The 115343-nt window shown below is 53.8% G+C and carries 105 protein-coding genes, 2 pseudogenes and 1 riboswitch (1 of these 108 running past the window's edge); of the genes and pseudogenes, 58 read left to right on the top strand and 49 right to left on the bottom strand.

Translation table 11 applies throughout. The features are described from left to right. The 6 genes in view from ACI2I2_RS13005 to yihU are tightly spaced (at most 42 nt apart) and all read right to left on the bottom strand, a layout consistent with a single transcriptional unit that may run on beyond the window. Positions 1–574, bottom strand: the 5' portion of a protein-coding gene (locus ACI2I2_RS13005) for a sulfite exporter TauE/SafE family protein (protein ID WP_404658281.1). Its footprint begins 299 nt before the window's first position; 574 of the gene's 873 nt are visible here — the first part of the coding sequence; its start codon is at positions 572–574; its stop codon lies beyond the left edge, outside the window. A 14-nt stretch (positions 575–588) separates the two neighbouring features. Continuing rightward, the gene (locus tag ACI2I2_RS13000; protein WP_404658280.1) at positions 589–2625 is read right to left on the bottom strand and encodes an alpha-glucosidase; all 2037 of its coding nucleotides are present in this window, start codon (positions 2623–2625) and stop codon (positions 589–591) included. Between the two features lie 42 nt (positions 2626–2667). Further along, on the bottom strand, positions 2668–3537 hold the full coding sequence (locus ACI2I2_RS12995) for an aldose-1-epimerase (protein WP_404658279.1): 870 nt from the start codon (positions 3535–3537) through the stop codon (positions 2668–2670). Positions 3538–3552: 15 nt separating this feature from the next. Next, complete coding sequence (gene yihS / locus ACI2I2_RS12990) at positions 3553–4794, bottom strand: sulfoquinovose isomerase (protein WP_404658278.1); 1242 nt, start codon at positions 4792–4794, stop codon at positions 3553–3555. 15 nt (positions 4795–4809) lie between these two features. Further along, positions 4810–5685 (bottom strand): sulfofructosephosphate aldolase, encoded by an 876-nt coding sequence (gene yihT / locus ACI2I2_RS12985; RefSeq protein ID WP_404658277.1) that lies wholly within the window; start codon positions 5683–5685, stop codon positions 4810–4812. Positions 5686–5689: 4 nt separating this feature from the next. After that, positions 5690–6598, bottom strand: a complete 909-nt coding sequence (gene yihU, locus ACI2I2_RS12980) for a sulfolactaldehyde 3-reductase (protein ID WP_404658276.1) — start codon at positions 6596–6598, stop codon at positions 5690–5692. Positions 6599–6761: 163 nt separating this feature from the next. Here yihU and ACI2I2_RS12975 point away from each other — a divergent pair, with 163 nt between their 5' ends. From ACI2I2_RS12975 to ACI2I2_RS12940, 8 genes are all read left to right on the top strand, one after another. Beyond that, the gene (locus ACI2I2_RS12975) at positions 6762–7658 is read left to right on the top strand and encodes a sugar kinase (protein WP_404658275.1); all 897 of its coding nucleotides are present in this window, start codon (positions 6762–6764) and stop codon (positions 7656–7658) included. Between the two features lie 34 nt (positions 7659–7692). Beyond that, positions 7693–8496 carry a DeoR/GlpR family DNA-binding transcription regulator gene (locus tag ACI2I2_RS12970; protein WP_404658274.1) on the top strand — a complete coding sequence of 268 codons (804 nt, stop codon included), beginning with the start codon at positions 7693–7695 and terminating at the stop codon, positions 8494–8496. A gap of 270 nt (positions 8497–8766) precedes the next feature. Next, the gene (locus tag ACI2I2_RS12965) at positions 8767–9222 is read left to right on the top strand and encodes a PTS sugar transporter subunit IIA (protein WP_404658273.1); all 456 of its coding nucleotides are present in this window, start codon (positions 8767–8769) and stop codon (positions 9220–9222) included. 2 nt (positions 9223–9224) lie between these two features. Next, a complete protein-coding gene (locus tag ACI2I2_RS12960; RefSeq protein ID WP_404658272.1) occupies positions 9225–9503 on the top strand; it encodes a PTS sugar transporter subunit IIB in 279 nt (92 codons plus the stop codon). Positions 9504–9527: 24 nt separating this feature from the next. Next, positions 9528–10829, top strand: a complete 1302-nt coding sequence (locus ACI2I2_RS12955) for a PTS ascorbate transporter subunit IIC (protein ID WP_404658271.1) — start codon at positions 9528–9530, stop codon at positions 10827–10829. 17 nt (positions 10830–10846) lie between these two features. Next, positions 10847–11485 carry an orotidine 5'-phosphate decarboxylase / HUMPS family protein gene (locus tag ACI2I2_RS12950; RefSeq protein ID WP_404658270.1) on the top strand — a complete coding sequence of 213 codons (639 nt, stop codon included), beginning with the start codon at positions 10847–10849 and terminating at the stop codon, positions 11483–11485. Positions 11486–11495: 10 nt separating this feature from the next. Further along, positions 11496–12563 carry an L-ascorbate 6-phosphate lactonase gene (gene ulaG, locus ACI2I2_RS12945; RefSeq protein ID WP_404658269.1) on the top strand — a complete coding sequence of 356 codons (1068 nt, stop codon included), beginning with the start codon at positions 11496–11498 and terminating at the stop codon, positions 12561–12563. Between the two features lie 58 nt (positions 12564–12621). Next, positions 12622–14739: a PRD domain-containing protein gene (locus ACI2I2_RS12940; RefSeq protein WP_404658268.1), complete on the top strand. Its 2118-nt coding sequence runs from the start codon at positions 12622–12624 to the stop codon at positions 14737–14739. Positions 14740–14780: 41 nt separating this feature from the next. Here ACI2I2_RS12940 and ACI2I2_RS12935 read toward each other — a convergent pair whose 3' ends face one another. Next, complete coding sequence (locus ACI2I2_RS12935; RefSeq protein ID WP_404658267.1) at positions 14781–17690, bottom strand: autotransporter outer membrane beta-barrel domain-containing protein; 2910 nt, start codon at positions 17688–17690, stop codon at positions 14781–14783. Between the two features lie 70 nt (positions 17691–17760). Then, the gene (locus ACI2I2_RS12930; RefSeq protein ID WP_404658266.1) at positions 17761–18378 is read right to left on the bottom strand and encodes a helix-turn-helix transcriptional regulator; all 618 of its coding nucleotides are present in this window, start codon (positions 18376–18378) and stop codon (positions 17761–17763) included. A 543-nt stretch (positions 18379–18921) separates the two neighbouring features. Between ACI2I2_RS12930 and ACI2I2_RS12925 the strand changes: the two genes are divergently transcribed. The 8 genes from ACI2I2_RS12925 to nadS all read left to right on the top strand — a co-directional run bounded on the left by ACI2I2_RS12925 (position 18922) and on the right by nadS (position 24012). Continuing rightward, entirely contained in the window at positions 18922–19662 is a 741-nt protein-coding gene (locus tag ACI2I2_RS12925) for a transcriptional regulator (RefSeq protein ID WP_404658265.1), read from the top strand. Next, positions 19659–20132 carry a hypothetical protein gene (locus tag ACI2I2_RS12920; protein ID WP_404658264.1) on the top strand — a complete coding sequence of 158 codons (474 nt, stop codon included), beginning with the start codon at positions 19659–19661 and terminating at the stop codon, positions 20130–20132. Before ACI2I2_RS12925 ends, ACI2I2_RS12920 begins: the two co-directional genes overlap by 4 nt. Positions 20133–20214: 82 nt before the next feature. Then, positions 20215–20814 carry a glucose-1-phosphatase gene (gene yihX, locus ACI2I2_RS12915; protein ID WP_404658263.1) on the top strand — a complete coding sequence of 200 codons (600 nt, stop codon included), beginning with the start codon at positions 20215–20217 and terminating at the stop codon, positions 20812–20814. Next, positions 20808–21680 (top strand): virulence factor BrkB family protein, encoded by an 873-nt coding sequence (locus ACI2I2_RS12910; protein ID WP_404658262.1) that lies wholly within the window; start codon positions 20808–20810, stop codon positions 21678–21680. Before yihX ends, ACI2I2_RS12910 begins: the two co-directional genes overlap by 7 nt. Continuing rightward, a complete protein-coding gene (gene dtd / locus ACI2I2_RS12905) occupies positions 21677–22114 on the top strand; it encodes a D-aminoacyl-tRNA deacylase (protein WP_404658261.1) in 438 nt (145 codons plus the stop codon). Before ACI2I2_RS12910 ends, dtd begins: the two co-directional genes overlap by 4 nt. Positions 22115–22158: 44 nt before the next feature. Then, on the top strand, positions 22159–23100 hold the full coding sequence (gene fabY, locus ACI2I2_RS12900; protein ID WP_330984191.1) for a fatty acid biosynthesis protein FabY: 942 nt from the start codon (positions 22159–22161) through the stop codon (positions 23098–23100). 309 nt (positions 23101–23409) lie between these two features. After that, a complete protein-coding gene (locus tag ACI2I2_RS12895; protein WP_404658260.1) occupies positions 23410–23721 on the top strand; it encodes a type II toxin-antitoxin system RelE/ParE family toxin in 312 nt (103 codons plus the stop codon). Continuing rightward, positions 23722–24012, top strand: a complete 291-nt coding sequence (gene nadS, locus ACI2I2_RS12890; protein ID WP_404658259.1) for a NadS family protein — start codon at positions 23722–23724, stop codon at positions 24010–24012. Positions 24013–24044: 32 nt separating this feature from the next. On the opposite strand, the gene fdhE is transcribed toward nadS, so the two are convergent. From fdhE to fdnG, 4 genes are read right to left on the bottom strand one after another with little or no spacing between them, the layout of a single operon-like run. Continuing rightward, on the bottom strand, positions 24045–24974 hold the full coding sequence (fdhE, locus tag ACI2I2_RS12885) for a formate dehydrogenase accessory protein FdhE (protein ID WP_404658258.1): 930 nt from the start codon (positions 24972–24974) through the stop codon (positions 24045–24047). Continuing rightward, entirely contained in the window at positions 24971–25606 is a 636-nt protein-coding gene (gene fdoI, locus ACI2I2_RS12880) for a formate dehydrogenase cytochrome b556 subunit (protein ID WP_097164483.1), read from the bottom strand. The genes fdhE and fdoI overlap by 4 nt, the downstream gene beginning before the upstream one ends. Further along, the gene (gene fdxH / locus ACI2I2_RS12875) at positions 25603–26505 is read right to left on the bottom strand and encodes a formate dehydrogenase subunit beta (RefSeq protein WP_330984197.1); all 903 of its coding nucleotides are present in this window, start codon (positions 26503–26505) and stop codon (positions 25603–25605) included. Before fdxH ends, fdoI begins: the two co-directional genes overlap by 4 nt. Before the next feature lie 12 nt (positions 26506–26517). Continuing rightward, entirely contained in the window at positions 26518–29568 is a 3051-nt protein-coding gene (fdnG, locus tag ACI2I2_RS12870) for a formate dehydrogenase-N subunit alpha (RefSeq protein ID WP_404658257.1), read from the bottom strand. A 241-nt stretch (positions 29569–29809) separates the two neighbouring features. Between fdnG and fdhD the strand changes: the two genes are divergently transcribed. The 3 genes from fdhD to ACI2I2_RS12855 all read left to right on the top strand — a co-directional run bounded on the left by fdhD (position 29810) and on the right by ACI2I2_RS12855 (position 32225). Next, entirely contained in the window at positions 29810–30595 is a 786-nt protein-coding gene (fdhD, locus tag ACI2I2_RS12865) for a formate dehydrogenase accessory sulfurtransferase FdhD (protein ID WP_404658295.1), read from the top strand. A 202-nt stretch (positions 30596–30797) separates the two neighbouring features. Further along, positions 30798–31841 (top strand): YiiG family protein, encoded by a 1044-nt coding sequence (locus ACI2I2_RS12860; RefSeq protein WP_404658256.1) that lies wholly within the window; start codon positions 30798–30800, stop codon positions 31839–31841. Positions 31842–32012: 171 nt separating this feature from the next. Further along, positions 32013–32225 carry a DUF1471 domain-containing protein gene (locus ACI2I2_RS12855; RefSeq protein WP_404658255.1) on the top strand — a complete coding sequence of 71 codons (213 nt, stop codon included), beginning with the start codon at positions 32013–32015 and terminating at the stop codon, positions 32223–32225. Between the two features lie 42 nt (positions 32226–32267). Here the strand turns inward: ACI2I2_RS12855 and ACI2I2_RS12850 are convergent, their stop codons facing one another. Genes ACI2I2_RS12850 through ACI2I2_RS12835 form a run of 4 tightly spaced genes read right to left on the bottom strand, consistent with a single transcriptional unit; the run spans position 32268 to position 36975 of the window. Continuing rightward, positions 32268–34013: a putative frv operon regulatory protein gene (locus tag ACI2I2_RS12850; RefSeq protein WP_404658254.1), complete on the bottom strand. Its 1746-nt coding sequence runs from the start codon at positions 34011–34013 to the stop codon at positions 32268–32270. A gap of 6 nt (positions 34014–34019) precedes the next feature. Then, on the bottom strand, positions 34020–35081 hold the full coding sequence (locus ACI2I2_RS12845) for an aminopeptidase (RefSeq protein WP_404658253.1): 1062 nt from the start codon (positions 35079–35081) through the stop codon (positions 34020–34022). Further along, positions 35062–36516 (bottom strand): PTS fructose-like transporter subunit IIBC, encoded by a 1455-nt coding sequence (locus ACI2I2_RS12840; RefSeq protein WP_404658252.1) that lies wholly within the window; start codon positions 36514–36516, stop codon positions 35062–35064. Before ACI2I2_RS12840 ends, ACI2I2_RS12845 begins: the two co-directional genes overlap by 20 nt. Positions 36517–36528: 12 nt before the next feature. Next, the gene (locus ACI2I2_RS12835) at positions 36529–36975 is read right to left on the bottom strand and encodes a PTS fructose transporter subunit IIA (protein ID WP_404658251.1); all 447 of its coding nucleotides are present in this window, start codon (positions 36973–36975) and stop codon (positions 36529–36531) included. Between the two features lie 468 nt (positions 36976–37443). Here ACI2I2_RS12835 and ACI2I2_RS12830 point away from each other — a divergent pair, with 468 nt between their 5' ends. The 7 genes from ACI2I2_RS12830 to ACI2I2_RS12800 all read left to right on the top strand — a co-directional run bounded on the left by ACI2I2_RS12830 (position 37444) and on the right by ACI2I2_RS12800 (position 42298). Further along, the gene (locus ACI2I2_RS12830; RefSeq protein ID WP_404658250.1) at positions 37444–38424 is read left to right on the top strand and encodes a 6-phosphofructokinase; all 981 of its coding nucleotides are present in this window, start codon (positions 37444–37446) and stop codon (positions 38422–38424) included. Between the two features lie 11 nt (positions 38425–38435). After that, positions 38436–38750, top strand: coding sequence for a PTS sugar transporter subunit IIB (locus tag ACI2I2_RS12825; RefSeq protein ID WP_330984206.1), 315 nt, complete (start codon positions 38436–38438; stop codon positions 38748–38750). After that, entirely contained in the window at positions 38743–40110 is a 1368-nt protein-coding gene (locus tag ACI2I2_RS12820; protein WP_404658249.1) for a PTS sugar transporter subunit IIC, read from the top strand. The genes ACI2I2_RS12825 and ACI2I2_RS12820 overlap by 8 nt, the downstream gene beginning before the upstream one ends. After that, positions 40097–40939 carry a ketose-bisphosphate aldolase gene (locus ACI2I2_RS12815; protein ID WP_404658294.1) on the top strand — a complete coding sequence of 281 codons (843 nt, stop codon included), beginning with the start codon at positions 40097–40099 and terminating at the stop codon, positions 40937–40939. Before ACI2I2_RS12820 ends, ACI2I2_RS12815 begins: the two co-directional genes overlap by 14 nt. 61 nt (positions 40940–41000) lie before the next feature. Beyond that, the gene (locus ACI2I2_RS12810) at positions 41001–41270 is read left to right on the top strand and encodes a hypothetical protein (RefSeq protein ID WP_404658248.1); all 270 of its coding nucleotides are present in this window, start codon (positions 41001–41003) and stop codon (positions 41268–41270) included. Between the two features lie 9 nt (positions 41271–41279). Further along, positions 41280–41717, top strand: coding sequence for a PTS sugar transporter subunit IIA (locus tag ACI2I2_RS12805; RefSeq protein ID WP_404658247.1), 438 nt, complete (start codon positions 41280–41282; stop codon positions 41715–41717). Then, positions 41714–42298: an AAA family ATPase gene (locus ACI2I2_RS12800; protein ID WP_404658246.1), complete on the top strand. Its 585-nt coding sequence runs from the start codon at positions 41714–41716 to the stop codon at positions 42296–42298. Before ACI2I2_RS12805 ends, ACI2I2_RS12800 begins: the two co-directional genes overlap by 4 nt. On the opposite strand, the gene ACI2I2_RS12795 is transcribed toward ACI2I2_RS12800, so the two are convergent. Both ACI2I2_RS12795 and ACI2I2_RS12790 read right to left on the bottom strand, forming a co-directional pair. Then, positions 42264–42587, bottom strand: a complete 324-nt coding sequence (locus ACI2I2_RS12795) for an AzlD domain-containing protein (protein ID WP_404658245.1) — start codon at positions 42585–42587, stop codon at positions 42264–42266. The genes ACI2I2_RS12800 and ACI2I2_RS12795 overlap by 35 nt on opposite strands. Next, positions 42587–43249 carry an AzlC family ABC transporter permease gene (locus tag ACI2I2_RS12790; RefSeq protein ID WP_404658244.1) on the bottom strand — a complete coding sequence of 221 codons (663 nt, stop codon included), beginning with the start codon at positions 43247–43249 and terminating at the stop codon, positions 42587–42589. The genes ACI2I2_RS12795 and ACI2I2_RS12790 overlap by 1 nt, the downstream gene beginning before the upstream one ends. A gap of 114 nt (positions 43250–43363) precedes the next feature. Here ACI2I2_RS12790 and ACI2I2_RS12785 point away from each other — a divergent pair, with 114 nt between their 5' ends. Both ACI2I2_RS12785 and ACI2I2_RS12780 read left to right on the top strand, forming a co-directional pair. Then, positions 43364–43912: a helix-turn-helix domain-containing protein gene (locus ACI2I2_RS12785; RefSeq protein WP_404658243.1), complete on the top strand. Its 549-nt coding sequence runs from the start codon at positions 43364–43366 to the stop codon at positions 43910–43912. A gap of 283 nt (positions 43913–44195) precedes the next feature. Further along, the gene (locus tag ACI2I2_RS12780; protein ID WP_404658242.1) at positions 44196–45584 is read left to right on the top strand and encodes a carbohydrate porin; all 1389 of its coding nucleotides are present in this window, start codon (positions 44196–44198) and stop codon (positions 45582–45584) included. A 53-nt stretch (positions 45585–45637) separates the two neighbouring features. Here ACI2I2_RS12780 and rhaM read toward each other — a convergent pair whose 3' ends face one another. The 9 genes from rhaM to rhaB form a co-directional block, all read right to left on the bottom strand. Then, a complete protein-coding gene (gene rhaM, locus ACI2I2_RS12775) occupies positions 45638–45952 on the bottom strand; it encodes an L-rhamnose mutarotase (protein ID WP_404658241.1) in 315 nt (104 codons plus the stop codon). Next, positions 45949–47097 (bottom strand): lactaldehyde reductase, encoded by a 1149-nt coding sequence (gene fucO / locus ACI2I2_RS12770; RefSeq protein ID WP_404658240.1) that lies wholly within the window; start codon positions 47095–47097, stop codon positions 45949–45951. Before fucO ends, rhaM begins: the two co-directional genes overlap by 4 nt. Before the next feature lie 99 nt (positions 47098–47196). Then, a complete protein-coding gene (locus ACI2I2_RS12765) occupies positions 47197–48201 on the bottom strand; it encodes an ABC transporter permease (protein ID WP_404658239.1) in 1005 nt (334 codons plus the stop codon). After that, positions 48198–49202, bottom strand: coding sequence for an ABC transporter permease (locus tag ACI2I2_RS12760; protein ID WP_404658238.1), 1005 nt, complete (start codon positions 49200–49202; stop codon positions 48198–48200). Before ACI2I2_RS12760 ends, ACI2I2_RS12765 begins: the two co-directional genes overlap by 4 nt. Further along, positions 49199–50710, bottom strand: coding sequence for a sugar ABC transporter ATP-binding protein (locus ACI2I2_RS12755; RefSeq protein ID WP_404658237.1), 1512 nt, complete (start codon positions 50708–50710; stop codon positions 49199–49201). Before ACI2I2_RS12755 ends, ACI2I2_RS12760 begins: the two co-directional genes overlap by 4 nt. 131 nt (positions 50711–50841) lie before the next feature. After that, positions 50842–51828 carry a rhamnose ABC transporter substrate-binding protein gene (gene rhaS, locus ACI2I2_RS12750; protein WP_404658236.1) on the bottom strand — a complete coding sequence of 329 codons (987 nt, stop codon included), beginning with the start codon at positions 51826–51828 and terminating at the stop codon, positions 50842–50844. An 80-nt stretch (positions 51829–51908) separates the two neighbouring features. Then, on the bottom strand, positions 51909–52739 hold the full coding sequence (rhaD, locus tag ACI2I2_RS12745) for a rhamnulose-1-phosphate aldolase (RefSeq protein ID WP_404658235.1): 831 nt from the start codon (positions 52737–52739) through the stop codon (positions 51909–51911). A gap of 148 nt (positions 52740–52887) precedes the next feature. Continuing rightward, the gene (rhaA, locus tag ACI2I2_RS12740) at positions 52888–54147 is read right to left on the bottom strand and encodes an L-rhamnose isomerase (protein WP_330984222.1); all 1260 of its coding nucleotides are present in this window, start codon (positions 54145–54147) and stop codon (positions 52888–52890) included. Beyond that, complete coding sequence (rhaB, locus tag ACI2I2_RS12735; protein WP_404658234.1) at positions 54144–55610, bottom strand: rhamnulokinase; 1467 nt, start codon at positions 55608–55610, stop codon at positions 54144–54146. Before rhaB ends, rhaA begins: the two co-directional genes overlap by 4 nt. Positions 55611–55912: 302 nt before the next feature. On the opposite strand from rhaB, the gene rhaS (ACI2I2_RS12730) reads away from it, so the two are divergent. Together rhaS (ACI2I2_RS12730) and rhaR are read left to right on the top strand one after the other, a co-directional pair. Then, positions 55913–56749, top strand: a complete 837-nt coding sequence (gene rhaS / locus ACI2I2_RS12730) for an HTH-type transcriptional activator RhaS (protein WP_404658233.1) — start codon at positions 55913–55915, stop codon at positions 56747–56749. A 75-nt stretch (positions 56750–56824) separates the two neighbouring features. Beyond that, positions 56825–57673 (top strand): HTH-type transcriptional activator RhaR, encoded by an 849-nt coding sequence (gene rhaR, locus ACI2I2_RS12725; RefSeq protein WP_404658232.1) that lies wholly within the window; start codon positions 56825–56827, stop codon positions 57671–57673. Here the strand turns inward: rhaR and rhaT are convergent, their stop codons facing one another. Then, positions 57674–58708, bottom strand: a complete 1035-nt coding sequence (rhaT, locus tag ACI2I2_RS12720; protein WP_404658231.1) for an L-rhamnose/proton symporter RhaT — start codon at positions 58706–58708, stop codon at positions 57674–57676. It lies immediately after the preceding gene. Positions 58709–58996: 288 nt separating this feature from the next. Here rhaT and sodA point away from each other — a divergent pair, with 288 nt between their 5' ends. Both sodA and kdgT read left to right on the top strand, forming a co-directional pair. Next, complete coding sequence (sodA, locus tag ACI2I2_RS12715; RefSeq protein WP_154161755.1) at positions 58997–59617, top strand: superoxide dismutase [Mn]; 621 nt, start codon at positions 58997–58999, stop codon at positions 59615–59617. A gap of 255 nt (positions 59618–59872) precedes the next feature. Further along, positions 59873–60856, top strand: a complete 984-nt coding sequence (gene kdgT, locus ACI2I2_RS12710; RefSeq protein ID WP_404658230.1) for a 2-keto-3-deoxygluconate transporter — start codon at positions 59873–59875, stop codon at positions 60854–60856. 206 nt (positions 60857–61062) lie between these two features. Here kdgT and ACI2I2_RS12705 read toward each other — a convergent pair whose 3' ends face one another. Beyond that, entirely contained in the window at positions 61063–61956 is an 894-nt protein-coding gene (locus ACI2I2_RS12705) for a dihydrodipicolinate synthase family protein (protein ID WP_404658229.1), read from the bottom strand. A 144-nt stretch (positions 61957–62100) separates the two neighbouring features. On the opposite strand from ACI2I2_RS12705, the gene yiiM reads away from it, so the two are divergent. After that, the gene (yiiM, locus tag ACI2I2_RS12700) at positions 62101–62775 is read left to right on the top strand and encodes a 6-hydroxyaminopurine reductase (protein ID WP_404658228.1); all 675 of its coding nucleotides are present in this window, start codon (positions 62101–62103) and stop codon (positions 62773–62775) included. Between the two features lie 115 nt (positions 62776–62890). Here yiiM and cpxA read toward each other — a convergent pair whose 3' ends face one another. Then, positions 62891–64264 carry an envelope stress sensor histidine kinase CpxA gene (gene cpxA, locus ACI2I2_RS12695; RefSeq protein WP_404658227.1) on the bottom strand — a complete coding sequence of 458 codons (1374 nt, stop codon included), beginning with the start codon at positions 64262–64264 and terminating at the stop codon, positions 62891–62893. Next, positions 64261–64959, bottom strand: a complete 699-nt coding sequence (gene cpxR, locus ACI2I2_RS12690; RefSeq protein WP_404658226.1) for an envelope stress response regulator transcription factor CpxR — start codon at positions 64957–64959, stop codon at positions 64261–64263. The genes cpxA and cpxR overlap by 4 nt, the downstream gene beginning before the upstream one ends. Before the next feature lie 150 nt (positions 64960–65109). Here cpxR and cpxP point away from each other — a divergent pair, with 150 nt between their 5' ends. Next, positions 65110–65613 carry a cell-envelope stress modulator CpxP gene (gene cpxP / locus ACI2I2_RS12685; protein ID WP_404658225.1) on the top strand — a complete coding sequence of 168 codons (504 nt, stop codon included), beginning with the start codon at positions 65110–65112 and terminating at the stop codon, positions 65611–65613. 189 nt (positions 65614–65802) lie between these two features. Here the strand turns inward: cpxP and ACI2I2_RS12680 are convergent. Continuing rightward, positions 65803–66346 (bottom strand): annotated as a pseudogene (locus ACI2I2_RS12680) (tyrosine-type recombinase/integrase); the annotation flags it as partial. A gap of 216 nt (positions 66347–66562) precedes the next feature. On the opposite strand from ACI2I2_RS12680, the gene ACI2I2_RS12675 reads away from it, so the two are divergent. Continuing rightward, the gene (locus ACI2I2_RS12675) at positions 66563–67708 is read left to right on the top strand and encodes a helix-turn-helix domain-containing protein (protein WP_404658224.1); all 1146 of its coding nucleotides are present in this window, start codon (positions 66563–66565) and stop codon (positions 67706–67708) included. Then, entirely contained in the window at positions 67698–68216 is a 519-nt protein-coding gene (locus ACI2I2_RS12670; RefSeq protein WP_102891996.1) for a PIN domain-containing protein, read from the top strand. The genes ACI2I2_RS12675 and ACI2I2_RS12670 overlap by 11 nt, the downstream gene beginning before the upstream one ends. Before the next feature lie 58 nt (positions 68217–68274). Here the strand turns inward: ACI2I2_RS12670 and ACI2I2_RS12665 are convergent. Further along, positions 68275–68562: pseudogene (locus ACI2I2_RS12665) on the bottom strand (hypothetical protein); the annotation flags it as partial. 264 nt (positions 68563–68826) lie between these two features. Between ACI2I2_RS12665 and fieF the strand changes: the two are divergent. The 3 genes from fieF to ACI2I2_RS12650 all read left to right on the top strand — a co-directional run bounded on the left by fieF (position 68827) and on the right by ACI2I2_RS12650 (position 71564). After that, positions 68827–69741 carry a CDF family cation-efflux transporter FieF gene (fieF, locus tag ACI2I2_RS12660; protein ID WP_404658223.1) on the top strand — a complete coding sequence of 305 codons (915 nt, stop codon included), beginning with the start codon at positions 68827–68829 and terminating at the stop codon, positions 69739–69741. Between the two features lie 176 nt (positions 69742–69917). Further along, positions 69918–70880 carry a 6-phosphofructokinase gene (pfkA, locus tag ACI2I2_RS12655; protein WP_404658222.1) on the top strand — a complete coding sequence of 321 codons (963 nt, stop codon included), beginning with the start codon at positions 69918–69920 and terminating at the stop codon, positions 70878–70880. Between the two features lie 180 nt (positions 70881–71060). Beyond that, positions 71061–71564, top strand: a complete 504-nt coding sequence (locus tag ACI2I2_RS12650) for a DUF1993 family protein (RefSeq protein WP_404658221.1) — start codon at positions 71061–71063, stop codon at positions 71562–71564. A 61-nt stretch (positions 71565–71625) separates the two neighbouring features. On the opposite strand, the gene rraA is transcribed toward ACI2I2_RS12650, so the two are convergent. The 7 genes from rraA to priA form a co-directional block, all read right to left on the bottom strand. Continuing rightward, entirely contained in the window at positions 71626–72111 is a 486-nt protein-coding gene (gene rraA / locus ACI2I2_RS12645; RefSeq protein ID WP_330984236.1) for a ribonuclease E activity regulator RraA, read from the bottom strand. Between the two features lie 92 nt (positions 72112–72203). After that, positions 72204–73130, bottom strand: a complete 927-nt coding sequence (menA, locus tag ACI2I2_RS12640) for a 1,4-dihydroxy-2-naphthoate polyprenyltransferase (protein ID WP_404658220.1) — start codon at positions 73128–73130, stop codon at positions 72204–72206. 67 nt (positions 73131–73197) lie between these two features. Continuing rightward, entirely contained in the window at positions 73198–74532 is a 1335-nt protein-coding gene (hslU, locus tag ACI2I2_RS12635) for an HslU--HslV peptidase ATPase subunit (RefSeq protein ID WP_404658219.1), read from the bottom strand. Positions 74533–74541: 9 nt separating this feature from the next. Further along, positions 74542–75072: an ATP-dependent protease subunit HslV gene (gene hslV / locus ACI2I2_RS12630; RefSeq protein ID WP_330984239.1), complete on the bottom strand. Its 531-nt coding sequence runs from the start codon at positions 75070–75072 to the stop codon at positions 74542–74544. Positions 75073–75162: 90 nt separating this feature from the next. Further along, a complete protein-coding gene (gene ftsN, locus ACI2I2_RS12625) occupies positions 75163–76179 on the bottom strand; it encodes a cell division protein FtsN (RefSeq protein ID WP_404658218.1) in 1017 nt (338 codons plus the stop codon). 93 nt (positions 76180–76272) lie between these two features. Next, positions 76273–77301 (bottom strand): DNA-binding transcriptional regulator CytR, encoded by a 1029-nt coding sequence (gene cytR, locus ACI2I2_RS12620; protein ID WP_404658217.1) that lies wholly within the window; start codon positions 77299–77301, stop codon positions 76273–76275. Positions 77302–77450: 149 nt separating this feature from the next. Continuing rightward, the gene (gene priA, locus ACI2I2_RS12615; protein WP_404658216.1) at positions 77451–79649 is read right to left on the bottom strand and encodes a primosomal protein N'; all 2199 of its coding nucleotides are present in this window, start codon (positions 79647–79649) and stop codon (positions 77451–77453) included. Between the two features lie 205 nt (positions 79650–79854). Here priA and rpmE point away from each other — a divergent pair, with 205 nt between their 5' ends. Both rpmE and ACI2I2_RS12605 read left to right on the top strand, forming a co-directional pair. Then, positions 79855–80067: a 50S ribosomal protein L31 gene (rpmE, locus tag ACI2I2_RS12610; RefSeq protein WP_404658215.1), complete on the top strand. Its 213-nt coding sequence runs from the start codon at positions 79855–79857 to the stop codon at positions 80065–80067. Positions 80068–80421: 354 nt separating this feature from the next. Next, positions 80422–81102 carry an oligogalacturonate-specific porin KdgM family protein gene (locus tag ACI2I2_RS12605; RefSeq protein WP_404658214.1) on the top strand — a complete coding sequence of 227 codons (681 nt, stop codon included), beginning with the start codon at positions 80422–80424 and terminating at the stop codon, positions 81100–81102. A 53-nt stretch (positions 81103–81155) separates the two neighbouring features. Here the strand turns inward: ACI2I2_RS12605 and metJ are convergent, their stop codons facing one another. Next, a complete protein-coding gene (gene metJ, locus ACI2I2_RS12600) occupies positions 81156–81473 on the bottom strand; it encodes a met regulon transcriptional regulator MetJ (protein ID WP_007369220.1) in 318 nt (105 codons plus the stop codon). Positions 81474–81734: 261 nt separating this feature from the next. Here metJ and metB point away from each other — a divergent pair, with 261 nt between their 5' ends. The 3 genes from metB (at position 81735) to metF (ending at position 86504) form a co-directional block, all read left to right on the top strand. Then, positions 81735–82895 (top strand): cystathionine gamma-synthase, encoded by a 1161-nt coding sequence (metB, locus tag ACI2I2_RS12595; RefSeq protein ID WP_404658213.1) that lies wholly within the window; start codon positions 81735–81737, stop codon positions 82893–82895. Positions 82896–82897: 2 nt separating this feature from the next. Beyond that, complete coding sequence (locus tag ACI2I2_RS12590; RefSeq protein WP_404658212.1) at positions 82898–85330, top strand: bifunctional aspartate kinase/homoserine dehydrogenase II; 2433 nt, start codon at positions 82898–82900, stop codon at positions 85328–85330. Positions 85331–85616: 286 nt separating this feature from the next. Further along, positions 85617–86504 carry a methylenetetrahydrofolate reductase gene (metF, locus tag ACI2I2_RS12585; RefSeq protein ID WP_404658211.1) on the top strand — a complete coding sequence of 296 codons (888 nt, stop codon included), beginning with the start codon at positions 85617–85619 and terminating at the stop codon, positions 86502–86504. 89 nt (positions 86505–86593) lie between these two features. Here the strand turns inward: metF and ACI2I2_RS12580 are convergent, their stop codons facing one another. Genes ACI2I2_RS12580 through ptsP form a run of 3 tightly spaced genes read right to left on the bottom strand, consistent with a single transcriptional unit; the run spans position 86594 to position 90886 of the window. Then, positions 86594–87697: a glycerol dehydrogenase gene (locus ACI2I2_RS12580; protein WP_404658210.1), complete on the bottom strand. Its 1104-nt coding sequence runs from the start codon at positions 87695–87697 to the stop codon at positions 86594–86596. Positions 87698–87707: 10 nt separating this feature from the next. Further along, the gene (gene fsa, locus ACI2I2_RS12575; RefSeq protein ID WP_404658209.1) at positions 87708–88370 is read right to left on the bottom strand and encodes a fructose-6-phosphate aldolase; all 663 of its coding nucleotides are present in this window, start codon (positions 88368–88370) and stop codon (positions 87708–87710) included. 14 nt (positions 88371–88384) lie between these two features. Beyond that, positions 88385–90886 (bottom strand): phosphoenolpyruvate--protein phosphotransferase, encoded by a 2502-nt coding sequence (ptsP, locus tag ACI2I2_RS12570; RefSeq protein WP_404658208.1) that lies wholly within the window; start codon positions 90884–90886, stop codon positions 88385–88387. Between the two features lie 310 nt (positions 90887–91196). Here ptsP and ACI2I2_RS12565 point away from each other — a divergent pair, with 310 nt between their 5' ends. Genes ACI2I2_RS12565 through ACI2I2_RS12545 form a run of 5 tightly spaced genes read left to right on the top strand, consistent with a single transcriptional unit; the run spans position 91197 to position 96158 of the window. After that, complete coding sequence (locus tag ACI2I2_RS12565; protein ID WP_404658207.1) at positions 91197–92276, top strand: PTS fructose transporter subunit EIIC; 1080 nt, start codon at positions 91197–91199, stop codon at positions 92274–92276. Positions 92277–92288: 12 nt separating this feature from the next. Next, on the top strand, positions 92289–92609 hold the full coding sequence (locus tag ACI2I2_RS12560) for a PTS fructose-like transporter subunit IIB (protein WP_404658206.1): 321 nt from the start codon (positions 92289–92291) through the stop codon (positions 92607–92609). A 55-nt stretch (positions 92610–92664) separates the two neighbouring features. Then, entirely contained in the window at positions 92665–94962 is a 2298-nt protein-coding gene (locus ACI2I2_RS12555) for a formate C-acetyltransferase (protein ID WP_404658205.1), read from the top strand. After that, entirely contained in the window at positions 94928–95803 is an 876-nt protein-coding gene (locus tag ACI2I2_RS12550; protein WP_404658204.1) for a [formate-C-acetyltransferase]-activating enzyme, read from the top strand. The genes ACI2I2_RS12555 and ACI2I2_RS12550 overlap by 35 nt, the downstream gene beginning before the upstream one ends. 1 nt (position 95804) lies before the next feature. Then, on the top strand, positions 95805–96158 hold the full coding sequence (locus tag ACI2I2_RS12545) for a PTS fructose-like transporter subunit IIB (protein ID WP_404658203.1): 354 nt from the start codon (positions 95805–95807) through the stop codon (positions 96156–96158). Here ACI2I2_RS12545 and ACI2I2_RS12540 read toward each other — a convergent pair. After that, positions 96148–96990 carry a helix-turn-helix transcriptional regulator gene (locus ACI2I2_RS12540; protein WP_404658202.1) on the bottom strand — a complete coding sequence of 281 codons (843 nt, stop codon included), beginning with the start codon at positions 96988–96990 and terminating at the stop codon, positions 96148–96150. The two genes, ACI2I2_RS12545 and ACI2I2_RS12540, sit on opposite strands and share 11 nt — an antisense overlap. Positions 96991–97228: 238 nt before the next feature. Here ACI2I2_RS12540 and katG point away from each other — a divergent pair, with 238 nt between their 5' ends. After that, positions 97229–99409 (top strand): catalase/peroxidase HPI, encoded by a 2181-nt coding sequence (katG, locus tag ACI2I2_RS12535; protein WP_404658201.1) that lies wholly within the window; start codon positions 97229–97231, stop codon positions 99407–99409. Between the two features lie 143 nt (positions 99410–99552). Here katG and ppc read toward each other — a convergent pair whose 3' ends face one another. Together ppc and argE are read right to left on the bottom strand one after the other, a co-directional pair. Further along, the gene (ppc, locus tag ACI2I2_RS12530) at positions 99553–102204 is read right to left on the bottom strand and encodes a phosphoenolpyruvate carboxylase (RefSeq protein WP_404658200.1); all 2652 of its coding nucleotides are present in this window, start codon (positions 102202–102204) and stop codon (positions 99553–99555) included. Between the two features lie 350 nt (positions 102205–102554). After that, entirely contained in the window at positions 102555–103706 is a 1152-nt protein-coding gene (argE, locus tag ACI2I2_RS12525; protein WP_404658199.1) for an acetylornithine deacetylase, read from the bottom strand. Between the two features lie 88 nt (positions 103707–103794). Here argE and argC point away from each other — a divergent pair, with 88 nt between their 5' ends. From argC to oxyR, 4 genes are all read left to right on the top strand, one after another. Then, positions 103795–104799: an N-acetyl-gamma-glutamyl-phosphate reductase gene (argC, locus tag ACI2I2_RS12520; RefSeq protein ID WP_330984259.1), complete on the top strand. Its 1005-nt coding sequence runs from the start codon at positions 103795–103797 to the stop codon at positions 104797–104799. A 15-nt stretch (positions 104800–104814) separates the two neighbouring features. Further along, the gene (argB, locus tag ACI2I2_RS12515; protein WP_330984260.1) at positions 104815–105591 is read left to right on the top strand and encodes an acetylglutamate kinase; all 777 of its coding nucleotides are present in this window, start codon (positions 104815–104817) and stop codon (positions 105589–105591) included. Positions 105592–105717: 126 nt separating this feature from the next. After that, on the top strand, positions 105718–107091 hold the full coding sequence (gene argH, locus ACI2I2_RS12510) for an argininosuccinate lyase (protein ID WP_404658198.1): 1374 nt from the start codon (positions 105718–105720) through the stop codon (positions 107089–107091). A gap of 426 nt (positions 107092–107517) precedes the next feature. Further along, a complete protein-coding gene (gene oxyR, locus ACI2I2_RS12505; protein ID WP_404658197.1) occupies positions 107518–108435 on the top strand; it encodes a DNA-binding transcriptional regulator OxyR in 918 nt (305 codons plus the stop codon). Here the strand turns inward: oxyR and sthA are convergent. Further along, positions 108418–109818 (bottom strand): Si-specific NAD(P)(+) transhydrogenase, encoded by a 1401-nt coding sequence (sthA, locus tag ACI2I2_RS12500; RefSeq protein WP_404658196.1) that lies wholly within the window; start codon positions 109816–109818, stop codon positions 108418–108420. The two genes, oxyR and sthA, sit on opposite strands and share 18 nt — an antisense overlap. A 197-nt stretch (positions 109819–110015) precedes the next feature. Between sthA and fabR the strand changes: the two genes are divergently transcribed. Then, positions 110016–110648, top strand: a complete 633-nt coding sequence (gene fabR / locus ACI2I2_RS12495) for an HTH-type transcriptional repressor FabR (protein ID WP_330984264.1) — start codon at positions 110016–110018, stop codon at positions 110646–110648. A gap of 15 nt (positions 110649–110663) precedes the next feature. Beyond that, positions 110664–111023, top strand: a complete 360-nt coding sequence (locus ACI2I2_RS12490; protein ID WP_404658195.1) for a YijD family membrane protein — start codon at positions 110664–110666, stop codon at positions 111021–111023. Between the two features lie 51 nt (positions 111024–111074). Here the strand turns inward: ACI2I2_RS12490 and trmA are convergent, their stop codons facing one another. After that, positions 111075–112175: a tRNA (uridine(54)-C5)-methyltransferase TrmA gene (gene trmA / locus ACI2I2_RS12485; protein WP_404658194.1), complete on the bottom strand. Its 1101-nt coding sequence runs from the start codon at positions 112173–112175 to the stop codon at positions 111075–111077. A 115-nt stretch (positions 112176–112290) separates the two neighbouring features. Then, a riboswitch (cobalamin riboswitch) is annotated at positions 112291–112485 on the top strand. A 65-nt stretch (positions 112486–112550) separates the two neighbouring features. On the opposite strand from trmA, the gene btuB reads away from it, so the two are divergent. After that, a complete protein-coding gene (gene btuB, locus ACI2I2_RS12480) occupies positions 112551–114386 on the top strand; it encodes a TonB-dependent vitamin B12 receptor BtuB (RefSeq protein WP_404658193.1) in 1836 nt (611 codons plus the stop codon). Then, entirely contained in the window at positions 114331–115197 is an 867-nt protein-coding gene (gene murI / locus ACI2I2_RS12475; RefSeq protein ID WP_404658192.1) for a glutamate racemase, read from the top strand. The genes btuB and murI overlap by 56 nt, the downstream gene beginning before the upstream one ends. The last annotated feature ends 146 nt before the right edge of the window (positions 115198–115343 follow it).

Here is a 115343-nt window from a genome sequence, read left to right as displayed (position 1 = left end):
TAATGGCGATGTTGTTGGCGGTGAAGAAGGCATTCAGGGTGCCGCGAAACGCGGCGGGAGCCAGATTTCGCAGCATGCCGTAAATGACCACCGGCGGCCCGTTGGTGGAGAACGCAGAGCCTAATGCTCCTGCGATAACGCCAATGGGCATGGCAATCCAGTTTTTGTCGTAAACGGGCAGGCGTGGAATAAACAGGCTGTAAAAGGAATAGAGGATTAAAAAGCCGCCCAGGCCAATTTTCATGATGTGATCGGGCAAATAAGACAGGGCATAAATCCCCACCGGAATGCCTGCGAAGGAGAACAGGATCAGCACCAACGCTGATTTCCAGTTCGTCTCCTTTCGGGACAGCCAGGTGGCATACAGCGCCGTCGCCGTGCCGACTATCACCGACATCGGCGCGGCCATTTTCAACGGCAACAGCAGAGTGACCAGTGGCATGGTGGTGAGCGCGCCGCCGAATCCGGCGCAAATCCCCACAAAGGTGTACATAAACATGATGGCAATGACGATAGCGATCACGCCGTAATCCAACGGGATGCCGTCTGGCGTAAACAGGGCGAAAAAGTCCATGGTCGATCCTTGTCTCAGGAAGCGCTGATCTGACGCAGTGGGGCGAACAAAGCGCTCCACTCACTCTCGGCACGATAAAAAACAGGCGGCTGACCGAGAGGGGCTCTCACCGTTGCCTTGCCACCCGAATACTCCTCGCCCGTCCACGCGTGAATCCATTTGTCCTGCGGCAGGTAGAGCGTCCAGTCGCTGCGGCCTTGTTCATAAACCGGGGCGACAAGCAGATCGCGACCAAACAGATACTGGTATTTCAGCTCGTAGGTGCGAGCGTCCTCTTCGTAATGCAGGAACAGCGGGCGCATCACAGGCAAACCGGTTTTCGCGTTCTGCGCGACGGCAGCTTTGATATAAGGCTTCAGAGTGGTGAACACGGAAGTCATGCGAGCGAAGTGGGCGATGGTTTCTGCATCGCTGTCGAACTGCCAGTTGTCACCCGGACGGTTGCCCTCGTGGGTGCGCATCATCGGCGTAAAGGCGCTGAAATCACACCAGCGAAGCAGCAGCTCTTTGCTGCGTTTCATGTCGAACAGTGTGGTGTAGCCGCCGATATCGCTGTGATGCAAACCGTGTCCGGTCATCGCCAGAGAAAGTGCGGCCGGAACGACGGAGGCCAGCCCATCGTCGAGGCTCCAGTCCACGTTCTGATCGCCCGCCCACATCATCAGCGAATGTTTCTGGCTGCCGGTGTAACCCGCGCGCATAAAGAACAGGACTTCGCCCAGCTTGCCGGTTTCTTCCAGCGCTTCGTAGTTGCACTTCGCCCACAGCGCAGGCCAGGCGTTATGCATGATTTCTGCGCTCACACCGTTGTGCAGATAAGTGTCGGTTGGCAGGTATTCGCCAAAATCCGCCATCCAGCCACCACAACCAAGCGCGACAAGATTTTGTTTGATAACGTCTTTGTACCAGTCGTAGGCTTTGGGATTGGTCAAATCGACGACGCCAGCATAGAACTCACCGAACTCGACGTGGTAATCCTTGCCGTGAGCATCTTTGGTCAGATAGCCCTGCTTCGCCGCTTCCTCGCACAAATCACGGTCGCTGGCGACATAAGGGTTGGTGTAGGTGAGGTATTGCACACCTTCCTGCTGCCACTGGGCGATGCGTTCATCGAGTTGAGGGTAGAGGTCGCGATCCCACTTCCAGTTCCACATTACACGCTTGCCGAAAGAAGTCATGCGAATGCCGGACCAGTCTTGCGCCCAAATGCCGTTCACCTTCACACCGCCCTTACGCATCTTGTCGAGTTTTTGCTGGCAGAGTTCCGTTCCGCCCTGAACGCCGAGTATCACGCCGTCATACACCCAGTCGGGAAGTTCAGGCTGTCGGCCGAGCAAAGCTGTGAGTTTTTCCAGCAGTTCGATGTAGGTTGGCGCACATTCGAAGCGCAGCGTGGCGTTATCTTCCCAGAACGCCAGCTCGTGGAAATCAGGCGCGCTGAAGTCGAAATTCATGTAGCCGCTGTTATCGACATGGCAGTAATACTTCTGCGTGCTGACGAACGTCGGCTGTGGGAAGAAGGTCCAGTAATAGTCGCCACCGGCATTTTCTTTGCAGTCGGCAAGCCAGGTAACCTGGGTTTTCTTATTGCGGCCGACGCCCTGTTCGCTGGTCCACAGCGGGAACGGTTTGCCGCGCAGATCGAAATAAGAAAATTGTTCGCCGCAGCCGTAAATATGATCTTCAGGCTGGGCGGCAAGCCGCAACCAGATGCGGTTTTGGCTGGCGTTGCCGTTGTGCAGCTTCAGCAGCAGGCGACCGTTATCGTCCAGCCCGACAGTGAGCGTAGCGTTCGCCGTATCACTGCGAGAAAAATGAATCGTCCAGCCCGCGCTTTGTTTCACCACGGTGGCTTCGGTAAGCGCAATCTTTTCATTCAGCTTGTCTTTGATGCTGAAGTTGCCGCGAAACATGTCGATATCTGCCTCGCCCGCGCCAATCCACAGGCAGGGCGACTGGCGGGTATGACGCAAAATAAGGCGCTCTTCAAACGACAGCGTAAACCCGTTGTCGATCGTAGCAAGATGCAGTGCAGGGTATTGCGAAGCCATTGTGACCTCCGTTGTAGGGTAAGGGTTTTTTCTTCTTTTTCGTTATTCACTGCCAATTTCAAACCGCAAAACATGGGTATCGCCGGGCTTAAGCCAGAGCCTGTCAATGCCGGAGTTGAACGCATCAGGCGGACAGCTCATCGGCTCAACGGCCAGGCCCCTGCGCTGGAGCTTTTCACCGGAATAAACCTGTATCCACGGCTGTTCGGAACGCAGCCAGACGGACATTCCCGTCTGCGGATGCGCCAAACGGACTTCCCAGGGCGTGTCGTGCTGCGGCACGTTAAAGGTGTTGTCGATACAGGTGGTGCCAATCATTCGGGTCTGCTGGAAATCGAGCGTTTTGTCCGTGTAGAAGCGGCTGGTGGTCACATCGAAGATCTGGCAAGTGGGCAAGCGAAGCTCACAGTCATCAATGCTTTGCAGATTGCAGGTCAGATAGGGGTGTACCCCTGCGCCATAGGGCGCAGTGGCATCACCGATATTTTTACTCAGAATACGGGCGCTCAGACCCGTTTGTTCATCAAGCGAATAAGTGACTTCGGCGGCAAGCATAAAAGGGTAGCCATAGTTTGGTGGCAAAAAGGCTGACAGCACCACGTGCACCGTGGACTGCTCAACAATCTGCCAGTTCTGCCACGCCAGCAGTCCGTGAATCGCGGCCTTCCCGGCGCGATCGTTGATCGCCGGCGTTAACGTCACCCCTTCATGCTGATAGCTGCCGTTGGCGATGCGGTTAGGCCAGGGAATTAACACCTTTCCCAAATGCGCCAGAGGCATCGCTTCAGGGGGATGCGGGATCACCACATGACGGCCACGATGAGTGAGCGAGGCCATCCCCGCGCCTACCGTGACAATCTGTGCCTGATATTCACCCGCCTGAAGCGCTATGGTCGTCCCGCTTTTATGCATGTTTTTACCCTCGCTTTATTTTGCCAGGCTATCGAGCAGCCCGGCGGCAACAGCAGGCGCGAGCCCTGGAGCCAGCGGAAGACGTGGGATCACCAGGCAATGCAGCAGATGATAAATATCCTGTTTGCCGTCCCAGACTTTGGTGGTGACTTCGTTATTGGTGTCGAGTTCCTGCCACCACGAACCGTTTTCGTAATCCATCAGGTATTTGATGCAGTACTCCCACCAGGTCTGATACCAGCTTTCGTACTGCGCTTCGCCGGTTACGGTCCACAGCGCGTAAGCAGTACCCATTGCTTCCACAATCGGCCAGCGCACGCGTTCACGTACGATCGGTTTGCCGTCCCAACCGACGGTATAAACAATGCCGTCTGCGCCATCGGGGGCCCAGGCGTCGCGAATAGTGGCGTGGAACAGGCCTTTGGCATCTTCCAGCAGCCATTCCGGTGGCGTTTCGAAGCGGGCTTCCAGCGCCGCACGAAGATGCAGCATCAGACGACCCCACTCGATCCAGTGACCAGGCGTGCCGCCGTAAGCGCGGAAGCGGTGTGCCGGGTTGTCTTTGTTGTAATCGCGAATTGGGTTCCAGTTGGTGTCGAAATGCTCGTTCACGCGATACTCACTCTTGCGAGCCACATCGTGAATAATCACCGATGCCACGCGCAGCGCGCGATCCAGCCACTTACGGTCGTGGGTTACGTCATAAACAATCAGGAATGCTTCCACCGCGTGCATGTTGGCGTTGCCGCCGCGGTAGTCTTCCGTTTTGCTGAAGGCCTCATCCCAGGACTCCAGGCACATCTGCTCTTCTTCACTCCAGAAATACTTCTCGATAATCTCGATAGTTTCATCGAGAAGCTGACGTGCGGCAGGGTGTCCGGTGGTAACAGCGCTTGCGGCGCCCAACAGCACGAAGAAGTGCTGATAACCCTGTTTGGACGCATCGACCACGCCTTCATCGTTTACGCAGGCATACCAGCCGCCGTATTTTTTGTCGCGCAGCGCGCCATTGAGGGCGTTGATCCCGTGCTCAACCAGCGCATAAGCGCCCGGGCGTCCCATGCCTGCGGCAACGGAATAGGTGTGCAGCATGCGGGCGGTGATCCACAAATGGGTGCCCATATCCGTTCTGACCTGACCGTTGTTGCCCAGCCAGCCGAAGCCCGTTGGGATGGCGGCATTTTTGCCGAAAGCAAAAATTCGGTCTGTTTCCTGCTCAAGCCAGCGGTTGTGGCTCAGGGTGTTAAACCATTTCATTGAGGTGTCCTTTTGTTAGCGGCGAGCCATCATTTCGTCGACGATCTCGCCTAAACGTTGCAATTTCGGAGCAGAAACATCGCTCAGCATCAATTCGGTATCCGGCAGGCCAACCACGGATGACCAGACCGCACGTCCGGCAAGGAAGCCGGAAGCGCCAGCCTGCATAGCCACGCGAACGGCGCGCGGGAAGAGCTTGTCATCCACGCCGGAGGAGAGGATCACCCACGGCATGCTTATCTGGTCGTTCAGTTTTTGCGCGGCGGACAACAGCTCTTGCTGCGTTCCTTTGCCGTACAGCGGCATTTCGCCTTTGTAGAGATCGGCCCCGCAGTCACCGAGTTCTTTTGCCGCAGCGACAATGGCTTGTTCGCGGTCGAATTTGTCTCCCTGACGCGGCGGGCGTACCACGGGCTCGATAATGCTTAGCAGGCCATTGCTGTGACAAAGCTGATTAAACTCGTGGACCATTTGCAGACGCTGCTGTGGGTCTTCATCACTGCGCCACAGCACCAGTAGCTTCAGCGCTTTTGCCCCATCACGCTTCACGGCTTGCGCGTTGACGTTGTGGTCGATGACCACGTTATCGACAGGAATGCCGTTGCCGGGAATAAACGCATCAGCAGCGACGATCATCGCGCAGCTTTTCGCGACGGCTTGCTGTTCAACGGCCTGGCGGTAACAGAACTGCTGATCGAGCAGAATGGCGGAAGCAAACGGCGACAGGATTTTGGCGGCGTTCACTTTGAAATCAGTCAGGTGCTGGTCAGTGACCGGCGTTTTTACGCCTGCAGCGGAGAACATAGAACGCATGGCCTCTCGCTGATCGACGGCAAGCATGGCAAAACCGCCGGAAGGACGGGTGATCTCTTTCAGGGTGTACTGCGTCATAACATCATTCCTTGTTGATACATGAATTTGAGGTGCGAAGCCCTGCGCTGACGCGGACTTGTTCCAGAATGGCAGACCAGTCTTCGCGACCGCGTCCGGCGGCCCGGGCCTGGCTGTAAACTTCACGAGAGGCTGCGCCAAGCGGCATTGGCACATGCAGTTGATTGGCAACATCCAGGGCGATGCCCAGATCTTTGTGAGCAAGGTCGATCATAAATGCCGGGGAAAGATCGCCTTTCAGCACCTTGTTCGGCCAGCTGGTGGCGAAGTGGCCTTTGCCAGCGGCGGTGCCGCTCATCACTTTCAGGGCGACGTTCAGGTCGAGGCCCAGGGATTCGCACAGCACCGCGGCTTCTGCGGAAAGCGCGTTCAGGGCGATGCTCATGTAGTTGTTGATGAGCTTCACGCGAATGCCCATGCCTGGGCCGCCTGCGTTAATCAGTTCGTTGCCCATGGCCATCAACACAGGCGTCGCGCGTTCCACTTGCGCTTGCGTACCGCCCGCCAGCAATAACAGCGTGCCGGAGACTGCGTTGTCAGAGGTGCGCCCAACGGGCACGTCCATCATGCTGAAACCACGTTCGTCCATTTCGGCAATCAGTTTGTCGGTTTGCAGGGGATGGATAGTGGACATATCAATCACCAGCGCCTGTGGGGAAAGCCCCTCGCAAACACCGTTTTCGCCGAAGAGCACGGCGCGAACCAAGTCGCCGTTGGGCAGCATGGTTATCACAAACTCAGCGTCCTGAACGGCTTGTGCAGGGGTTGCCACGCCTTGTGCGCCTTTCGCTTCCAGCGCCTGCACGGCCTGCGGGTTAACGTCATACACTCGCAGTGAATGTCCCTGTTTAAGCAGGTTGCTCGCCATGGGCGCGCCCATTTGCCCGAGCCCGATAAATGCGATGAGTGACATACTGTTCTCCTGATGCGGTGTCATGTTTTGTCAGAAATTGCGCGTTTATGTTGTCTGTTTTTGATCGTATTTGTAATTTATGGTCAAAAAATTGACAGCCGTCACTTTTTAAACAATTGGCCAAATTAAAATGGCGGCAGGGTTTAACGAGGAAGGAAAAACCATGATTCGCATTGCTTGTGTCGGAATTGCCGTGATGGACAGGATTTATTACGTCGGGGAGTTGCCCACGGAAGGGGGAAAATATGTGGCAAATAATTATCGGGAAGTGGGCGGTGGCCCGGCAGCGACGGCCGCTGTGGCGGCGGCAAAACTGGGGGCGCAGTTAGATTTTATCGGTCGTGTGGGAGACGACGATACGGGAACCAGCCTGTTGCAGGAACTGGAGTCATTTGGGGTAAATACTCGTTTTGTAAAGCGTTACCCGAACGCCCGGTCATCACAATCCGCCATTGTGGTAGACGCTCAGGGTGAACGCATCATTGTGAATTATCCAAGCCCGGACCTGCTGATGGACGCCAGTTGGCTGGACGAGATCGACTTCAGCCAGTGGGATGTGGTGCTGGCGGATGTTCGCTGGCATGACGGTACGAAGAAAGCTTTTACTCTGGCGCGTCAGGCCAATGTGACCACTGTGCTGGATGGTGACATTACCCCGCAGGATATTTCCGATCTGGTCAGCCTCAGCGACCATGCGGTGTTTTCCGCCCCGGGTTTACGGCGCATGAGCGGTGAGCAGGATTTGATGATCGGCTTAAAACAATCGCAAACGCTCACAAATGGACAGGTTTATGTGACTAATGGATCGGAGGGGTGTTTCTGGCTTGAGAATCAAGATATTGCTCACCAGCCGGGCTTTGCTGTGGATGTCGTGGACACCACCGGCGCGGGCGATGTGTTCCACGGCGCTTTTGCTTTCAGTCTGGCTCAGGGCGTAGCGGGTGCAGAGGCGATTCGCTTCGCCAGTGCCGTCGCGGCGCTGAAATGTACGCGTCCTGGTGGCCGGGCAGGTATCCCTGACTGTGATCAAACCCGCTCTTTTTTGTCACTTTATGTATAGAATGCGGGACGAGATGGGATTCAGAGGACAGCCTATGAGCCTTACCGAACTGACCGGTAATCCGCGCCACGACCAGTTACTGACGTTAATTGCCGATCGTGGGTACATGAACATTGATGAACTGGCTCAATTGCTGGATGTGTCCACGCAAACGGTGCGTCGCGATATTCGTAAGCTAAGCGAGCAAGGTTTGATCACGCGTCACCACGGCGGCGCAGGGCGTGCTTCCAGCGTGGTGAACACGGCGTTTGAGCAGCGCGAAGTCTCCTGGACTGAAGAGAAAAAGGCGATCGCAGAGGCGATTGCCGATTTTATTCCGGACGGCTCGACCATTTTTATCACCATTGGCACCACCGTCGAGCATGTTGCCCGGGCGCTGCTCAACCACAATCACCTGCGAATCATCACCAACAGTCTGCGTGTGGCTCACATTCTTTATAAGAATCCACGTTTTGAGGTGATGGTGCCAGGCGGTACGCTGCGTGCGCACAATGGCGGCATTATCGGGCCGGCAGCCACGGCGTTTGTTTCGGGCTTTCGGGCTGATTATCTGGTGACCAGCGTGGGTGCCATTGAAAGTGATGGCACTTTACTGGAATTCGATGTGAATGAAGCCAGCGTGGCACAAGCGATGATGGCGCATTCTCGCCACCGGCTGCTGGCTGCCGATCACACCAAATATCACGCGTCGGCCGCAGTAGAGATTGGCAACGTCAGCCAGATGACCGCCTTATTTACCGATGAAGCTCCGGGCACCGCTTTACACAACCTGCTTAAGGCCAATCAGGTCGAGGTGGTGGAAGTGAGTGTTGATGGCGACGAAGCGGCTGAGGCCTGAATGTTCCGCCGTTACCGGCCCTATCGGCCGGTAACTTTCCAATTGTTGACCCTCTTCAAATTTTTGCACATCGCCTGACTTCCCGTTTTGCCTCTTATTACCCTGCTTTTGTCATGGGTATGTCGTTTGTTTGTGATGCACCTCGTCAAAATCGGCTTTTTGCATTCTGCTGAGCCCAATTTTTTGTCATCCCGCTGCGCGCAAATTGGTTTTTTTCTCATCGTTTATCCGTAATAGCCTGAGTTCAGACACATGCAAAGGACTCTTGCGATGACCAACGACATTATTTCTGAAGCGAATATTGAGTTAAAAGTCAGGGCAAACGACTGGCGTCATGCTATTCAACTTGCCGGCGATTTATTGACTCGCGGCGGCCACACGACCCACGAGTACACCCAGGAAATGATCCAGGCGGTGGAAACGCTTGGGCCTTACATCGTGGTAGCGCCGGGTATCGCGCTGGCACATTCCAGACCGGCTCCCAGTGTCATTAAAACCGGTCTAAGTCTTACGACGCTTGTGGAGCCAATCAACTTCGGCAGCGAGGAAAACGATCCGGTAGAGATTGTTTTTGGCCTCTGCGCGACCGACAGCAATAACCACATCCAGATTATCTCGCGGCTGGTGGAGTTTCTGGACAGCGAAGAAAACATCGAATTTATCAAGCGTTGCACGGACCGTCGCGACGTTTATCTCGCCATTAACCGCGTTGAAGAAGGAGTCTGAACATGAAAATTGTCTGCGTTTGCGGCATGGGCTTAGGGTCCAGCGTGATTGCCAAAATGAACATCGAGCAAGTGCTTAAAAAAATGGATCTCTCGGCGACAGTGGATACCTGCGATTTAGGCAGCGTACGCAGTGTGCATGCCGATTTGTATGTCACCACGCGTGAACTGGCGGTCAGCATGCCAGCGGAAATCCAGAGCAAAACCATCGTGCTGACTAACTTTGTTCGCAAAGTCGAAATTGAAAGCAGCATCGGCGACTACCTCAAAAATCTGGCGTAAGACCTGCCATAGAAGGTAACGACTATGAAAGACATTGTCGGTTTTATTATTTTCCAGTTGCTCGATAAGGCCCCGTTATTTCTCGGCTTTATCGCGCTGATTGGTTTGATGCTTCAGGGAAAAAAAGCCAACGAGGTTATCGACGGCACCATCAAAACCATTATTGGTCTGCTGGTGATCACCATTGGCTCTGGCACGTTACTGAAATCCCTGACGCCGATTATGGGAAAACTGAACAGCACGTTGGGTATTCAGGGCGTGCTGCCCGCGAACGAAGCCGCGTTTGGTGTCGCGATGCTGCACTTTGCCAATGACGTCACCATGACGTTCATTCTCGGCTTCCTGATCCATCTGTTGTTCGTCTGGATGATCCCGTTCAAGCGCTGCAAAAACGTCTATCTGACCGTGCATATCCAGCTGTTCCTGGCGACGTTTATGGTGGTGTCTTTGCCGGGGGCATTGGGATTATCAGGCTTCCCGCTGATTATCACTGGAGCGGTGCTCTGTGCGCTGTACTGGACGATTACGCCAGCAATCACGCGTGCTTTGGCTCAACACTTCATCGGTGATGACTTAACGCTCGGTCATAACCAGCAAGTGGGGGCGTGGGTGGCAAGCCGAATCGCGAAGGTGTGCGGCAACCCTGAACAAGATGCCGAAGAGATGAAGTTGCCCGGTTTTCTGGCGATGTTCCGCGATAACACTATTTCCCTTTCCTTCCTGATGCCGCTGATTTTCCTCGGTATTGGCCTGGCGGTGGGCGCGGATGGCATTGGTCAACTGAGCGGTAAAACCAACTGGGTCGTCTGGCTCATCATGGAAGGGCTGACCTTTACTGCGGGTGTGGTGATTTTACTGGTCGGTGTGCGCATGTTTATCGGCTCAATTGTGCCAGCGTTTAAAGGCATTTCTGACCGCCTGCTGCCGGATGTGGTACCTGCACTCGATTGCCCGGCGCTGTTCCCGTATTCGCCAACCGGCGCGATGCTTGGTTTTATCGCCTCTGTGGTCGGTGCGCTGGTGGTGATGGGCGCAACCATCCTGTTCAAATGCCCGATTATCGTTTTCCCAAGCCCGATCATCATGTTCTTTGATGGCTGCACCATGGGCGTGTTTGGCAACAAATACGGGGGCTACAAAGGCGCACTGGCTGCGGGCTTTGTCACCAGCGTCATCGCTCATGCGGGCATCATTCTGCTTTACCCATTGATGGGCTCTCTGTTCGGTTCCGGACTGATGTTCTCCAACATCGACTTCACTCTCGTCTGGTTACCGGTGTTGTATCTGCTGAAACTTGTTGGCGCCGCGTTTGGTCTGGTGCTGTAACTGTCATGGAGGTGGCAATGAAAATTCAACTGGCGCTCGATTTACTCGACCGTAATCAGGCACTCGACGTAGTGCGCGCGGCAGGCCCGTATGTCGATATCATTGAAGTGGGCACGTCGCTGCTGAAGTTGTGTGGTATTCAGATTGCCGCAGATATTCGCGAAATCTGCCCGGATAAGCCGCTGTTTCTGGACATGAAAATCATTGATGGCCCTGAGCGTGAAGCCACGCTGATGAGCAAATGCCAACCCGAGAATTATTCAATGCTGGCGGTTGCCAGCGATACGGCAGTGAAGAAGGTGCTGGCGATTGCGAAAGAGAACAAGGCGGAAGTGGTGTTCGATTTGCAGTCAGTGCCGAACCCGGTTCAGCGTGCGAAAGAGCTGAAAGCGCTTGGTGCAACGCAGCTTTGCGTCCACAAAAATGCCGACTGCGGTGATAACCCGGAAGAAGCTTTCCGCGAATTTCTCGACGTGCGTGAGGTCACCGGCTTGCCCATTTCTCTGGCGGGCGGCATTAACCTCAACACCCTTCCGATCATCAAAAAACAACTGAACCCGGCTGTCGCCATTGTTGGTGGTGCGATCCTGAATGCGTCTGACTGCCGTGAAGCGGCTATCGCCTTCCAGAAAATTGCCCATTCCAGCGACGTTTAAGGAGAGAACCATGAGTAACGTAAACGAAATTACCCGCGAATCCTGGGTGCAGAATACTTTTCCCGAGTGGGGCACCTGGCTGAATGATGAAATTAGCGCTGAAAAAGTCGCGCCGAATTCCGTGGCGATGTGGTGGCTGGGCTGTGTGGGGCTGTGGGTGAAAACCCCGGACAATGCGAACGTCAGCATCGACTTCTGGTGTGGCACCGGTAAGCGCAAAAAAGACCTGCCGAACATGAAGCCAAGCCATCAGATGGCACGAATGAGCGGCGCTCGTATCGCGCAGCCAAACCTGCGTAGCACCACCTTTGTGCTCGATCCGTTCTCGATTAAAGAAATTGATGCGGTGTTGTCGACGCACTATCACGCTGACCATATCGACATAAACGTGGCTGCGGCTGTCCTGAAAAACTGTGCGCCGGATGTGCCATTCATCGGGCCACAGGCGTGTGTTGATTTGTGGATGCAGTGGGGCGTGCCTGCCGAACGTTGCCGCGTGGTGAAGCCGGGCGACGTTATCAAAATCAAAGATATGGAAATCGTGGTCCTGGAGTCTTCCGACCGTACGATCCTCATTACCGAGCCGCCAAAACCGCTGGCAGATGACGGCGCTGCGGTGCCGGATATGGATTTGCGTTCGGTCAATTACCTGCTGAAAACGCCGGGCGGCAACATCTATCATTCAGGCGATTCTCACTATTCCAACATGTACGCCCAACATGGCAAACAGCATAATATTGACGTAGCGCTGGGCTCATTTGGTGAGAACCCCATTGGCATTACCGACAAAATGACGGCTGTCGATATTCTGCGAATGGGGGAAGCGCTGCGTACGGATGTGATGATCCCGTTCCACCATGACATCTGGTGCAACATGCTGGCAGACACCAACGAAATTCTGACGCTGTTCGAAATGCGTCGTCATCGCCTGCAATACCAGTTTGTCCCGTTCATCTGGCAGCCTGGCGGCAAGTTTACCTATCCGCAGGATCGCAATCGTCGCGTTTACCAGCACCCGCGTGGCTTCCCGGATATTTTCGAAGCAGAAACGGACCTGCCTTTCCCGTCCTTCCTGTAAGTCACTGACAGCGAAAACTGGCACCTCACCTCGGGTGCCCGTTATTTCAGGAGACGACATGCAGCTCGATCACCTGGCCGTAGACATCCTGAAAAAGATTGTCGCTGAGCCGGGGATGACCATCAAAATGCTCTGCGAGCGAATTGGTTTGCCACACCGTAATTTCTATTACCGGCGAGCTAAGATTAACGACTGGCTGATGGCAGAAGGTTTCTGTCCTTTGCTTTGCGATCCCCGCCACGGCGTGCGGCTTGTGGAAGAGCAAGCCCCGGAAGTGCTCCGCAAGCTTGGCGTGCTTCATGGTCAGCAGTACAAACTCAGCGCAGAAGAACGGCGCGATAACCTTTTGCTCCACCTCGCCTGTCATCCCGAATCTGCTTTTACGCATCACCTCAGTGAACTTAACCTCGTCAGCCGAAATACCACGCTTGAAGATCTCAGCCTGCTGAAGCGGCATTTACAGCATCAACAATTGACGTTGGCCGTGGATAAGAAACAGGGCTATCGAATCGAAGGGAGTGATATCGCGCGCCGTCTGGCGGTGCAGAAGACACTCCAGCATGTACTGAAATATTCAGATAATCAGGCTGAAAGCCGCATTGCGCAGATTTTTTTGCAGCCGCTGGAGGCACGAGGGAAGGACCTGGCTGAGGTTCAACAGCGGATAGAGGAACTGCTTCAACAGACTGAGCAGCAACTGAGCCGGACGTTCAGCGATAAAGACCGTAGGGCCCTGAAGTACATGATGATGTTTAGCGTGTTGGATACGCTCAAAGGTCATTACCCACACTTTACGCCAGTGCAGACACGATTTTTGCGTGAACAAACTGAGTGTGAAATTGCCGCCGACCTGAATACGTCTCTGGCACGCAATCTGGGCTTTCCTGAAATTTCTGGCAATACGCTGTTTTTCTCACTCCTGCTTTCAGCGAGTAAAAAAGTCACGCCGCTTCAAGATCAGGAGCAGGCTGATAGCCGCCTGATGGCGACGGTTAAGCAGCTGATTATGCAATTTCAGGCGCTTTCGGGTGTGTATCTGTTGGACGTGGAGCAACTGGAGTCTCGCCTGTTTTCGCATCTCGGCCCCGCCATTCAGCGCTGTTTGTTTGGCATGCACAGTGAAAATGTACTGAGAGAGGAGATCCTTCAGCGCTACCCGCTCATCTTTCGCTTCTGTCGGCAGATAATCGTCAGCCTGGAGCAAGAGTATCAGGTGGCGTTTTGTGATGATGAGTTGAGCTACATCGTTATCAGCTTCGCGGCCTGGCTTGACCGGCGGCCAGAAACAGGTGAACAGCCTATTTTACTGGTCACGGAGGGAGGCATGTCTTCCACTGCGATCCTCGAAAATCAGCTTCGCAACCTCACCGTGTTGCCTTTGCATATTGAGCATGTTTCGGCGAGCCAACTCCAACAACAAGGCATTGGTTCGCACATCCGGCTGGTGGTGAGTACCATCGGACTTCGTTGCCCGATACCTTCTCATGTGGGTTTTATTCAGACCCAACACATGCTGACCGACAGCGAAAAGCAGCAGCTGCGCTTGTTGCTTGAGCACAATATTGAGGCCGTGGGCATTGCTGAGCTGGTGAATATGCTGGTGGCTTCTGCCTCCCGACTGGCACCTCAACAGAAAGAGCCGCTGCGCCAGGAATTCAGCACCATCATTAGCCAGTTTATTCAGAAACAGCAGCGGCGCTCGTTCAGGGCGACAACGCCTTCAACCTCGTTACTTGCGCATGTTGCGTTCACGGCCCGACGGTCGGGCTGGCGACAACTTATCCGTAAAGCGGCTCAACCCCTTGTGGATAACGGGTGCGTTGATGCGGAGTACGCTCGGGCGATTATCCGTCACATTGAAGAACGGGGCATTACGACCTATCTCACGCCCGATATTCTGCTGCTGCATGATGCGCCGCCGAAAGGGGCGACAGAGGGCGCGCTTTCTCTGCTCAAGCTTAAACATCCACTGGAATTTGATTTACCAGACGTAACGCTAACCCCCCGCGTGATCGTCATTCTGGTGCCGACAGCGAACCTTTCGCATATTCCGTTGCTGGAAACACTCAATGCGGTCATCAGCGATGACGCAGCGCTTAGTGCACTTTTACGAGCCTCATCGCTTAAAGAGGTACAGTCCGCCGTGTTGAGCCATAGCGTGTCTGACGCAAAATAAAAAAGCCGCTGAATGTCAGCGGCTTGTTTGTGGGTGAAGGATCAGAAGTTATATTTCACGCCGAGCATGCCCTGCGTGTCGCTATAGCCTTTGTCACCCATCTGCTGAGCGACGTTACCCCAGACGTTCAAACGTGGTGTAAGTTGTCCTTCCACACCCAGCTTCAGCTCGCCGATATTTTTGGTGCCACGCATCTCGTTGCGAATATCGTCCATTTTAACGCTGACATTCCGGGTGTTGTGGATCCAGTTGGCTTCCACAAAAGGCTGGAACTCACGGGCGTTAGCATCGTCGATAGCGTTGTGGCCTTTGATGTAAGCCTTCACGCCCAGACGAGTGAGCAGATTGCCGTCGGTGTCGTCTTTGACCCTTGAGCCATTTTCTTCACGATGATCGTCGGCTTGCACACCCATCCACACCAGCTGCGCTTTCGGCTGGAGCCAGTAGCTGTCACGCCCTGATTCTCCCAGTTTGAAGCTGTAACCGGCTTCTACCGAGGCGGTCACCCCTTTGGATTTGTATTTCTCGGTCGCTAAATCCTGACCCATCACTTTGTTATCAAACCAGTTATAGAGTGCCCAGCTATCGAGATAACTGCCTGTTTTATCTGCTTCATTGGCATACCAGGTGGCGTATACCCCAGCGCTGTAGCCGGTAATCTGGCCACGTGAATGGTAACCCGTCAGGCTGGAGTGAGTTCTGCTTTGGCTATTTGCATAACCCGCCATCACGCCCAGATGCCAGCGGTCGAGACCGTCGTTGCTCCATTGCGCCAGATCGCCACCCAATTGCAGAACATAACGGTTGCTCTGAGTTTTGAGCTGGCCGCTGCCGTCCTTAAAGCGAGTGTGACCGCCGACGTTACGCATCCACATGCTGGTGACTTTCTCTTCACCAGTGAGCATATCGGTATACTGCGTTTCGCCCAGACGATCGTGCAGGCGAGTCAGGAACAGCGTATTGGCGGCATAGTTGTTCGCCAGATAGCTGCCAAACTCCGGGCGATACTGATGCTCACCCGCAGGTGCTGGCTCAGGCGCTGGTGGTACAGGCGGAACAGGTGGTACAGGTGGAACAGGTTTTTCAGGTTCAACCGGGTCCACAGGCGCAGGGGGATCAACGGGATCAACGGGCCCTGGTGGGTCTACGGGATCGACCGGATCGGGTGGGTCGATGGGATCTGGCGGCTCAATCGGATCTTCTGGCTCAACAAGGCTTGTCAGATACCAGTTCCCCGCTTTTTTCTCCAGGTTGTAGTCAAAGCCACCGGCCACGATACGTCCTGATTTTTCGAAGGCCCCGTCCGAGCTGCCGTTGACCTCAATTATCTCAATACCTTCAACGGTCTGCGCGCCCGTGCCGCCGATGTTGTTCACCGCGACAAGCGTATTGCCCGACGTGCTGCCGTTAACGATAAGTTTGTCGCTGTCAGAGTCATCGTCAAACAAGACGGTATTGAACACCAGTTTGCCGCCGTTACCGACATAATCCTGATTGATGGTCAGGGTTTGCCAGCTGTCATCTGCGTGCTGAAAATTCACGGTACTGCCCGCGTTTAACGTTAACGACGTTAGCGTTGAGCTGTTCGTCATGTTCCACGTGGCGTTGCTCATGGTCAGATCAAGTGTGGCTCCGCCATCCACCGCAGACGCGCCTTTCCACAATGAGTTATCCGTCATATTCAGCGCAATGGAACTGTACTGGAGTGGGTTGGAGCCAGAAGCCGTCGCGCTCCCTGAAGAGAGAATATCGCCGACGATGGCGAACTGACCGCCAGAAGAAGCATCAATCAACCCGCCGTTGCTGGCGAACAGGGCATAGCTTTCGTCTGCGGCGGTGCCTGCCATGGTGATGGTTGCCCCGCCTGCAAGATTGATTTCCCCGCGGGAGTAGGCATACAAGCCCATCGGCGCTTTGGCGCTTGCGCTGGTTTTGCCGGTGCTGTTGATGGTCACCGTCGCGCCGTCTCCCAGGTTGGCGATACCGGAATAATAGGCATACACGCCGTGAGCCGAGGCTCCGTTGGTGGTAATGGCGGAGTTCTCATCCAGCGAGATAACGCCTTTGTTATAGGCATAAATGCCATGAGCGGTATTGTTCGCCGTGGTAATGGTGGCCCCTTTCCCCATCTCAATCAGGGAAGAAGAGGCGGCATAAAGCCCGTAGGATGAGGTGCCATAAGTCTCGATGTGGGCCCGTTCCCCCAGCCGGACATATGACCCGCTCTGGCTGGTGCGGATACCTTCTGCGCTGTTTCCACGGGTAATAATGTGGGCGTCATCGCCGACCCTGACCGTATTTTTTACCTGGGTCGCATCCTTCATGGCATTGGCGGAAATCCCCCGCCCCTGGTCGCCGGTCGTTTCGATGTACAGTTCGTTGCCGGTATAAATATTGGCCGAGCCGAGATATCCCTGGCTGAACGAGCTGTACCCGGCGTTAATGCCGTCTCCGCTGTAGCCGTTCACCAAAATGGTGGTGCGGTCGCCGGTAATAACAAACACCGGGTTGTCAGGCGTGTTGGTGCCGTGGGTGCGGATCCCGTCGACATCTTTACCGGCGTTGGTCGCGTTCTTTGAGGCGGTATTAATGGTCAGATCATCGCCGAAGATAACGCCCGGGCTCCCGGATGTTGAATTGCGGATCACGGTGATGGTGTGATCAAACAATTCCTGACCGGGGCCATTGAGCGTCACATTATCACCATAAATATTCAACGTACCGCCATCATAGGCATACACATAATTTGGCGCTGAACTGACTTTCTGATACGTCGTATTGGCGGTGCCCGGAATTAATGCCTGTAGCTCAGGCGGTAAACTCGATACCAGGCCACTGTTCGGCAAGTGATCAAAATCAATGCCGTTACCTGCATGAGCAGAAAACACCATTGAGACGAGTGCGGTTGAAACCGCAATAGCGATACGAGAGTATTGATTAGAATATTGCATACCAGCCTCCTTCCTTCAGGCGTAGCGTTTCCCGCGCAGAAATAAACGCGAAGAAAATGAATGTATTGGCTTATAAAACGCGTGATATAAGTTGTTGAACGGTAAACCCGAGTTTTTTCTCCAGTCGATATTTGTGGACGTAGACCTTCTTAGTTTCAATCTTATCTATGCTAATAATCCCTTGCGCGCATATTCCAGACATAAAACGGTTGAGGAGCATCACTTCCGAATAATTAAGCATTCTTCCCTGACGATCGAGTGCCAATCGTCCAGTGAATAAACGTCTTATTTTCATTCGCTGTATATCATCGTCATCACTGGCATAAAGAATGCCATGAATTTTATTGCTTCTGGTAATCCAGTAATTTGCCAATGGCCGCAAGTGATTGTCAGTGATAATGACAATGCGCATGCCTGTTTTAATTAAATTATCGATCCATTTCGCATCGATGAAATCGCGTAGCCAGGGAAGAGAAAAATCGACAAAGATAAACCCACATGACAATCTGTTATTTTCCTTCCGTAATTTTGTGAGTATCCCCTGCTGTAAAAAGAGATTTCCCTCAGGCCAGATAGCAAAAGAGGATTGTCCGCAGTATTGCGAGCGAAGGACGGCATCTGGATAAATCTGACATGAATATTCGCAGCCAATACAATGAATGTCATGTTGTGATGGCGTTATCATCATCTGGCTCCTGTCATGGGTCCGCTGCAATATTTCATTGGTCGATTAATGTGTCAATTCACGAATAAATAGTTGCTGAAAGTCTAATTTCTATAGGTAACTAATGGCGCAATAAATTCTGATCTACGCCTGACTCCGCCACGCGACCGGTCACTTGTTAACAGAACGGTTTGAGACGGTGTTGCCCCTGTCCAGGACAATGTTACAAATACGCGAGCGTGTTTAACTCGGACAAATAGCACGAATGGTTAAAGATTTTGAGCCCTGAGAGCTGGCCTGTCTGTACGCCATGTGGGTTTCTGGCATGCCTAAAACGGTAATGTGTTTGCGTATGGAAAGGTAATGAGATGTTGTTAGCTAAAAGCATCTGATCGTCACCTAAGACTAACCTTTCATAACTGATTGTATTGCATGAACTTATTTTTCTTATTTCAGAACTCTTATTCTGAGCCTTAAATATTAGTCTTAATTACGTATTTAAATATGTCGCCGTAACCTTCATTTTTAGAGTGGCTGCAAAGGACGTGCATTATTCAGGAGGTGAGAATGTATCTCATTAATCAACAGGTCGAGTTCGATCCAGCCCACAAAAGGATGACGAATCGACAGACAGGCAAAGATGTCCATCTACAACTGCCAGCATCACTTTGCCTTCTCTATTTAATCGCTAATAGAAATGAAATTGTTTCTCAAAATACTTTATTGAAAGTGGGATGGGGGGCAAGAAATGAAGTGACGACATCGAATACGTTCTATCAGTCTATTTTAACGTTACGTAACGCCTTGGCAGATGTTGGGTTATCCCGTGAGACGGTAAAAACAATTTCACGTCGTGGTTTGATACTGGATGATAAGACGACAGTAGAGAAAATTCCTCGGTTAAAAGAGCAGGAGAAAATTTCTCAAGAAAAGAAGCCATTACCCCTGCGGAAAATAAAATCCCGTTGGGGGCTTTATGGTGCCTCCTTGTTATGGGCGGCGATCCTGTCTATGGGGTTGGTCGGCTATTTTTTACAACCGGAATTGCCATTCCAAAATTTTATCCCTTCTTCCTTACACTTACGTCTTGAAGAACGGTGTGACATTTATCATGCCGCTAATGAAATCTTCTCTACACGCAGCCTGAAAATGTTGGACAGTCACCCAGAACTCTGTGTCGCCGGTAGTCATGTGTTTATTTCCGGGCATCGCCACGCAGAGCGTGTTGCCGCTTTCGTCTGTAATAAAGATGCCAGAAAGGAAGCGACGGCCGTGTGTGCCTCTCATTATTACTGGACGGAAGAATGATGATTAACAAACTCAAGGTGCCCTTTTTGGTGGTCACACTGATGATGGCGATATTCTCCGCACTTTGGCTGTGGCACGCCTGGCTTGCACCACAGCGTCTCGACTGTGTGGGTAACGTGGTGTGGGAGATTGCCAACCGGCGCTTTGCCGGAACCCTGGCCTGGCGAATGGAGCAACATAAGGGGGTGGTGACCATTAATGGCAAGCTGAAGGGAGAGGGGGACACCGTTTCCCGGATTAGCCGTAATGTTTACTTCAGCTATGAGCAGCAAAACCGCGCTCATATTCTGCAAAATACCCGGGTCGTAAAAACGTTCGCCGATACCGCAAATGCTGATGACCTTAGTGGCACACTGCCGGCATTTTACGATAAGCCAGGCCGACAACTTAGCCTGCTGATTGATAACTATACCGAAGCCTGGATCTTCGCGACTTCCAATGTCCCCTCGCTTTACTGCCATAAGCGGTGAACCAGGGTTGTACAAGACAGACGTAGTCAAACCGGCCCTTTCCCGCTACAGTTATTTTTCCATGACGCAAAAGGAGAGGATCATGCTCTATATCTTTGATTTAGGTAATGTGATTGTCGACATCGACTTCAACCGGGTGTTTGGCGCATGGAGTGATTTCAGCCGTGTGCCGCTGGCGACGCTGAAACAGAATTTTGTCATGGGCGAAGCTTTCCATCAGCATGAGCGCGGTGAAATCAGCGACGAAGCCTTTGCTGAAGCACTTTGCCATGAAATGGATTTGCCCCTGAGCTACGAACAGTTTGCCCACGGCTGGCAGGCGATATTTGTCGGCCTGCGCCCGGAAGTGATCGCCATCATGCACAAATTGCGTGAACAGGGTCATCGCGTGGTGGTGCTTTCCAACACCAATCGACTGCACACCACTTTCTGGCCTGATGAATATCCGGAAGTTCGCGCGGCGGCCGATCACATCTATCTGTCGCAAGAAATGGGCATGCGCAAACCCGAAACGCGAATTTATCAGCAGGTGCTGGCGCAAGAAGGATTTTCAGCCAGCGATACGGTCTTTTTCGATGACAATGCCGATAATATAGAAGGGGCTAACCAACTGGGGATAACCAGTATTCTGGTGAGCGGGAAAGACACCATTCCGGACTATTTCGCGAAGCAGCTATGTTAAAAACCGTTCATCAAAAAGCCAGCCGACATCTTGGGCCACTGATGGCCTGGTGTAAGTTACTCTGGCGGCGGATTGATGAAGATAATATGACGACACTGGCCGGCAACCTGGCTTATGTGTCGTTGCTTTCATTAGTCCCGTTAATCGCGGTGATCTTCGCCCTGTTCGCCGCTTTTCCCATGTTTTCTGACGTCAGCGTGACGTTGCGCCATTTTGTGTTTGCTAACTTTCTGCCCGCAACGGGCGATGTCATCCAGCGTTACATCGAACAATTCGTGGCGAACTCCAGTAAAATGACCGCGGTCGGCGCCTGTGGGCTTATCGTCACCGCGTTGTTGCTGATGTATGCCATTGATAGTGCGCTCAATACGATATGGCGGAGCAAGCGGGTGCGGCCGAAAGTGTACTCTTTTGCGGTCTACTGGATGATCCTCACACTCGGGCCGTTACTGGCGGGCGCGAGCCTGGCGATAAGCTCATATTTGCTTTCGCTCCGCTGGGCCAGCGAGCTTAACGGTGTCATCGATAATGTGCTGCGAATCTTCCCGCTGCTGCTTTCCTGGATTTCGTTCTGGCTGCTTTACAGCATTGTGCCGACGACGCGAGTGCTTAATCGTGATGCCGTTGTCGGGGCGCTGGTTGCTGCCTTGCTGTTCGAGCTTGGCAAGAAAGGCTTTGCCCTGTACATCACCACATTTCCATCGTATCAGCTGATTTATGGCGTGCTTTCGGTCATCCCCATTCTGTTTGTCTGGGTCTACTGGACGTGGTGCATCGTCTTGCTTGGCGCAGAAATAACTGTCACTCTCGGGGAATACCGAAAACTCAAACTCGCTGCACGCGAGGAACAAGACGAGCAACCATGATCGCATTAATTCAGCGCGTAACCCGTGCCAGCGTCACCGTGGAGGGAGAGGTGACGGGAGAAATTGACCAGGGACTTTTGGTGCTATTGGGTGTCGAAAAGGAAGATGACGAGCAAAAAGCCAATCGCCTCTGTGAGCGCGTGCTGGGCTACCGCATTTTCAGCGATGCTGAAGGCAAAATGAACCTCAATGTTCAGCAGGCGGGCGGCAGCGTGCTGGTGGTTTCTCAGTTTACTCTGGCGGCAGACACCGAACGCGGCATGCGCCCAGGGTTTTCACGCGGTGCAGCACCAGAGAAAGCCGAAGCGCTATACGACTACTTTGTTGAACGTTGCCGTCAGCAGGACATGCCCACCCAAACCGGGCGTTTTGCTGCTGATATGCAGGTGTCACTGGTTAACGATGGCCCCGTGACCTTCTGGTTACAGGTATGAGTCTTCATGCCGGTTGGGCGCGGTCCACAAAAGAGAGTTCCGCTATGTATCACCTTCGAGTACCGCAAACGGAAGAAGAGTTAGAGCGTTATTACCAGTTCCGCTGGGAGATGCTGCGCAAACCCTTACACCAGCCAAAAGGCTCTGAACGCGATGCCTGGGATGCCATGGCGCACCATCAAATGGTGGTCGACGAAGCGGGCAATCTGGTTGCCGTCGGGCGGTTGTACATCAATGCGGATTACGAAGCCTCCATCCGCTTTATGGCCGTAGACCCCGCAGTGCAGGATAAAGGCCTGGGCACGCTGATGGCGATGACACTCGAATCAGTGGCACGTCAGGAAGGCGTCAAACGCGTCACCTGTAGCGCACGCGAAGATGCCGTCGAGTTTTTTGCCAAGCTGGGCTTTGTGAATCAGGGCGAAATTACCACCCCGCAAACCACGCCAGTGCGCCATTTCCTGATGATTAAACCCGTCGCCACCCTGGACGATATTCTGCATCGCGGTGACTGGTGCGGGCAGTTGCAACAAGCCTGGTATGAACACATCCCCTTGAGCGAAAAAATGGGCGTGCGTATTCAGCAATACACCGGGCAGAAATTTATCACCACCATGCCGGAAATCGGTAACCAGAACCCGCACAACACGCTGTTCGCGGGCAGCCTGTTTTCGCTCGCCACCCTGACCGGTTGGGGCCTTATCTGGCTGATGCTGCGCGAACGCCATCTCGGCGGCACCATCATTCTGGCTGACGCGCATATTCGCTACAGCAACCCCATCAGTGGAAAACCCAGCGCCATCGCCGATCTCGGCTCATTAAGCGGCGACCTCGACAGACTGGCTCGCGGGCGAAAAGCGCGCGTTCAGCTTCAGGTTGAGCTGTTTGGCGATGAAACCTCTGGTGCGATTTTCGAAGGCATCTACATTGTGCTGCCGGCAAAACCTTTCGGACCGCTGGAAGAAGGCGGGAACGAAGAAGAATAACGCCCCTCAGCCCGCTGCGCCGATGCGGCGGGCCACGTCTTTCATTGCTTCCCTCGCTGATTCACGCCTGTATACGTCGCTGCAACTCCATCCCTTTGTCACAAAGCGGGTCGTATTCTGTGGTGATGAAAACAACCAAAATCACACAAGCTTTGAATCTGGAAAGCAGTACGTAAAAAGCGACAAACCTCAGTGCGTTGATGTTTATTTGCGCTAGTTTTAAGCCAATTAGCGGTAGCGTATTTGAACTGGATGTACGTCATTGACGTACTTTTTAATTATGCTACTCTAAGCCAATGGCGTACTATTATGATCTTTATCGAAACGACCATATTCACGGAAGACGTTGAGCAGTTGCTTGCCGAAGAAGAGTACAGGCAGTTTCAATGTTTTCTCACGATTCATCCGCAAGGCGGGGATGTGATCCCGGGAACTGGCGGGCTAAGAAAGGTTCGTTGGGTCGCAAACGGGAAAGGGAAAAGCGGCGGTGTGCGGGTGATTTACTACTATCGCTCACGAGCCGAAGAGATTCGGTTGTTGCTCATCTATCGTAAAGGCCTGAAAGATGATTTGTCAGCGCAAGAAAAAGTCATACTGCGAAAACTCAATGAGAGGTGGTAAATGGATAAGGTACTTTTTGAACGCTTAACGAAAAGCATGGCAGAGATGAATGATATCGCGGAAGGCACTCGTGAGCCTTCGCGTGTTTTCGAAGTCGATGCCATGAAAATCAAAGAAATTCGCCACGCATCGGGGCTTTCTCAGACGCGTTTTGCCAGTCTGATTTCTGTCAGTGTTGATACCCTGAGGAACTGGGAACAAGGTCGGCGTTCCCCTACCGGGCCTGCAAAAGCATTATTGCGCGCCATTGCTAACGATCCGGTCAACGTGATTGCCGCGTTAGCACAATAAACCGGGCGCATTCGCACCCGGCTTTTACACGGTTATTCCCCTTCGCCCGGGAACAGGAACGGGTTGATGGAACTGCGGGCAAAGCCCTCTTGTTCCATGCGTGCGTCCAGCACCAATGAGGCGAGGTCGTCGGCTACTGGTTCGACGTTCGGATCTTTTTCCTGATACAGAATCTTCAGGTAAGTCCCGCAATCGCCACAGCTTTCGGCTTTGACGGAAGCCTGTTCGTTATCCAGCGACCAGTAATGCAAATCGCGGCTTTGCTCGCAGTTGCTGCACTTCACGCGCACCACATGCCACTCGGATTCACACAGGTTGCAATGCAGATAGCGCAACCCTTGCGTCGTACCAATCTGCACGACGCTGGACACCGGCATTGAGCCGCAGACTGGGCAGAACTGGCGGTGCTCGCCATATTCAGCGCGGGCTTTGCCTGGGATCAGGTTTGCCATTTGCGCCCAATACAGTGACAACGCAGCCCAGATAAACGGCGCTTTGTCGCTGCTGACGGAGGCAAAATCCGAAGCAAACAGCGCGGAGGCCATCTCTTCGAGTTCCAGATCGGATGCTTTCTCCAGATTCTCGATGACCGATAACGCTGGGCCGCTCATCTCTGGTTTCAGCTCGGCAATCATCGATTGCAGCAGCTTTTGCCAGTGTTTGTCTCGCGGCAAGGTGTGGATATCCAGCGGCGGTTTGCCCTGATCTGCCGCTTCTTTGATGCGCGCGGTTAAATCCATCTGCAGAGGATGGTCGTACAGCACCACTTCCTGCGCGTGGGCAATCAGCGCCGCAAAACGCAGATAGTCGCCCAATGGATTTTCCTGCGCCAGCTGCAGCAGGCGTTCCGCCCGGCGGTGGTAGAGGTTTTTCAGTCGCGGGAATAATAACGGCGGAATTGCTTCCGCCGTACGTTTCTCGCTACTCCCCAGTTCATCCTGAGGGATTATGCGAATACTCATTCGGTCGATTTTTCCTGTTTCTGGCGGACTTCACGGTACCAGCGCGGGTGATGTTTCTTCGCCCAACTGCTGGTGACCCATCCTTCCACCATCGCGGTAATGGTGCCTTTGACCCAAAGGGCGGCGTAGATATGCACCATAATAACCACAATTAACGCTACCGCGGCAAATGAATGCAGCATCAGCGCGAAGCGGATAACCGGAATGGAGAACGCTGGCGCGAAGTACGGTCGCCAGATAATGACGCCGCTCACCAGCAGTAACACCAGGAAGATAATCGCCGCCCAGAACACGCACTTCTGGCCGAAATTATAGCGCCCGGTGTCTCCTACTTCCTCGTTGACGACGATCTTACGAATATTCTTCGCCCAAAAGATATCATCCCGATTGATTAGGTTGTGGTGCCAGTAGCGGAAGAACATGATGATGAAGGAAGCAAACATCACCACCCCGACGAACGGATGCAGAATGCGCGCCAGCTGCGGCGTACCGAGAATGTGCATCAGCCAGTTAAAGGACGGGAAGAAAAAGCCCAGCCCACTCACCGCCGCCAGAATGAAGCAGAAGGCGGTGACCCAGTGGTTGATGCGTTCCGGTGCGGTGTAGCGCACGATGGTGTCACGACGTTTCATTTGCGCACCTCGTCTTTCTCTTCATGCAGATTGTCCTCTTCCTCTTCAGCGCGGTTTGGACCCACACCAACATAGTGGAAGATGCTGGCGGCAAACGTCGCCGCAAAGCCGACCGCGGCGAGCGGTTTCCAGATGCCTTTCCAGAACTTAACGGTCTGGCTGATTTCCGGGTTCTCCGGCAAGCCGTGGTAGAGCGTCGGTTTGTCGGCATGATGCAGCACATACATCACGTGAGTGCCACCTACGCCCGCTGGATCGTACAGACCTGCGTTGTCGTAACCGCGCGTTTTAAGCTCAGCCACACGTTCGCCCGCGAGGGTTTTCATGTCCTCTTTCGAGCCAAAGTGAATAGCGCCGGTTGGGCACGTTTTCACACACGCCGGTTCCTGGCCCACGGTGACACGGTCTACGCACAGCGTACATTTATAGACGCGGTTGTCTTCCGGGTTCAGGCGCGGCACGTCGAACGGACAGCCAGCGATGCAATAGCCACAGCCGATGCACTGCTCAGACTGGAAGTCGACGATGCCGTTGGCATACTGAATGATAGCCCCTTCCGATGGACAGGCCTTCAGGCAGCCAGGATCGGCGCAGTGCATACAGCCGTCCTTACGGATGAGCCATTCCAGTTTGTCGTTCTGCTCCACTTCGGAGAAACGCATCACCGTCCAGGACTTCGCGGTTAAATCGGCTGGGTTGTCGTACACGCCAACGTTACTGCCGATTTCGTCGCGGATGTCGTTCCACTCCGAACACGCCACCTGACAAGCTTTACAGCCGATACAGGTGGTCACGTCGATAAGCTTCGCCACTTCCTGTTGGTGATCCCGCGCCTGAGGCGCGGGGGTGAAACCGTTAGTCGCGGAACGACGGATGATATCTTGCGATTGATAAGCCATAAGTCGTCTCCGTTACACCTTTTCCACGTTCACGAGGAAGGATTTAAACTCCGGCGTCTGGGTGTTGGCGTCGCCGACGAACGGCGTCAGCGTGTTGGCAATAAAGCCTTTCTTCGCCACGCCTTCGTAACCCCAGTGGATCGGAATGCCGATGGTATCCACGTCTTTGCCGTCCATTTTCAGCGTGCGGATACGCTTGGTCACCACCGCCTTGGCCTTGATGTAGCCGCGGTTGGAGGAGACTTTCACCGTATCGCCGTGGCCGATGCCGAGCTTGTTCGCCAGCTTCTCGCCAATTTCCACAAACTGTTCAGGCTGCGCGATAGCGTTCAACAGCGCGTGCTTGGTCCAGTAGTGGAAGTGCTCGGTCAGACGATAAGTGGTGCCCACGTACGGGAACTTATCGGCTTTACCCATCGCTTCCATATCATCTTTGAACACGCGTGCTGCCGGGTTCGAGATGACGTTTGGATGCAGCGGGTTAGTGCCGAGTGGCGTTTCAAACGGCTCGTAGTGTTCCGGGAACGGCCCTTCGGCCATCTTATCGATAGCAAACAGACGCCCCATCCCTTCCGGCTGCATGATGAACGGCCCGACGTCGGTGCCCGGTGCGGCAGCACTGTAGTCCGGAATGTCCACTCCGCCCCATTTTGCGCCGTCCCATTTCAGGAGCTGGCGTTTCGGGTCCCACGGTTTACCCTGCGGGTCAGCGGAAGCACGGTTATACAGAATGCGGCGGTTGAGCGGCCACGCCCACGCCCAGCCGAGCGTGTTGCCCAGGCCTGACGGGTCGGCGTTATCACGGCGAGCCATCTGGTTGCCGTCTGGCGTCCAGCTGCCTGCGAAAATCCAGCAACCACTTGAGGTGGTGCCGTCATCACGCAATTGGGCGAACGACGTCAGCTGTTGGCCTTTTTTGACGATAACGGCACCGGTTGCCGGGTCGGTAATATCCGCCAGCGCTTTACCGTTACTTTCCATCGCCACTTCTTCAGACGCAGGCTCATCCGGCGTGGAGTAGTTCCACGTCATGTTGAGCACCGGTTCTGGTGTCGGGCCGCCATCTTTGGCGTACATTTCACGCAGACGCATGAAGATACCCGCCAGAATTTCGCCGTCGGTTTTCGCAATCCCCGGCGCGTCCGCGCCTTTCCAGTGCCACTGCAACCAGCGGCCGGAGTTCACGATAGACCCGTTCTCTTCGGCGAAGCAGGTGGACGGCAGACGGAAGACTTCGGTCTGGATCTTCGAGGAGTCAACGTCGTTCGACTCGCCGTGGTTTTGCCAGAACGTCGATGTCTCGGTGTTGAGCGGATCGATAGTTATCAGATACTTCAGCTTAGAAAGTGAAGCGACAATCTTGTTCTTGTTCGGGAACGACGCGACAGGGTTGAAGCCCTGACAGATGTAGCCGTTCACCTGGCCTTTGTACATCATGTCGAAGTACTGCAGGACGTCGTAACCCTTGTCCCACTTCGGCAGCCAGTCAAAGCCCCAGTTGTTTTCTGCGGTCGCTTTATCCCCGAAGAACGCTTTCATCATTGAGACGAAGAATTTCGGGTAGTTGCCCCAGTAGTTCACCTGACCTTCCAGCAGCGGTTTTGGCGTGTTGGCGGTCAGATAACTTTGCAGGTCGGTTTGTTTTTCACTCGGCAGCGTCATGTAGCCAGGCAGGCTTTGTGACAACAGGCCCAGGTCCGTCAGACCCTGAATGTTGGAGTGACCACGCAGGGCGTTAACGCCACCGCCAGCCATCCCCATGTTACCGAGCAGCAACTGGATCATCGCCATGGTACGGATGTTCTGCGCACCAACGGAGTGCTGTGTCCAGCCCAATGCATATAGGAACGACGCGGTTTTATCGTGGGCGCTGGTTTCGGCGATGTATTCACAGACTTTCAGGAAGTCCGCTTTCGGCGTACCACAGATGTTCTCGACCATCTCCGGCGTATAGCGGGAAACGTGCTGCTTCAGCAGGTTCCACACGCAACGTGGATGGGTGAGGGTAGTATCGCGCTTCGCGTGGCCGTTTTCATCCAGCTCATAGTTCCAGCTGGTTTTGTCGTACTTGCGTTTGTCGGCGTCGTAACCGGAGAACAGACCGTCTTCGAACGCGTAATCTTCACGCACGATCAGGCTGGCGTTGGTGTACGCCTCGGTGTACTCGCGGTTAATTTTTTCGTTGTTCAGCAGGTACAGGATCACCCCTGACAGGAAGGTGATGTCAGTGCCGGAACGAATCGGGGTATAGAAATCCGCCACCGATGCCGTACGCGTAAAGCGCGGATCGATAACGATAAGTTTCGCACCGTTGTGGATTTTGGCTTCCATCGCCCAGCGGAACCCTACTGGATGCGCTTCAGCGGCGTTACCGCCCATCACCACAATCAGGTTGGCGTTCTTAATATCCACCCAGTGGTTGGTCATCGCACCGCGACCAAATGTTGGAGCAAGACTTGCTACCGTTGGTCCGTGTCAGACGCGTGCCTGGTTGTCCACCGCGAGCATACCGAGCGCACGGGAGAATTTCTGGGTTAAATAACCGGTTTCGTTACTGGAAGCAGAAGCGCACAGCATCCCGGTGGAGAGCCAACGGTTGACGGTGGTGCCTTCGGCGTTCTGGGCGATGAAGTTGGCGTCACGATCAGCTTTCATCAGTTTCGCGATGCGATCGAATGCGTCGTCCCAGCTGATTTGCTGCCATTTATCGGAGCCTGGCGCACGGTATTCAGGGAATTTCAGGCGGCTTTCGGAGTGGATGAAATCCACCAGTCCTGCACCTTTCGGGCAGAGCGCACCCCGGTTGACCGGATGGTCCGGGTCCCCTTCAATATGGAAGATAGAGGCTTTGGCGTTTTTTGCTCCATCGCCGAGGCTGTACATCAACAGCCCACAACCGACAGAACAATAAGTGCAGGTGTTACGGGTTTCACGGGTCCGTAGCAGTTTGTACTGCCTTGTCTCCGCCAACGCGACACCTGGGGCAAAGCCCAGTGCCGCTGCCGTGGTTCCTGCCATACCGCCAGCACAGATCTTAAAGAACTGCCTTCTGCTGACCTGCATGGGTCGCTCCTTGTTTCGACATTGCTCCCCGTCGCCTTCAATACCTAAACCGCTAAGGGGATGGATTGTTATTAACCTTTGCGGTCGATGCCGCAAAGGTTCAGAATTAGGGTAATTTCCCTCATTCCCGGAGGGATATGCTCAGAATACCACATTGTGTGTATGTGTGTTCCAATACGGTTAATGCAAAGTGAACGAAAACCCATCAAAACAGGTCAGTAATGTGATTGAAATCACTGGAATGCGCCAGGTGAGTCTGTGGAAACGGCAAGATCTCCACCACACGCAGCAGGACGAACTGGCTGAAGAAGTGCCCGTGGCGCTGGTTTACAACGGGATTTCGCATGTTGTGATGATGGCGTCGCCGAAAGACCTCGAATGGTTCGCCATTGGTTTTTCCTTATCCGAAGGGGTTATAGAGAACCGCTCTGACATTTACGGTATGGATGTGGTGCAAGTCTGCAATGGGCTTGAGGTTCAGATTGAGCTGTCCAGTCGCCGTTTTATGGCCCTGAAAGAGCGCCGCCGCGCACTGGCCGGACGCACAGGCTGTGGCGTTTGCGGCGTTGAACAGCTCAATGATGTGGGCCGCCCGATTACGCCGCTGCCGTTTACCCAAACCTTCAACCTGAAATATCTCGACCTCGCGCTGGAACACCTCAATGATGTGCAGCCTGTGGGCCGCATGACGGGTTGTACTCACGCCGCGGCATGGGTGATGCCGGATGGCAAACTGGCGGGTGGGCTTGAAGATGTCGGCCGCCATGTCGCGCTCGATAAACTGCTTGGCAAACGTGCCGCAGAAGAAAAGGCGTGGGAACAGGGCGCAGTATTGGTGTCGAGCCGCGCCAGTTACGAAATGGTGCAGAAAGCGGCGATGTGCGGGGTGGAAATTCTGTTTGCTGTCTCCGCAGCGACCACGCTGGCAGTAGAAGTGGCCGAACGCTGCAACCTGACACTGGTGGGTTTTTGCAAGCCAGGCAGAGCAACGATTTATACCCATCCGCAGCGGTTAATTGCCCCTTAATCTTCCGCACGGTTTGCCTGAATCGGGTTTTATTCAGTGATAAAATCTATGCTGTTGCTGCAATCATTTTAAATGCATGACTATTATCTCTATTTTATTCGTCAATGTGTGTTTATTTAATTGCCCTGTATCGGACATGGAGCCCATCTAATAAATTGGTTATGATGAATTTCTTAAATTTATATAATCATGGATGGCGTGTATGAAACGAAGTTTATTATTTGCGACAATAATTATCAGTATCGGTGTGTCCAGTTTAACAGGGTGTGATGATAAAAAAGAGGAAACGGCAAAAGCCCCCGCAGCAAATACTCAACCCGCCAGCCCGGCACCTGCTGAAAAGCCGCAGTCAAAGCCCGAAGTGCAACCCGCGACGGCTCAAAATGCGCAAACAGATCCTGAAAGCATCTACGACGAAAAAATGGGCGTGTACGTCAAATGCTTTAATGCATTACAGCTGCCTGTAAATCGCAGCCTGACGCGTTACGCGAGCTGGTTGAAGGATTTTAAAAAAGGGCCAACCGGGAAAGAGGACATTGTCTACGGCACCTATGGGATAACCCTCTCCACGTTGGCTAGCTGTGGTACGGATATGAAGCACGTGGTGGCACTTAAGCCGGAGCTGGCGCCGATCGATGGCGTAGCGGATCACTATATTGATGCTATAACAGCCCTGGGAAATACCATTAATGAAATGGACAGCTATTACACTCAGGAAAATTATAAAGACGATGGCTTTGTGAAAGGGAAAGCGCTGCATCAGGAATTACTCAAAAATATAGCTACCTTTGAGCCTGTGGCTGATAAATATCATGCCGCAATCGTTGAGGTCAATGACAGGCGTCAGAGGGTTGAGCTGGAAAAAATAGAAAAAGCAGAAGGGAAGACCTTTCATTACTATGCCCTGTCGACTGTTATCCAGGCTAAGCAAATCAACAAGGTTATTGCCCAGGATAAATTTGATGGGCAGGTCATGATGGAAAAAGTCACAGAGCTGGAAGCAACGGTGAATTTGCTCAAGCAAGCAGATAAACAGAGCCTCAACTTCTCGTTTGTTAACGATGCCGGGCAGTATCAACTTGCGGCGAAGAAATACATCCGCCGTATCCGCGATCATGTGGCCTTCAGCGAAGATGAAAAAGAAGAGCTTAAAGAACCCTTAAGCGCCTGGATGGTGGAAGATTCCTACCCTGCGGCTCTGAAGGCGTACAACAGCATGATCGACAGCTTTAACCTGCTCCGCTGATCCCGGGATCGGCGACCCAAAGCCAGTTGTACCTGACTGGCTTTTTTAATTCAATAAATTTGAATGATGTAAGCAAAACCTTCCGCTATAAGTTGTCAGTCTCTGGGCCTATTATTTATCACATCAAGGCATGGTGCCTTATCAAGACAACTTAATTGAAGGGTTTATATCATGAAAAGCATCAAAACTTTTGTCGCAGTTATCGCTCTGGCTACTTCTTTCGGTTCTTTCGCTGCACAGACAGTGACCGCAACCGCCACCACTATCGACGGTGCTGAAGCGAAAATTGCCGCTCAGGCTCAGGAAGCGGGCGCGTCTTCTTACAAAATTACCCAGGCTTTCAACGGTAATCAGGTCCACATGACTGCAGAACTGAATAAATAAGTTTTAGCCGCTGTCCCTGGCTCCTCTGAGTCCGGGACAGGTTTACTCCCTCAGCAGTGTCAAAAAATCCTCGACGTTTCGTAACCCTGCAATGCTTCCCGGCACATGCTTATATAGCGTGCGTGCTAAATAGCTAAAAATTTTTGATTCGTGCCTGGCAGACGCGCTGGCGCAGGCTATCAGCATATGGCTGACAGGTTCATGGTTAACCGTGAGCGGGCGTGAAAGCGTAATAAAAAATCCCCGAAACGGCGTCTCCTTTTCGCTCCAGCAGTGCGGAATGGCCAACTGATTGACGACCAGATTTTCCCCTTCCTGCTCGCGCTGACAAATGCGCCAGGCTTCATCCGCCGTGAGATATCCTTCACTAGAGAGCCGCTGGCTTACACGGGCGCAAATCTCCAGCCAGCTCTCCCCAGGCTGATTATCATCATGAAAACTGGCCTCCGCCGGAAACAACCTGTGCAGGTTCTGGCGAATAAAAGCAGTGTCGAGAAAATCTTTGATTTGCCCGATACCTGTCGGGGTGATGATGTTGCGGATGTTTAGCACATTTTCAGTGGCGTCATCCAGCGGCAGGTGGCTGTTATTGATGATGCAGACGGGCTGAATTTCTTCGGATATACCCTGCAGGGCAGCGAGGCTGTGCACGATATGCACCCGGCAATTCAGGACGTCACGCTCGATAGCGAGCTTATTGATGGTGGCGATCGCGTTTTGCTCGGTGAGCAGGATCACCGGCTGGCGATCGGTCTGCTGGCGTTCCAGCGCGCAGGCAAAATAAAGGCCAACCAGATCGCTGTCCGAGACGACGACCCCCAATTTTTCCCGCAGAAGATGAATAAAGTGAATACTCATATCAAAGGCCACGGGCCAGGCCGCTTTGAGGTTATTCATGCTGCCCTGTCGATTTTCCGCCACCCACACGGGGGAAGCGGCGCAGCGCGTCACATGTCCGGTTAAGTCCTCGATTAATTGATTATCCAATACGCTGCCAGGGTGCGCTGTTTGCGTGTCGCTGAGCAGTTGCTGAATCAGCGACGGCGTGATGGATTCGGCCTGACTCTGGAGTTCATCCAGCAGCGAAATGAGCACGCAGAGCGTTTTCTCACTGAAATAAAACCCTGCGGCTTCGATACAGCCTGACACCTCGTGATTCACCCTGGTTTGCAAACCGCCGCGCACAAGGTTACGCATGGACCATACCGCGAGGATCACGCTGACCACATAGTCCCGGTGAATAGCAGGCCAGGACGGTAAAGACGCGATGGCCGCAGAAAGCCGCTCTACGGCGGCATAGTTAAAACCAGTCAGTGAAGAAACGAAGGGGTCTTTTTTCAACAGGTTCGCGAGCAGCAAAATTTGCCGAGACTCAGGTTCGTCGATGAAATAACCTACGCCGGGGCGTCCTGCGAGGGTAAAAATTTTTTCATAGCGCTGGCGCAGTTTCACCAGCTTATCGGCAACCAGCGTTTCCGGAAGATGCAAAGCATCCGCCAGTTGAAGGCGAGTGGTAAACCCGTTCAGCAAGAGCAGCGCCAGCAACTGATCGTCATTGTCGTGGCGCTGCAGGAGCTGGAAGTAGTGCTTACGGTCGAGGATTTCCAGGTGAACGCCCGCGTTGCCTTGATTGATCACCCGCGCACGACCGCTGAGCGTAAAATTCAGGTAGTCGATATCACGGGTGATTGTTCGGGCAGAAACGCCAGCCTGTTGCGCCAGCTCCGCAAGCGCGCTGGCCTGATGTTCCAGTTTTTCTAAAAGCCCGAGCTGACGTTCGTTAAGCATCCCTGATCACCTGAAATCACAAAGTGTGGCCACCGTATCACCGTTCAACTGTTGCAAGAGGTGACGCACCACGGAAAACAGCGATGCGTAATCCTTTTCAGAAATCATCCCACTGTTGGCGTGCAGATAGCGTGTTGGCAGGCAAAGTGCCAGCACCGGGCGACCACCTCCCATTACGTTGTAGCGCCCGCCGTCTGTTGCCCCTGTTTTCATGATGCAAAACTGAAGGTCGGTTTCGGTTTTTTCCGCCGACGCTTTCAGCAGAGCCGTGAGCTTCTGATTCGGAAAATAGCGCTTATCAAACAGCATCGCCGCAGGGCCGTTGCCCAGCTTCAGCGGAAACTTCACTTTATCGATGCCGGGTACATCCCCTGCCACGGCGGTGTCCAGCACAATGACTACGTCAGGTTTAAGGGTTTCTGCCGATGTCTGAGCGCCACGCAGGCCGACTTCTTCCTCCACGCTCGCCACGCCATACAGAGTAATCGCCGGGTTATTGACGGACATAAACAGCTCAGCCATTAATGCGCATCCGGCACGGTTGTCGAGCGCTTTGGCGACGATTTTGTCCTCGCCCCAGCGTGCGAAATTGCCTTCCGGGCTGATAAAGTCGCCAATGAAAATTCCACGGTTGGCCACTTCTTCGCGACTGTTGGCACCAATATCGATGAACATCTCATCAAAATCGACCGGCTGCTGTTTTTGCTTTTCAGTCAGCGCGTGCGGGGCAACCGAACCAATTACGCCCGGCACATGCTGACCGGAGCGTGTGCGCACGGTCACCCGGTGGTTGAGCATTGACTGGCTCCACCATCCGCCCACGGTGGCAAAACGCAGAAAGCCGTCGTCGGTGATGTGGCTGACCATGAACCCCACTTCGTCCATGTGCCCAACAATCGCCACTTTTGGCCCGTGGCTGCCTTTGCGGGCGATAAAACTGCCCAGCCCGTCAAAGCTGATTTCCTCGGCGTGGCCCTCTAGTGTGGCGCGCAAAATATCGCGAACTTCCTGTTCATCACCGCTCACGGCGGTGGCCTGGCACAGCTGCTTAAGCAGTTCGTTGTTCATGAGCCGTTTCCTGTTGGGGGGTTTTACGTTTAAGCCAGAGGCCTTTCAGCACAATAATCAGTGAGATATTCAGCGCGAGCCCGATCGCCAGCACCAGATAGAACGACCCGACCGGGGACATCAGCCCAATCAGCGGATCGAACACGCCAAGACCAGGCGCAAGACGCTTAATGCCGAAAGCAATGACCAGCATGCCGGTGATGCCGCCGCTAAGGGTGTTGGCGGTAATCATCGGCAGTGGGGCAGCCAACGCATAAGGAATGGCCGGTTCGGTAGCGACAGTTGCACCGACGACGATGGCGCTACTGGCGGCGCTTTTTTCCTGTTGCGTGAACAGTTTTGGTGCGATGTAGGTGGCGATCCCCGCCGCCATCGGTGGCATTAGCGCCACCACGCCCACAATGGCGTACCAGTCATAAATGTGTTTTTCGAGCAGCGAGAAGCAGAAGAACCACGCCGTTTTATTAATGGGCCCACCCATATCGAACGCCAGCATCGCCCCGACCAGGAACGCCGCGCCAAGCTTCATCGAGGGCGGAATGGTGTTGAGGAAATGCAGCAGGCCGCCCATCAAATCGGACATAAACGGCCCGACGAGGTAGTAGGTGAGCACGCCAAACAGCAGAAGGGTAACAAACGGAATCAACATTGAACCGAGCAACGGTTGCAGGGCTTTACCCAGGCGAACCTTGCGAAACCACAGGACGAAATAGCCAATCGCCAGTCCAAGTACCACCGCGCCCAGAAAACCCGCGCCGGACTGTGTGCCGAGCAGGCCTTTATCGTTAGCGAGATAGCACACCAGAAACGCCGGGGCGAAGGCGGGTTTATCGGCAATCGACGAGGCGATATATGCCCCCATAATCGGGATCATAAAGGTGAACCCGAGGTAGCCGATGGATTCGACAACCCAGGTAAATGACGGCGCGCCTTTGGCCATGTCGGTGTAAGGCAGTCCCATTTGCACCAGCATGTTGGCGATGGCGACAAGAATACCGCCGCCGATGACAAACGGCAGTGCCGCAGACACGCCCGCCATTAAGTGGCTCATCACGCTGCCCTGCACAACGTCCTGTTTGCCCAGCTTCATGGCGCTATCTGCGCTAAATATCTGAGAATTGGTGGGTAATTGAGTAAAAATCTGATCGATATTCTTCAGCGCCTGTGAAATGGGGATTTCATAGACTTTTTTCCCGACGAAGCGCTGACGGTCATCGTTACTGATCCCACGTCCGGTAGCGAGAATAACGTAATCTGCCGCTGCAATTTCAGCGTCGCTCAGGCGGTTTTCGACTCCGCTTGAGCCTTGCGTTTCGACCCGAATGACATGGCCCAGCGCACGGGCTTTCTGTTCCAGCGCTTCGGCCACCATATAAGTGTGGGCGATCCCCGCCGGGCAGTTGGTGATGGCAACAACGCGCAATGATGATTCCATGGCAGCTTCCTTTTACTCGCTAAGCGTCTGATTAAGCAGGGTGAGAAGGTGGCTGACGTCACCCGTTTGCAGCTGGCTGATAAAGTCGGCGTGAATGATTTTGCGGCACAGGCTGCCGATCATTTTCACCTGATTGTCTTCACCTTCCTGAGGCACGCCGATGCAAATCCAGCAGTTAACCGCTTCGCCGTCGGCGGCTTTCCAGTCGACGGGTTCCGATTTACGGGCAAACAGAACAAAGGGGTGCTTCACGCAGGCGCTTTTGCCATGCGGCACAGCAACACCTGAGCCAAAGCCAGTAGAGTGCAGCTTTTCGCGTTTCAGCAGCGTTTGCAGAAACAGGGCTTTATCCGTGACAAAACCGCGCTGATAAGCCATTTCTGCCAACGCCTTGAGAATGGCGTAGTCAGTATTGCCGCGAATATTGAGGTTGATGCAGTCGGGGGTTATTACAGCCATCACATGACTCCAGAGAAAAAATACCCTCTGATAGTAACGGCTGTCTGGCCCGGTAATGAGCGGTAATATGTCCGTGGAAACTGACAATATGACGTTTAACCCACGAGAAATTATGTGGGGTAAAGCACACTTCGGCGTCATTTGCCGGACGGCAGCGCCCTTTGAAAACAAAAAAACGAGGTAAAGCTCACAAATTTCTCTTTCGGATTTTCCTCTGCCAGGCGCAAAAGCGCTTCCTCGCGTGCTATCGCTCTCTTCTTAATTAACTCCCTGAAATACAATATTAAAATCAGAAAATATTCAGGATCTATTGTTTTTATTAAGTGACGAACATCACAAATAATGCCCTTAAATACCCCATGTCAAACATCTGGCTCAGTGAAATTATGAGATTTTTGTGATCTCAATTGCAAATGTGACTCTTGAAGTCAGGGAAAAATAGTGGAAAGAGACCAGTAAGGATATGAGATGAAAATCGGTATTGTCGTTAGTGGTGGTGATGTTTCAGGCATCAATAACTTTATCTTTCAAATTGCGAGACTGGCTCAGGCGGATATCACTCTTTTTAATGGGGGAATTCCGGGGCTACTGGAAAAACACCATCAGGAAGTGTCTCTCCGCGATTTGGTGGATTACTCTATTTCTGCCATGCCGATCATTACGTCGGGTCGTACGGCGCGAAAACTTATGCGCGTGGAATACGAAGAGATTGCCAAAAAGCTCAAGTCATTACGTATTGATATTTTAATCATGGCGGGTGGCGATGGCTCGTTGCAGTTTTTAAATACCCTGAGCGAATTTGATGTTAATTGCTTTGGCGTCGGCATGACCATCGATAATGACGTGTATGGCAGCGATTATACGATTGGATTTTCAACGGCCTGCGAGCAAATTATTAAGGAAGTGGCCAAGCTCAGAAATACGGGAAGAGCCTTACCCGGCCGGGTGTTTATGGTCGAAGTCCTGGGCGGATATTGCGGTGAGCTTACCCTTCAGGCCGCTATAAAAAGCAATGCGGATCTGGCGCTTATTCCGGAATGCCAGATTCCCCTCGCGAACCTTGTGACACGTATTCAGGACAAACTCAGCCAGCAGAATAGCGTCGTTATTCTCTGCTCTGAGGGCTACACCAGGGAATACTCCCCCGGTTTTCAGGGGGCCGTCGACACCATGATTAAACAGCTGGAACCTAAAATCGGCGTACGCATCCGTAAAGCCATTGTGGGCTTCGGCTTACGCAGTGGAGAACCCACCTGTGAAGAGATATATCAGGGCACCATTATGGCTAGCGAAGTCGTGCGCTGTATTCAGTCCGGCATGAAAAATAAAGCCATTATTATTAATTCCAGCAACAAACCGATTCCGATTGATTTAATTAGTATAACAAAACGTCTGGTAGATACCGAAGGACATCATTATAAACTTGCCATGCAACTCAAAATTATTTGAGGAGACCCTACATGTTAAAAGTTCTTTGCGTATGTGGCTGCGGCCTCGGCTCAAGCTTTGCAATTGAAATGAGTGCTAAAGCCGTATTAAAAAAACTGGAAATTCCGGCGCAGATTGAGCACACCACAGTGTCCGAGGCTGGGGCATTTAAATCTGATTTGATTTTGACCTCGAAAACCTTTGCCGATATTTTAACGGCAGATGCCAGTGAAGAAGAATCGAAGCGCGTCATTATTTTGCAGAAATTAACGGATAAAGAGGAAATCGAAAAGAAAATCGTCGCTTTTCTCAAAGAGAAAAACTTGATGGTGGCCGATCATGAATAGTTTCATCGAATTTATCGTTAAAGATTTGCTGGGGCAGGCTTCGATATTGGTCGCATTTATTGCGATGCTGGGGCTTATCCTGCAAAAGAAATCGCCGGGGAAAATTGCGGAAGGAACGTTTAAAACGCTGCTGGGCTTTCTGATCATGATGGCCGGGATCAATATCATTGTGGCGACGCTGACGTTCCTCAACGATATCTTTACCCAGGGTTTCGGCATGAAGGGCTATATCACCGATGTGGCAGCCATTGCCGGGCTGGCAAACAGAGAGCTCGGCTCTGAAGTGGCGATGACACTGATGGTTATCTTCGCCGTCAATATCATTATTGCCCGACTCACGCCGCTGAAATACATCTTCCTGACCGGGCAAGCCTTACTGTGGATGGCAACCATCGGCACCGTGATTGGCTATAAAGCCGGGTTGACCGGGCTGCCATTAATTTTAACCGGCGGTATTTTCGGTGGCGTCATGGCGGTTGTCATGCCTGCGCTGGCGCAGCCGGTGGTCAGGCGTATTACTGACTCCGATGACGTGGCGCTCGGGCACTTTTGCACCATCGGCTATCTGGTGCAGGCCGCGGTGGCGAAAGTGGTCGGGAAGGGGTCTCGTTCAACGGAAGATCTGGAGCTGCCCGATAACTTCAAATTCCTGCAGGACACCTACCTTTCGATGGCGGTGGTGATGGTGCCGATGTACCTGATCCCTGCTCTGGCGGCCGGCCCGGGCTATATCGCTCAGTTCTCTGGCGGCATGAACTACCTGATGTATGCCTTTATGCAGTCCATTCAGTTTGTAGCGGGCGTGTTTGTTCTCTACAGCGGTGTGCGTTTGCTGTTGAACGAGCTGGTGCCTGCATTCCGTGGGATCGCCATGCGGATTGTGCCGGATGCAAAACCCGCCCTCGACTGTCCGGTACTGTTTCCGTATGCGCCTAATGCCGTGATTGTTGGCTTCCTGGCGACCACCGTTGGCTCAATTATCGGCATGCTGGTGTTCCCGATGTTTGGCCTGGCAATGATCCTGCCCGGCTTACTCACCAACTTCTTTGCCGGGGGCACTGCAGGCGTGTTTGGTAATGCGCTTGGCGGCCGTCGCGGCGCAATGATTGGCGGTGTGGTGCACGGTCTGTTTATCACACTGCTGCCAGCCATTCTGGTACCCATGCTTGAAAGTTACGGCTTCACTGGCGTGACCTTCAGTGATTCCGACGTTATCAGTACCGGCCTGGTTCTGGGCCATGCGTTCCAGAATAACTGGTTGTTCGTCCTGCTGTTTATTGTTTTTGTCGCTGCACTTGCCTGGTTTGTGAATGGCAAATCAACCAAGCCTAAAGGGGAGAAGGTTCATGAGTCTGCTTAATTTTAACGCGATACTGGATGTTGCTCAGCAACGTCAGTTCAAAGCGATTGGGTCATTCAATTTACACTGCATCGAAATGCTGCCCGCTTTTTTCCGGGCGGCCAAAAAAACGGACAGCCCGTTGATGATTCAGATCTCTACCGGCACCGCAGAATATTTGGGGTATAAACTGTTGGTCGATTCCGTCCGCTCATTAGCTGAAAGTGAAAATGTCCCGACGTGTCTGCATCTCGATCATTGCTCTGATATTAAAGCTATCGAAACCGCCATGAATGCCGGATTTTCTTCCGTGATGTATGACGGCTCGCATTTATCGATGGAAGACAATATTGCCAATACCCGAATTGTAGTGGAGATGGCGCGTCCAAGAAATATCTCTGTCGAAGCGGAGTTGGGCGCTATCGGTGGCTCTGAAGATGGAAAGGCCGTGGCGGAAGAAGATATTTGTTTTACGACCGTGGAAGAAGCCAGGCATTTTATTGAAGAAACGCACGTAGATATGCTGGCGGTTTCGGTTGGTACTGTTCATGGGCTATATACGGGGAAAGCCCATATTCAACATCAGCGGCTAAAAGAGATCAGCGAAGCCACCAAAACGCCGCTGGTTCTGCACGGTGGGACGGGCGTCAGCGATGATGACATGCGTCTTGCCGTGACCGAAGGTATTAATAAAGTGAATGTCGGAACCGAAATGAATGTGCAGTGGGTCGGGCAATGCAAGACCATGTTTGAGAAGGGAAAAGTGAACGACAGCGTGCGCAAATTTTTAATCCCGGCAAACGATGCAGTCACCAATGTCTTAATGGAAAAGATCGCCCTGTTTAAATAAGTTCCGTCTATTTTATATTCAAACCCTGGTGCCCCGGCACCCGTCGGGGCTGGAGTCGGCTATGTTTAAATCGCTCAAGTCATTATGGGAAAAAGCGCCAGAGAAGGGTGTGGAAAATGATATTCAGGCGCAACAGCTCGCTGAAGAAATAGCGGAACTGGAGGCGAGGCTTGAAAAAGATCCTCGCGACAGTGAAGCACAGAAACAATTAATGCTGACCTACAACCGTGCGCTAAAAGTGTATGCCAGCAGCCAGCGTTATCGCTCACAGGTGGACACGCTCTTTGAGCAAATTGATGCCTTACGTAATGTGATTCGTCGCAACATATAGGGAGCAGCCATGGCGATTAAAGAATTACTGATTGCAGCCAATGCCATTCAGGTCGGTGTCACACTTTCTCGTTGGCAGGACGTTATTCGTCAGGCGGCCAGGCCGTTGGTCGAGAACGGCTTTATTTCCGAACAGTACGGTGAAGCGGTGATTCAGAATACGCTCGAACACGGGGCTTATTATGTGTTTGATGAGGGTATAGCGATCCCTCATGCTCGGCCGGAGTGTGGGGTGAAGCGCAACTGTTTTAGCATGGTGCTGCTTACCGAGCCGGTCAGGTTCGGCGACAGCGAGGCGGTGGATATCGTCATCATGTTTGGTGCCAGAGACAGTAACGCGCACATTGAAGAAGGTATCCGCGCAATTGTCGACTTGCTGGATAATGATGATCGGCTGGCAAGGCTGAGAGCCGCCAACAGTAAAGAAGAGGTGGTGGCGCTGCTATGAAACACGGTCTGTTAACCGACTGCAAAACGGTCATTCTGGTAAACGGTATTCCCGCGTCGGGGAAAAGCACAGTCACTCGCGAACTCTCAAGCTCTCTGGGCGCGCCTTCGTTGACGATTGACGGAATTAAAGAGCCTTTTATGGCGACCTTCGAAACCATCGATCGGCCCTTTAACCGCAAGTTGGGTTGTGCGGCCTACGAAGTTATCTGGTCTATCATCGCTCAGGCCCCGGCAAACTGCGTATGGATTGTGGATGCCTGGTTTGGTTTTCAACCCAAAGATGCACTGTTGCGTTTCTTACAGCAGGCGGGCGTGGAGCGGGTGCTTGAAGTCTGGAATCAAATTTCACCAGAACTTGCCGTGAGCCGCTACGCTCTTCGCCTGGATGCCCGCAAAATGGGCCATCCAGGCGAAGAGTATTTACCCGAGCTGGCGCAGTTGGCGAGCCGGGCGAAACCGATGATGATTGGCCCGGTTTATCATCTTCACCAGGACCAGCTTCCCGCTGATTTCACTCGGCTGACGGCCTGGGTAAAAGAACACATTACGGAAGGCCAGCCAGCCTTAATAACGCCGTAACCACCGCGGCGGCGATGATCACCACAATCAGCGGCACTTTTCGCCAGGCCAGGAACACCGCGACAGCGACGCCAATCACCCTGGCGCTGCCGGCAAAATGGCTGCCTTCAAAGAACGTTGCCGCTAAAGCCACCGCAAACAGCAAGGTGGTGGCTGCATCATTGAGCATGGCCTGTGAGCGTTCTGATAAGGCCAGCTTGCCGCCCAGTTTCGCTCCACCGAAGCGCATCAGGTAAGTCCCGACGGACAACACCGCAATCCCCACGATAATCCATACCGTTTCGCCCATTATTTCTTCCTCGCGAAAATACCCAGCAGGGATAACAGTACCGGCACACCCGCAGGCGTGAACGGCACAGAAGCCAGAGAGACAACGGCACCGGTCATGGCGCGAATAAGCGTTGTGCGATTTTTAAAGGCCGGGATAACCAGCGCGAGCAAAATTGCCGGGAACACGGCATCCAGGCCGATGGTTTCCGGTGAAGGAAGCAGTTTGCCTACACCACTTCCCAGTAGCACGCCCAGCGGCCAAAGAATGGCGACGCCGCTGCCGCATAACCAGTAGGCGACTTTGCGCTGCTCCGGCGTAGGCTGCGACATCCCAAACACCACACTCTCATCATTCATGATATGGCAGCCCAGCAGGCTGGCGGCACGTTTGCCGACCAGATCGCGCACAGCCACGCCAAAAGGAATATGGCGGGCATTGACCAGTAAGCCTGCCGCCGCAGCCGCAAGCGGATTGCCTCCGCTGGCAATGATGCCGATGAACATAAATTCAGAAGCACCCGCCAGGACTAACGTGGATAACGCCAGCGGAACCCAGAGCGGAAAGCCCCAGGACATCGCCAGTGAACCGTAGGAAACGCCCACCACACCCACAGCCACGCAGACCAGAATAATGGCTTTGATGGTGTCGGCTTTCAGGCAGGAGAGAGAATGTTTGAGCATACAATTTTAGCCATATCGAACGAGTATCCATTATAATGAACGCAGCCAGATCGTTTTTCAAGATGAACGATTCGTTCGATTTAACCTTCTATCGCAACAAATACGGAGCCGTGTATGACACAGCCAATCAGCGTCATCGCCAAAAGTCTGGTGCGGGAACGCCAGCGAACCGGGCTGTCGCTGGCGGAAATTGCTCGCCGTGCCGGGATAGCCAAATCTACGCTGTCACAGCTTGAAGCGGGCAACGGTAATCCTAGCCTGGAAACGTTATGGTCGCTGTGCGTTGCGCTGGATATTCCTTTTGCGCGTCTGCTTGAGCCGCAGGCGGCGACAACGCAGGTGATTCGCCGTGGAGAGGGCACCAAAGTGGTGGCGGAACAAGCCAACTATCAGGCCATTTTGCTGGCGACCTGTCCACCGGGTGCGCGTCGTGACATCTATCTGCTGATGACCCAGCCGGGGGCCGACCGTATCTCTCACCCCCACCCGCCAGGATCGGTTGAACATATTATCGTGACGCAGGGCCGGGCATTGGTTGGGCTGACGGAAGCGCCTGAAGAGCTGAATGAAGGGGATTACATTTGTTACCCGGCAGACAGAGAACATGTGTTTAAAGCCCTGGAAGAAGATACCCAGGCCATTCTGGTCGCCGAACAGAATTAATGATAACCGGCCTCAATATTGAGGCCGTATTATTTATAAATAATCCATGAAAAAAATTTCAGACGTTATACCGCTCACGTTGTGAGTTATTTTTCATGTCGTCTTTTCTCCCTTAATAATATTCTCCTTAGGTTTGTTCTTTTCCTTAGCGCAAACAATCAGTTGGCTAACTTGTAGATAAGTTGGCTGATGAATGAAAAATAGAAATAGTATTCATCGCAAATATCTATTCATGGCGAAATTGTGTTTCGCTTTATTTTTATTTCCTCAAGGATTGTGACACATGAGAAAAACGACACTGGCTGTCGCTATCGGGCTATTTTTATGCGCGAATGCCGCCTCAGCAAAATCAACCCAACTCACCGTAGAACAACGACTGGAATTACTGGAACAGCGATTAATCTCTGCCGAAAACCGGGCAGCGGCGGCGGAACAGGAAGTGGTTCATCTGAAAGCGCAGCAAACGGTAGACAGACAAGAGTTACAAGACGTTCAACAACGCGTCACTGTCAAAAATGAAACGCCAAAAGAAGAGACGGCGAAGAACGCCTCCAGTCCGGCACTTTCCTTATCCGGTTATGGCGACCTTAAAATCTACGGCGACGTCGAATTTAACATGGATGCGGAAAGTAAGCGCGGCATGCTGGCGATGACCAGTGCCAACCTGAATAACCCTAACGATAATGAAAACTGGAACCTTAACGGGCGAATTCTGTTAGGTTTCGACGGCATGCGAAAACTGGAAAATGGCTATTTCGCCGGTTTCTCTGCACAGCCTTTAGCGGATATGACCGGATCGGTGGATCTCGATGATGCGGTCTTCTTCTTTGGCCAGGAAAACGACTGGAAAGTGAAAGTCGGGCGTTTTGAAGCCTACGATATGTTCCCGCTGAATCAGGATACCTTTGTCGAGCATTCCGGCAACACGGCGAACGATTTGTATGACGACGGGAACGGTTATATCTACATGATGAAGGAAGGGCGCGGGCGCTCCGATGCGGGCGGTAACTTCCTGATGAGCAAGCAGATAGACAACTGGTATTTCGAACTGAACACCCTGCTGGAAGATGGCACCTCTCTTTATAACGAAGGGGGTTACCATGGACGTGATATGGAACAGCAGAAAAACGTCGCTTATTTACGCCCGGTCATTTCCTGGTCTGAAGGCGCATTTTCTGTTGCCGCGGCGATGGAAGCGAACGTCGTGAGTAATGCGTATGGCTATGACGATGAAAATGGAAATTTTGTCGATCAGTCCGATCGTACCGGTTACGGGATGACCATGACCTGGAACGGCCTGAAAAACGATCCGGATGACGGCATTGTCGTGAACCTGAATACGGCTTATATGGATGCGCCAGAAGAGAAAGACTTCACCGCAGGCATTAACGCCCTGTGGCAGCGCTTCGAACTGGGTTACATCTATGCGCACAATAAAATCGACGATTTCAGTGGCGTGATTTGCGATAACGACTGCTGGATAACCGATGAAGGCACCTACGATATCCACACGGTTCACGCGTCCTATCAAATCCCGAACGTGATGGATATGCAGAACTTCAATATCTACCTGGGCGCTTATTACTCCATTCTTGATGCTGAGGATAAACCCTCCGACAGCGATAACGACGACCGTTATGGGGCTCGCGTGCGGTTTAAATATTATTTCTGATAGCAAAATGCCCGGCGGAATTCCCGTCGGGCGTTAGTTAGTGATACCGTGATTTATTCCAGCCAGAACACTTCTTTCAGTTCCGCACTCACCGGGCTGTTATCCGGATTAGACGGCATCACTTCACCCATGTATTTCCACCAGCGCTGGCAGACATCGGTGCTGGCGACAGCATTCCAGCGTTCCTCGGATTCAATTTCTACCGTGGCGAACAGCAGGTTCCGCGCTTTATCCAGATAGATGGCGTAATGGTGCGCGCCGTGGTCTTTGAGCACCGATTCCAGTTCCGGCCAGATAGGGTTATGGCGGCGCTCATATTCATCGTGCATGTGCGGATGCACCTGCATGACAAACGCTTTGCGGATCATAAAGCCTCCAGATAGAGTTCACGCACTTCGTCGCGGCTGGCGGTGCGTGGGTTACATGGCGCGCAAGGATCGGCGAGGGCTTTGTCCAGCCAGCCTTCGATATCCGCTTTGGTCACGCCGAGTTTGCTGAAGCCAGAAGGAATCCCCACTCGGGCACTCAGATCGCGAATGGCCTGAATCGCCGACATGCTCGCCGCTTCATCGGTCATGCCACGAGTCTCTACACCCATGGCTTGTGCCACGCGAGCGAAACGCGCTACGGCATTCGGACGGTTAAAGTTTTCGATGATAGGCAGCAGGATGGCGTTACAAACGCCGTGCGGCAGGTTGTGGGTTGCGCCAGGCTGATGCGCCAGGGCATGCACCAAACCCAGACCGGCGCTGTTAAAGGCCATCCCCGCCAGATACTGACCGAAAGCCATTTGTTCACGCGCTTCCAGATTGTGACCGTCGTCGACGGCTTTTGGCAGCCAGAGGGTGATCAGACGAATCGCTTCCAGCGCGTTAGCGTCTGTCAGTGGATGTGCGCCAACAGAAACATAGGCTTCGATTGCATGCGTTAACGCATCCATCCCTGTGGCTGCGGTGACGGATGCAGGAATATCTAACATCACGCTGGCATCATCGACGGCGATATCCGGGATGATGTTCGAGTCGATGATCACTTCTTTGACCTGGCGCTCGCTGTCGATGATGACCGCATTGCTGGTCATCTCTGCTGCGGTGCCTGCGGTGGTGTTGATGGCGACCAGATGCACACCCGGATTTTTCACTTTGCCCACGCCGGAATAGTTGGTTGACGGACCTGGGTTGGCGGTGAGGATTTTAATGGCTTTCGCTGTATCAATCGGGCTGCCGCCGCCGAAGGCAATAATGTAATCACATTCTGCGTCACGGAAGGCCTGATACCCTTTCTGCACCAGCGCTTCCGTTGGGTTCGGGAAAACCTCATCGAACAGTTGCCAGGACATCTCATGCTCGTCCATAGCGGTGAACAGGCTATCCAGCAGCCCCATTTTGACCAACTGACCGTCGGTGACAATCAGGGCTTTACCCCATTGCTTGCCTGAGACCAGATTAACCATATCGCCAATAGCGCCCGCACCGTGCAGGCTGATTTTGGGCAGTGCCAACATAAAGCTCATACGTATTCTCCTTAACATTGTTGATTTTTCCTGCCCGGTGGCGCTGGGCTTGCCTGGCCTACAACCTCGTAGGCCGGGTAAACGCAGTGCCACCCGGCATTAGATCCGTCTTCGTTGCATGATCCGGCGAGTTATAATGGGCAGTGAAATCACCACGATCAGCATCGCGCCAATGATTATCGACATCACGATACCCGGCACGTTAAGCAGGCTCAGGCCAAAGGTCACCAGCCCCATCAGGAAGGCGGCGATAATCACGCCCGGCATACTGCCTGAACCCCCAAGGATGTTGACGCCGCCCAGCACCGCCATGGTCACCACTGAAAGCTCCCAGCCCAGCGCGATGGTGGGGCGCGTGCTGCCCAGACGTGACGTCAGCAGCACGGCGGCAAGGCCCGACATCAACCCTACCAGCACGAACAGAATCAGGTTGTGACGCTTGACGTTAATTCCGGAATACCATGCACCCGTCGGGTTATTGCCGATGGCAAACGTGCGGCGACCAAAGTTCGTTTTATGCAGCAGGAAGGTAAACACCACGGCGAGCGCGATAAACAGCGCGAACTCAAATGAGAGCGCCTCCCAGACGTAACCTTGCCCAAACCAGGCGAAACTCGCCGGATACTGATTCAGCGCCTGATCGCCCAGCAGAATGTAAGAAATCCCGCGGAACAGGCTCATGGTGCCGATGGTAATCACGATGGAAGAGAGGTTGAGCCGGGTGACCAACAAGCCATTGAGCAACCCGCACAACACACCAACGCCAAGCCCCACGCAGACGAGCAGCGGGGTGTCCATTCCTGCTGCTGCGCAAAAGCCCATCGCGGTGGAGCTCAGCGCAATGATGGCCGCCACCGAGAGATCAATTTCCCGGGCGATGATCAGCATCGCCATCGGCAACACGATGATCGCTTTTTCGGTGAAGTTGAACGTCGCATCTGAAAGATTCCAGATGTTGAGGAAGTAAGGCGAAGCGAGGGCGTTCGCCACGAAGACCAGCAGCGTCACCGACAGTAAAAAACCTTCCCAGCACGCCAGTCGCTGGAAAATGGAAGGGGTCGGTGAGGGCGTCTGCATGTCGTCAGAGGTCAGCATTTTACTCATGATTTCACCGCCTGTTTCTGTCGGGCCAGCGCTGCATCACGCAGAATGAGACGCCCTTTACGCTTGTTGCCGCGCTCGTTGAGCACCACCGCAATCACAATCACCGCGCCGGAAATCGCCATTTGCCAGAAAGGCGAAACGCCGATAATCGGCAAGGCGTTATTGATCACGCCGAGAAACAGAGCGCCAAACAAACAGCCGAGTACGCGGCCAGTGCCGCCCATGGTACTGATGCCGCCGATCACACAAGCCGCCACGACCTGCAATTCGAAGCCGTTAGCGACATCGACATAGGCCACGGCAAAGCGGGAAATCCACAGATAGCCGCAAAAACCCGCCAGCGCCCCGGACAGGCAGAAGCTGACAAACTGCATTTTTCCGGCGTTGATGCCGGTGTAATACGCCGCCGTCGCGTTGCCGCCTGCGGTATAAAGTGCACGACCGGTACGGCTGTAGCGCAAGAAATAGCCCACGATAAACAGCGCGGCGATAGCGAACCAGCTCAGCACCGGCAACCCGAGCAGAGGGGTACGCTGCAGGCCGAGAAACGCAGGGCTCATCTGATTGGAGTTCACCCAGCCGCCATTGGAAAGCAGGAAGATAATCCCGCGGTAAATGCTCATGGTGCCGAGCGTCACCACTATCGCCGGGATGCCCAATTTCCAGACCAGCAACCCGTTGATGATGCCCATCAGCAGACCGAGTAACGTGGCGAGCGCCAGCAGCGCGATGACCGGAATATCCGGATGATGGAAATTGAGCAGTGCGACAATCATCCCGGTGAGCGCCAGATTGGCTGCCATCGACAAATCGATGCCCTTGGTGAGCAGCACCATCATTTGCCCGAGCGCGAGGATGATTAGAATCGAGGTGTCATTGAACATCTCGACCAGATTGCCCGGCGCGATAAACGACGGTGTGCGGCTGCCAATCGCCAATACCAGAAGCACAATCACTGCGGCGAGGAGAGCTTCGCGATTTTTTAGCAGTTGCTGCATCATGCGGCTTCCCTCCCGGCACCGCTGGCGGCACTGACAATCACTTCCGCCGTTGCTTCGCCTGCGCGGTATTCCGCCACCATCAGGCCTTCATGCATCACCATGATGCGATCGGCCATGCCCATCACTTCCGGCAATTCGGACGACACCATAATCACCGCCAGTCCCTGGCCGACCAGCTCGGACATAAACTGGTGCACAGCGGCTTTCGAGCCAATGTCGATGCCCTTTGTCGGCTCATCGAGAATGATCACTTCCGGATGCGTGGCGAGCCATTTGCCGATGACGACTTTTTGCTGATTGCCGCCAGACAACGTTTCGACCGCCTGACGCCAACTGAAGGCTTTCACCTGCAGGCGTTTGGCGTAATCGTCAGCCAGTTGCCATTCGCGCTCATCGTGAAGCACGCCGTTAGGATTCAGTTTGCGTAACTGCGGCAGACTGATGTTCTGGGCAATCGGGAGCTGGATAATCGCCCCTTGTTTTTGCCTTTCTTCCGGCACACAGACAATGCCCGCATTTATGGCATCGGCTGGCTGGTGGAACTGCATGGCTTTGCCATTCAGCAGAATTTCGCCTGCAGAAGGGCGTGTCACGCCGGAAAGCGCCTGCATCAGTTCAGTGCGCCCGGCACCGACCAGACCATAAAACCCGAGAATTTCACCTTTCCGTAGAGTGAAATTGATATGAGCAAATTCGGTCGGATGGCACAGGTCTTTCACTTCCAGCACGGTATCACCTGGTTCGCAGGCCACTTTCGGGAAGGTTTGGGTGATGGAGCGGCCCACCATCATCGCCACCATCCGTTCTTCGGTGATGTCGTGAATATCTCCCTCGCCAACGAACACACCGTCCCGCAGAATGGTGTAGTGATCGGCGAGTTCGAAAATCTCATCAAACTTATGCGAAATGAACAGAATGGCTTTGCCGTCCTGCTTCAGGCGCTCAACAATTTGATAGAACTCCAGAATTTCATGCTGAGACAGCGCGGCCGTCGGTTCGTCCAGAATCACCACCTGTGCATCAAACGACAGGGCGCGAGCGATAGCCACCATGTGGCGCTGGGCGATGCTGAGCGTTTTTAACGTCGCACGCGGATCAATCTGCACTTCCAGACGCGCCAGTAAAGCCTGCGCCCGGCGGTGCATTTCCGGCCAGTCGAGCTTTTTCAGCCAGCCTTTATACACATACTGACCAGCAAAAATGTTCTCGGTGACGGACAGCTCATCGAAAAGCACCGTTTCCTGGTGAATCGCCGTGATCCCCACTTTGTGCGCCGAATCCGGCGTGGGCAGCTGAATAGGGATCGCTTTATAAAGCAGTTCGCCTTCGTCAGGCTGATAAATGCCGGTCATCACTTTGACCAGCGTGGATTTTCCTGCACCGTTTTCGCCAATCAGCGCGGTGACTTTGCCAGGCCATAGGCTGAGCTGCACGTTTTCCAGCGCGCGTACGCCGGGGAAAAACTTGCTGATGCCCGTGAGCTGGAGCAGCGGGGTGGATGTGGTCATGAGGGTTCTCCAGAGTTTGGTTCGCTCATCACCCTCTCCCCGGCCCTCTCCCTGAGGGAGAGGGGGAAGGTCAAACGGCACCGTCATGTTCCCTCTCCTTTGGGGAGAGGGTTAGGGAGAGGGGTAGGTGATCAGAAAATTTTGGAGAACTTATCAATGTTGCTCGCATCGTAGACAAACGGCTTCGCCATCGCGCCGTTGCCTTCAGCATCCAGCTGCACTTTGCCCAGTTTGCCCATGCTGGCTTCGGTTTTGGTTGCCGTGCCTTTTACCAGGTCATCCGCTAAATAGGTGGCGGCATAACCCAGATCGATAGGGTTCCAGATAGCAAAGCTTTTGGTCGCGCCAGATTTCACCGCGCCCGCCATTTCAGACGGCAGGCCCAGACCGGTGACATACACTTTGCCGATTTTGCCCTGATCTTTCACTGCCTGCGCTGCGGCCACAATCCCGACAGACGACGGCGAGACGATCACCTTCAGGTCAGGATAGGTTTTCAGCAGACCGACCGCTTCGCGGTAGCTTTTATCAGAAAGATCGTCGCCATACGCGACCGTCACCAGATTGACGGACGGATACTGCGACTGCACTTTCTTCATTTCTGCAATCCAGGTGTTCTGGTTGGTCGAGGTGGGGGTGGCGCTCAGAATGGCGACATCACCTTTCTCGACGTTCAGCGCTTTCAGCGCATCGGCGGCAAGCGACATGTTGGTTTCGCCCACCAACTGACTGTTCGAAGGATTCAGGTGGATCTGCCGACCCGCTTGCGCCACGCCGGAATCCCAGGAAACCACTTTGATGCCACGCTGCATGGCTTTTTTCAGCACAGGCACTAAAGCATCCGGATCGTTAGCGGAGATGGCGATCGCATCGACACCCTGGGCGATCAAGCCATTGAGCACTTCGATCTGTGCTTCGGCGGTGGTGGTGGTTGGGCCGGTATAAATGACTTTGACGTCACCTAACTCTTTCGCCGCTTCCTGCGCGCCAACGTTCGCTGCTTCAAAAAAGCCATTTCCTAATGATTTTGCCACGAGGGCAATTTTGACTTCTGCTAATGCGGAACCGGACAACGCCAATAAGGCAACGGTGAGGATCAAGCTTGCTTTTATTTTCATTGCTTTTACTCCACTAAGAGTTAGTTGTAGGGATTGCAGGTGTAAATTCGCCCCGTCTCAGTGAGCGGGGCGCGATGTTGTTATTGGTACAAATCTAACGCTGACTGCATCGGGGTGACGCCAAAGCGCTTGCCGAGGGCAACCAGTTCCTCCCGGGTGATGGTCTGTTTCATGCCGCCCATCGAGTAAATCTTCACTAAAACTTCAGCCGATTTTTCCGCGGTGTCGATCAGGCCAAACGCTTCATCTAAGGTTGGGCCACTGCCGAATACGCCATGGAACGGCCACAGCACCAGCGAGTGTTGCTGCATTTCAATGGCCGTTGCCTGGCCGATTTCATCGGTACCTGGCACCATCCACGGCAGGATGCCGACGCCGTCCGGGAACACCACCAGACACTCGGTGCTGCCTTCCCACAGTTTGCGGGTGATGAGGTTGGCGTTGTTTTCCAGCACATAGGTCAGGGCGATCAGGTTGGTCGCGTGGCAGTGCATGATCACGCGGTCTTTACCGTTGGTCGCCTTGATGCGTTCGCAATGGGAAAGGAAGTGCGCTGGCAGTTCAGAGGTTGGCACCGCTTCGTGAGTCAGTCCCCAAAGAATGTGGTAGCCCGCGCCGTCGCTGTCCACTTTCACCACACCGAGGTTAGCGGCTGGGTCGAGCTGGACGTTACGGAAGAATTTCCCGGAACCGGTGACGATAAACGGCGTATTGGCGAGCAGCGGCATCGGCTGGCTCAGCGCGATGTAACGTGGCTGCTTGTGAAAATCTGCTTCGTAAGGGGCGATGTCTGCTTCATCAAGGCGCAGTGTCAGGTTGCCGCCGTTGCGTTCATCCCAGCCTTTCAGCCAGGCATCAGAGGTGGCTTTGATCATGCCCTGAGCGAACCAGGAATCAGTAATGGTCTGCATAGTCTTTCTTTCCTTCAAATTGCCGGGTGGCGCTGCGCTAACCCGGCCTACTCATAAGATTCCCCTCTCCCCGACCCTCTCCCTGATGGAGAGGGAGAAACCGGACAGTCCCCTCTCCCTCAGGGAGAGGGTTAGGGAGAGGGTGGAATTACCCGCGCTTCGCTAAAACCTCTTTCTCATAAGCGCGTACGTTGTTCAGCCACTGGCTGCCCGCAGGGGTGTCATTGCGCTGACAATACATTTCCCAAACGGCTTGCCATGGCAGGCACTTCTGCTCTTCGAGCAGCGCCAGACGGGCGGTGTAGTCGCCATCCAGCTCAAGCTGACGCAGTTCTGCAGTTGGTTCCAGCAGGGCACGCAGCAGGGCTTTTTTCATATTGCGAGTGCCAATGACCCATGCGGCGATACGGTTGATAGATGCGTCAAAGAAATCGAGGCCGATGTGGACGCGATCGAAGAGGTCGTGGCGGATAATTTCGCTGGCAATCGCCTGCGTTTCGTCATCCAGCAGCACCACGTGGTCGCTGTCCCAGCGAACTGGACGGCTCACGTGCAGCAGCAAGCGAGGCACAAACAGCATCGCAGCCGAAATTTTGTCAGAGATAACTTCGGTTGGGTGGAAGTGACCGGCATCCAGACACAGTGCGGTCTGGCGGCTGGTGGCGTATCCCATGTAGAACTCGTTGGAGCCCACGGTGTAGCTTTCTGCACCGATACCAAACAGTTTGCTTTCCACGGCATCGATGTGATGCGCCGGATTCAGTTTCTCGCTGATGATTTCATCCAGCGCGTTCATCAGACGCTGGCGTGGCCCGAAACGGTCAACGGTCAGGTCTTTCATGCCATCCGGGATCCAGATGTTCATCACTGACGGCGTGCCTAACTGCTCGCCAAAATAAGCGGAGACACGGCGGCTGGCTTTGCAATGGTCAATCCAGAACTGGCGAATCTCATCGTTGGCGTGAGCAAGGGTAAAGCCGTCTGCGCTGTTGGGATGCGAGAAGCAGGACGGGTTGAAATCGAGGCCCAGTTTGTTGGCTTTCGCCCACTCAACCCAGTTTTTGAAGTGTTCTGGTTTGATTTCATCGCGGCCAACGGCCTTGTCAGACTCAAGATAAATGGCGTGCAGGTTCAGGCGTTTTGGCCCAGGGATCAGGCTCAGCGCCTGTTCCAGATCGGCACGCAGTTCTGTGGCGTTACGTGCTTTGCCTGGATAGTTGCCGGTAGCCTGGATGCCGCCGGTCAGCGCACCGCCTGGATTTTCAAACCCGGCAACGTCATCACCCTGCCAGCAGTGCATCGAGACAGGCAGACGATCGAGCTGACGCAGCGCCTCCTCGACGTCGACACCCACGGCGGCATAACGCTGTTTTGCCAGTTCCCAGGCTTGTTCTAGTTGAGTGGTCATGCGCAAAGCTCCTTTGTCTGTTGTGCCTGAGATTGCGCGACATACCGGGCAATCTCACTGTTCGGATTCGGGGTAAAAGTGGTCAGGGCGTGGTTGTCACGCACCAACTGACGGAAATCGTCGACATCTTTCAGTTCATCAAGGGTCATCAGCTGCACGCCGATATTGCCGAGCGTCGAGGCTTCAATCGGCCCGGCGACGACGGTGATCCCGCAGGCATCCGCGCACAGCTGATTGAGCAGCTCGTTCTGGCAGCCGCCACCCACGATGTGTAACTGTGAGAAAGCCTGGCCGTGGAGGTCGGCAAGTTCATGCAGCACACGGGCGTACAGCAGCGCGAGGCTGTCGAAAATACAGCGAGCCAGTTCTGCTGCGTTTTTCGGTTCAGGCTGGCGGCTTTCGCGGCAGGCGGCCTGAATTTCGGCGCTCATGTTGTCCGGGTTGATAAAGCGATCGTCGTTCGGGTTAATCACAAACCGACAAGCTGGAATGTCCTCAGTGAGGGCAATCAGCGTCGCGATGTCGGTGATGTTTTGTTCTTTCAACACGCGCTGTAGCAGCCACAGCCCCATGATATTTTTCAGCACCCGATAGCGGCCTTCTGCGCCGCCTTCGTTGGTGATGTTGTTGGCTAACGCGATATCGCTGGTACAAGGCGTTTTGCTCTCAAAGCCCATTAGCGACCAGGTGCCGGAAGAGAGATAGGCCGCATGTTTGTCGGCCAGCGGTGAGGCAATGACCGCGCTTGCGGTGTCGTGACTGGCGACAGCCACCACGGGAATGTGATTGCCTTGCGGGCAAATCCAGTGACCAATCACGTTGCCAGGATGCGTTGGTGTGCCAAACCAATCGCGTGAAGCGCCAGCCCAATTGAGCAGGTCTCCATCCCAGTTATCGGTGTTGATATTGACCATCTGGGTGGTGGTGGCGTTGGTGTATTCCCAGTTCATTTTCCCGGTCAGGCGGAAACTGAAATAGTCGGGGATCAGCAGGGCATGTGCGACCTGCGCCACGTCTTCCGGTTGTTGTTCAACCAACGCACGGAACTGATAAAGCGTGTTGAAAGGTAAAAACTGGATGCCGCTGCGACGGTAAATGTCTGCACGGCCAAGCTGTGATTCAGCACGTTGCATCACGCCCTGAGTCCGGCTATCGCGATAGGAGACAGGCAAACCGACGCGCTTGCCGTCTTTATTCAGCAGCACGTAGTCCACGCCCCAGGTATCAATCCCGATGCTGTCGATAAGAATGCCGTTATCGCAGACTTTTTTCAGGCCACAGCGAATTTCGGCTTCCAGGCTGTCGAGATCCCAGCAGTCGCTACCGTTCATCTTTTGCAGCGTATTCACAAAACGGTGAATTTCGTTCAGTTCAAGGGTTCGTTTCTGATGATCGTAGCGGGCGAGCATGACACGTCCGCTGGATGCGCCTAGATCGACAGCCACACAATGGCGAAAACTCATGGCAGGGGGTCCTTCTGATAGTTATTAAGGACAGTGTGGGACAGCGCCGCCATGGCTACCTTCTTACTACTGACAGCCGTAAAAGGCCGCTGGCAAGAAAGCAAAGATGAACGTGAGAGGGTTCACAATTTCCAGTAATCATCCCGTTACATGCGGGTGTGACGCTCAACGCATTTCCTGATTTTTCCCGTCGTTTCTTGAAAAACGGACAAGGTTTGCGCACTTTGCTGTCAAAAATTCAAGGTGAGATCGTCAGGGGCTGATTATTATCCTGATAACTTTTCTCATTTGGTGGGGCTACGATGACCGTATTGCACAGCGTGGATTTTTTTCCGACAGGGCATGCGCCTGTGGCGATTGAGCCTCGGCTCCCACAATCCGCTTTTCCGGAACATCATCATGATTTTCATGAAATTGTGATTGTGGAACACGGCACAGGTATTCATGTTTTTAATGGCCAGCCGTACACCATTACCGGGGGAACGGTGTGCTTTGTTCGTGATCATGACCGCCATTTGTATGAGCACACAGACAATCTCTGTCTGACCAACGTTCTGTACCGTTCACCCGATGCGTTTCAGTTTCTTTCCGGCCTGCAAAAACTGTTGCCGCAGGAGCAGGACGGCGTGTATCCGTCTCACTGGCGGGTGAATCAGGCAGTGCTGCAACAGGTGCGACTGATTGTTCAGCAGATGGAAAATCTGCATGAAAGTGATGACATGCACGCCATCGCCAACCGCGAAATTCTGTTCATGCAGCTTTTGGTGCAGCTGCGCAGAGGAAGTCTGGCTGAAGAGGCGACCAATAATGATGCCCGGTTGAACTTGCTGATGGCATGGCTGGAAGATCACTTTGCCGAAGATGTGTGCTGGGAAGGCGTTGCAGACCGCTTTTCGCTCTCGTTACGAACCCTGCACCGCCAACTTAAGCATCACACCGGCATGACGCCTCAGCGTTATCTGAATCGCATCCGTTTAACCAAAGCCCGTCATCTGTTGCGCCACAGTGACGAAAGTGTCACAGATATCGCTTTTCGCTGCGGTTTTGGCGACAGTAATCACTTTTCGACGCTTTTTCGCCGGGAATTTAATTGGTCGCCGCGCGATATTCGCCAGGGACGAGATACCCTGCTTCAGTAACGCGAGACCAGTCACCGTTTTTTAGTGAAAAAACAGCTAATAATGAGAATGTTATTCGCTGTTTGAGGTCTCGCCGTGTCCGCTCCACTTATTCTCCGAAAGGCTGATTTCTTTGCCTCGCCGCAGCAGGCGGTGGCGGTGGCCGATCGCTATCCGCAGAATGTCTTTGCGGAGCACACACACGAGTTTTGCGAGCTGGTTCTTGTCTGGCGCGGCAACGGGCTGCATATCCTCAATGACCGTCCTTATCGTATTACTCGCGGCGATCTTTTTTATATCCGTGCGGAAGACAAACACTCTTATGCGTCTGTTAACGATCTGGTTTTGCAGAATATTATCTACTGCCCGGATCGCTTTCACCTGAATCTCGACTGGGCTGCCCATATTCCTGGCCTGAACGGCACGACCTGGGCTCCTCACTGGCGTATTGGCAGCAACGGCATGACACAGGCCCGGCAGGTGATCACTGCGCTTGAGCAGGAGGGCAATAAAACCTGCCCACACTCGAATGAAATGGCAGAATTGCTGTTTGCCCAACTGGTGGTGATGCTGCGCCGCCACCGTTATGCTACCGACAATCTTGCCGCCACCGAGAGCGAAGCGCTGCTCGATAAATTGCTTACCGCGCTGGCGGGCAGCCTGAATAAACCTTTCATGCTGGATAAATTCTGTGAACAGCAGGCCTGCAGCGAGCGCACCTTGCGCCAGCAGTTCAGGACGCAAACCGGGATGACCATCAACCACTATTTGCGTCAGCTCCGCATTTGTCATGCGCAGTACCTGTTGCAGCATTCAGAATTGATGATCGGGGAAATTGCGATGCACTGCGGCTTTGAGGACAGTAACTACTTTTCGGTGGTGTTTAATCGGGAAGTGGGGATGACGCCAGGTCAGTGGCGTCATCGTAACAAAACCGCGGCGTAATCAGCTTGCCATGCCCAGCCCGACAATGTTGGCGGCGATAATAATCACCACACAACCGAGGCTCAGTACACCCACCGGATGACGACCTGCCGACTTCCACTCTTTCAGAATCAGCCCAACCAGACCGCCACACAGCACGTAGAAGCTCATGTGCAGCATCCAGCTCATGTAGTCATACTGCGCCGGAATGCTTGCGTGACCCCAGGCGTAGAAGAAGAACTGCAGATACCACATCAGGCCCGCCAGTGCGGAGAACAAAATGTTGCCGATGATCATGCGTTTTGCCAGCGAGAAGTCAGCTTTTACCGACAAGTTCGACTTAGTGGCCAGGCGGATAAAGCAGAAGCCGAGGTTGATAACGGCACCGCCACCCATGATCACCACATAGCTTGGCAGGGCGACGTACAGCGGATCAACACCGAGCGCCGCAGCGGCTTCATGCATCGGTTTCGCGGCGTTCATCGCAAACGACATGCCGGCAGAGAAAATCCCGCACATCACGGCCAGAATAAGGCCTTTCTTGAGGTTGAACTCTTCGGCCTTGATACCCATTTTGCGTTCTTTGAGCTGCCCCGCGCGGGTCACAATGCCCACACCAATAACGGCAACCAGCACGCCGAGCAGCGTCATACGCCCGCCTTCGGTGCCGACCAGAACGTGAAACTCGCCATTGAGGATTGGCGTCATCAGGGTGCCGACAATCAGCGTGATACCAATCGCAATGCCGATGCCCATCGACATGCCGAGATAGCGCATGGTCAGGCCATAGTTGATGTTGCCGATGCCCCACATTGCGCCGAACAGGAAAACCGGCAGCAGCGTGGAGGCGCTGAACGATCCGTAGTAAGCCCAGAAATCCGGCAGCAACATGGCGCTGATCGCCCACGGCAGAATCAGCCAGGAAACAATACCGCCGATGGACCACATGGTTTCCCAGGACCAATTTTTAACTTGTTTGAACGGGGCATAGAAACAGGCTGCACTGGCGGCGCCTATCAAATGCCAAAAGATACCCATCGTAATCGCGTGACTCATTTTTAGACCTCAACGTTTTTACATCGATGAATCATTCATCTGAGGTGATGAGTGTAAAAATCAGCCACTTGATTAACCTTCAGGCCGTTGCCGCGTAAAGCCCAGACCTGGCAAAAAGCGCGTGTTCACCTTGAGCGGGCTCACAAAATCAGGCACATAACCAATTGTTATAACCTTATTAAAACTACGGCATTGATAAACATTTTCAATATCATTTAAATAACTATAATGAACCAACTGCTTACGCGGCGTTAACACTCAGCCGCCCAATGATAAATGGAGATGAATATGAGTTATACACTGCCATCCCTGCCGTACGCGTACGATGCTCTGGAGCCGCACTTCGACAAGCAGACGATGGAAATCCATCACAGCAAACACCACCAGGCTTATGTGAACAACGCCAATGCTGCGCTGGAAAGCCTGCCTGAATTCGCTAACCTGCCGGTTGAAGAGCTGATCACCAAACTGGATCAGCTGCCAGCAGACAAAAAAGGCCCACTGCGTAACAACGCCGGCGGTCACGCTAACCACAGCCTGTTCTGGAAAGGCCTGAAAACCGGTACCACCCTGCAGGGCGACCTGAAAGCGGCAATCGAAAGCACCTTCGGCTCTGTTGAGAAATTCAAAGAAGAGTTCGAAAAAGCGGCGGCCACTCGCTTTGGCTCTGGCTGGGCGTGGCTGGTTCTGAAAGACGGCAAACTGGCTGTCGTTTCTACCGCTAACCAGGATTCCCCGCTGATGGGTGAAGCCATTTCTGGCACCTCCGGTTTCCCAATCCTGGGCCTGGATGTGTGGGAACACGCTTACTACCTGAAATTCCAGAACCGTCGCCCGGACTACATCAAAGCCTTCTGGGACGTGGTGAACTGGGACGAAGCGGCTGCACGTTTCGCGGCTAAAAAATAAGGCGAATTGACGCCTGTTGTTGCCTGCGGGCAAACAAAACCCTGCTGAACTCAGCGGGGTTTTTTTATGGGCGAAGCGCGGCGATGTGACCGGGCTCAAAAATAAAAACATTGATCCCATAAATATAAAACTGCGTTTTAATTTGTTTGCGCGATCACTGTTCTCACTTCCCACAGGGACTATTGTTTGCCTGCCGCGACGCTCCGGAAGGCGTCAGAAAATCAGAAAAACAATACGTTCTAACGGGTGGTGGACATGCAAATTAAACGTGCAATTGAAAAAATCCCCGGCGGTATGATGCTGGTGCCGCTGTTTTTGGGCGCGCTGTGCCATACCTTTTCCCCTGACGCGGGCAAGTATTTTGGCTCGTTTACCAACGGGATGATTACCGGTACCGTCCCGATTCTTGCCGTCTGGTTCTTCTGCATGGGCGCGTCAATCAAGCTCAGCGCGACCGGGACGGTGCTACGGAAATCCGGCACGCTGGTCGTGACCAAAATTGCTGTGGCGTGGGTTGTCGCCGCCATCGCCTCACGCATTATTCCTGAACATGGGGTTGAAGCAGGGTTCTTCGCCGGGTTGTCCACGCTGGCGCTGGTGGCCTGTATGGATATGACAAACGGCGGCTTGTACGCCTCCATCATGCAACAGTACGGCACCAAAGAAGAGGCTGGCGCGTTTGTACTGATGTCGCTGGAATCTGGCCCGCTGATGACGATGATTATTCTTGGCACCGCAGGAATTGCCTCTTTTGAACCGCATGTCTTTGTCGGCGCTGTGCTCCCGTTCCTGGTGGGCTTCCTGCTGGGTAACCTTGACCCGGAACTTCGGGATTTCTTTGGTAAAGCGGTGCAAACGCTGATCCCGTTCTTCGCGTTTGCTTTGGGCAACACTATCGATTTGGGCGTTATTGCGCAGACTGGCGTGTTAGGTATTCTGCTTGGCCTGGCGGTGATTGTGGTGACAGGCATTCCGTTGATTATTGCCGATAAGCTGATTGGCGGCGGCGATGGCACAGCCGGGATTGCGGCTTCCAGCTCGGCGGGTGCCGCAGTGGCAACGCCGGTGTTGATAGCCGAAATGGTGCCTGCCTTCAAACCCATGGCTCCGGCAGCCACTTCACTGGTGGCGACATCCGTTATCGTGACGTCGATTCTGGTGCCGATCATTACCTCAATCTGGTCACGTAAAGTGAAGTCCGCGGCGATTGAGATTGATGTTCGCCACACGGTGAAATAACCCGGTTGAGATAAAAACAGGGCCTCGAATGAGGCCCTTCAGACTGCTGACAAAGAAGGAAAAAGCGTGGTTTTTCCTTCTTTGTGGTTATCAGCCGAAAATCAATAAATTGATTTTCCTTGTTTCTTATTAGGCACCCTATGACAAATCTTCATTCGTTAGAGGTTTGTCATCACTCTCAGGGCCTCGAATGAGGCCCTTTTGCGTTAGTGAATACCAAACTGCTTATCGACCTGACTTAACTGTTCGACACTGAGTACGCCGCCCGCGTTACGCGATACTGGCGTGCAATAGCCAAATTTTCGAGAGACGACGGTTTTAATCGTGGTCACGAAGTCATCGCCAATGGCATAAATCGCCATGAATCGCCCGATGTCTTGCTGGGCATGAATGAGCGTCTGAAGATCGCCTTGTTTCCACGCTTCACGAGCCTGCACAAACAGTTCGGGCATCACATTGTTCAGACCCGAAATCACGCCTGCACCACCGGCCATCAGGTTGGGAATGAAGTATTCGTCATAACCCGAAAGCACGGCGAAATCGGGGCGAACGGCCTGAGTGGCGAGGATCATGTTGCGCGTGTGCGACTGGCAATCCACGGTGTCCTTAATCCCCGCAAACTGCGGAAATTCAGCGGCTAACTTCGCGGCGATCTCTGGGCTGATATCGCAACCAGTGCGGGCGGGGAAGTTATAAGCAAACCATTTGCCCGCCATCTTCGAACCTATCTCCCGGAAATAGCTGAGCACCTGATTAGGCGTCTGGCCGTAATAATACGGCGGCAATACCATAACCGCCTCATAACCGGCATCATGGGCCTCCTGAGCCATCAGACAGACGTCGCTGAGGCAAGTTGAAGAGACGTTGGCCACCATCGTCAGGGGCGACATAGCGCGTGCCTTGCGAATCAGCGTCAGGCGTTCCTCAAGCGAGAACGAAGCAAATTCGCCGATGCTGCCCATCAGCAGTATCACGTCGATCCGGGCGTCAGTCAGGCGAGCGAGATGTTTTTCGAGTCCGTTGAAATCGAGACTTCCTTCACTGTCCATGGGGGTAATCGAGGGGCACCAAACGCCCGCGAAAGGGGAAGAGCTGGTCACGTCGTTGACTCCTTATAGTGAAATGGTGTTTCAATTTCATTCATGGATACCATGAATCCTTCATGAACAGGTCTACGCATGTCGCATTTTGCGCAGTTAACGTGCAAAAATGGGGGACTAAGTGATGAGGCAGGAGAAGGGAAGATGCATTATCCGGTGGAAGTGTTTACGGGCCGTGTCAGTGAATATGAAGGCAGCCGCCCAAGTGCGATTGCAAAATTGCAGGTAGAAGGCGAGCTTGAGCTGACTGAGCTGGGCCTGGTGGGCGACGAACAAGCTGAGAAGAAAATCCACGGTGGCCCGGATCGCGCGCTGTGCCATTACCCGCGTGAGCATTACGCCGAGTGGGCGAGAGCCTTTCCCGAACAGGCTGAATTGTTCTGTGCTCCGGCATTTGGCGAGAATCTGTCAACCGAAGGGTTGACCGAGAAAAACGTCTGTATCGGCGATATTTTTTGTTGGGGTGAGGCGTTGATTCAGGTCACGCAGCCGCGTTCACCTTGCTTCAAGCTCAATTACCATTTTGCCATCAGCGATATGTCCTCCCAAATGCAGAACAGCGGCAAAGTCGGCTGGCTGTATCGGGTGATTAGCGCAGGGAAAGTGTCCAGTGAGCAACCGCTAGAATTAGTTTCGCGTCTGAGCGATGTCTCGGTGTATGACGCTGCGGCAATTGCCTGGCATCTGCCGTTCGACGACGAGCAGTACCACCGCTTACTGTCGGCTGCGGGGCTGTCGGTGAGCTGGACGCGCACGATGCAAAAACGGCGGATTAAGGGGCAGATTGAGGATAATTCACGTCGGTTGTGGGGGAAGTAGTTCTCTGCGGTCTGATGCCCTCTCCCCGACCCTCTCCCACGTGGAGAGGGAGAAAACCAGCGCAAATTAAGTCCCCTCTCCCTTTGGGAGAGGGCTAGGGAGAGGGGATACTTCGTCAATCCCGCTTATAAAGCGGCAACCACATCGTTAAACGTAATCCACCCAGCGGGCTGTCGTCTGCTTTCACCCAGCCTCGATGTTGCTGAATGGCGGTTTCGACAATCGCCAGGCCAAGGCCTGTGCCGCCGGACTCGCGATCGCGTGCTTCATCTGTGCGGTAGAACGGACGGAAAATTTGCTCTCTGTCCTCCGGGCTTACGCCTGGGCCGTCATCATCCACGTTGATGGTGATGCCGTCTTTATCGACCGAGAAACTCACGGAAATCTTCGTGTGCGAGTAGCGCAGGGCATTGCGAACGATATTCTCGAACGCACTTTCCAGCGCATTCGGGTTACCGTAGAGCGGCCATGGGCCTGGCGGATAGTCGACGGTGAACGATTTCCCCATCTGTTCCGCTTCAAAAGCCGCGTTGTCCAGCACTTCGCCCCACAGCTGATTCGCCTTCAGCGTTTCACTGACCAGCGCGTTTTTCGCCTGATTGCGTGACATCACCAGCAGGTCGTTGATCATGCTGTCCAGACGGTGTGCTTCTGTTTCAATGCGCTCCAGTTCCTTGCTTTCCCCGGCGCGGCGGCGCAGCAGGGCGGTGCCAAGCTGCAGGCGCGTCAGTGGCGTGCGCAGTTCGTGGGAGATATCGGACAGCAGGCGCTGGTTGGCTGTCATCATTCTTTCCAGCGCGGTCACCATCTGGTTAAAGCTGGAGCCAGCCGCCAGAAATTCCTGTGGCCCGGATTCCAGTTCAGGATGCTGACGCAGGTTACCCTGAGCCACTTCATCGGCGGCGTTTTTCAACTTACGCGCGGGTTTTGCCAGACTCCATGCCAGCCACAGCAACAGCGGCGAGCTGACCAGCATGGTGACAATCAGCAGTAGCAGCGGACGGTCAAACAGCAGGTTGATGAAATCGGATTGTGACGTATTGGCCGGGCGCAGCAGATAGAGCTGATAGTTGTCCTCTCCGTCTCTGACGGAGAAAGGACCAACCATTTCCAGCCGGCCATAACGTTTTTTCTGCGGATGATCGGAGTTATCGGACTGGCCGATAAAGTTACGAATGATCTGCATTTCGTTGCGTTCTGCGCCGATCACGCGGCCTTCGCTGGTGACCAACAGCAGGCGCTGCCCCGGAGGCGCCCATTTGTCGATGGCCCGAAACAGGCGACGCCACCACATCAAATCATTGGGCGGATCGTTCGCCAGTTCAGCCGCGACATGCTGTTCAATCATCAGACCCTGGCGTTGTTCGCTGTCCAGCAGTTCTGTCATCTGGCGCGAATCGAGCTTGGGCAACATCAGTACCAGCATCAGCACCAGTGCCAGGGTTAACCAGAAAATGGCAAAGATGCGAGCGGTCAAACTTCCTATCATGAAGCGGACACCATCAAATAGCCGCGTCCACGTAAGGTTTTAAACCAGGGATGACCGTCTTTACGCTCCGGCAATTTACGACGCAAGTTGGAAATATGCATGTCGATAGCGCGGTCGAACGGCGTTAAGCGTTTACCCAGAACTTCCTGGCTCAGATGTTCACGCGAGACCACCTGGCCGAGATGCTGCGCCAGCAGATAAAGCAGGGTGAACTCGGTACCGGTCAGTTCGAGCGTAGACCCATCGAAGCTCGCTTCCTGACGACCTGGGTTCAGGCTCAGGGAATCAACTTCTAATGTTGGTGAGCTGTTATCGGTGCTCTGCTGCTGCTCGCTCCAGTGGGAACGGCGCAAGATTGCACGAATACGTGCGACCAGCTCGCGATCGTTAAACGGTTTTGGCAGATAGTCGTCCGCGCCCAGCTCAAGGCCGAGTACGCGATCCAATTCGCTGCCGCGTGCGGTCAACATAATGACCGGTGTCTGGTGTGTCTGACGAAGCTCTTTAAGGGTATCAATACCGTTTTTCTTCGGCATCATTACGTCGAGCAAAAGCAGGTCGATGCTGTCATCCAAAAGCGCCAGCGCCTGTTCCCCATCATGGGCAACCAGCACGTTGAAGCCTTCCATGTCGAGCAGCTCCTTTAACAGGGAGGTGAGCTCCCGGTCATCATCAACTAACAGGATTTTATTCATTGATTAAATACCTCCGAGGCAGAAATTACGTCATCAAGGCTCGCTAATCCATGACTTTACGTTGTTTTACACCCCCTGACGCATGTTTGCAGCCTGAATCGTAGACTGTCTCTCGTTGAATCGCGAAACAAAAGTTTTTGGGAGCAAGTGATGCGCAATGTTATCGCTGCCGTCATGGCCTCAACACTGGCGCTAAGTGCGAATAGCCAGGCTGCTGAAGTCGTTACCGGCGTTAACTGGCACCCGAATGATGGGGCGACGCAGAGCACTAGTCAGAGCCATATGTTTGACGGCATAAGTTTAACCGAACATCAGCGCCAACAGATGCGGGATCTTATGCAACAGGCTCGACGCCAGCAGCCTCCTGTTAATGTTAGCGAAATGGAGACAATGCATAAGCTTGTCACCGCAGAAAATTTTGATGAAACCGCTGTCCGCGCTCAGGCAGAAAAAATGGCGCAAGAGCAGGTTGTCCGCCAGGTCGAAATGGCCAGGGTTCGCAACCAGATGTATCGCCTGTTAACACCAGAGCAGCAAGCGGTTTTGAACGAGAAGCACCAGCAGCGAATGGATCAGCTGCGGGAGGTTGCAAGGATGCAGCAAGGCCCAGCGTCATTGTTGTTTAGTAGCAGCAGTACCCGTAGTAACCAGTAACAAACCCTGTTTTCCTTGCCATAGACACCATCCCTGTCTTCCCCCACATGATGTGGGGGTTTTTTTTATCAATAACTTACATACAACTTCAAACTAAAACAGCAACTTACAAGATGTTGGAGCCAGCATGAGCCGTTTTAAATTACTCAGAGTGTGGACGCAATGTGGACACTCTGAGGCAACTCAATCTTAAAGGGATACGCCACCGGCGAGCGGATTTAGTGAGACGGCATTTTGCAGATAGTCTGGCGACAGATGCGCGTAAACCATCGTTTGCTGAATGCTGGCATGTCCTAAAATCTGCTGTAACACGATAATGTTTCCCCCGTTCATCATGAAATGACTCGCGAAGGTATGGCGCAGAATATGTGTTGCCTGGTTGGGTGGTATGTCGGATTTTACTGCTTTCAGGATCAGACAAAATTTTTCATAGTCCACTTTGAACAGCTTCGCGCTTGCCTCCTTTGATTAGCTTTTCAAGTTCGGCAGAGATTGAAACGATGCGCTTCTTCCCATTTTTGGTCTTCAGGAAAGTCACTCGGCAATTGACTGTCTGAGAAGGTTCTAACGTTGCCAATTCAGACTAACGCGCACTGGTGCTGATTCCCAACAGGGCAATCAATCTGGCATCGCCAGCTAATGCATTTAGCAAACTGCTAATCTCTTCCTTTTCCAGAAATGTCATCTCTGGATTTTCCTCAGCCAGTGGTGGTAGTACATGCACTGGATGGCGTCAGGCTTCAAGCAACTTATAAGTAAACTTTTATTTGGTTAATTTATTGATATTAAAGTATGTAATATGGGTTCAAGTAGTTTTTATCGCTTGGTTAGAATTTTATGGAATTAGCACAATATTACCTATGATTTTTGTGACTCTACATCCATAATGTTAGTAATAATTAACCTATATCATTTTAGAAGAGCCACCGTTGTTAAACGAAGGTGACATATGAACATTCAACAGCGTATAGCCGAACGCTTAGTACAAGCCAGAAACGACGCGGGAATGAGCGCAATTACTGTCGCAGATGCGATCGGTGTTGTCCGTCAAACCTACAGTAAGTTTGAGCAGGCACAGGGCGTTCCAAGCGTTACTCAACTCATCATGCTCTGCAAGATTTTCGATAAGCCTATCGGATATTTTTATGATCAAGATGACGGCGAGTTTCGTTTTGCAATGCGAGCAGATAGCCCAGATTTGTTGGACGCTAAACTCCGCAATGAGTTGATTGAAAAGTTGAAAAATATCAACGCAATTGAGGAGGCTGCTGAGGCGAATTTGCCAGAAGATCTTCCTAACTCAATGCCTATCTTCACTGCCAGAGAAGAGGACTTACGAAGGGTAGAAGATAAGGCGATGGAAGAGCGTTTCCGTCTCGGTATCGGTAACGCTACCTGTGTTGGTGACATTGTAGCTATTCTGGAAGCGTCTGATATCCGTGTTATTCCTTTCAATCGCGAGGAAAGTGATAAGGGAATGGTGTTCGGATTTTCTGCGTTTTCGAATAAATACGGCACTGCAATTTACGTAAATGTTCATGGCAGTATTTCAGTAGAGCGCCAAATTTTCAGTATTTGCCATGAATATGCACACCTTATCTTCCATCGTGAAGAGTATGACGGCCCAGCGAAAAGTTATAAAACCAAAGGTAGAACGACTTCACCAGAGGAGAAGGTTGCTAACCACTTTGCCGCTTGTTTCTTGGTGCCAGAAAGCGCATTGAGAAAACAGTTTGTCATGCAGGGTGGTGGCTGGGCGTATGAAGAAACTGTTCTAAGGCTGAAAAGCATATTTAGAGTTTCGGCTACTTGCATCATTGACCGCCTTAGTAAATGCAAGTTAGTTAATCAACAAAACACTAGGTATCTATGGGCAACTGCCAATCGTAAAGGTTGGATGAGGTATGAACCGAACCCCATTAGAGAAGCCCTGAATTACAAAGGCCGTTTAACCGTATTGTCACGTAAAGCATGGGAAGCCGGTTCCGCGTCGGAAACCTTCATATCTGAACTCTTAGAACTGGATAGAAAAGCTCTCAGTAGTCTTCTGGATGAATGGTACGACGAACAGGAGGCCGGAGAGGATGCCGTTTGAATGTCCCAGATGTGTTATCGACACGAATGTGTTATCTGACTTTTACGAAGGTGGATGTTTAGGGCTTATCTGGCAAGTTTATCCGGGAGGAGTGTGGATAGATCCCTATGTATGTGAGGAGCTAAAAGCTAAATACAATCTGGATGTCCAAGAGGAGCTTGCAAGGCTTCAGCTTCCATATAATTTCACTAATGACTATGAACCTGAGCATTATGTTGAAATGGCTGAGATTAAGACTCGTAGGCGGGCGCTGAAGTATGCGGACATAAGCTGTGTTGTTAATGCGAGAATACATGAAGCAACATGCCTTTCGGCGGATAATGCGGTTTACAAAACATGTGGTGAACGCGGTGTAAAAGCGGCACGACATGGCGGGCTTCTTCAAGAAGCAGTTCGCCGAGGGCTTCTCAATAAGCAACAAGCCTTAACGCATTTTCAATTTTTCCTTGAGCGTGGGCTGACTATGAAGCCTTCTATTCGAGAACAAATCCTCGCAAGTTTTGCATAAAAAACCGCTTCATTGAGATATTAAATTGAGCCGCAACTGCGGTTCTTTTTTTGCTTATTCACATCAAATCGCAATGCACAATGATGCGCAAAATCGCACAATAAAAGCAGCCCTTTTTTTGATGGATCACCTCCTCCCCTAGCCAGTCGTTTACATGCTTCAGCGCTTCCATTTCGGGCATCAGTTCATTGATAGCGAACACGCGCGCGGCCTTCTCTACGTCATCAAATGAACCATTACCATCTGGCATGGCCCCCATCAGTTGCGGTGGCACGCGGTGCGCTGCCAGAATGTCATCGCGGGTGACAGATTTGATATTAAGAAACTTATCCTTTGCGGAGACCCTCCGAATTGAGGCGGGTATTATTGTCGATGGTGCTCAAAAACCAAACAGCCAAGCGCGGTGCGCCTGGCTGCTTCTTTGTCGAAGTGTAGTCAAAATGTAGACGAAAATTAGAATAAATCCTTTTATTTCAGTTTGTTACGTGCGGAATACCTTCACCATCCCTGTCTTCCCCCACATGATGTGGGGGTTTTTTTGCCTGTTATTCACGCCACTGACTCACATCACATTCCGCTATACTACCCGCAAGAGATTGCAGGAGTGTTTATGAATCAAACCTATGGCCGATTAGTCAGCCGTGCGGCACTGGCCGCCACTGTCATGGCATCGGTGTTACTTTTGATTAAAATTTTTGCGTGGTGGTACACCGGTTCCGTCAGTATTCTGGCGGCGTTGGTCGACTCCCTGGTGGATATCGCCGCGTCGTTAACGAACCTGCTGGTGGTGCGCTATTCGCTGCAACCCGCAGATGAAGAACATACGTTTGGGCATGGCAAAGCGGAATCACTGGCGGCGCTGGCGCAGAGCATGTTTATTTCCGGCTCGGCGCTGTTCCTGTTTTTAACCGGCATCCAGCACCTGGTGACGCCAGAACCGATGCGCGATCCGGGCGTGGGGATGGTGGTGACCGTTATCGCGCTGATTAGCACCATGATCCTCGTCACCTTCCAGCGTTGGGTTGTGCGCAAGACGCAAAGCCAGGCGGTGCGCGCTGATATGCTTCATTATCAGTCTGATGTTATGATGAACGGGGCCATTCTGATTGCGCTGGCGCTGGCATGGTACGGCTGGCATCGCGCGGATGCATTGTTTGCATTGGGGATTGGCATCTATATTTTATACAGTGCATTGCGCATGGGGTATGAGGCGGTTCAGTCACTGCTGGACAGAGCACTGCCCGATGAAGAACGACAAGAAATCATTAACATCGTGAGCGCCTGGCCAGGTGTGAGCGGTGCGCATGACCTTCGAACGCGGCAGTCAGGGCCGACCCGCTTTATTCAGATTCATTTAGAAATGGAAGATAACCTGCCGTTGTTTCAGGCGCACTTAGTGGCTGAACAGGTTGAGCAGGCTCTATTGTTACGCTTTCCGGGTTCGGATGTGATTATTCATCAGGACCCGTGCTCGGTTGTTCCGGCAGGACGACAGGGCTTTTTGGACTTTCGTAATTCGTTGTAAAAATGTGGGTCGGATCGGCATTTTTTGTCTAAATTACCGCCATTTGGCCTGACCTGAATCAATTCAGCACGAAGCGCCTGATATACTATCTCTCATAGAGTCGATCTTCTCCCTGTATGAGGGAGGCGCTTCGGGCAACAGAATTATTTTTAGCATTCCTAAGTTCAGAGGTAGTCATGATTAAGAAAATCGGTGTGTTGACAAGCGGCGGTGATGCGCCGGGCATGAACGCAGCAATCCGTGGTGTGGTTCGTGCCGCGCTGTCGGAAGGTCTGGAAGTCATGGGTATTTACGATGGCTACCTCGGTCTGTATGAAGACAGGATGGTTCAGCTTGACCGTTACAGCGTGTCCGACATGATCAACCGCGGCGGTACCTTCCTGGGTTCTGCGCGTTTCCCGGAATTCCGCGAAGAACACATTCGTGCTGTGGCTATCGAGAACATGAAAAAACGCGGTCTCGACGCACTGGTGGTTATCGGCGGTGACGGCTCCTACATGGGTGCAAAACGCCTGACCGAAATGGGCTTCCCTTGCGTGGGTCTGCCGGGCACCATTGATAACGACATCAAAGGCACCGACTACACCATCGGTTACTTCACCGCGCTGGGCACAGTGGTTGAAGCGATTGACCGTCTGCGCGATACCTCTTCTTCGCACCAGCGTATCTCCATCGTTGAAGTGATGGGCCGTTACTGCGGCGACCTGACCCTGGCGGCAGCCATCGCTGGCGGCTGTGAGTTTGTGGTTGTGCCAGAAGTCGAATTCAGCCGTGAAGATCTGGTGGCTGAAATCAAAGCGGGTATCGCTAAAGGTAAAAAACACGCCATCGTGGCGATCACTGAGCACATGTGCGACGTCGACGAGCTGGCAAAATTCATTGAAACCGAAACCAAGCGCGAAACCCGTGCGACCGTTCTGGGTCACATTCAGCGCGGTGGTTCCCCGGTTCCTTACGACCGCATCCTGGCGTCCCGTATGGGCGCTTATGCGATTGAAGTGCTGCTGGCGGGCTTCGGTGGCCGTTGTGTCGGGATCCAGAACGAGAAACTGGTTCACCACGACATTATCGACGCCATTGAAAACATGAAGCGTCCATTCAAAACCGACCTGCTGGATTGCGCCAAAAAGCTGTACTAAGCGCAGCCGGTAAAAGGTGATGACAATCCGTAATCCTTCGGGGTTACGGATTTTTTTGTTTCTGCATCACAGTTACCGCGCACATTCCGCCCTATGCTTTGACGTTGCCTGAGGTTACTCTCAGTGTGTTTTCGACAACAATAATCCGATACTCGTTTGATATCATTTAGGAAACTGACAATGTCACTGTATAGCGAAACCAAAGCGCAGTTTATTCACGGGCTGGTAAGCCTGGATGCCGTTCTGGCGAAAAGTGCCGAGTGGGCAAAAGAGCAGGGCATTCAGGAAACCGAATTGCTGGAAGCAAAACTGGCTGACGATATGTTCCCGCTGAAACGCCAGGTGCAGGTTACCTGCGATATGGCGAAGCGCGCGATTGCCCGTCTGGCGGACGTTGAAGCGCCGGTGAATGAAGATAATGAAAGCACTTTCGCGCAGCTACAGGAACGTATTGCCGCCACCGTGGCTTTCCTGAAAAGTGTTGATGATACAAAACTGGCTGGCGATGATGCGCGCCCGATTATGGTTCAGGCTCGTGAGCATCAACTGCATTTCACCGCCAGCAGCTACGTGTTCCAGTTCGCGGTGCCGAATTTCTATTTCCACAGCACCACCGCTTACGGCATTTTGCGTCAGGCTGGAGTGCCGCTAGGTAAGCGCGATTTCCTCGGCAAAATTCAGTAAGACGACTGAAACGAAAAAGCCTTCTCACTGAGAAGGCTTTTTTATGCCGAACGCGTCGGGATTACTCAATATCGAGTGCGTCTTCCGACAGGATGATGCCCGTGTTGTCGGCATACAGGTGATCGCCGGAGAAGAACGTCACGCCGCCGAAATTGACACGTACGTCGCTTTCGCCAATGCCTTCTCCCGCTGCACCAACCGGAATTGCCGCCATCGCCTGAATGCCGATATCCAGCTCTTCTAAGTCATCCACCTGACGGACGGCACCATACACCACAATGCCTTCCCACTCGTTTTGCACCGCGAGTTTTGCCAGGTCGGCATCAATCAGTGCGCGGCGTACGGAGCCACCCCCATCCACGAGCAGGATGCGGCCACGACCGTTCTGTTCGAGCATATCGTACAGCAACCCGTTATCCTCGAAACATTTCACCGTGATAATTTGTCCACCAAACGACGACCGTCCCCCGAAGTTGGAGAACAGCGGTTCAACGACATTGACATCTTCTTGATAGATGTCGCAAAGCTCGGATGTATCGTATTTCATGGGTTTAACGCTCAGTTGCTGCGAGTTTTTTCAGTATATCGTGCGAATCGCACTGTTGGCAAAATCATCAATTGTTAATTGATATTTGTCAGTTAAGCGAAAGCGCGGCTCAGGACAATGCCAACCACAAACAAAAGGTTAGTCAGCAGAGCGCCTTTTACGGTGCGTTCCAGCATTGGGCGCATATCCACCGGGTCGTGATGCGTCAGGACAAATCGCGCCTGTTTGACCAGCAACGGTGCGGCCAGAATAAACAACCAACCCCACAAACTGTGCAGAGCCAGCAGGTTAAACAGTGCCAGGCATAGCAGCGCGCCCATCAGCAGGCAGGTGTGATAGCGACGGGCAGTGACTGGCCCAAGGCGTACCGCGAGCGTGTTCTTGCCGTTCTCGCGGTCACTGTTGATGTCGCGCAGGTTATTGATGTTCAACACTGCCGTCGCCAGCAATCCGCAGGCGGTGGCAGGCAAGAAGGTCACCGCTTCCAGCGTATGAGCCTGTAGATACCAGCTCCCCATCACGCTCAGCCAGCCGAAGAAAATCAGCACCGAGATATCGCCCAGGCCGATGTAGCCGTAAGGACGTGTGCCCACGGTGTAGGTAATGGCCGCAATGATGGAGACCGCCCCCAGCACCATAAAGCCGATAAAATCCTGCATCGTCTGATAGGAGGCCATCAGCAGTGCGATACCCGAGACACAAATCAGCAGCACGGTCACGATCAGCGCGCGCTTCATTTGCTCCTGTGTAATCACCCCTTTCTGCATGCCGCGCAGTGGCCCAATGCGGTCAGGCTTATCGCTGCCTTTCACGGCATCGCCGTAGTCATTCGCCAGATTGGAGAGAATTTGCAATAAACCCGCCGTCACCAGCGCTAACAGCGCCACGAGAGGATTGAAGTGCCCTTGCCACCAGGCAAGCGCGGTTCCGACGACAATGGCGGCAAAGGCCAGAGGTAACGTTTTCGGGCGCAGGCTTTCCAGCCAGGCCTGGGTACGACTCAGTGATTGTTCAGTCATTGTTCCAGCCAATAAAAATGGGGGCCAAGAGCCCCCATCAACAGTGATGAAAATGCAATTACCGGGATTATAGGATAAAACGGCTCAGATCTTCATCTGCCACCAACGCATCGAGATGTTTACTCACATACTCCGCATCAATGGTAAAGGACTCACCCTGACGTTCACTGGCGTCGTAGGAGATGTCTTCCATCAGGCGCTCAAGCACGGTGTGCAGGCGGCGCGCACCGATATTTTCGGTGGATTCGTTAACCTGCCAGGCGGCTTGTGCAATACGTTTAATACCACTTTCGGTGAACTCAATCGTTACCCCTTCAGTGGCCATCAGCGCTTTGTACTGTACGGTCACAGAGGCGTTCGGTTCGGTCAGAATACGTTCAAAGTCTTCGGTGGTGAGCGCTTTCAGCTCAACGCGAATCGGCAGACGACCCTGCAGTTCCGGGATCAGATCTGACGGGCTGGCAACCTGGAAGGCACCAGAAGCGATAAACAGAATGTGGTCGGTTTTGACCATCCCGTGCTTAGTGGAAACGGTGCAGCCTTCCACTAACGGCAGCAGGTCGCGCTGAACACCTTCGCGTGACACGTCCGGGCCGGAGGAGTTACCGCCGCGCTTACAGATTTTGTCGATTTCGTCGATGAACACGATGCCGTGCTGCTCAACGGCGTCGATGGCATCCTGCTTCAGCTCTTCCGGGTTCACCAGCTTCGCCGCTTCTTCTTCAATCAGCAGCTTCATCGCGTCTTTGATTTTCAGCTTACGCGGTTTCTGTTTCTGGCCGCCAAGGTTCTGGAACATGGACTGCAGCTGGCTGGTCATCTCTTCCATACCAGGAGGTGCCATGATTTCAACGCCCATCGGTGCCGCCGCAAGATCGATTTCGATCTCTTTGTCGTCCAGTTGGCCTTCACGCAGTTTTTTGCGGAATGCCTGACGAGCAGCAGACGGCTCCTGCGGCTGTTCAGCCTGGCCCCAGTTGTTTTTCGCTGGAGGGATAAGCACATCGAGAATGCGCTCTTCCGCCATCTCTTCCGCACGATAGCGGTTCTTGTCGATGGACTGCATGCGCACCATTTTCACGGCGGCATCGGTCAGGTCGCGGATAATGGAATCCACTTCTTTACCGACGTAGCCCACTTCAGTGAACTTGGTGGCTTCCACTTTGATAAACGGCGCGTTGGCGAGTTTGGCCAGACGACGGGCGATTTCGGTTTTACCGACACCGGTTGGGCCAATCATCAGAATGTTTTTCGGGGTGACTTCGTGACGCAGCTCTTCGTCGAGCTGCATGCGGCGCCAGCGGTTACGCAGGGCGATAGCCACAGAACGCTTGGCGGCGTCCTGGCCGATAATGTGTTTGTCGAGTTCGCTGACAATCTCGCGTGGGGTCATTTCAGACATGGGAGATCCTTACGCTTTAGAAGGTAATTCTTCGATGGTGTGGAAGTGGTTGGTGTAGATGCAGATGTCGCCTGCAATATCCAACGCTTTCTCCGCGATTTCGCGGGCACCGAGGTCACTGTTTTCCAGCAGCGCCCGGGCAGCAGCCTGCGCATAAGGGCCACCGGAACCAATGGCAATCAAATCATTTTCGGGCTGCACCACGTCACCGTTACCGGTGATGATGAGTGAGGCATTTTCATCGGCGACGGCCAGCAGCGCTTCGAGTTTGCGCAGCATACGGTCGGTACGCCAGTCTTTGGCGAGCTCCACAGCGGCTTTCACCAGATGGCCCTGGTGCATTTCAAGCTTACGCTCGAACAGTTCGAACAGCGTGAAGGCATCGGCGGTACCGCCCGCAAAGCCGGCGATCACTTTATCGTTATACAAACGGCGGACTTTTTTCACGTTGCCTTTCATCACGGTGTTGCCAAGCGTTGCCTGACCATCACCGGCAATAACGACATGACCGTTACGGCGAACACTAACTATTGTTGTCACGAGCGGACCCCCTGGGTGTAAAGCAGAATACAGGCCCCGCACGCTATGCGGGGCAGATTGCAATTATAGATGGGGGGGATTTTGGGGGTTTCAACCCCCGGAGGCGAGACGAATGCAGTTTGAGTGGCCGGCAACCTTCAGGCGCGAGATGGTGCCATCGGCATTCTCTTTGCCTTTCACCGGGCCAATGACCACGCGATTCCAGCCATTATTGGTGGTGATGTGGGAATCGAAACCTTCAAAGGCGAGCTGGGCACGCACGGTTTCGGCCTGATCGGCACCTTTAAAGGAACCGCACTGAATCATCCAACGACGATCGTCTTTTTTCTCGGCTGTCTGTTTAGCAGGTTCTGGTTCACGCGTGACTGGGGCAGCCTGCTGAGTTTTTGGCTGGCTGGCAGCCGTGTGCGCTGGCGTCTGCAACAAATCCTGATAGGGCTGCTGAGCGCTCTGCTTTGGCGGCGCCTGATGTTGCTGAGCAGGTTGGCTCTGAGTGGTACGAGCCTGCTGTGGCGCTTGATAAGGCTGTTCGCTCACACGCGGTTGCGTGCGCGGAGCCTGTACTGGCTGAGACTGCGACCACTGTTGTTGCTGAACTTGCTGCTGCTGAGCTTGCTGTTGCGCCAGACGCTGGCGTTGCAGCGTTTGCTGACGCTGGGCTGGTGTCTGCTCGTTCCACGGCACTTCCGTCAGCTGCGTTGGCTGCTGGCGCATATCGGCCTGCATTTGTGCCAGCAACTGGCGCTGTTCGTCGGTAAGCTGATTCGCGTTCTGCACTTCGCCACCCGCAGACGGCTCAGTGGGCGCACGTACGCCAGGCTGGCGACTTTCCAGCTCTTTGATGTAACGCCAGCGTTCCTCAGGCTTCGGCGGCAGGCCATTGCCTGTCACCTGACGACCCGTGAGAGCCTCAGCTTCTTCTTTCTTGTGATGGGTAATAAAGTACAGACCGCCAATAAAGGCGACCAGCACAGCCGCAGCAATAGCGACCATCGCTGGTGAAACAGCAGGAAAGCTACTTTGCTTCTTCCGTGAGTTCCTTGAAGGACTCTTTTTGCGCCGCGAAGGAGCCGGTTGGCTGCGGCGTACATAATCTCGTTGTGCCACTATCGTTTCGCTGTATTTATTCGTTCGTCAGTCCGCCATGTTACTTAAGCGACGGGGCTTTGACCAGAAGCGAGAGTCCGAAAGCCGTTTAGTTTAAGGCCTATTTTTAGCAGTACTACCGCGAAGGACCAGTTCACAGTCGAGTAAGCGTGAGCCGCTACTCACATTCTGACCGCTCAGTTGATCGAGCAACAGCAGCATGGCTTCACGGCCGATTTCAAAGCGAGGCTGTGAAACGGTGGTCAGTGGTGGGTCGCAAAACTCGGCTAAAGAGATGTTATCAAAGCCAATTATCGATAAATCCTCAGGGATTTTCAGGCCGCGGCGTTTTGCGAGAGACATTGCGCCAAGCGCCATAATATCGCTGTGGCAGAAAATCGCTGTTGGCGGTTGGGGCAGATCCAGGAGTTGTTCCAGCGCATTGGCCCCGGCTTCGTACGTAAAGTTGCCGCGCGCAATGTAATGCGGATCAACGGTAATTCCACTGCGGCGCAGGGCCTGGACGTAGCCTTGCAGACGGTAGTGGCACAGCGGCATCTCTTCCGGCCCGGCAATACAGCCAATGCGCTCATGGCCCAGCTCATGCAGATAATTTACGGCATTAAACGAGGCGGTAAGGTTGTCGATGTGGACCGTCGGCAGTTCCAGCTCTGGCGCAAATTCATTGGCCATCACCATCGGTGGCAGATTCCGTTGCTCTTCGATGCTGGCGTCAAACGGCAGGCGGGAGCCCAGCAGCAGCATGCCGTCGATTTGTTTGGTGATAATGAGGTCAATAAAGGTCTTTTCTTGCTGATTCTGGTGCGCACAGTCACCAATCAACACCAGATAGCCTTGCCCGGCCGCCGTGATTTCGATGCCACGGATAATCTCACTAAAGAAAGGATCGCAGATGTCCGGCACTATCACCAGAATGGTTCTCGACTCGTTGCGCTTCATGTTGCGCCCCAGAGCCTGAGGAAGATAACCCACTTCCAGCGCCGCCTGTTCCACTTTGTTACGCGTCGCCTGGGAGACTTTATCGGGGTTCATCAATGCCCGGGAAACGGTTGCCGTAGAGACATTCGCTTTCTGAGCCACATCCTTCATGGTTGCCGCAACAACCTCTTTATTGGACTTCACCTGGGTTCTCCTCGCTGACGGGGGCAGAGACTTCCGCTGTCTCTGACAACAACCTCTTTTTTATCAGAGAGTCAGTCAGGGGAGTTACAGAAATTTCATGAAAATTGTGACCGAAGTTGAATTTTTCGATCTCCCTCGCAGCGCCAGGGCTAACCTTCAATCGGATCGACGTCCAGCACCCATTTCACTTTTCGTGAGGCGGGCAGGGTATTGATGAGCGCCATGGCGCCGCTAACAATGTGCTGCAAACGCAGGCGTGATGGGTGTTGCAGCACGATTTGCCAGCGCCAGCGTCCGCCACGTTTTGGTGCCAGTGCAGGCACCGGGCCGAGTAACCAGAGCTTATCGTCCGTCAATGGGCTGGCCTGAATCAGGTTTCGCAACTGCTGTAAAAACAGCGGTGCATCCTGATTATTGTGATCTTCCGCGCGAATCAGCACATGGCTGGTCCATGGCGGCAATTGCAGTGTCTGGCGTTCTGCCAAAGCCTGTTGGGCAAAGGCGTCATAGCCCTGGTGAAGCAACGTTTGCAGCAGAGGATGCTCAGGATGGTGAGTCTGCAAAATGACTTCACCTTGCTTACCTGCCCGACCCGCACGGCCAGACACCTGCGTGTAAAGCTGGGCAAAGCGCTCGGCGGAGCGGAAATCCGCAGAGAACAGCGCCCCGTCCACATCCAGCAGCGCGACCAGGGTGACATCCGGGAAATGGTGGCCTTTGGCCAGCATCTGGGTGCCAATTAAAATTCTTGCGCCACCCCGATGCACTTCGGCCAGATACTGTTCCAGCGCACCTTTGCGACTGGTGGTATCGCGGTCGATTCGTGAAATGGGTACGTCCGGAAACAGCGGTGAAAGCGCTTCTTCGAGCTGCTCTGTGCCTAATCCCACCGGCACCAGATGCGTTGAGCCGCAGGATGGACACTGGCGCGGAATAGGGCGCTGGCTGTCACAGTGGTGGCAGCGCAAATGGCGATGTGTCTGGTGAAGGGTGTAATAGCTGTCGCAGCGTGGACATTCGGCAATCCAGCCACATTCATGGCACAGCAGGGCAGGTGCATAACCGCGACGGTTCAGAAACAGAATGACCTGGTTGTCTGCCTGTAAATGCTGACGCATCCTGCCGATAAGCGCAGGCGACAAACCCGCCTGAAGCTGTTGGCTTTTTAAATCCAGCACATGCTGATTGGCCGGACGGGCGTTACCCGCGCGTTTGGTCAGTTTGAGCTGATGGTATTTACCCTGACGAACGTTATGCAGTGTTTCCAGCGCCGGTGTTGCGGAGCCCAGAATAATGGGGATTTGCTCGTTATGCGCACGCCACACCGCCAGGTCGCGGGCATGGTAGCGCCAGCCTTCCTGCTGCTTGTAGGAACTGTCATGTTCTTCGTCGATAACGATCACGCCGAGATTGTTGAACGGTGTAAATAAGGAAGAACGTGTGCCAATCACAATCGCCGCTTCGCCGTTTTTGGCCTTCAGCCATACAGCGAGCCGCTCGCTGTCGTTCAGTGCGGAGTGCAGCACTTCGACTGGAGCAGTAAAGCGTTCGCGAAAACGGGCGATGGTCTGTGGCGTCAGGCCGATTTCCGGCACCATCACCAGCGCCTGTTTGCCTTGCGCCAGCACGTTTTCCAGAACGCTCAGATAAACTTCAGTTTTACCCGAGCCGGTCACGCCCGCCAGCAGCCAGGCAGAGAAGCTGCCCGAAGCGCTATGTATTGCGCCCACGGCGGTGGCCTGTTCCGTGTTCAGGCGAAGGCGTTCGCCCGTCACGGCATAACCGTCTCGCCAGTCGGTTATGATCGGCGCGGCGCTGGCCAGTTCGCAGTAGCCTTTTTTGCGCAGGCCTTGCAGCGCGGCGTCGTTGAATTCAAGTTCAGCAACCTGATGACGCCAGATTTTGCCCTGGCGCAGCGCGGCGAGCGCCTGCTGCTGCTTAGCCGATCTTTTTAAGGTACTGATATCAACAGCCTGGCCTTGCTCAGTGGCAAACCAGTACCAGAGCGGCGTCGCGCTGGCGGGTTTCCCCTGACGCAGCAAGATAGGCAAGGCATGAAATAACACATCGCCAACAGGATGATGGTAATAGTCTGCGGCCCACAGCAACATGCGCCAGACGGTCGGCGTGTACACCGGCTCAACGTCCAGCACTTCAATGACACTTTTCAGCTCATTCAGCGGCAGTTCGCTTACGTCGCTGACGGAGACCACAATGCCGACGCGTTCCTGTTGTTTCCCAAACGGCACGCGAACGCGACACCCGGCTTTGGCACTGATGCCGTCGGGCAACAGATAGTCAAAGGTGCGGGGAAGCGGAACGGGCAGGGCAACGTGTGCGACGGGCATCAGCTCTTCCTGACTTGAAAAAGGGTGGGATAGTATACACATTGTTACTCAGGGAGCGCGGATCAGATTGCAACCCGTGGTCAAATTCTGTATGATTCGCGGCCTTTGATGCGCTTTATGCGGTATCAAAAACTATACTATCAACATCGCGTGGTGTCTGGCGTTAGGGCTGGAAGAGCGACGCGGCCTTAACTGAGGTTCTCCCATGAAAAAAGATATTCACCCGAAATACGAAGAAATTACTGCAAACTGCTCTTGCGGTAATGTGATCAAAATCCGCTCTACCGCGGGTCACGATCTGAACCTGGACGTGTGCGGCAAATGCCACCCGTTCTACACTGGCAAGCAGCGTGACGTTGCTACCGGTGGCCGTGTTGACCGCTTCAACAAGCGTTTCAGCATCCCAGGCGCAAAATAAGTTATCTTGTTGCCAGAAAAAACCGCCTGCGGGCGGTTTTTTTGTGTCCGCAATACGATTATCGGTTCCTGTTACTTCTTTATTAAAACATCAATATATTCTCAGAGATAAATTCAGGCTCCTCATCTACAGTATTATCCCCGTTGCGATAACGATCCTTAACACCTTTTCTATTTTGCCAGTTCTGCTTTTTTAACGGCAGAATTTAAAAGGTTTGCATTATCCCAAAAAAATAAAGTTCGACGTGAGTGACACCGTTTTTACATTCAGTGTCTTTCCATCTCGCGGGTAGTCCTTTTCCGGACATGGATTGCGACGCAATGGTTTTTTGAAGCCGTTCTCTGAGGGAATATAATGAAATTTACGCGCGCTTTATTACTGGTTCCGCTAATATCCTGTGCCGCTCAGGCGGGTTATGTTGATTATCGACATGAATATTACGACGACGGACGTAACTATGATCGTGTGTACATGTCACACCGTTTTGGCACGGGCTTTGGTGTAGCGGTGGAAGCTGTCTCGCGTTCTGATAATGCGCAATCTAATGATGCGCTTAATAATATGGAAGCGAACAGTAACGAATACACGGCAAGCTATCAATTTACCTGGCAAGGATTTATCTGGCAGCCGGGTGTTGCCGTGGAAATGGGCGATGATATGGCAATATATAAACCGTATCTTCGCGTGCAATACAATATTAATGACAACTGGTGGACTGCTTTCCGTTACCGCACAGAATATACGCGCCGTAATGCTGATGGAAAAGATGACCGCACGGTGTATCGCCCTGAGGCATGGTTGGGTTATAACATCAATAACTGGATGTTTGAACTTAATGGCATTTATAAGTTTGCCGATAACGAGGACCTGTACAACAACAAAAAAGAAGACTACGAATATAATTTCCGCGTCGCCTATAACATTGATTCGTGGGTGCCGTTTGTTGAAGTCGGTAATGTATCATCAGGCTATAACACCACCACCACTGACGATCGTCAGACGAGATACCGTGTTGGGTTGGGGTATAACTTCTAAGAAAGTATCCCGCTGAGTACGCTCAGCGGGACTGAACAGCAGAGCTCGTCGGCTTAGTATTCCCACGTATCCGGGTCGATACCCAGCTCACGCATGATCACTTTCGCCTCTTCCGGAATTTCGTCACTACGCTCTTTACGCAGATCTTCATCGTTCGGCAGTGGCTGGCCGGTGAAGGCATGCAGAAACGCTTCGCACAGCAGTTCGCTGTTGGTGGCGTGGCGCAGGTTGTTCACCTGGCGACGGGTACGTTCGTCGGTGAGGATCTTCAGCACCTTCAGGGGAATGGACACCGTAATTTTTTTGACTTGTTCACTCTTCTTACCGTGCTCAGCGTAGGGGCTGATATATTCGCCGCTCCATTCAGCCATGAGATACCTTTCCTCTAATCATTAATAAAAGGTCTGAGCGCTCGCCCGACCATAATCCCGCACAGTTTACCTTAGTGATGTGACCATGACATCAGCAAAGCCTTTTCTAATGTGCGCTAATACGGATGATTTTAACGGCTATTCACCGATTGCTCAATCTATACGCAAAGAAGTTTAGATGTCCAGATGTATTGACGTCTATTGTGGCAGTGGTTACTCTGGGGCCTGACTTTTCATCGCCAAAGCCAGGAACGATTCACCATGACGCGTAAACAAGCCACCATCGCAGTGCGTAGCGGGTTAAATGATGACGAGCAATATGGCTGCGTTGTCCCCCCGATTCACCTCTCCAGTACCTATAACTTCACCGGATTCAATGAGCCCCGCGCTCATGACTATTCCCGTCGCGGCAACCCGACTCGTGATGTCGTGCAGCGTGCGCTGGCGGAACTGGAAGGTGGCGCGGGCGCGGTGCTGACCAATACCGGCATGTCAGCCATTCATCTGGTGACGACGGTTTATCTGAAGCCTGGCGATTTGCTGGTGGCACCACACGACTGTTACGGCGGCAGCTATCGCCTGTTCGATAGCCTTGCAAAGCGCGGTTGCTACCGCGTGCTGTTTGTCGATCAAGGTAACGAGCAGGCGCTGAAAGCGGCGCTGGCAGAAAAACCGAAGCTGGTGCTGGTAGAAAGCCCAAGTAACCCATTGTTGCGCGTCGTGGATATTGCGAAAATCTGCGAACTGGCGCGTGCGGCTGGTGCCATCAGCGTGGTGGATAACACCTTCCTGAGCCCGGCGCTGCAAAACCCACTGGCGCTTGGGGCCGATTTGGTTCTGCATTCCTGCACCAAATACCTGAACGGCCATTCCGATGTGGTCGCGGGCGTGGTGATTGCGAAAGATCCTGACACTGTCACTGAGCTGGCATGGTGGGCGAATAATATTGGCGTCACCGGCAGCGCGTTCGACAGCTACCTGCTGCTGCGTGGTCTGCGTACGCTCAGCCCGCGTATGGAAGTGGCGCAGCGTAACGCAACGGCCATTGTTGAGTTCCTGAAGCAGCAACCGCTGGTGAAAAAGCTGTATCATCCTTCTCTGCCGGAAAACCAGGGCCACGAGATTGCCGCTCGTCAGCAAAAAGGCTTTGGGGCGATGCTCAGTTTTGAACTGGACGGCGATGAGAACACCCTGCGCCGCTTCCTGAGCGGGCTGTCGTTGTTCACACTGGCAGAATCTTTAGGCGGCGTGGAAAGCCTGATTTCCCACGCGGCGACCATGACCCATGCGGGCATGGCACCAGAAGCGCGCGCAGCGGCAGGGATCTCCGAAACGCTACTGCGTATTTCGACCGGTATTGAAGATAGCGAAGATTTAATTGCCGACCTGGAAAATGGGTTCCGGGCAGCAAACGAGGGGTAAACATGAGTGTGATAGCGCAGGCAGGGGCGAAAGGTCGTCAACTGCATAAGTTTGGTGGCAGCAGTCTGGCGGATGCGAAATGTTACCTGCGTGTGGCAGGGATTATGGCTGAGCACTCGCAGCCTGAAGACATGATGGTTGTTTCCGCCGCAGGCAGCACCACCAACCAGTTGATCAGCTGGCTGAAGCTCAGCCAGACCGACCGCCTTTCTGCGCATCAGGTTCAGCAGTCGCTGCGTCGTTACCAGATTGAACTGATTACCGGCCTGCTGCCTGCCGACGTTGCCGACAGCATGATTGCCGGTTTTATTCAGGATCTTGAGCGTCTGGCGGCACTTCTCGATGCGGGCATTACCGATGCCGTGTATGCCGAAGTGGTGGGCCACGGTGAAGTGTGGTCGGCCCGTCTGATGGCGGCTGTTCTGCAACAACAAGGGCTGGATGCTGCCTGGCTTGATGCCCGTTCCTTCTTGCGTGCAGAACGCGCCGCCCAACCCCAGGTGGATGAAGGCCTCTCATTCCCACTGCTCCAGCAATTGATGGCGCAGCATCCGAACAAACGTCTGGTGGTGACTGGATTTATCAGCCGCGATAACGCGGGTGAAACAGTCCTGCTGGGCCGTAATGGTTCTGACTATTCCGCCACGCAGATTGGCGCACTGGCGGGCGTTTCCCGCGTCACCATCTGGAGTGATGTGGCCGGTGTTTACAGCGCCGACCCGCGTAAAGTGAAAGATGCGTGTCTGCTGCCACTGCTGCGTCTTGATGAAGCCAGCGAGCTGGCACGTCTGGCGGCACCGGTTCTGCATGCCCGTACTCTTCAACCTGTTTCCGGCAGTGATATCGACCTGCAACTGCGCTGTAGCTACACCCCGGATCAGGGCTCAACCCGTATTGAGCGCGTACTGGCCTCTGGCACTGGGGCACGTATTGTCACCAGCCATGATGATGTTTGCCTGATTGAGTTTGTTGTGCCTGCCGGGCAGGATTTCAAACTGGCGCACAAAGAAATTGATTTAGTGCTTAAACGTGCGCAGGTTCGCCCGCTGGCGGTTGGCGTCCATACTGACCGTCATCTGCTGCAATTCTGCTATACCGCTGAAGTGGTGGACAGCGCGCTGAAGCTGCTGGATGAAGCTGGCCTGCCAGGCGAACTGCGTTTGCGTCAGGGTCTGGCGCTGGTAGCGATGGTCGGGGCGGGTGTGACCCGCAATCCACTGCATTGCCACCGTTTCTGGCAGCAGTTAAAAGGTCAGCCAGTGGAGTTCACCTGGCAGTCTGAAGAAGGCATCAGCCTGGTTGCCATCTTGCGTACCGGGCCGACAGAAAGCCTGATTCAGGGCCTGCATCAGTCCATTTTCCGTGCCGAAAAACGTATCGGCCTGGTGTTGTTCGGCAAGGGCAACATCGGTTCTCGCTGGCTTGAGTTGTTTGCCCGCGAGCAAAGCACGCTTTCCGCGCGTACAGGGTTTGAGTTCGTTCTGGCGGGCGTGGTGGACAGTCGTCGCAGCCTGTTGAATTACGAAGGTCTGGATGCCAGTCGCGCGCTGGCATTCTTCAACGATGAAGCCGTCGAGCAGGATGAAGAATCGCTGTTCCTGTGGATGCGCGCTCATCCGTATGACGATTTGGTGGTGCTGGACGTGACGGCAAGCGAACAGCTCGCCGATCAGTATCTTGATTTCGCCAGCCACGGTTTCCATGTGATCAGCGCCAACAAACTCGCCGGTGCCAGCACCAGCGACAAGTACCGCCAGATCCACGATGCGTTTGAAAAAACAGGGCGTCGCTGGCTGTACAACGCCACTGTAGGCGCGGGCTTGCCGGTCAACCATACCGTGCGCGACCTGCGTGAAAGTGGCGACTCGATTCTGGCCATCAGCGGGATTTTCTCGGGCACGCTTTCCTGGTTGTTCCTGCAGTTTGACGGCACGGTGCCGTTCACCGAACTGGTGGATCAGGCCTGGCAGCAAGGGCTGACCGAGCCAGACCCACGCGTCGACCTTTCAGGCAAAGATGTGATGCGCAAGCTGGTTATCCTGGCGCGTGAAGCGGGTTATGACATCGAACCGGATCAGGTACGCGTCGAATCCCTGGTGCCGTCGCATTGCGAAGAAGGCTCCATCGACCATTTCTTTGAGAATGGCGATGAGCTCAACGAGCAGATGATCCAGCGCCTGGAAGCCGCGCAGGAAATGGGTCTGGTGCTGCGCTATGTCGCCCGTTTCGATGCCAACGGCAAAGCACGTGTTGGCGTGGAAGCGGTTCGTCCTGAGCATCCCCTGGCGGCACTGCTGCCCTGCGATAACGTCTTCGCGATTGAAAGCCGCTGGTATCGCGACAACCCGCTGGTTATCCGCGGGCCGGGTGCGGGCCGTGATGTGACCGCCGGGGCGATTCAGTCCGATATCAATCGTCTGGCTCAGCTTCTGTAGTTTCCTCGGCTTTTCCCCCTCTCCCTAACCCTCTCCCTCAAGGGAGAGGGAACTCTGCTTCTCCCCTCGCCCTGTGGGAGAGGGGCCGGGGGAGAGGGCATCAGGCCGCACTTCCCCCCATCATGAACTTTTTTCATCTTCGCTGAATATTCCTCACCCCTTCCGGTGTTTTTTCTGTTGACGTCCTGCGGCTTTTCCGTCATTTTTACATCTGGACGTCTAAACGTATAGAAGTTCACATAACAACAAACATCAGCAACTCCAAAGCGACAGACAGAGGTAAGGTATGAGCTTTTTTCACGCCAACCAGCGGGAAGCCCTGAATCAGAGCCTGGCAGAAGTAGGCCAGATTAACGTTTCCTTTGAGTTTTTCCCGCCGCGCACCAGTGAAATGGAGCAGACCCTGTGGTCCTCTATCGACAGGCTGAGCAGCCTGAAACCGAAATTCGTTTCCGTCACCTACGGCGCGAATTCAGGTGAGCGCGACCGTACGCACAGCATCATCAAAGGGATTAAAGACAGAACGGGTCTCGAAGCCGCTCCGCATCTGACCTGCATCGATGCCTCGCGCGAAGAGCTGCGTACCATTGCCCAGGATTACTGGAATAACGGTATTCGCCATATCGTCGCCCTGCGCGGTGATTTGCCTCCGGGCAGCGGTAAGCCGGATATGTACGCGGCCGATCTGGTGAGCTTGCTGAAGGATGTGGGTGATTTCGATATTTCGGTTGCCGCTTATCCTGAAGTGCACCCGGAAGCGAAAAGCGCGCAGGCCGATTTGCTGAATCTGAAACGTAAAATCGATGCCGGGGCAAATCGCGCGATCACCCAATTCTTCTTCGACGTGGAAAGCTACCTGCGTTTCCGCGATCGCTGTGCAGCGACCGGCATTGATGTGGAAATTATTCCGGGCATTCTGCCGGTCTCCAACTTCAAACAGGCGAAGAAATTCGCTGATATGACCAACGTCCGCATTCCTGCGTGGATGGCGCAAATGTTTAACGGGCTGGATGATGATGCAGAAACTCGCAAACTCGTCGGCGCGAACATCGCGATGGACATGGTGAAAATTCTCAGCCGCGAAGGGGTGAAGGATTTCCACTTCTATACCCTGAACCGCGCAGAAATGAGTTACGCGATTTGCCACACACTCGGTGTGCGTCCTGCGGTATAACTCAAAAAAATGTCGGGTGGCGCTGCGCTAACCCGACCTACGAACCTGTGTAGGCCGGTGCAAGCGCAGCGCCGTCCGGCAATCAGACGTTATTCCCAGTGCAGTAAACACTGCTGGCCGAATTTATCGGCCACCAGCAGCGCCGCATAAACCTGGTCAACAGTCACGCCACCCGGCATGCTGTGGATGGTTTCACCCGGTGCGCACGCCGCTTCCGCCACAATGCGCATTTTTTCCTGCACATCATTTTGAATATCCAGCTGTGCCAGGGTGATGGGCAGGCCGATGGCGTAGCAAAGCGCGGCGACAGTTTCGATCTCTTCCTGCGGCGCGTTTTCCAGCACCAGTTGCGTGAGCGTACCGAACGCGACTTTTTCGCCGTGGTAATAATGGTGCGCATCCGGAATGGCGGTTAAGCCGTTATGCACCGCGTGAGCTGCCGCCAGGCCGCCGCTTTCAAAGCCGACGCCGCTGAGATAGGTATTCGCTTCAATCACGCGTTCAAGCGCAGGCGTCACCACATGTTTCTCCGCCGCCAGCATGGCTTTTTCACCTTCTTCCAGCAGCGTGTTGTAGCACAGTTCCGCCAGCGCCAGCGCGGCCTGAGTGCAGCGCCCGCCTGCCATGGTGGTTGCGCCACTGCGTGAACAGGCACGTGCTTCAAACCACGTTGCCAGCGCATCACCAATGCCCGCCGCCAGCAAACGTGCAGGTGCGCCAGCCACCACTTTGGTGTCGACAATCACCAGGTTTGGATTGTGTGGGAGCATCAGGTACCTGTCGAATTCGCCCTCGTCGGTATAGATGACGGAAAGTGCGCTGCAGGGCGCATCGGTTGAGGCGATGGTTGGCGCGATGGCGACAGGCACATTCATAAAGTGTGCCAGCGCTTTAGCGGTATCCAGCGTTTTGCCCCCGCCAATGCCCAGCACGGCCTGGCATTTTGCGTTGACCGCGATGTCACGTAAGCGATTGATTTCATTTTGCGAGCATTCGCCATTGAACGGCACGATATCAGCCGCTAAGCCGCTCTCGTCGATACTTTTGCGCAGCGTCTTCTCAGCGAAACCGAGCACAAATTTATCGCCCACGATGAGCCAGCGTTCAGCCATCGGCTTGAGATAGTCACCGAGGCGGGTGAGAACATCTGCACCCTGGATATATTTGCCTGGCGATTGAATAATCCTGTCCATACATCACTCCTTAAAGGTTGAGATTGCCAAATGCGTTGTTCCAGTCCTGCTCAAACTTCTCAATAGCTGACTCTACTGCGGGCGTGCCGAGCATTTGTTGCGCTACGTCTAAGGGAAGGGTGATTGCTTCGCACCCGGCGAGCAGGCAATCCAGCGCCTGACGCGGCGTTTTAAAACTGGCCGCCAGCACTTTGCTTTGCGGAGCGTGCAGTTCCAGCAGCGCTTGCAGTTCCCGCACTGTCTGGATGCCGTCGCCGCCCTGGGCATCCACACGGTTAACATACGGCGCGACATATTCAGCCCCAGCAAGTGCGGCGAGTAATCCTTGCGAGGCGCTATAAACGGCAGTGCCGAGTGTCGGAATACCTTCACTTTTTAACTGTTTGATGGCCGCCAGCCCTTCCGCCGTCACCGGAATTTTGACCACGATGTCGGGCAGAAAATTAGCCAGGCGTTTTGCTTCATCCACCATGCCCTCCGCGGTGCGGCTCATCGTTTGGGCAAAGAGTTTGCCCTGTGGACCAATGGCTTCCTGTAACTGTGGGAGCACTTCCCACAGCGCGGTTTTTCCAGCGGCAATAATGCTCGGGTTGGTGGTGACGCCTGCAATCGGATAAATACGGGCCAGACGACGGACTTCGGCGACATTTGCGGTATCGAGATACAGTTCCATGAGGGTTCCTTAGGTCAGAGTTCCAGTTCGTGTTGCAGCAGGCTGGCGATTGCTTCTGGTGAAGCCGCGTTAACCAGCGCATCGCGAAATTCCGCGTGCATGATGCGGCGGGCCAGTCGTGAGAAAATACGCATGTGTTGATCGCCTGCGGCGTGCTTATTCAGCGTCAGCATGATGATGAACTGCGCTTCTTCTTCGCCCCATTGCACCGGTTTCGGCAGGCGCGCCAAGCTGATCGTGGATTGTTCGATGTGCTCTGATTTGCTGTGCGGGATGGCAAAACTGAAGCCAAGGCCTGTCGAAAACACCGCTTCGCGTGCCCAGAGATCGGCTTCCAGCTTACGAGGGTAGCGGCAGCGTCCGGCCAGCAGCAGGTTGTCGGTCATGCCTTTGAGCACTTCTTCTTTGCTTTGCCAGTCGTTATCAAGCGAGATGCAGTTGGCGGCGATCAGCGGCGCGTCATGTTGCGTCATGCGGAATTGTGCCAGCAAATGCTCCACTTCCAGTGAAGTACGACAGGCCATCGCCTGATTGAGCAACTGACGGCAGGCACGGCTGTCGAGCTGCGCCAGACGCGCTTTTGTGGCAGGAATGGCAGGCGCGCTCATGCTGATTTCATCCAGCCCGAGCCCGACCAGCAGGGGAAGCACGGAACCTTTCGCCCCCAGTTCGCCGCACAGGCCAATCCATTTTCCCTGGCGATGAACGGCCTGCACCGCAAAATCCAGCGCGCGTAAAAACGCCGGGTTCAGGCTGTTGTAGTGGCGCGTGACTTTGGCGTTATCGCGATCGACCGCCAGCAGGTATTGCGTCAGGTCGTTGCTGCCGATGCTGAAGAAGTCTATCTCCTCGCAACACTGGTCGATGATGAACATCACCGACGGCACCTCCAGCATGATGCCGAGAGGAATTTTTTCATCAAACGGGATTTGGGCGCTGCGTAATTGCTGTTTGGCTTCGGCGAGTTTTTCTTTCACCCATAAGATCTCTTCCATCGAGGAGATCATCGGGATCATGATCTTCAGTTTGCCGTGAGCAGAGGCACGCAGGATCGAGCGAAGCTGAGTCGTAAACAGCGCGGCGTACTCTTCATAAATGCGCACTGCGCGATAGCCCAGGAACGGGTTGTTTTCTGCGGGAATCTTGAGGTAATCCACCGGTTTGTCGCCGCCGATATCCATGGTACGCACGATGATGCTACGTCCGGTTGCGGACTCCAGCGCCTGACAGAAAATGTTGTACAGCTCATCTTCGGAAGGTGCGCTGGTTCTGTCCATGTACAGCATTTCCGTGCGGAACAAACCGACCGCCTCAGCACCGTTACCAAAAGCGGCCTGCGCTTCCACGGCGTGGGCGATATTGGCGGCCACTTCCAGGCGTAGTCCATCCGCACTTCTGGCCTCTTTTTCCAGCCACACACTTTGCTGTTCACGCAGCGCAGCCTGAACACGGGCTTCCTGCTGGTAATAGCGGTTAATGGCCGGTGTCGGTTCTACAGCGACGGCACCGGTATTTCCGTCGAGCCAGACAGGCTGATTTTGCCAGCGTGAAAGGGCAGGAATATCCACGCCAACCAGCGTCGGAATATTGAAGGAGCGAGCGAGGATCACGGTGTGAGAAGTCGTGCCGCCACTTTGCAGAATCAACCCTTTCAGCAGGCTTTTATCGAGCTCCAGAAACTGGCCTGGCGTCAGTTCGTCGGCCATGCAAATGGACGGTTGAGTGAGCTGGCCCGGAGCCGGGAAGCGGGCTTCGCCGTAGATCTGTTGCAGCAGCTGATAACAGACATCGGTCACATCCAGTACGCGTTCCTGCAAATAGCTGCTGCTGGACTGCGCAAAGGTTTCGCTGAAGTGCCGGGCGCTGCGAATGATGGCTTCGGCGCAGCTCAACCCTTCAGTGATGCCCTCCAGAAGATGCTGACGCAGACTGGTGTCCGTTGCCAGTGAGCGATGGGCGTCAAGAATAGCGCTGGTGGTGCTGTCGCTGTCCAGTTGGCGCAGCGCCAGGGTTTTGACCAGCAAGGTTAGCCCATTATCCAGCGCGGCTTGCTCTTGCTCCTGAGACAACGTGGCGGGCAGATTGCTGAGCGCACCGAGATTCAGCGCGGTGATGGCCGTCAACACGCCGCCTGCGCTGCCGCTGCAAACAGAGCGGGCGCGAATCAGCGTTGGGTTCAGATGAGTCAACGATTCCGGCAGGGCATCCATTTCCTGTTCGCTTGCGTGTTCCAGCGGTGCATCACAGTGAGGAAATTCATCGCGAAACCAGGCGCTGAGCTTTTGTTGGGCGCAGGCCTCGTCTGGCCCTTCAATACGTATCTGACAGCTGTCTCCGGTGAGGGTGTCAGTGCCGATAATCGCCAGCGCACTCTTGGCGTTACCGCTGCGCTCGCTGCGTAAATTGTGCCACTCAATCGCCGATGAGAAGGTGTTGCACAGCGTTTCCACCAGGCTTGCCGGGCGAGCGTGCACACCGTTGGGCAAGGTACAGATAAATTCCACAACCTGGGCCATGGCCTTTCTCCTCAATTCAAATAGGGTCTGGCGACAGCATAGAGCGGGGAAAAGGGCAGGGGCTATCTGACAAAACGGCTAAAAACTGGATAAATGTATTATCCCTGTTGAAATGCGACATCGCTCACAGGTCGCAGGTAATCCGCACTTTTGGCTGAACTGCTCAACTCTTTGAGAGCGATCGCATTTTTCATCAGACATTACAAAAGTCCAGTAAATGGCCTTTTTGTCCACTGTCTGTTGTGCCGTCGATTGCCTATTGTGGCCCCAACAACGTTATGGAGATGGGCCAATGGCCCGGGAGCAGCAAATGAAAGAGTTGGTGCACATCCTCAAAAACACCCGTCAGCATTTAATGACCGGCGTGTCGCATATGATCCCGTTCGTGGTCGCCGGAGGCATTCTGCTCGCGGTGTCTGTCATGCTGTATGGCAAAGGCGCGGTACCGGATGCCGCAACAGATCCCAACCTGAAAAAGCTGTTTGATATTGGCGTGGCGGGGCTAACCCTGATGGTGCCTTTCCTGGCTGCTTACATCGGTTACTCCATTGCGGAACGCTCGGCGTTGGCTCCTTGCGCCATTGGCGCCTGGGTCGGCAACAGTTTTGGCGCAGGCTTCTTCGGCGCGATTATCGCCGGGATTATCGGCGGGATCGTCGTCTTCTATCTCAAGCGCATTCCCGTGCCGAAAGTCCTGCGCTCGGTCATGCCCATCTTTGTGATCCCGATTATTGGCACCTTTGTTACCGCCGGGATCATGATGTGGGGCCTGGGCGAACCGGTTGGCGCGTTGACTCACAGCCTCACCAGTTGGCTGCAAGGAATGCAGCAAGGCAGCATTGTTGTGCTGGCGATTGTGATGGGCCTGATGCTGGCGTTCGACATGGGCGGGCCAGTCAACAAAGTGGCTTACGCTTTCATGCTTATCTGTGTGGCGCAGGGCGTTTATACGGTGGTGGCGATTGCTGCTGTCGCGATTTGTGTCCCGCCGCTTGGGCTGGGGCTGGCAACGCTGATTAAGCGCAATAACTTCAGCGCGGAAGAACGAGAAGCCGGAAAAGCGGCACTGGTCATGGGCTGCGTGGGCGTGACCGAAGGCGCAATCCCGTTTGCCGCCGCCGACCCATTGCGCGTCATCCCCTCCATCATGCTGGGTTCTGCGTGCGGCGCGGTTACCGCTGCGGTCATCGGCGCGCAATGTTATGCGGGCTGGGGCGGGCTGATTGTGCTGCCGGTGGTCGATGGCAAGTTGGGGTATATCGCGGCGGTTGCGGTGGGCGCTGTGGTGACGGCTGTTAGCGTCAACGTCCTGAAAAGCCTGGCACGTAAACAGCAAAAACCGGTTGTTGAGAAAGAAGACGACCTGGATTTGGATTTCGAGATTAACTAAGAGGGAATGACCATGATTTCAATTATCGCAGTAACGGCTTGTCCATCCGGGGTCGCTCACACCTACATGGCTGCGGAAGCGCTGGAAGCCGCGGCGAAAGCCAAAGGCTGGCAGGTCAAAGTAGAAACGCAGGGCTCGATTGGCCAGGAAAATACCCTGACGGCGGAAGAGGTGGCAGCCGCTGACATGGTTATCCTCACCAAAGATATCGGCATCAAATTTGAAGAGCGTTTTCAGGGCAAAACGATTGTCCGCGTCAACATCAGCGATGCGGTAAAACGCGCCGACGCCATCATGAACAAGATTGAATCCCACCTGACGCAAACCGCTTAGCACACCGGCCCGCTTCTGTTTGGGCGGGCCGCCTGAACTCAAAAAGGAGTGCCCCATGACGAATCGCATTCAACGCCTGAAAGACGCCCTGTTTGCCAGACCCCGTGAAATTTCCCTTGAGCGCGCGCTGCTGTATACCGAAAGCCATCGGCAGACGGAAGGCGAGCCGGTTGTCCTGCGCAGAGCCAAAGCGACGGCGCATATTCTGGATAAGGTGGAGATAGCGATTCGTGATGAGGAGCTGATTGCCGGGAACCGAACCGTGCAGCCGCGCGCTGGCATTATGTCACCGGAAATGGACCCGTACTGGCTGCTGAAGGAGCTGGATCAGTTTTCAAGCCGCCCGCAAGACAAGTTTGCGATCAGCGAAGACGACAAACGAATCTATCGCGAAGAGCTTTTCCCTTACTGGGAAAAACGGTCGATGAAGGATTTCATCAACGCCAGAATGTCGGATGAGGTCAAAGCGGCGGTCGCGACGCAAATCTTTAGCATCAACCAGACCGACAAGGGGCAAGGGCACATCATCATCGATTACCCACGCCTGCTGGAGAATGGCTTGGGTGCGCTGGTGGCCGAGCTGAAAACGCTCTGTCAGCGCGAGCAGGATAATGATTTTTATGCTGCCGCGTTGCTACTGCTGGAAGCCTCGCAGCGTCATATTCTGCGCTATGCCGTGCTTGCCGATGCGATGGCGCTTGAGTGTCAGGACGCGAAACGGGCGGAAGAATTGCGCCAAATGGCTGAGATTTCACGCCATAACGCAGAACACAAGCCGAAGACGTTCTGGCAGGCGTGTCAGCTGTTCTGGTACATGAACGTGATTTTGCAGTATGAGTCGAATGCGAGTTCGCTCTCCATCGGGCGCTTCGATCAGTACATGCTGCCTTTTTATCAGGCCTCGCTGAGCCAGGGCGAAGACTCTGCTTTCCTGCGCGAGATGCTTGAATCGCTGTGGGTGAAGTGCAACGACGTGGTGCTGCTGCGCTCAACCAGCAGCGCGCGCTATTTCGCGGGCTTCCCGACTGGCTACACCGCCCTGCTTGGCGGGCAGACGGAAAACGGCCGCAGCGCGGTAAATATCCTCTCTTTCCTTTGTCTGGATGCCTATCAGAATGTCCGTCTGCCGCAGCCAAACCTGGGCGTGCGCGTGAATGAGCTGATTGATGGGCCGTTCTTACGCAAAACGGCAGAAACCATTCGTCTGGGCACAGGCATTCCGCAGATTTTTAACGATGAAGTGATCGTCCCGGCGTTCCTGAATCGCGGAGTTTCGCTGGAAGATGCGCGTGATTATTCCGTCGTGGGCTGCGTGGAGCTTTCTATTCCCGGAAAAACCTACGGGCTGCATGATATTGCGATGTTTAACCTGCTGAAAGTCATGGAAATTGTTTTGCAGGAAAACGAAGGCAATGCGGGCATCAGCTGGGAGTCGCTGCTGGAAAAAATCAGGGCGAAGACCAGCCACTTCATTTCACTGATGGCTGAAGGCAGCAATATCTGCGATATCGGTCATCGCGACTGGGCACCGGTGCCGTTGCTGTCGTCGTTTATCAGCGATTGTCTGGAGAACGGGAAAGACATCACCGAAGGCGGCGCTCGTTACAATTTCTCAGGCGTACAAGGGATTGGCATCGCCAACCTCAGTGATTCTCTGCATGCCCTGAAAGGCATGGTGTTTGATCAGCAAAGGCTGAGTTTCGATGAGCTGCTGGCGGTGCTGAAAGCCAACTTTGCGACGCCAGAAGGCGAGAAAATTCGCGCCAGACTGATCAACCGCTTTGAGAAGTACGGCAACGATATCGACGAAGTGGACAACATCAGCGCCGATTTGCTGCGTTACTACTGCAAAGAAGTGGAAAAATACCGTAATCCGCGCGGAGGGCAATTTACGCCAGGGTCGTACACTGTGTCTGCTCATGTGCCGTTGGGCGCGGTGGTCGGCGCAACGCCAGACGGGCGCTACGCGGGCGAGCAACTGGCCGACGGTGGTTTGTCACCGATGCTCGGGCAGGACATGCAGGGGCCAACCGCCGTGCTGAAATCGGTGAGTAAGCTGGATAACACGTTGTTGTCTAACGGCACATTATTGAATGTGAAATTCACACCCGCGACGCTGGAAGGTGATGCCGGGCTGAATAAACTGGCTGATTTCCTGCGGGCTTTCACCAAACTGAAATTGCAGCACATCCAGTTTAACGTGGTGAATGCCGATACCTTGCGTGAAGCGCAGGCGCGACCACAAGATTTCGCCGGGCTGGTGGTGCGTGTGGCGGGTTACAGCGCCTTCTTTGTCGAGCTGTCGAAGGAGATCCAGGATGACATTATCCGCCGCACCGCGCATCAATTGTGAGGGGCTGGAGACGCGCGCTGACACGGCGCGCATTTTCAATATTCAGCGCTACTCCCTGAACGACGGGCAGGGGATCCGCACGGTGGTTTTTTTCAAAGGCTGTCCGCACCGTTGCCCCTGGTGCGCCAATCCGGAATCTCTTTCACCTGCTATTCAAACGGTGCGTCGCGAGAGTAAATGCCTGCACTGTGCGCCCTGTTTGCGTGATGCAGATGAATGCCCTTCGGGGGCATTTGAACGTATCGGTCGGGATGTGACGCTGGAGCAACTTGAGCGTGAGGTGCTGAAAGACGAGGTTTTTTATCGCACTTCCGGCGGGGGAATCACGCTTTCGGGCGGCGAAGTGTTAATGCAGGCGGGGTTCGCGACTCGCTTTCTCAAAAGATTACGCAGGGCGGGTTTGCATACCGCGATCGAGACGGCGGGTGATGGACCCTTGAGTCGCCTGCTGCCTTTGGCTCAGCAGTGCGACGAAGTGCTCTTCGATCTAAAAATAATGGAGCCTGCGCGCGCTCAGGCGGTAGTGAAAATGAATCAGCCACGCGTGCAGGAGAATTTTTTAGCGCTGGTGAAAGAGGGGATCAACGTCATTCCGCGTCTTCCGTTGATTCCGGGGTTCACTCTGGAAGACGAAAATGTGCGACGCGTGCTGGCTTTTTTAGCCCCGACAGGCATACGAGAGCTGCATTTGCTTCCCTTTCACCAGTACGGCGAACCAAAATACCGATTGCTGGGCGGCGAATGGGCGATGAAAACGTGTGTGCCGCCGACGGCGGAAGACATTGCTCGCGTTCGTGGCAAAGCAGAAGCAGAGGGTTTTCAGGTAACGGTAGGAGGATAACGTGACGGGAACGGGCGGAAGATTTCTGGTGGCGGTGACGGCGTGCGTTAGCGGCGTGGCCCACACTTACATGGCGGCAGAGCGTCTGGAGAAGCTTTGCCAGCAGGAAAAATGGACCGTCAAAATTGAAACTCAGGGCGCACTTGGGATTGAAAATGCGCTGAGCCTCGAAGATATCTCACGAGCCGATGTGGTGCTGCTGATAACCGACATCGATTTGAGCGGCGAAGAGCGATTTGGCGGCGCACGGTACGTTCGCTCAGGCATCAATACTTTCTTACGTGAACCGCAAAAAGTGATGAGCGCGGTGCGCAAACTGCTTTCGGCCCCGCAACACACTCATATCACTCTTTAATCGACAACTGGCTGTGATACTGCCGCCGATATTCCGACGGCGAACGGTCGGTGTTTTTGCGAAACAGTCGGCAGAAATAGTTACTGTCGGTGAAGCCGCAGGCATGCGCCACTTCCTTCACTTTCAGGTCGTACCCTTTGAGCAGCGCTTTGGCTTTTTCGAGCCGGGTGTGGTTCAGATATTCGTTAAAGCCTAAGGCACCGCTTTTATTGAACAGGTGCGACAGATAATTGGGCGAAATATAAAACGCGTGGGCGACGGAGTCCCGGCTCAGGGCGTCGGCATAATTCGCATCAATATGATCGCGAATCGCCTCGAACAGCGCCTGGCTGCGCGACGCGGTCTGAATCTGGCTGCTTAACAGGTCGGCGCAGTGGCTCAGCAGGCTCATCACAATCATCTTTGCGGTGTTGTTATTCTGCGGCTGCATGCGAATTTCATTCAGCGCCTGCAATAAAAAAGAACCCACGCGCGGGCCACGACGCGCCACGTGCTGTTTCATCACGTTCTGGAGCTGCTGCCCATCCCAGTGCTGCACGCTAAAACCAAGCTGTTGTTTGCCAAATAAAATACTGAGCGTGGTGGCGGGTTTCTCCCACTGCGGACAGTTCCAGCTACCTGCTGGCACATACAGCAAATCGTGAGCGTTAAGGCTGAATGGCCCGTCGCAAATTTCACCCTTCAACACAATTTCAAGCCTCGGGAAATCGACCTGGAATGCCAGCGGCGGCACCGTGCCGTTTTCGTGCGCAAAGTAGCAAGTCTTCAATGCGTCCACTGAAGACAGCAATGACGTAACGATTCGGGTGATGGTGCTGTCGTTTTGATCCATTACTTCACCTCTCCGGAATGATTTACGAAAAAACGCTGACAGATCATTGACCTCATTCCCCTGCATAATCCAGGCTTATTGGTGAAAGTTTACGGACTCGTCGACATTTCTATGAACAACATTTGTTATGGTGTTCATGGCCAGAAGGAAAGAACTATCAAATCTGTAGATTTTATCATCTATAACTTATCTGCAGAGCTGTATATCCTGGTATTAAAACACTGAAGGGAGCAGGAAGATGAGCAATCAAGAAAACGATCACAACACGTTATCCGCAGCAAAGTGCCCATTCCATCAGGGCAGCCATGACGAAAGCGCAGGCGCAGGGACCAGCAGCCGAGACTGGTGGCCAAAACAACTTCGCGTCGATCTCCTCAATCAGCACTCCAATCGCTCTAATCCACTGGGCGAAGATTTTGATTACCGTAAAGAATTCAGCAAATTAGATTATTCCGCCCTGAAAGGCGATCTCAGAGCTCTGCTGACTGATTCGCAGCCATGGTGGCCTGCCGACTGGGGCAGCTACGCTGGCCTGTTTATTCGAATGGCGTGGCACGGTGCCGGGACCTATCGTTCTGTCGATGGGCGTGGTGGCGCAGGGCGTGGTCAGCAGCGTTTTGCTCCGCTGAACTCCTGGCCAGACAACGTCAGCCTGGATAAAGCACGTCGCCTGCTGTGGCCTATCAAACAGAAATACGGCCAGAAAATCTCCTGGGCCGACCTGTTCATTTTGGCGGGTAACGTGGCGCTGGAAAACTCCGGCTTCCGTACCTTCGGTTTTGGTGCCGGGCGTGAAGACGTTTGGGAACCGGATATGGACGTCAACTGGGGCGATGAAACGACCTGGCTGAAACACCGTGATCCGGAAGAGTTGGCTAAACGTCCGTTAGCCGCTACCGAAATGGGCCTGATTTATGTGAACCCGGAAGGGCCAAACGCCAGCGGTGAACCACTGTCTGCGGCGGCCGCCATTCGTGCCACCTTCGGCAACATGGGCATGAACGACGAAGAAACCGTCGCGCTCATCGCCGGTGGTCATACATTAGGGAAAACTCACGGTGCGGGCGAAGCAACCCACGTGGGCGCTGACCCGGAAGCGGCCCCAATTGAAGCACAAGGCCTCGGTTGGGCAAGCACGCACGGCAGCGGTGTCGGTGCAGATGCCATCACTTCTGGTCTGGAAGTGGTATGGACTCAAACGCCAACTCAGTGGAGCAACTACTTCTTCGAGAACCTGTTCAAATATGAGTGGGTGCAGACTCGCAGCCCGGCAGGTGCAATTCAGTTTGAAGCGGTGGATGCGCCGGAAATCATTCCTGATCCGTTCGACCCGTCCAAAAAACGTAAGCCAACGATGCTCGTTACCGACCTGACACTGCGTTTTGACCCGGACTTCGAGAAAATCTCTCGTCGTTTCCTCAACGATCCACAAGCCTTTAACGAAGCCTTCGCTCGCGCGTGGTACAAACTGACTCACCGCGATATGGGGCCAAAAGCGCGTTACATCGGGCCAGAAGTGCCGAAAGAAGATCTGATTTGGCAGGATCCGCTGCCACAGGCGTTCTTTAACCCAACCGCAGAAGATATCGACGTTCTGAAGGCAGAAATTGCGCACTCCGGGCTTTCTGTGAGCGAACTGGTGTCTGTTGCGTGGGCATCGGCTTCCACCTTCCGCGGCGGCGATAAGCGTGGCGGGGCCAACGGTGCTCGTCTGGCTCTGGCACCTCAGCGTGACTGGGATGTGAACGCTGTTGCTGCTAAAGCGCTCCCGGCGCTGGAAGCGATTTATAAATCTTCTCGCCGTGCTTCTCTGGCAGACATCATTGTGCTGGCTGGTGTGGTTGGTGTCGAAAAAGCGGCGGAAGCTGCTGGCGTGAATATTCATGTGCCGTTTACGCCAGGCCGTGTGGATGCCAGCCAGGATCAGACCGATATCGAAATGTTCAGCCTGATGGAGCCGGTAGCCGATGGTTTCCGTAACTATCGCGCTCGTCTGGATGCAGCGACCACCGAATCCCTGCTGATCGACAAAGCGCAGCAACTGACGCTGACCGCGCCGGAACTGACTGTGCTGGTGGGTGGTTTGCGTGTTCTGGGTGCCAACTTTGATGGCAGCAACAACGGCGTGTTTACCGACCGTGTGGGCGTGCTCAGCAATGACTTCTTCGTCAACCTGCTGGATATGCGCAACGAGTGGAAAGCCACCGACGCTTCTAACGAACAGTTCGAAGGACGTTGCCGTCAGAGCGGTGAAGTGAAACACACTGCAACCCGTGCGGATCTGGTGTTTGGCTCTAACGCCGTACTGCGTGCGCTGGCAGAAGTTTATGCCTGCGACGATGGCAAAGAGAAGTTTGTGAAAGACTTCGTGGCGGCATGGGTGAAAGTGATGAACCTGGATCGCTTCGACCTGCAGTAAACCTGTCTCAGACGTAAAAAATCCCCGCTTTCGAGCGGGGATTTTTGTTTGGGCATTTGCGAAATTGCCGGGCGGCACGTTGTTTGCCCGGCCTACAGGATTTTGTAGGTCGGGTAAGCGTAGCGCCACCCGACAGAACGCGATTAGCCGGTATTACGCATACCTGCCGCAACACCTGCGATGGTGACCATCAGCGCCTGTTCAACGCGTGGGTCCGGCTCTTTGCCTTCTTCCTCGGCCAGACGTGAACGGTGCAGCAATTCAGCCTGTAATACGTTCAACGGGTCGGTGTAGACGTTACGCAACTGAATGGACTCTGCAATCCACGGCAAATCGGCCATCAGGTGCGAGTCGTTGGCGATATCCAGCACAACTTTGATGTCCGCTTCCAGCAGTTCACGCAGTTCTGCGCCCAGTGGCCACAGTTCTTTTTTCACCAGACGCTGATCGTAATACTCTGCCAGCCACAGGTCCGCTTTGGCGAAGACCATCTCCAGCATGCCTAAACGGGTAGAGAAGAACGGCCAGTCTCGGCACATGGTTTCCAGTTCGCTCTGTTTGCCGTCTTCCACCACTTTTTGCAGTGCAGCACCGGCACCCAGCCAGGCTGGCAGCATCAGACGGTTTTGCGTCCAGGCGAAAATCCACGGAATGGCGCGAAGGGATTCCACGCCACCGGTTGGACGACGCTTCGCAGGGCGAGAACCCAGCGGCAGTTTGCCCAGTTCCTGCTCTGGCGTGGCAGAACGGAAGTACGGTACGAAATCTTTGTTTTCACGCACATAGCCGCGGTACATATCGCAGGAGATGTCTGACAGTTCTGCCATGATGTGACGCCATTCGGCTTTTGGCTCTGGCGGTGGCAACAGGTTCGCTTCCAGAATCGCACTGGTGTAGAGCGACAGGCTGCTGATGGTGACTTCCGGCAGGCCGTATTTGAAGCGGATCATCTCGCCTTGTTCGGTCACGCGCAGGCCACCTTTCAGACTTCCTGGAGGCTGAGAGAGCAGAGCCGCGTGCGCAGGCGCGCCGCCACGACCGATAGAACCGCCGCGACCATGGAACAGCGTCAGCTCAATGCCCGCTTTTTCGCAGGTTTTGATCAGTGCGTCCTGCGCCTGATATTGCGCCCAGGAAGCGGCCATCACGCCCGCATCTTTCGCGGAATCGGAATAGCCAATCATCACCATTTGCTTGCCCTGGATAAAGCCACGATACCAGTCGATGTTCAGCAGTAGCGTCATTACATCGTTGGCGTTGTTGAGGTCATCCAGCGTTTCGAACAGTGGTGCCACCGGCAGCGCAAAGCCGATGCCCGCTTCTTTCAGCAGCAGGTGTACAGCCAACACGTCAGAAGGTGTTTTTGCCATGGAGATAACGTACGCCGCCACGGAACCCTTCGGCGCTTCGGCAATCACTTTGCAGGTGTCGAGCACTTCGCGGGTTTCTTCACTTGGCTCCCACTGACGTGGTAGCAGCGGACGTTTGGAATTTAGTTCACGGATCAGGAAGGCCTGTTTGTCGGCTTCAGACCAGCTTTCGTAATCACCAATGCCGAGATAGCGGGTCAGTTCGCCCAGCGCTTCGGTATGACGAGTACTTTCCTGACGCACGTCGATGCGCACCAGCGGCACGCCGAAGCACTTCACGCGGCGCAGGGTATCGAGCAGTTCACCGTTGGCGATGATGCCCATCCCGCAAGATTGCAGAGACTTGTAGCAGGCGTACAGCGGTTCCCACAGTTGTTCGTTCTGCGTGATCAGGCCAGCCGGCTTAGGCAGTTTTTCGCCCTTCAGGCGCGCTTCCAGCCATGCCTGAGTGGCGACCAACTGACTACGCAGGGTTTTCAGCAGATAGCGGTAGGGCTCCGTTGCACCCGCTTCACCCACGTATTCGCGTAGCTCATCGGTGCATTCCACCATCGACAGTTCGGAAATGAGCAGTTGAACATCTTTCAGGAACAGGTCGGTTGCTTTCCAGCGGCCCAGCAGCAGCACGGTGCGGGTGATATCGGCGGTCACATTCGGGTTGCCATCACGGTCGCCGCCCATCCAGGAAGTGAAACGCACGGGCACAAAATCAACAGGGAGCTGATAACCAAGGTTATCTTCAAGCTGTTCGTTCAGTTCGCGCAGGTAGTTTGGCACACCTTCCCACAGGCTGTTTTCAACGACCGCAAAACCCCATTTGGCTTCATCAACCGGGCTTGGGCGGTGTTTACGAATTTCATCGGTATGCCAGGACTGGGCAATCAGCTGGCGCAGACGGCGCATCAGCTGGTGCTGTTCATAGTCGGCGATATCTTTGTTATCGAGCTGTTTCAGGCAGGTGTTCACTTCCACCATTTTGTGGATCAGTGTACGACGCGTGATTTCCGTGGGGTGAGCGGTCAGAACCAGTTCGAGCGACAGCGCTTCGACCGCTTTCTTGATGGTCGCTTCGTTGAGATCAGGCTGATCTTTGAGTTTACGAAGCGTACGAGCAATCACTTCCGGGTTGCTGGCGGCTTCACCTTTCGGTGAAATACTGTGGTATTGCTCGGCGGTATTCGCCAGATTCAGAAACTGACTAAAGGCGCGGGCTACCGGGAGCAGCTCATCGTTAGACAGATTCTGTAACGTGGTCAGCAATTCCTGGCGATTGGCTTCATTGCCCGCACGGGAAGATTTTGACAACTTACGAATGGTTTCAACGCGATCAAGAATGTTTTCACCAAGTGCATCCTTGATGGTTTCTCCTAACACCTTACCGAGCATACTGACATTACTGCGCAAAGCGGAATATTGTTCGTTCATAAACCCCAGACACCCCATCTCATTTATGTATGTCCCGGGATTTTGCACAACCGTGTTGAGACCGATTACGGTGACGCAAAATCGTTCGGACATGCTTTTCGGTATTTTCTCGTCTTCACTTTATAAAGCCACGTAAAAACCCCTACGTCAATTGCTGCGAAATCGGTTCAGCAAACGAATAAATGCCCGTAATTTGCCAAATTTAACTCAGCGCGAGTGAGATAAGCGTTGCTTATGAAAATGTGAATGAGATCACTTATGCCGGGCGGCACTTCGTTTGCCCGGCCTACAAGGGGAAAAGGGGGAGCAGGCCCGGTAAGCTTTGCGCCACCGGGCATTATTTTGTCAAATCAGTGCCAGCAAAAATGCTGCACAACTTGAGTGATCAGCTCGCGGGTCGGTTTGATAAAGCGCGTTTCGAGATATTCATCCGGCTGATGCGCCTGATTGATAGAGCCAGGCCCCAACACCAGCGTTGGGCACAGCGTCTGAATATACGGCGCTTCGGTGCAGTAGTTCACGACTTCGGTTTTTGTGCCGAGCAGTTTTTCCACCACCTGAACCAGTTGATGATCCGGCGGGCAGGCATAACCCGGAATCGGCGGATGCAGCTCAGAAACGGTCAGGCGGCCCGGCCATTTTTCACTGACCGGAGCCAGCGTTTCCGTCAGCAGGCCGTTGAGATCGTCGAGCGTCATCCCCGGCAGCGGGCGAATGTCCATGTGCAATTCGCAGCAGGCGCAAATTCGGTTGGACGCATCGCCGCCGTGAATGGCTCCCAGGTTCAGCGTTGGATACGGCACAGCAAACGCATCGTAGTGATAGCGCTCTTTTAGCGAATCGCGCAATTGCATAATTCGCCCAATTGCATCGTGCATCAGCTCAATGGCGTTCACGCCACGATCGGGATCGCTGGAGTGGCCAGATTGGCCTAACACGCGGATTGCATTGGAAATATGGCCTTTGTGCGCACGCACGGGCTGCAGTGATGTCGGTTCGCCGATAATGGCGCAGTCCGGGCGCAGCGTGGTGGATTCAGAGAAATAACGTGCGCCAGCCATGCTGGTCTCTTCATCGGCGGTCGCCAGAATGTAGAGCGGCTTTTTCAGCTGTGTCACGTCAACATCACGCAGGGCATCAAGAATGAAGGCGAAGAAGCCTTTCATGTCGGCGGTACCCAGGCCGTAGAGCTTGTTGTCGTGCTCGGTCAGGGTAAACGGGTCGCGCGTCCAGCGGCCGTCGTCGAACGGGACGGTGTCGGTGTGGCCTGTCAGCAATAATCCGCCTGCGCCGGTTCCCGTGCTGGCTAGCATATTGAATTTGTGGCGAGTGCCGGGCACCGGTTGGATCTCAACGTTGAAGCCGAGCGTGGAGAACCAATCCGCCAGCAGATTGATTAAACCTTCATTACTTTGGTCGAGGGATTCCTCGGTGGCGCTGATGGACGGTGTGGCGATCAATGCGCGGTAAATCTCGATAAATGGCGGTAAATTGTTTTTCATTGTTGACACACCTCAGGTCATGATAGTATCAATATTCATGCAGTATTAGTGAATAAAAATACATTATCGTTGAGCATAAAGGAACCCGATGTTGAATACGCTGATTGTAGGCGCAAGCGGTTATGCAGGCGCTGAGCTGGTGAGTTACGTAAATCGTCATCCGCACATGAACATAACCGCTTTGACGGTCTCAGCGCAAAGCAATGATGCCGGAAAGTTAATCTCCGACCTGCATCCGCAGCTGAAAGGCATTGTCGATTTGCCGCTTCAGCCGATGTCCGATATTCGTGAATTCAGCGCGGGCGTCGATGTGGTGTTCCTCGCAACGGCCCATGAAGTGAGCCACGATTTAGCGCCGCAGTTCCTTGATGCTGGCTGCGTGGTGTTCGACCTCTCCGGCGCGTTCCGCGTCAACGATGCTGAGTTTTATCAAAAATATTACGGTTTCACTCACCAGCACCCACAGCTGCTGGAACAGGCAGTTTACGGCCTGGCGGAGTGGAGCGGCGATAACATCAAAGAAGCGAATCTGATTGCGGTGCCAGGGTGTTACCCAACGGCGGCGCAGCTTTCCCTGAAACCGTTGATCGACGCCGGGCTGTTAGATCTTTCCCAATGGCCGGTGATCAACGCCACCAGTGGTGTCAGCGGTGCAGGGCGTAAAGCGGCCATTTCCAATAGCTTCTGTGAAGTGAGTTTGCAGCCGTATGGCGTGTTCAATCACCGCCACCATCCAGAAATTACCACTCACCTTGGCGCAGAGGTGATTTTCACTCCGCACCTGGGTAACTTTAAACGCGGTATTCTGGAAACGATCACCTGCCGTCTGAAAGCGGGAGTGACCCGTGAGCAGGTAGCAGACGTTTTCCAGCAAGCCTATGCCAGCAAGCCTCTGGTCCGTCTTTACGACAACGGCGTTCCGGCCCTGAAAAATGTGGTGGGTCTGCCGTTCTGCGATATCGGCTTTGCCGTTCAGGGCGAACACCTGATCGTTGTTGCTGCAGAAGACAATCTGCTGAAAGGCGCAGCGGCACAGGCGATACAGTGTGCGAACATTCGTTTTGGCTTTGCCGAAACCCAGTCTCTTCTTTAACGAATAACAGGCGCGATGATGAATCCATTAATTATCAAACTCGGTGGTGTACTGCTTGACAGCGAAGAAGCGCTGGAGCGTCTGTTTACTGCGCTGGTGAACTACCGCGCTGAGCACAAGCGCCCGCTGGTGATTGTTCACGGTGGCGGCTGCGTGGTGGATGAGCTGATGAAAGGGCTCAATCTGCCGGTGAAAAAGAAAAATGGCCTGCGTGTTACGCCTGCCGATCAGATTGACATCATTACCGGTGCGCTGGCGGGAACAGCCAACAAAACGCTGTTGGCGTGGGCGAAGAAGCACCATATTGCGTCTGTCGGTTTGTATCTCGGCGACGGTGACAGCGTGAAAGTTTCCCAGCTCGACGAAGAACTGGGTCACGTTGGGTTGGCGCAGCCGGGTTCACCAACCCTGATTAACACTCTGCTGGAAGGCGGCTTCCTGCCAGTGGTGAGTTCTATCGGCGTGACCGAAGAAGGCCAGCTGATGAACGTGAACGCCGATCAGGCGGCTACCGCGCTGGCAGCAACGCTGGGTGCCGATTTGATTCTGCTTTCCGACGTCAGCGGCATTCTGGATGGAAAAGGCCAGCGCATTGCGGAGATGACTGCGGCGAAAGCCGAACAGCTTATCGACCAGGGCATCATCACCGACGGCATGATTGTGAAAGTGAATGCGGCGCTAGATGCGGCACGTACGCTGGGCCGCCCGGTTGATATCGCCTCGTGGCGTCATGCCGAGCAGTTGCCGTCGCTGTTTAACGGTACGCCGATTGGCACGCGTATTCTGGCTTAATATTTCATGCCCGGCGGCGCATCGCTTGCCGGGCCTTCAAAGACGATGATGTTATTACGGTAAACACCGTAGGCCGGATAAGCGTAGCGCCATTCGGCAAAAAACAGATTAATAAGGATGGATGTTATGGCACTTTGGGGCGGGCGTTTTACTCAGGCAGCAGATCAGCGGTTCAAACAGTTCAACGACTCTTTGCGCTTTGACTATCGCCTGGCGGAGCAGGATATCGTTGGCTCTGTTGCCTGGTCCAAAGCACTGGTGACTGTCGGCGTGCTGACCAGCAATGAGCAGCAGCAGCTTGAAGAAGCGTTGAATGTGCTGCTGGAAGAGGTGCGGGCGAATCCGCAACAAATCCTCGAAAGCGATGCCGAAGACATTCACAGCTGGGTGGAAGGCAAGCTTATCGACAAAGTTGGCCAGTTAGGCAAGAAACTCCACACCGGCCGTAGCCGTAACGATCAGGTCGCGACCGATCTCAAACTGTGGTGTAAAGACACCATCACCGAACTGCTCAGCGTCACTCGTCAATTACAGGGCGCTTTGGTTGAGACGGCGCAGAACAATCAGGACGCAGTGATGCCGGGTTATACCCATCTTCAGCGTGCACAGCCTGTGACGTTTGCGCACTGGAGCCTGGCGTATGTTGAGATGCTGGCGCGTGATGAAAGCCGTTTGCAGGATACCTTAAGACGCCTTGATGTCAGCCCGCTGGGCAGCGGCGCATTGGCAGGAACGGCTTATGAGATTGATCGCGATGAGCTGGCTGGCTGGTTAGGGTTTGCGTCTGCGACTCGTAACAGCCTCGATAGCGTATCCGACCGTGACCACGTGCTGGAACTGTTATCGAATGCATCCATCGGAATGGTTCACCTTTCACGCTTCGCCGAAGATTTGATTTTCTTCAACTCGGGTGAAGCAGGCTTTGTTGAGCTTTCTGATCGTGTCACGTCTGGCTCTTCCCTGATGCCGCAGAAGAAAAATCCAGATGCACTGGAACTGATTCGTGGCAAATGCGGCCGTGTGCAAGGCGCACTGACGGGCATGATGATGACCCTGAAAGGCTTGCCGCTGGCGTACAACAAAGATATGCAGGAAGACAAAGAAGGCCTGTTCGACGCGCTGGATACCTGGCTCGACTGCCTGCATATGGCGGCGTTGGTGCTCGATGGCATTCAGGTTAAACGCCCACGCTGCCAGGAAGCGGCGCAGCAGGGTTATGCAAACTCTACAGAGTTGGCTGATTACCTGGTCGCGAAAGGCGTGCCGTTCCGTGAAGCGCACCATATCGTCGGTGAAGCGGTGGTGGAAGCTATTCGTCAGGGTAAACCCCTGGAAGACTTGCCACTTTCCGACCTGCAGAAGTTCAGCGCAGTGATTGGCGATGATGTTTATCCGATTCTGGCGCTGCAATCGTGCCTGGATAAGCGTGCGGCGAAAGGTGGCGTATCGCCGAAGCAGGTGGCTCAGGCGATTTCGGATGCGAAAGAACGTCTGGGTTAAGTTTCCTGCGGCGTGATGCCCTCTCCCCCGGCCCCTCTCCCACAGGGCGAGGGGAGAAAACCAGGCTCCATTCTATTCCCTTTCCCATCTGGCTAGGGGAGAAAACCAGGCTCCATTCTATTCCCTCTCCCTGAGGGAGAGGGTTAGGGAGAGGGGGAACCCACGACTCCGCTCTTAAAAATTCACGCTCGGCTTATCGCCGGGCTTTTTTATGCAAAAAAAAGCGGACCACGGGGTCCGCAAAGTTCACGTTGGCTTTCGTTATTCATATCAGAGAGAGCTCTGAACGGGGTCGGTGGCTTCAAGGGTTAATGAGGTACCGCCTCGTTTATGTGCGCTATTATTGACCAGAAAGCTTGATAGGGATAATCGTTCGTTGCTATGCTATCTATCGCCATGAACTATCGTGGCGACGGAGGATGAATAATGAATATTCGTGATCTTGAATACCTGGTAGCGTTAGCTGAGCATCGTCATTTTCGCCGTGCGGCGGACTCCTGCCACGTCAGCCAGCCGACGTTAAGTGGGCAGATCCGCAAGCTGGAAGATGAGCTTGGCGTGATGCTGCTGGAGCGCACCAGCCGTAAAGTGCTGTTCACCCAGGCCGGTTTGCTGCTGGTGGATCAGGCGAGGACGGTGCTGCGTGAGGTCAAAGTGCTCAAGGAGATGGCAAGTCAGCAGGGCGAAACCATGTCCGGGCCGCTGCATATTGGCCTGATCCCGACCGTTGGCCCTTATCTGCTGCCGCACATCATTCCGATGTTGCATCAGGCCTTCCCAAAACTCGAAATGTATCTGCATGAAGCGCAGACGCACCAGCTGCTGGCGCAACTCGACAGCGGCAAACTCGATTGTGCGATTCTCGCGCTGGTCAAAGAGAGCGAAGCCTTTATTGAGGTGCCGCTGTTTGATGAGCCGATGATGCTGGCCATCTACGCCGACCATCCATGGGCCAACCGCGACGTGGTACCGATGGCTGATTTAGCCGGTGAAAAATTGCTGATGCTGGAAGATGGGCACTGCTTACGCGATCAGGCGATGGGTTTTTGCTTTGAAGCGGGTGCTGATGAAGATACCCACTTCCGCGCAACCAGCCTGGAAACGCTGCGCAATATGGTGGCTGCAGGCAGTGGTATCACGCTGTTACCTGCTCTGGCTGTTCCACCAGAGCGTAAACGCGATGGTGTGGTTTACCTGCCGTGCATTAAACCTGAGCCTCGTCGTACTGTCGGCCTGGTCTACCGTCCGGGTTCACCGCTGCGCAGCCGCTATGAGCAGCTGGCAGAGGCCATCCGTACACAGATGGATGGCCATTTCGATAAGCCGTTAAAACAGGCGGTTTAAGCCATTTAGCGCCGCTACCCGATAGGCTTCCGCCATGGTCGGGTAGTTAAAGGTGGTGTTAACGAAGTACTCGATGGTGTTACCGCCACCTTTCTGCTCCATTATCGCCTGGCCGATGTGAATAATTTCGGCCGCGCGCTCACCAAAGCAGTGAATGCCGAGGATCTCTTTCGTTTCCCGATGGAACAGGATTTTCAAGGTTCCTACGTTCATCCCCACGATTTGTGCTCGCGCCAGGTGCTTAAATTGCGCCCGACCGACTTCATACGGCACTTTCATCGCCGTCAGCTGCTGCTCGGTTTTACCAACAGAGCTGATTTCCGGAATGGTGTAGATCCCGGTTGGAATATCTTCAATCAGGTGCGCTGTTGCTTCCCCTTTCACCATCGCTTGCGCGGCGATACGACCTTGATCATAGGCCGCTGAAGCCAGGCTCGGGTAACCGATAACGTCGCCCACCGCATAGATATGCGGGATGGCTGTCTGGTACATGCTGTTGACTTTCAGCTGACCGCGGCTGTCGGTTTGCAGGCCGATGTTTTCCAGCGCCAGAGAGTCGGTGTTACCGGTACGACCGTTGGCATACAGCAGGCAGTCGGCTTTGAGCTTCTTCCCGGATTTCAGGTGCATGATGACGCCGTCATCGCAGCCTTCAATTTTCTCATACTCTTCGTTATGGCGAATCACGACGCCGCTATTCCAGAAGTGGTACGAGAGGGAGTCTGACATTTCCTGATCGAGGAATGCCAGCAGGCGATCGCGGGTGTTGATCAGGTCGACCTTGACCTCCATGCCGCGGAAGATCGACGCATACTCGCAACCAATCACCCCCGCACCATAGATGATCACATGGCGTGGTTCGTGGTGCAGGCTGAGAATAGAATCGCTGTCATAAATGCGCGGGTGTGAGAAATCGACATCGTCCGGGCGATACGGGCGAGAGCCGCAGGCGATAACGAATTTCTCTGCTGTCAGCGTTTCGACAGACCCGTCGTGACATTCCAGCGCGATAGTGTGTTCGTCAACAAAGTGAGCGTCACCCTGAAGAATTTCGCAGTGGTTGCGCTCGTAGAACCCTTGTCGCATCCGCGTCTGCTGGTTAATCACGCTGTCGGCATGATTGAGAATATCGGCAAAAGAGGAACGAAGAAGTCGGGAATGGTCGCTGTAGAGAGGGTTCTGGTTGAATTCAATAATGCGGCTGACGGCATGACGGAGCGCTTTCGACGGGATAGTCCCCCAGTGGGTACAACCGCCGCCGACGTTATGATAACGCTCAATAACGGCGACACGGGCTCCTTGCTTCACCAGCCCCATTGCGGCACCTTCGCCGCCCGGGCCAGAACCAATTACTATTGCATCATAATCGTAGGTGTGTGGCATGGTAAGGCTTACCTGTTCTTATACATAAAAGCAACAGAATACTAACATCATTGCCGGGATAACCCAATTATCGTTGTGCTTTTTTCCGGCATCAAAGCACAAACCGCGCGTAAACAATCATTCACAAAGCACCTCAAACAGATTAGTTTTAATCTCTGGTATAGTGCCAGCAACGCAGAGGGAAGGATTCAGACATCGTGATGGGCGTAAGAGCGCAACAAAAAGAAAAGACCCGGCGTTCGCTGGTGGAAGCCGCATTCAGCCAGTTGAGCGGGGAAAGAAGTTTTGCCAGCCTTAGCCTGCGTGAAGTGGCGCGCGAGGCGGGTATTGCGCCAACCTCTTTTTATCGCCATTTCCGCGATGTGGATGAACTCGGGCTGACCATGGTGGACGAAAGCGGGTTGATGCTGCGCCAGCTGATGCGTCAGGCACGCCAACGTATCGCTAAAGGCGGCAGCGTTATCCGTACCTCTGTGTCCACCTTTATGGAGTTTATCGGCAATAATCCGAACGCCTTTCGTTTATTGCTGCGTGAACGTTCCGGCACCTCTGCGGCGTTTCGTGCCGCGGTGGCGCGTGAAATTCAGCACTTTATTGCGGAACTTGCTGACTATCTGGAAATCGAAAACCATATGCCGCGCGCCTTTACTGAGGCACAAGCCGAAGCGATGGTGACCATTGTTTTCAGTGCGGGCGCGGAGGCACTGGATGTCGGCCCTGAGCAACGCCGACAATTAGAAGAGCGACTGGTATTGCAACTGAGGATGATCTCCAAAGGCGCGTATTACTGGTATCGCCGTGAACAAGAAAAGACACATCATTCTGAATAACGTGAAGGACAAGCAATGAAACAGACAGGTCAAGACAGAGGTACGTTGTTGCTGGCGCTGATCGCTGGTTTATCCATTAACGGAACATTCGCTGCACTTTTCAGTTCTATCGTGCCGTTTTCCGTCTTCCCCCTTATCGCACTGGTGCTGACGGTGTATTGCCTGCATCAACGTTATCAAAATCGCACCATGCCCGTTGGCCTGCCCGGACTTGCCGCCGCCTGTTTCATTCTGGGGGTGTTGGTGTACAGCACTGTCGTGCGGGCAGAGTATCCGGATATCGGCTCTAACTTCTTCCCGGCAGTACTGTCGGTGGTGATGGTGTTCTGGATTGCTTTCAAGATGCGCAATCGCAAAGCGGAAATCGCGGAATAATTTGTGGCTTGTCGGGCAGGTGGCGCTTCGCTTACCTGCCCGACAAATACATCATTTTTTCGTCAGCCAGACCCCACACTCCATATGATGGGTGTAAGGGAACTGATCAAATAACGCCAGACGTTCTACCTTGTGGGTTTGACCTAACGTTTCCAGATTCTTGCAGAGTGTTTCCGGATTGCAGGAGATATAAAGGATGCGTGGGTAGGCCTGCACCATCTTCTCGGTTTCGCTGTCCAGCCCGCTGCGCGGCGGATCAACGAAAATCGTCTCACATTGATAGCTCTTCAAATCAATGCCCTGCAAGCGGTTGAAATCGCGCACACCGTTCATCGCCTGAGTAAACTCTTCCGCTGACATGCGGATGATTTGCACGTTATCGATGTGGTTGGCGGCAATGTTGTACTGCGCCGCGGCGACAGACGGTTTGGCAATTTCTGTCGCCAGGACGCGATCAAAGTTTCGCGCCAGCGCCAGCGAGAAGTTGCCGTTGCCGCAGTACAGTTCCAGCAAATCACCTTTCGAGTTTTGCGTCGCATCCAGTGCCCATTCGAGCATCTGAATGTTCATCGCGGCATTCGGTTGGGTGAAGCTGTTTTCCACTTGACGATAAATCATCTCACGACCGCCAACCGGCAGGCGTTCATCAATATAGTCCTGATCCAGCGCGATTTTGGTTTTCGTCGCACGGCCAATCAGATGCACATTCAGGTTGGCGGCACGCAGGGCATCACGCAGTGTAGTGGCCGCTTCCTGCCATTCCTCATCCAGCTTCTTATGATAAAGCAGAGAGACAATCGCCTGATTACTCATGGTGGTCAGGTAATCAATCTGGAACAGCTTATGACGCAGCGTTTTCTCTGCTTTTACGCCGTCCAGTACCGCTTTCATTAATGCATTGATTAACTCACTGGCCGCCGGGAAGGTATTGACGCGAATACGCTGCTTCGTCTCTTGATCAAAAATGATGTGATAGAGATCGTCTCCGTCGTGCCACATGCGGAACTCGGCGCGCATACGGTAATGGCTCACAGGCGAGCGGAACACCTCCGGAACGGGTGCGTTATGGGGCGCCATCATACTTTGCAGGCGGACGACTTTCTCCGCCAGTTGGGCCTCGTACTGTTCTGTCGGCAGGTGTTCGGGGGTCATGATGCTTCCTGAAAGAGATGAATAACGCGGGGATTGTAGGGAATGCTCAGAGGATGTCCAGCCTTGATGTTTTCCGAAACGAAGCGGGACTTCCTCGACATGAGCATGTTACTGAATGTAGCATCCTGTTTCCGGTCTTGTGAGTTAAAAGGGAATCCAGTGCAAATCTGGAGCTGACGCGCAGCGGTAAAGTAAGGCGAAATGAGAGCGCAAGCAGACACTGCCTTTGGCGGGAAGTCTTCATTTCATTACCCCGATTTTGTTCGGGGGCCTTCTAGCCCGAAGACCTGCCGGAGTACGTCGCAACGGATCTTCATCATCGCGAACTACTGATGAAGCCAGCGGCATCCTTCTTATTTATTGGATGCTTTAACAATGATTAAAAAAGCTTCGCTGCTGACGGCGCTCTCCGTCACAGCATTTTCTGGCTGGGCGCAGGACAGCAGCTCAGACACGATGGTCGTTACGGCAAATCGTTTTCAACAGCCTGTTAATACCGTTCTGGCGCCAGTGAGTGTCGTTACCCGTCAGGATATCGATCGCTGGCAGTCTCAATCTCTGACGGACGTCATGCGTCGGCTGCCGGGTGTGGATATCGCGCAAAGCGGCGGTATGGGTCAGCTCTCCTCTGTTTTCATTCGCGGTACCAACTCCAGCCATGTGCTGATTTTGGTGGATGGTATTCGCCTGAACCAGGCTGGTGTTAGTGGATCGTCAGATTTGAGCCAGTTCCCTATTAGCCTGGTACAGCGTATCGAATATGTTCGTGGACCCCGCTCTGCGGTGTATGGCTCCGATGCTATCGGTGGTGTAATCAACATTATTACTACCCGTGAGAAAGATGGCACCACGCTGAATGCGGGCGTGGGCTCGAACGGCTATCAGGATTACAACGCCAGCACGCAGCAAAAGATCGGCGACAATACACGTGTTACGCTCTCCGGGGACTACACCTATTCCAAAGGCTATGATGTGGTAGCGGATGGCAATAACGGCGGTGTCGCCCAGCCTGATCGCGACGGCTTCATGAGCAAAACGCTGTATGGCGCGCTGGAACATAGCTTCTCCGATGAATGGAGCGCGTTTGTTCGTGGGTATGGCTATGACAACCGCACTGCATATGACGGTTACTCCAGCCCTTATTCCACAGTGGATACCCGTCAGCTCTATAGCCAGACCTGGGATGCAGGTGTTCGTTTCAACAATGACATCTTCCATTCGCAGCTGCTTTCCAGCTACAGCCACAGCAAAGACTATAACTACGATCCGAATCTGGGGCGTTATGACTCAACGGCGACCCTCGATGAGGTCCAGCAGTACAACCTGCAGTGGGCTAACTCTGTCGATATTGGTCATGGCAACATCGGCGCGGGCGTTGACTGGCAGAAGCAAAGCACCGAGCCAGGGACAAGCTACGTTACCAATGGCTATGACTTGCGTAACACCGGCATTTATTTGACTGGCCTGCAGCAATTGGGTGATTTCACCTTCGAAGGTGCAGCCCGCGGCGATGATAACTCTCAGTTTGGTACTCATGGTACCTGGCAGGGCAGTGCGGCCTGGGAGTTTGTTGAAGGCTACCGCTTCGTTGCTTCCTATGGCACCGCGTTCAAAGCGCCTAATCTTGGTCAGCTTTATGGCTTCTACGGCAACGAAGATCTTGATCCAGAAGAGAGCAAGCAGTGGGAAGGTGCTTTTGAAGGCCTGACTGCTGGTGTGAACTGGCGCCTGTCGGGCTACCGTAATGATGTGGATAACCTCATCGATTACGACAGCCATCTGCAGAAATACTACAACGTAGGCAAAGCGCGTATGAAGGGTGTTGAAGCCTCTGCATCGTTCGATACTGGCCCGTTGGCGCATACTGTGAGTTATGACTACCTGGATGCTCGTGACGCTCAGACCAATGAACTGTTATTGCGTCGCGCCAAACAGCAGGTGAAGTATCAGCTCGACTGGCAGGTGTATGACTTCGACTGGGGCCTGACTTACCACTACCTCGGTTCTCGCTATGATACTGACTTCAACACTTATCAGACGGTGAAAATGGGCGGCGTCAGCCTGTGGGATGTGGCGGTTTCATATCCGATCACCTCTAACCTTACAGTTCGTGGTAAAATCGCTAATCTGTTCGATAAAGATTACGAGACAGTTTATGGCTACGAAACTGCAGGACGGGAATACACCTTGTCTGGCAGCTACACCTTCTGATCCACGTCCCACCGTCCTGGTGTTTGATTCCGGGGTCGGTGGGTTGTCGGTTTATGATGAGATTCGGCACCTGCTGCCGGATCTCCATTACATCTACGCTTTCGACAATGTCGCCTTTCCTTATGGAGAGAAGACTGAAGCTTTCATTGTTGAGCGTGTCCTTGAGATTGTGACGGCGGTTCAGGCACGTTATCCACTGGCACTTGCCGTGATTGCCTGTAACACTGCAAGCACCGTTTCACTTCCTGCATTACGCGAAAAGTTTGCCTTCCCGGTTGTGGGCGTTGTGCCAGCAATAAAACCCGCGGCACGTTTAACCGCCAATGGCATAGTTGGGCTACTGGCGACGCGCGGAACGGTTAAGCGTCCTTATACGCATGAGCTGATTGAGCGCTTTGCTAACGAATGCCAGATAGAAATGCTGGGTTCTGCTGAGCTGGTGGTATTGGCCGAAGCGAAATTGCACGGTGAGCCGGTGCCGCTTGATGAACTCCGTCGCATCCTGAAGCCGTGGCTGAGAATGCCAGAGCCGCCAGACACTGTTGTGCTGGGTTGCACTCATTTTCCTCTATTACAAGAGGAGCTGCTTGAAGTGTTACCAGAAGGAACCCGGCTGGTGGATTCTGGGGCTGCGATCGCACGACGCACAGCATGGCTTCTTGAACATGAAGCGCCAGACGCTAAGTCCTCAGAGTCGAATATTGCCTTTTGTATGGCGCAGACGGCAGAAACTGAACAACTTTTCCCCGTTTTGCAGCGTTATGGCTTCGAAAGGCTCGAAAAGCTGGCTGTTTACCAGGCATTTGAATAAAAAAGAGACGGTTGAAATTTTTTTTGCAAACAGCTCTTGTCAACGTCTCAGAACTCCCTATAATGCGCCTCCACTGACACGGAACAACGGCAAGCAAGCCGCCGGGTCAGCAGGGTTTCTCCGGAAATTCTGACAGAGAAAAGCGA

The sequence above is a fragment of the Scandinavium sp. NPDC088450 genome (assembly GCF_044900545.1).
Classification (GTDB): Bacteria; Pseudomonadota; Gammaproteobacteria; order Enterobacterales; family Enterobacteriaceae; genus Scandinavium.
Note: the sequence above shows the minus strand (reverse complement) of the source record. Positions and strands in the feature narration are given on the sequence as shown.

Excerpts from the sequence above, each read along its gene's own strand:
- ACI2I2_RS13000 (WP_404658280.1), bottom strand. The coding sequence starts at position 2,625 with ATGGCTTCGCAATACCCTGCACTGCATCTTGCTACGATCGACAACGGG.
- ACI2I2_RS12995 (WP_404658279.1), bottom strand. The coding sequence starts at position 3,537 with ATGCATAAAAGCGGGACGACCATAGCGCTTCAGGCGGGTGAATATCAG.
- yihS (WP_404658278.1), bottom strand. The coding sequence starts at position 4,794 with ATGAAATGGTTTAACACCCTGAGCCACAACCGCTGGCTTGAGCAGGAA.
- yihT (WP_404658277.1), bottom strand. The coding sequence starts at position 5,685 with ATGACGCAGTACACCCTGAAAGAGATCACCCGTCCTTCCGGCGGTTTT.
- yihU (WP_404658276.1), bottom strand. The coding sequence starts at position 6,598 with ATGTCACTCATCGCATTTATCGGGCTCGGGCAAATGGGCGCGCCCATG.
- ACI2I2_RS12975 (WP_404658275.1), top strand. The coding sequence starts at position 6,762 with ATGATTCGCATTGCTTGTGTCGGAATTGCCGTGATGGACAGGATTTAT.
- ACI2I2_RS12970 (WP_404658274.1), top strand. The coding sequence starts at position 7,693 with ATGAGCCTTACCGAACTGACCGGTAATCCGCGCCACGACCAGTTACTG.
- ACI2I2_RS12965 (WP_404658273.1), top strand. The coding sequence starts at position 8,767 with ATGACCAACGACATTATTTCTGAAGCGAATATTGAGTTAAAAGTCAGG.
- ACI2I2_RS12960 (WP_404658272.1), top strand. The coding sequence starts at position 9,225 with ATGAAAATTGTCTGCGTTTGCGGCATGGGCTTAGGGTCCAGCGTGATT.
- ACI2I2_RS12955 (WP_404658271.1), top strand. The coding sequence starts at position 9,528 with ATGAAAGACATTGTCGGTTTTATTATTTTCCAGTTGCTCGATAAGGCC.
- ACI2I2_RS12950 (WP_404658270.1), top strand. The coding sequence starts at position 10,847 with ATGAAAATTCAACTGGCGCTCGATTTACTCGACCGTAATCAGGCACTC.
- ulaG (WP_404658269.1), top strand. The coding sequence starts at position 11,496 with ATGAGTAACGTAAACGAAATTACCCGCGAATCCTGGGTGCAGAATACT.
- ACI2I2_RS12940 (WP_404658268.1), top strand. The coding sequence starts at position 12,622 with ATGCAGCTCGATCACCTGGCCGTAGACATCCTGAAAAAGATTGTCGCT.
- ACI2I2_RS12935 (WP_404658267.1), bottom strand. The coding sequence starts at position 17,690 with ATGCAATATTCTAATCAATACTCTCGTATCGCTATTGCGGTTTCAACC.
- ACI2I2_RS12930 (WP_404658266.1), bottom strand. The coding sequence starts at position 18,378 with ATGATGATAACGCCATCACAACATGACATTCATTGTATTGGCTGCGAA.
- ACI2I2_RS12925 (WP_404658265.1), top strand. The coding sequence starts at position 18,922 with ATGTATCTCATTAATCAACAGGTCGAGTTCGATCCAGCCCACAAAAGG.
- ACI2I2_RS12920 (WP_404658264.1), top strand. The coding sequence starts at position 19,659 with ATGATGATTAACAAACTCAAGGTGCCCTTTTTGGTGGTCACACTGATG.
- yihX (WP_404658263.1), top strand. The coding sequence starts at position 20,215 with ATGCTCTATATCTTTGATTTAGGTAATGTGATTGTCGACATCGACTTC.
- ACI2I2_RS12910 (WP_404658262.1), top strand. The coding sequence starts at position 20,808 with ATGTTAAAAACCGTTCATCAAAAAGCCAGCCGACATCTTGGGCCACTG.
- dtd (WP_404658261.1), top strand. The coding sequence starts at position 21,677 with ATGATCGCATTAATTCAGCGCGTAACCCGTGCCAGCGTCACCGTGGAG.
- fabY (WP_330984191.1), top strand. The coding sequence starts at position 22,159 with ATGTATCACCTTCGAGTACCGCAAACGGAAGAAGAGTTAGAGCGTTAT.
- ACI2I2_RS12895 (WP_404658260.1), top strand. The coding sequence starts at position 23,410 with ATGATCTTTATCGAAACGACCATATTCACGGAAGACGTTGAGCAGTTG.
- nadS (WP_404658259.1), top strand. The coding sequence starts at position 23,722 with ATGGATAAGGTACTTTTTGAACGCTTAACGAAAAGCATGGCAGAGATG.
- fdhE (WP_404658258.1), bottom strand. The coding sequence starts at position 24,974 with ATGAGTATTCGCATAATCCCTCAGGATGAACTGGGGAGTAGCGAGAAA.
- fdoI (WP_097164483.1), bottom strand. The coding sequence starts at position 25,606 with ATGAAACGTCGTGACACCATCGTGCGCTACACCGCACCGGAACGCATC.
- fdxH (WP_330984197.1), bottom strand. The coding sequence starts at position 26,505 with ATGGCTTATCAATCGCAAGATATCATCCGTCGTTCCGCGACTAACGGT.
- fdhD (WP_404658295.1), top strand. The coding sequence starts at position 29,810 with ATGCGCCAGGTGAGTCTGTGGAAACGGCAAGATCTCCACCACACGCAG.
- ACI2I2_RS12860 (WP_404658256.1), top strand. The coding sequence starts at position 30,798 with ATGAAACGAAGTTTATTATTTGCGACAATAATTATCAGTATCGGTGTG.
- ACI2I2_RS12855 (WP_404658255.1), top strand. The coding sequence starts at position 32,013 with ATGAAAAGCATCAAAACTTTTGTCGCAGTTATCGCTCTGGCTACTTCT.
- ACI2I2_RS12850 (WP_404658254.1), bottom strand. The coding sequence starts at position 34,013 with ATGCTTAACGAACGTCAGCTCGGGCTTTTAGAAAAACTGGAACATCAG.
- ACI2I2_RS12845 (WP_404658253.1), bottom strand. The coding sequence starts at position 35,081 with ATGAACAACGAACTGCTTAAGCAGCTGTGCCAGGCCACCGCCGTGAGC.
- ACI2I2_RS12840 (WP_404658252.1), bottom strand. The coding sequence starts at position 36,516 with ATGGAATCATCATTGCGCGTTGTTGCCATCACCAACTGCCCGGCGGGG.
- ACI2I2_RS12835 (WP_404658251.1), bottom strand. The coding sequence starts at position 36,975 with ATGGCTGTAATAACCCCCGACTGCATCAACCTCAATATTCGCGGCAAT.
- ACI2I2_RS12830 (WP_404658250.1), top strand. The coding sequence starts at position 37,444 with ATGAAAATCGGTATTGTCGTTAGTGGTGGTGATGTTTCAGGCATCAAT.
- ACI2I2_RS12825 (WP_330984206.1), top strand. The coding sequence starts at position 38,436 with ATGTTAAAAGTTCTTTGCGTATGTGGCTGCGGCCTCGGCTCAAGCTTT.
- ACI2I2_RS12820 (WP_404658249.1), top strand. The coding sequence starts at position 38,743 with ATGAATAGTTTCATCGAATTTATCGTTAAAGATTTGCTGGGGCAGGCT.
- ACI2I2_RS12815 (WP_404658294.1), top strand. The coding sequence starts at position 40,097 with ATGAGTCTGCTTAATTTTAACGCGATACTGGATGTTGCTCAGCAACGT.
- ACI2I2_RS12810 (WP_404658248.1), top strand. The coding sequence starts at position 41,001 with ATGTTTAAATCGCTCAAGTCATTATGGGAAAAAGCGCCAGAGAAGGGT.
- ACI2I2_RS12805 (WP_404658247.1), top strand. The coding sequence starts at position 41,280 with ATGGCGATTAAAGAATTACTGATTGCAGCCAATGCCATTCAGGTCGGT.
- ACI2I2_RS12800 (WP_404658246.1), top strand. The coding sequence starts at position 41,714 with ATGAAACACGGTCTGTTAACCGACTGCAAAACGGTCATTCTGGTAAAC.
- ACI2I2_RS12795 (WP_404658245.1), bottom strand. The coding sequence starts at position 42,587 with ATGGGCGAAACGGTATGGATTATCGTGGGGATTGCGGTGTTGTCCGTC.
- ACI2I2_RS12790 (WP_404658244.1), bottom strand. The coding sequence starts at position 43,249 with ATGCTCAAACATTCTCTCTCCTGCCTGAAAGCCGACACCATCAAAGCC.
- ACI2I2_RS12785 (WP_404658243.1), top strand. The coding sequence starts at position 43,364 with ATGACACAGCCAATCAGCGTCATCGCCAAAAGTCTGGTGCGGGAACGC.
- ACI2I2_RS12780 (WP_404658242.1), top strand. The coding sequence starts at position 44,196 with ATGAGAAAAACGACACTGGCTGTCGCTATCGGGCTATTTTTATGCGCG.
- rhaM (WP_404658241.1), bottom strand. The coding sequence starts at position 45,952 with ATGATCCGCAAAGCGTTTGTCATGCAGGTGCATCCGCACATGCACGAT.
- fucO (WP_404658240.1), bottom strand. The coding sequence starts at position 47,097 with ATGAGCTTTATGTTGGCACTGCCCAAAATCAGCCTGCACGGTGCGGGC.
- ACI2I2_RS12765 (WP_404658239.1), bottom strand. The coding sequence starts at position 48,201 with ATGAGTAAAATGCTGACCTCTGACGACATGCAGACGCCCTCACCGACC.
- ACI2I2_RS12760 (WP_404658238.1), bottom strand. The coding sequence starts at position 49,202 with ATGATGCAGCAACTGCTAAAAAATCGCGAAGCTCTCCTCGCCGCAGTG.
- ACI2I2_RS12755 (WP_404658237.1), bottom strand. The coding sequence starts at position 50,710 with ATGACCACATCCACCCCGCTGCTCCAGCTCACGGGCATCAGCAAGTTT.
- rhaS (WP_404658236.1), bottom strand. The coding sequence starts at position 51,828 with ATGAAAATAAAAGCAAGCTTGATCCTCACCGTTGCCTTATTGGCGTTG.
- rhaD (WP_404658235.1), bottom strand. The coding sequence starts at position 52,739 with ATGCAGACCATTACTGATTCCTGGTTCGCTCAGGGCATGATCAAAGCC.
- rhaA (WP_330984222.1), bottom strand. The coding sequence starts at position 54,147 with ATGACCACTCAACTAGAACAAGCCTGGGAACTGGCAAAACAGCGTTAT.
- rhaB (WP_404658234.1), bottom strand. The coding sequence starts at position 55,610 with ATGAGTTTTCGCCATTGTGTGGCTGTCGATCTAGGCGCATCCAGCGGA.
- rhaS (WP_404658233.1), top strand. The coding sequence starts at position 55,913 with ATGACCGTATTGCACAGCGTGGATTTTTTTCCGACAGGGCATGCGCCT.
- rhaT (WP_404658231.1), bottom strand. The coding sequence starts at position 58,708 with ATGAGTCACGCGATTACGATGGGTATCTTTTGGCATTTGATAGGCGCC.
- sodA (WP_154161755.1), top strand. The coding sequence starts at position 58,997 with ATGAGTTATACACTGCCATCCCTGCCGTACGCGTACGATGCTCTGGAG.
- kdgT (WP_404658230.1), top strand. The coding sequence starts at position 59,873 with ATGCAAATTAAACGTGCAATTGAAAAAATCCCCGGCGGTATGATGCTG.
- yiiM (WP_404658228.1), top strand. The coding sequence starts at position 62,101 with ATGCATTATCCGGTGGAAGTGTTTACGGGCCGTGTCAGTGAATATGAA.
- cpxA (WP_404658227.1), bottom strand. The coding sequence starts at position 64,264 with ATGATAGGAAGTTTGACCGCTCGCATCTTTGCCATTTTCTGGTTAACC.
- cpxR (WP_404658226.1), bottom strand. The coding sequence starts at position 64,959 with ATGAATAAAATCCTGTTAGTTGATGATGACCGGGAGCTCACCTCCCTG.
- cpxP (WP_404658225.1), top strand. The coding sequence starts at position 65,110 with ATGCGCAATGTTATCGCTGCCGTCATGGCCTCAACACTGGCGCTAAGT.
- ACI2I2_RS12675 (WP_404658224.1), top strand. The coding sequence starts at position 66,563 with ATGAACATTCAACAGCGTATAGCCGAACGCTTAGTACAAGCCAGAAAC.
- ACI2I2_RS12670 (WP_102891996.1), top strand. The coding sequence starts at position 67,698 with ATGCCGTTTGAATGTCCCAGATGTGTTATCGACACGAATGTGTTATCT.
- fieF (WP_404658223.1), top strand. The coding sequence starts at position 68,827 with ATGAATCAAACCTATGGCCGATTAGTCAGCCGTGCGGCACTGGCCGCC.
- pfkA (WP_404658222.1), top strand. The coding sequence starts at position 69,918 with ATGATTAAGAAAATCGGTGTGTTGACAAGCGGCGGTGATGCGCCGGGC.
- ACI2I2_RS12650 (WP_404658221.1), top strand. The coding sequence starts at position 71,061 with ATGTCACTGTATAGCGAAACCAAAGCGCAGTTTATTCACGGGCTGGTA.
- rraA (WP_330984236.1), bottom strand. The coding sequence starts at position 72,111 with ATGAAATACGATACATCCGAGCTTTGCGACATCTATCAAGAAGATGTC.
- menA (WP_404658220.1), bottom strand. The coding sequence starts at position 73,130 with ATGACTGAACAATCACTGAGTCGTACCCAGGCCTGGCTGGAAAGCCTG.
- hslU (WP_404658219.1), bottom strand. The coding sequence starts at position 74,532 with ATGTCTGAAATGACCCCACGCGAGATTGTCAGCGAACTCGACAAACAC.
- priA (WP_404658216.1), bottom strand. The coding sequence starts at position 79,649 with ATGCCCGTCGCACACGTTGCCCTGCCCGTTCCGCTTCCCCGCACCTTT.
- rpmE (WP_404658215.1), top strand. The coding sequence starts at position 79,855 with ATGAAAAAAGATATTCACCCGAAATACGAAGAAATTACTGCAAACTGC.
- ACI2I2_RS12605 (WP_404658214.1), top strand. The coding sequence starts at position 80,422 with ATGAAATTTACGCGCGCTTTATTACTGGTTCCGCTAATATCCTGTGCC.
- metJ (WP_007369220.1), bottom strand. The coding sequence starts at position 81,473 with ATGGCTGAATGGAGCGGCGAATATATCAGCCCCTACGCTGAGCACGGT.
- metB (WP_404658213.1), top strand. The coding sequence starts at position 81,735 with ATGACGCGTAAACAAGCCACCATCGCAGTGCGTAGCGGGTTAAATGAT.
- ACI2I2_RS12590 (WP_404658212.1), top strand. The coding sequence starts at position 82,898 with ATGAGTGTGATAGCGCAGGCAGGGGCGAAAGGTCGTCAACTGCATAAG.
- metF (WP_404658211.1), top strand. The coding sequence starts at position 85,617 with ATGAGCTTTTTTCACGCCAACCAGCGGGAAGCCCTGAATCAGAGCCTG.
- ACI2I2_RS12580 (WP_404658210.1), bottom strand. The coding sequence starts at position 87,697 with ATGGACAGGATTATTCAATCGCCAGGCAAATATATCCAGGGTGCAGAT.
- fsa (WP_404658209.1), bottom strand. The coding sequence starts at position 88,370 with ATGGAACTGTATCTCGATACCGCAAATGTCGCCGAAGTCCGTCGTCTG.
- ptsP (WP_404658208.1), bottom strand. The coding sequence starts at position 90,886 with ATGGCCCAGGTTGTGGAATTTATCTGTACCTTGCCCAACGGTGTGCAC.
- ACI2I2_RS12565 (WP_404658207.1), top strand. The coding sequence starts at position 91,197 with ATGAAAGAGTTGGTGCACATCCTCAAAAACACCCGTCAGCATTTAATG.
- ACI2I2_RS12560 (WP_404658206.1), top strand. The coding sequence starts at position 92,289 with ATGATTTCAATTATCGCAGTAACGGCTTGTCCATCCGGGGTCGCTCAC.
- ACI2I2_RS12555 (WP_404658205.1), top strand. The coding sequence starts at position 92,665 with ATGACGAATCGCATTCAACGCCTGAAAGACGCCCTGTTTGCCAGACCC.
- ACI2I2_RS12550 (WP_404658204.1), top strand. The coding sequence starts at position 94,928 with ATGACATTATCCGCCGCACCGCGCATCAATTGTGAGGGGCTGGAGACG.
- ACI2I2_RS12540 (WP_404658202.1), bottom strand. The coding sequence starts at position 96,990 with ATGGATCAAAACGACAGCACCATCACCCGAATCGTTACGTCATTGCTG.
- katG (WP_404658201.1), top strand. The coding sequence starts at position 97,229 with ATGAGCAATCAAGAAAACGATCACAACACGTTATCCGCAGCAAAGTGC.
- ppc (WP_404658200.1), bottom strand. The coding sequence starts at position 102,204 with ATGAACGAACAATATTCCGCTTTGCGCAGTAATGTCAGTATGCTCGGT.
- argE (WP_404658199.1), bottom strand. The coding sequence starts at position 103,706 with ATGAAAAACAATTTACCGCCATTTATCGAGATTTACCGCGCATTGATC.
- argC (WP_330984259.1), top strand. The coding sequence starts at position 103,795 with ATGTTGAATACGCTGATTGTAGGCGCAAGCGGTTATGCAGGCGCTGAG.
- argB (WP_330984260.1), top strand. The coding sequence starts at position 104,815 with ATGATGAATCCATTAATTATCAAACTCGGTGGTGTACTGCTTGACAGC.
- argH (WP_404658198.1), top strand. The coding sequence starts at position 105,718 with ATGGCACTTTGGGGCGGGCGTTTTACTCAGGCAGCAGATCAGCGGTTC.
- oxyR (WP_404658197.1), top strand. The coding sequence starts at position 107,518 with ATGAATATTCGTGATCTTGAATACCTGGTAGCGTTAGCTGAGCATCGT.
- sthA (WP_404658196.1), bottom strand. The coding sequence starts at position 109,818 with ATGCCACACACCTACGATTATGATGCAATAGTAATTGGTTCTGGCCCG.
- ACI2I2_RS12490 (WP_404658195.1), top strand. The coding sequence starts at position 110,664 with ATGAAACAGACAGGTCAAGACAGAGGTACGTTGTTGCTGGCGCTGATC.
- trmA (WP_404658194.1), bottom strand. The coding sequence starts at position 112,175 with ATGACCCCCGAACACCTGCCGACAGAACAGTACGAGGCCCAACTGGCG.
- btuB (WP_404658193.1), top strand. The coding sequence starts at position 112,551 with ATGATTAAAAAAGCTTCGCTGCTGACGGCGCTCTCCGTCACAGCATTT.
- murI (WP_404658192.1), top strand. The coding sequence starts at position 114,331 with ATGGCTACGAAACTGCAGGACGGGAATACACCTTGTCTGGCAGCTACA.